The sequence below is a fragment of the Sporosarcina pasadenensis genome (assembly GCF_047228845.1).
Lineage (GTDB): Bacteria > Bacillota > Bacilli > Bacillales_A > Planococcaceae > Sporosarcina.
This window is the reverse complement of sequence record NZ_JBFEGM010000006.1, coordinates 57,672-173,014: the sequence shown is the minus strand read 5'-3', so window position 1 is coordinate 173,014 and position 115,343 is coordinate 57,672. Positions and strand designations below refer to the sequence as shown.

The following is a 115,343-nucleotide window of genomic DNA, read 5'->3' as shown; positions in this document are numbered from 1 at the left end:
AACCAATGCTTCGAATAGGACAGCTTCATTTGGTTCGATACCGAAGATCGCTTCGTTCAATTCGATGTCGCCAACTGAAGAACCTGTCTGACTTAGTACGGATACTTTAGGCATTTTTGTTTCCTCCTTCCTTTAAGAATTAGTTCCCTTTGATTGCGCTTTTCACTGTAATAAGTGATTTGCGTGCTCCTGGAACGTTACCTTTTACTAGCAACAAGTTACGCTCAGCGTCAACTCGTACGATTTCAAGGTTTTGGATCGTGATAGTGTCTCCACCAGTACGTCCCGGTAATTTTTTACCTTTGAATACACGTTGTCCGTCAACCGCACCTAGTGAACCTGGCGCACGGTGGAAACGGGAACCGTGACTCATTGGTCCGCGTGAGTAACCATGGCGTTTAATAACACCTTGGAACCCTTTACCTTTTGATACTCCTGTAATGTCGACGATATCGCCTTCTGCGAATGTATCGACTTTGACTTCCTGACCAACTTCATACCCAGAAACGTCTACTCCGCGGAATTCGCGAATGAAGCGCTTAGGTGCCGTTTCAGCTTTTGCAACGTGTCCTTTTTCAGGTTTGTTTGCAAGCTTCTCACGTTTGTCGTCGAATCCAAGCTGGATTGCTTCGTAGCCGTCAGTTTCGTTTGTCTTCTTTTGAAGAACAACGTTTGGAGCAGCTTCAATCACAGTTACTGGAATGAGATCGCCGTTTTCAGCAAAAATTTGCGTCATGCCGACTTTTCTCCCTAAGATTCCTTTGGTCATTTGTCACACCTCCTGATTTAATAAGTTTTATTTTATAGATTAAAGTTTAATTTCAATGTCAACGCCAGATGGTAGATCGAGTTTCATCAATGCATCGACAGTTTGTGGTGTCGGGTTGACGATATCGATAAGACGTTTATGCGTACGCATTTCGAACTGCTCGCGCGAATCTTTGTACTTATGTACCGCACGAAGAATTGTATAAACAGATCTTTCAGTTGGAAGTGGTATCGGACCTGATACGCTAGCACCTGAACGTTTTGCTGTTTCTACGATTTTTTCAGCTGACTGATCAAGAATTCTGTGATCATATGCTTTTAAACGGATACGAATCTTCTGTTTTGCCATTACTTTCCCTCCTTCTCGCCTATTTTCTAGACATTCTCCACGAAAATTTCCCACACACATGCCATGGCAAAGCGGCCGGGTGTGTCGGCAACCTCTCGCTTCATCGCAGTCAAAGACCAACATTCAACATTATACACAATCAAAAAGAATCTCGCAACCCTTTTGGCGAAATTCTTTTCTCAGCTTTTTTATTATAATAGGATGCTACTCATAATTCAACTATTTAGAGCCATTTTCCATGAAAAATAGCGAGCATTTTCGCGAAACGCAGCGCTTTTTGTAATGGAGCGGCGGTTGGAGTGAATTTGCTAATGATGAGAGATTGAAATTGTAGTAATGAATTAGTCATAAGATCGTGTTCGTTGGATGTTTGACGGCTTGCTTTGGACGCACAGCCACATATCAATAGCAGATAAGTAGTTTATCAAAGAAAAAATCCCGCACGAGTGCGGGATTTAAAAGTTTATTACTTTTCGATGCTAGCTACAACGCCAGCGCCTACTGTACGTCCACCTTCACGGATTGAGAATTTAGTACCTTCTTCAATCGCGATTGGAGCGATAAGTTCAACTGTCATTTCAACGTTGTCGCCAGGCATAACCATTTCTACGCCTTCTGGAAGATGGATAATTCCAGTTACGTCAGTTGTACGGAAGTAGAACTGTGGGCGGTAGTTAGAGAAGAATGGAGTGTGACGTCCACCCTCTTCTTTTGATAGAACGTAAACTTCTGATTTGAATTTAGTGTGTGGTGTGATTGTACCTGGTTTAGCAAGTACTTGACCACGCTCGATGTCTTCACGGGAAACACCACGAAGAAGTGCACCGATGTTGTCGCCAGCTTCTGCATAGTCAAGAAGCTTACGGAACATTTCAACACCTGTTACAGTAGTTGATTTTGGCTCTTCAGTCAAACCGATGATGTCAACAACGTCACCGACTTTAACTTGTCCACGCTCAACACGTCCTGTAGCAACTGTACCACGTCCAGTGATTGAGAATACGTCCTCAACTGGCATCATGAATGGCTTGTCAGTGTCACGTGGTGGTGTTGGGATGTACTCGTCAACAGCGTTCATAAGCTCAACGATTTTCTCTTCCCACTCAGCTTCACCTTCAAGTGCTTTAAGAGCAGATCCTTTGATGACAGGAATGTCGTCGCCAGGGAACTCATACTCAGAAAGAAGGTCACGGATTTCCATTTCGACTAGCTCAAGAAGCTCTTCGTCGTCAACCATGTCACATTTGTTCATGAATACAACTAGGTAAGGAACACCTACTTGACGGGAAAGAAGGATATGCTCACGAGTTTGTGGCATTGGACCATCAGCTGCAGATACAACTAGGATTCCGCCGTCCATTTGAGCTGCACCAGTGATCATGTTTTTAACGTAGTCAGCGTGACCTGGGCAGTCAACGTGTGCATAGTGACGCTTGTCAGTTTCATACTCGATGTGTGAAGTATTGATCGTGATTCCACGCTCTTTTTCTTCTGGAGCGTTATCTACGTCAGCGTAAGATTTCGCTTCTCCACCCATTTTTTTTGAAAGAACTGTTGCGATTGCAGCAGTCAAAGTTGTTTTACCATGGTCAACGTGACCGATTGTTCCAACGTTAGCATGCTCCTTGGAGCGATCGAATTTCTCTTTACCCATTGTGGAATTCCTCCTTAAAAATATGAATGTTTTATTTTTTATAAGCATGGATGCTGGAGAAATAATTCCCTCCAACTATCCATATCTTACAAGTAATCATTGATGGAAACAAGGATGAATTTTAATTATTCACCTTTATTTTTCTTGATGATTTCTTCAGCAACTGATTTCGGAACGTCTTCGTAGTGATCGAATGACATGGAGAATACTCCACGACCTTGTGTATTCGAACGAAGTGAAGTTGCGTAACCGAACATTTCTGCAAGTGGAACCATTGCACGGACAACTTGTGCGTTACCGCGAGCGTCCATACCTTCCACGCGACCACGGCGTGATGTAATATCACCCATGATGTCGCCCATGTATTCTTCAGGAATGATGACTTCAACTTTCATCATCGGCTCAAGAAGAGCTGGGTTACATTTTGCTGCAGCATTTTTAAGTGCCATGGAAGCAGCGATCTTAAACGCCATCTCGTTGGAGTCGACGTCATGGTAAGAACCATCGAATAGACGGGCTTTTACGTCGATCAACGGATAACCTGCAAGAACACCGTTGTTCAATGAATCACGAACTCCTGCTTCAACGGATGCGATGTATTCACGAGGAACAACACCACCGACGATAGCGTTTTGGAATTCGAAACCTTTTCCTTCTTCGTTTGGTGAGAACTCGATCCAAACGTGACCGTATTGACCACGACCACCGGATTGGCGGACGAACTTACCTTCAACTTCAGCAGAAGTGCGGAATGTTTCACGGTAAGATACTTGTGGTGCTCCAACGTTCGCGTCAACCTTGAACTCACGGCGTAGACGGTCAACGATGATGTCAAGGTGAAGTTCACCCATACCAGCGATGATGACTTCGCCTGTTTCTTGGTCAGTGTGCGCACGGAAAGTCGGGTCTTCTTCTTGCAATTTCGCAAGTGCAGTACCCATCTTGTCTTGGTCACCCTTAGTTTTCGGTTCGATTGCAACAGAGATAACCGGCTCTGGGAATTCCATGGATTCTAGGATGATTGGTGCTTTGTCGTCACAAAGCGTGTCACCTGTTCCAGTGTCTTTCAAGCCGACTGCAGCTGCAATTTCGCCAGAATGGACTTCAGAAATTTCTTCACGGGAGTTTGCGTGCATTTGCAGGATACGTCCTACACGCTCACGCTTACCTTTTGAAGAGTTCTGTACATATGAACCAGACTGAAGAACACCTGAATACACACGGAAGAATGTAAGCTTACCAACATAAGGGTCTGTCATAACTTTGAACGCTAGAGCTGAAAACGGCTCTTCGTCGCTGGAATGACGCTCTTCTTCTTCTTCTGTATCCGGGTTGATACCCGTCATTGGCGGGATATCAAGTGGTGATGGCAAGTAGTCAACAACTGCGTCGAGGACTAATTGAACACCTTTGTTTTTGAAAGCAGTACCGCAGACGACTGGATAGAATTCTACCGCAAGTGTCGCTTTACGGATTGCTGTTTTGATCTCATCAACTGTTAGCTCTTCGCCGCCGAGGTATTTCTCCATGAGGTCTTCATCGAAGTCTACGATCGCTTCGATCAATTTCTCACGGTACTCTTCAGCTTTCTCACGGTACTCTTCCGGAATTTCTTCTACTGTCGTATCCGTTCCGAGGTCGTTACCGTACATTGTCGCCTTCATTTCAACAAGGTCGATGATTCCGCTGAATTGATCTTCGGCACCAATTGGAAGTTGGATAGGAACCGCATTTGCTTGTAGACGATCGTGAAGAGTGCCTACAGAGTAAAGGAAGTCCGCACCTGTTTTATCCATTTTGTTAACGAAAACAAGACGTGGAACTTTGTAGTTTGTCGCTTGGCGCCAAACTGTTTCTGTTTGCGGTTCAACGCCTGATTGAGCGTCAAGAACAGTTACAGCACCATCCAATACACGAAGGGAACGTTCAACTTCAACAGTGAAGTCTACGTGTCCTGGCGTATCGATGATGTTTACACGGTGACCTTTCCATGCAGCTGTTGTTGCAGCAGAAGTGATCGTGATTCCACGTTCTTGCTCCTGCTCCATCCAGTCCATTTGGGAAGCACCTTCATGCGTTTCACCAATCTTATGGATCTTACCTGTGTAAAAAAGGATCCGCTCAGTTGTCGTCGTCTTACCGGCGTCGATGTGAGCCATGATACCAATGTTACGAGTATTCTCTAAGGAGAACTCTCTAGCCATTTTGTATAACTCCTTCCGTTTCGGATTAAGGTGTCAATCAATGACGCCTCGGCGTGATTACGTCAGGATTTTCTCGAGCAAGCTCGATCCGTGACATCCGCCGGAGGCTATTATCTTTGTTCAGCGAGAAGTTGGACACCATAGAGCGATATGCAAAATTGCGTCCACCTCGCTCCCCAAAGGAGCGTGAATCTCAGCTGAATAAAGATAAACCGTCCGATCTTACCAGCGATAGTGAGCGAATGCTTTATTCGCTTCTGCCATCTTGTGCATTTCTTCACGGCGTTTCACGGATGCACCTGTGTTGTTGGAAGCATCAAGGATTTCATTCGCAAGACGCTCTTCCATCGTTTTCTCACCGCGTGTACGGGAGTAGTTCACAAGATAACGCAATCCGAGAGTTGTACGACGTTCAGGACGAACTTCAACCGGAACTTGGTAGTTCGCACCACCGACACGGCGAGCACGTACTTCAAGTACTGGCATAACATTGTTCAATGCCGCTTCAAATACTTCTATAGGGTCTTTACCTGAGCGTTCTTTCACAAGTTCAAACGCACCATAGAGGATTTTTTGTGATGTACCTTTTTTACCGTCTACCATCATTTTGTTGATAAGACGAGTGACAAGCTTCGAATTGTAAATCGGATCCGGTAGTACGTCGCGTTTTGCAACAGGACCTTTACGAGGCATATTGTTTTCCTCCTTTCGAAATAATCATTCCGTTATTAGTTTTTCTTTTCTTTTGGTCTTTTCGCACCGTATTGTGAACGGCTTTGCATACGGCCAGTAACTCCAGCAGTATCAAGCGCTCCACGTACGATGTGGTAACGAACACCCGGTAAGTCTTTTACACGTCCTCCGCGGATAAGAACAACGCTGTGCTCTTGAAGGTTGTGACCTTCACCAGGGATATATGCGTTCACTTCCAAAGTGTTTGTCAAACGAACACGCGCATATTTACGAAGAGCCGAGTTCGGTTTCTTCGGAGTCATTGTACCCACACGAGTACAAACACCTCTTTTTTGTGGCGAGTTGACATTTGTCATCGACTTTTTGAAGCTGTTATAGCTTTTTCCGAGTGCTGGTGCCTTAGAACTGTCCGATTTCGATTTACGAGGTTTACGGACCAATTGGTTAATTGTAGGCATCGGATTTCCTCCTTTCACTGTGCTTTTTGTAAGACCACACATCCAGGTGGTTCATTTTTGGGGTAAAAACAAAGTCTTTGTGTGTTTAATCACACAAAAACTATCATACAGTAATGGCGACGACGGACGCACCGACTTGAATGCCGCATGCCTGACCGAGTTTTTCCCTCGAATCGACATAACTCACTTGAATGCCGTGATGGGCTGCTTCCCCGATTACCGGATCGATCAGCTTCTCTTCAGCATCTCTCGCAATGACGACTTCCTTCACCACGCCAGATCTTATCGCTTTCACTGTTTGCTTTGTACCGATGATTGTCTTCTTTGCCTGCTCGACTTTTTCATAAGACATTAGTACATCCTCCAAAGTACAGACATTCAACTATCAACCTTTTGTATATTACCATCTGCGAAGATACATGTCAACAATTAATAAAAAATGGGGAGAGGATTTTTCTCTCCCCATTTCATTCTTTGCTTATTCGACTACTGCTGCCGCCTCTTCGTTTTGTTCCATTTCAATCTGACGATAGCGTTGCATACCCGTTCCGGCTGGAACTAGCTTACCGATGATAACGTTCTCCTTCAATCCTAGCAATTCATCCGTTTTTCCTTTGATTGCCGCATCGGTTAAGACGCGAGTCGTTTCTTGGAAGGATGCTGCTGATAGGAAGGATTCCGTCTCAAGCGATGCTTTTGTAATACCGAGAATGACCGGACGTGATGTAGCCGGCACTTTCCCGCTCTTCAACACGACAGCATTCGCTTCTGCAAATTGGTGGATATCGAGCAGCGAGCCCGGAAGAAGATCCGTGTCGCCAGCCTCGATGACACGCACTTTTCGAAGCATTTGGCGAACCATCACTTCAACGTGCTTATCTCCGATTTCAACACCTTGCATACGGTATACTTTCTGAACTTCTTTAAGAAGGTATTCTTGTACAGTCGCAACATCTTTAACGATGATCAATTCTTTCGGATCGATGGAACCTTCAGTGATGCTGTCCCCGCGATCGATTGAATCGCCGACTTGCACTTTCAAGCGGGCATTGTATGGAGCGAGATACTTACGCGTCTCGACTTCCCCTTGAATTGTAATTTCCTTCTGGCCTTCCCGGATTTCGTCAATTTCAGTGACTTCCCCTTTGATCTCAGAGATGACTGCTTGACCTTTCGGATTCCGGGATTCGAAAATCTCCTGGATACGCGGAAGACCGGATGTGATGTCATCCCCGGCAACTCCACCTGTATGGAATGTACGCATCGTAAGCTGTGTACCTGGCTCACCGATTGATTGTGCAGCGATGATTCCGACCGCTTCGCCAACTTCCACTGTTTCGCCTGTTGCAAGGTTGATGCCGTAACATTTTTTACAAACACCGTGCTTTGTATTACAAGTAAATGCGGATCGGATCGTAACCGATTCGATGCCTGCGTTGATGATTGCACTTGTAAGATCGGCAGTGACGAGTCCGTCTTTAGGAACAATCACTTCACCCGTTTCCGGATGACGAACTGTTTTCTTCACATGACGGCCTTCAATACGCTCTTCCAACGTTTCGATAACTTCTGTTCCTTCAGTAAGTGCGCTGATCAGCAGACCTCTGTCCGTTCCGCAATCATCTTCACGTACGATGACGTCTTGCGCAACGTCAACGAGACGACGAGTCAAGTATCCGGAGTCGGCAGTTTTCAATGCTGTATCCGCAAGACCTTTACGAGCACCATGCGTAGAAATGAAGTACTCGAGTACTGTTAAACCTTCACGGAATGATGACTTGATCGGCAACTCGATGATCCGGCCTGCCGGGTTGGCCATCAATCCACGCATCCCTGCGAGCTGCGTGAAGTTGGACGCGTTACCACGGGCACCTGAGTCACTCATCATGTAAATAGGGTTTGTATTTTCAAGAGAGTCCATCAGTTTATCCTGGATGACATCCTTCGCATTGCTCCAGTAGGAAATGACACGGTCATAACGCTCTTCCTCAGTAATAAGACCACGGCGGAATTGCTGCGTCACCTTATCTACTTTATCTTGAGCTTCTTTCAAGATTTCATCTTTGTTCGGCAATACGACGATGTCCGAAATACCGACCGTGATGCCTGCACGAGTTGAATATTTGAAACCTAAATCTTTCATCCGGTCCAGCATTCTCGAAGTTTCCGTAATGTGGAACTTCTTGAAGATTTCCGCGATGATATTCCCGAGAATCTTTTTACGGAACGGAAGAACGATTTCAGCATTTCGTATATATTCTCTTACATCAACAGCCCCATCAATGAAGTATTTGTCCGGTGTCTCAATCTGTAGATTGTGATTTGTCGGTTCATTGATGTACGGGAACGTTTCAGGAAGGATTTCATTGAAAATGAGCTTCCCGACTGTCGTCAGTAAAAGCTTGCGATTTTGTTCTTCTGTAAAGGTCGGGTTGTTCAATGAACCAGCTTGGATGGCGATTCTTGTATGCAAATGAACATGACCAGTTTGATAAGCAATCAAAGCCTCGTTCATATTGCTGAAGATCGCTCCTTCGCCGATGGACCCTGCCCTTTCCAACGTAAGGTAGTAGTTACCCAATACCATGTCCTGGGAAGGGGTAACGACCGGTTTTCCGTCTTTCGGGTTCAAGATGTTTTGCGCAGCAAGCATAAGCAGGCGCGCCTCAGCTTGAGCTTCGGCAGAAAGCGGAACGTGAACAGCCATTTGGTCACCGTCAAAGTCGGCGTTGTATGCCGTACATACGAGTGGATGAAGTTGGATGGCTCGGCCTTCCACTAGCATCGGCTCGAATGCCTGGATCCCAAGTCTATGAAGTGTAGGGGCACGGTTCAATAGTACCGGGTGCTCTTTAATGACGTCTTCGAGGACATCCCATACTTCGGAATGCAAACGTTCGATTTTGCGTTTTGCACTCTTAATGTTATGGGCAAGTCCGCGTTCGACCAATTCCTTCATGACGAAAGGCTTGAACAATTCAATTGCCATCTCTTTCGGAAGACCACATTGATACATTTTCAAGTTAGGTCCGACAACAATTACCGAACGGCCTGAATAATCGACACGTTTACCCAATAAGTTTTGACGGAAACGACCTTGCTTCCCTTTCAACATATGGGAGAGGGATTTCAACGGACGATTCCCTGGTCCTGTAACCGGACGTCCGCGTCGTCCATTATCAACGAGCGCATCGACGGCTTCCTGCAACATACGCTTTTCATTCTGTACGATGATGCCAGGAGCACCGAGGTCAAGAAGACGCTTCAACCTGTTGTTACGGTTAATGACCCTACGGTAAAGATCATTCAAATCTGATGTTGCGAAACGGCCGCCGTCCAGCTGTACCATCGGGCGCAATTCTGGAGGAATGACCGGCAACACTTCAAGAACCATCCATTCCGGACGGTTTCCGGAGTTACGGAAAGATTCGACGACTTCCAAGCGTCGGATCGCACGAGTACGACGTTGACCTTGTACTGTCTTCAACTCTTCCTTCAGCATTTCCGTTTCTTTATCCAAATCGATTGCCATCAGAAGCTGTTCAATCGCTTCAGCACCCATAAGCGCCTGGAATTTAGAGCCGTACTTTTCACGGTAGAGTCTGAACTCCTTCTCGGAAAGCAATTGTTTCCGTTCAAGCGGCGTGTCTGCTGGGTCGATGACTACGTAAGATGCGAAATAAATGATTTCTTCCAACGCACGTGGCGTCATATCGAGAATAAGACCCATTCTGCTCGGGATGCCTTTGAAATACCAAATATGCGTTACCGGCGCTGCAAGTTCGATGTGCCCCATACGTTCACGGCGCACTTTTTGCCTTGTCACTTCGACGCCGCATCGATCACAGACGACGCCTTTGTAACGGACGCGCTTATATTTTCCGCAGTGACATTCCCAGTCTTTTGTAGGTCCGAAAATCCGTTCACAGAACAGACCGTCTTTCTCGGGCTTTAACGTACGATAGTTGATCGTTTCGGGCTTTTTCACTTCACCGTAAGACCAAGAACGAATTTTATCCGGTGAAGCAAGGCCGATTTTCATATACTCAAAATTGTTTACATCTATCAAGGAGCCTACCTCCCTCTTATCTTATCTCCGCGATGGACTCTCATCAGTATCGTTAAAATAGAGGAGCGTTTTGGAGCTCCCCTATCCAATTCTAAAAAATAATTTTCAATCAGACTGTTTGATCTTCAGCCATGAGATTCAATGCATCTGTCGGTTGCATATCATCGTCATCATCAAGATCACGCATTTCGATTTCTTCAAATTCTTCCGTTAGCATCTTCACGTCCAAACCAAGGCTCTGAAGTTCTTTGATCAATACTTTGAACGATTCAGGAACGCCCGGTTGAGGAACGCTTTGACCTTTGACGATCGCTTCGTACGTTTTCACGCGGCCGACAACGTCATCTGATTTGACGGTAAGGATTTCTTGCAATGTATAAGCAGCACCATAAGCTTCAAGTGCCCACACTTCCATCTCCCCGAAACGCTGTCCACCGAATTGGGCTTTTCCTCCAAGCGGCTGTTGCGTAACGAGCGAGTACGGTCCAGTCGAACGAGCATGGAGCTTGTCGTCGACCATGTGCGCAAGCTTGATCAAGTACATGACGCCGACAGATACGCGGCTATCAAACGGTTCTCCTGAACGGCCATCATAAAGGATTGTCTTTCCGTCACGGTTCATGCCCGCTTCTTCCATTGTCGTCCAGACATCTTCTTCATTCGCACCGTCAAATACCGGTGAAGCCATGTGGACACCCAAATTCCGGGCAGCCATTCCTAGATGCATTTCCAATACCTGTCCGATGTTCATACGAGATGGTACCCCAAGCGGGTTCAACATGACATCGATCGGCGTGCCGTCTGGAAGATATGGCATATCCGATTCAGGCAGGATGCGTGAAATAACCCCTTTGTTACCGTGTCGTCCAGCCATCTTATCCCCTACGGAGATTTTACGCTTCTGTACGATGTACGCACGTACGAGCTGATTGACGCCCGGCGGCAATTCGTCCCCATCTTCACGATTGAACACTTTTACATCAAGAACAATACCGCCTGCTCCGTGAGGAACACGTAAGGAAGTGTCTCGCACTTCACGGGCCTTTTCGCCGAAGATTGCATGAAGGAGTCTTTCCTCAGCTGTCAGTTCAGTAACCCCTTTAGGTGTCACTTTTCCGACGAGGATGTCGCCATCGCGAACTTCTGCACCGATACGGATGATACCGCGATCGTCTAGGTTGCGAAGCGCTTCTTCTCCGACGTTCGGGATGTCCCTCGTAATTTCTTCAGGTCCGAGTTTCGTGTCCCTTGCTTCTGATTCATACTCTTCGATATGGATCGATGTAAACACATCATCCTTCACGAGTCGTTCACTCATGATGATGGCATCTTCATAGTTGTAACCGTCCCACGTCATGAAGGCAGTGAGGACGTTACGGCCCAAAGCAAGTTCCCCTTTATCCATCGAAGGTCCGTCTGCTAGGATATCGCGTGGTTTTACACGATCTCCGACGCTGACGATCGGACGTTGGTTATAGCAAGTCCCTTGGTTGGAGCGGATGAAGTTATCAAGTCTGTAAATCGTCAAGTCGCCTTTCACTTCTTTGCCATCGACCGTTTCAATACGGCGGACACGGATTTCCTTCGCTTCTACGTGCTCGACAATTCCGTGATATTTCGCAATTACCGCAGCTCCGGAGTCACGTGCTGACACATGTTCCATTCCAGTGCCGACGAACGGGGCTTCTGGATTTAACAAAGGTACCGCTTGACGTTGCATGTTCGCACCCATTAGGGCACGGTTGGAGTCATCGTTTTCAAGGAACGGGATACAAGCAGTCGCTGCAGAGACGACTTGTTTTGGAGATACGTCCATATAGTCGATTTGCTCACGCTTGAATACTGTATTATCCCCTTGGAAACGTCCGACAACTTCTTCGTTGACGTAGGAACCGTCTTCATTAAGCGGCGCGTTCGCCTGTGCAACGACGTAGTTATCCTCGATATCCGCAGTCAAATAGTCGATTTGGTGAGTGACTCGCCCAGTTTCAGGGTCAACCTTCCGATAAGGAGTTTCAATGAAACCGAACTTGTTCACTCTCGCAAACGTAGAAAGGGAGTTGATCAATCCGATGTTCGGACCTTCCGGCGTTTCAATCGGACACATGCGTCCATAGTGGGAATAGTGAACGTCACGGACTTCCATGCCCGCACGCTCCCTTGTCAATCCGCCTGGTCCGAGTGCTGACAGACGTCGCTTATGCGTCAATTCGGCAAGCGGATTCGTCTGATCCATGAATTGAGAAAGCTGTGAGCTACCAAAGAATTCCTTGATGGAAGCGATGACCGGTCTGATATTGATCAATTGCTGAGGTACGATCGATTGAGTGTCGTTGATGGACATACGTTCTTTAACGACACGTTCCATACGAGATAAACCGATCCGGAATTGGTTTTGCAGCAATTCGCCAACCGAACGTAAACGACGATTTCCGAGATGGTCGATATCATCCGTATTTCCGACTCCATGGAGCAAGTTGAAGAAATAGCTGATGGAAGCGACGATATCTGCAGGTGTCACATTTTTCACCGACTCATCGATGCTCGCATTCGAGATGACATTGATCACTTGCTTCTCTTCACTCTTCGGAGCGTAGATTTTGATCGTCTGGATCGTAATGTTTTCATCCAGAACCCCACCGACATGTGTTACTTCCTGGATGCCAACCCCTTTTTCAAGGTGAGGCAATAGGCGGTCCAATGTCCTACGGTCGATCATTTGATCCTTCTCAAGTAGAATTTCACCTGTTTCAGGGTCTGCAAGCGTTTCTGCAACCGTTTGATTGAACAGACGGTTTTGCAGATGAAGCTTTTTGTTCATTTTATACCGCCCGACATTCGCCAAATCGTACCTTTTCGGGTCGAAGAAGCGGGAGTATAGCAGGCTCTTCGCGCTATCCAATGTAGGCGGTTCGCCAGGACGAAGGCGTTCATAGATTTCAAGCAAAGCCTTTTCCGAAGTTTCCGTGTTATCCTTTTCGAGCGTATTTCTCAAGTACTCGTTGTCTCCGATCAAATCGATGATTTCTTGATCCGTCGAAAACCCGAGTGCACGGAGAAGAACGGTAATTGGCAATTTACGGGTACGATCGATCCGGACGTGGACAACATCTTTTGCGTCCGTTTCATACTCGAGCCACGCACCGCGGTTCGGAATGACAGTCGCAGCAAATCCACGCTTTCCGTTCTTGTCTGTCTTATCGTTGAAGTAGACGCTCGGAGATCGGACGAGCTGGGATACGATGACCCTTTCCGCACCATTGATGATGAACGTCCCGTTTTCTGTCATAAGTGGGAAGTCGCCCATGAAAACGTCCTGTTCCTTCACTTCTTCCGTTTCTTTGTTATGCAAGCGCACTTTTACGCGGAGCGGAGCTGCATACGTAACGTCACGCTCTTTCGATTCATCAACAGGGTATTTCGGTTCACCAAGTTGATAATCAATGAATTCCAAAGAAAGATTACCTGTGAAATCCTGGATTGGAGAAATATCACGGAACATTTCCCGCAATCCTTCTTCCAAGAACCACTCATAAGATGCCGTCTGGATTTCAATCAAATTCGGCAGCTCGAGAACTTCATTGATCCGCGCGAAACTCCTGCGCTGACGGTGTTGACCATACTGAACTAAATGACCTGTCAACTCTTTCACCCCTCAAAACAATATTAGTCCTTTGCGAAATCATAAAAATAGTGTATGATATCGAAAAAACAAAAAGAAAACGAGTTCTGGCAAGAGCTCATTTTCGGTTTAACAATCTTTATCCATTGCCAGTATGCCTTAGTTTTCCAAAACTTATGCAAAAGGGCACACGACCGCATTATATTATTTATGCATTTTACAATACTAGCACAAGAAGATTCTCACGTCAAGATTTTTCGGGATTTAAGTATAAAATATCCTTTTTTCTTATCCACAGTTTCTACATTTCCGAAAATCTCCGTTAAATGCGCTATTGTCGAAGGAGCTCCTTGTTTCTTCTGAATGACGACCCACAGTTCTCCACCGGCAGCCAATTTGGAAAAAGCACCATCGTAGATTTTGAATACCGTCTCTTTTCCTGCCCGGATAGGAGGGTTCGTCAATATCGCAGCGAAACCTTCCGCCTCCACAGCCGACAATGCATCGCTCGGGTAAACCGACACATTCTTTATGCCGTTTAGTTCTGCGTTTTTGCTTGCCAGCGCCATCGCCCTTTCGTTGACATCGACCATTTGAACGTTCCGGTCCGGAAAAGATGCGGCGATCGATAATCCGATTGGTCCATATCCACAGCCGACATCCAACACGTCACCTGCTACGGTAGGCATAGCGAATGACTCCGCTAACAGACGGGAACCAAAATCCACTTCCCCTTTACTGAATACGCCTGCATCTGTCTTGAAACGCAGCCGGTTGTTACGCAATGTAACTTGCCATTCCTTCGGATCGCTTTTCACCGTTGGATTTTTAGAGTAGTAATGTTCAGCCATACTAATTCTCCTTCCTCCCGAAAGGTTACCCATTTTTCCTTGTAGATAAAAAAACGAAGAAAAGCCCGTCCAGTTTGACGAGCCTTTCTTCATTATTCAATGATTACTTAACTTCTACGCCAGCGCCAACTTCTTCAAGTTTCGCTTTCATTTCTTCAGCTTCTTCTTTAGAAACGCCTTCTTTGATTGCTTTAGGAGCGTTATCAACTACTTCTTTCGCTTCTTTCAAGCCTAGGCCAGTGATTTCGCGAACAACTTTGATAACTTTGATTTTTTGATCTCCAGCAGATGCAAGAACTACGTCAAATTCAGTTTGCTCAGCAGCAGCTTCACCAGCACCTGCTCCGCCAACCATTGCAACTGGAGCTGCAGCAGTTACGCCGAATTCTTCTTCGATTGCTTTTACAAGGTCGTTCAAATCAAGAACTGTCATTTCTTTAATCGCGTCAAGGATTTGTTCTTTAGTCATTATATTTTCCTCCTAGATAGGTTTTGTTTTGTCGGGGATTACCCCGCATTTTTTTGTCGTTCAGGCCACTTGAGTAAACTTAAGCGCCTTGTTCCTCTTTTTGCTCTGCAACAGCTTTTGTTGCAAGCGCGAAGTTGCGCATTGGAGCTTGTAGAACGCTGAGTAGCATGGAAAGAAGTCCTTCGCGTGATGGAAGTTCCGCCAATGCTTTGACATCTTCAACAGAAGCGACGTTTCCTTCGATCACGCCTGCTTTGATTTCAAGCTTGTCGTTCTTCTTAGCGAAGTCGTTAAGGATTTTAGCAGGAGCAATAACATCTTCTGTCGAGAATGCGATTGCGTTCGGACCTACCAAATGCTCACTCAACCCTTCAAGTCCAGCCGCTTCAGCAGCACGGCGTGACATTGAGTTTTTGTAAACTTTGAAGTCGATGCCTGCTTCACGAAGCTGTTTACGAAGTTCCGTTACTTGGCTCACGTTAAGACCACGATAGTCGACTACGACAACGGAAACCGATGATTTCAATTTGCTTGAGATCTCTTCAACTACCGCTTGTTTAGCTTCTAATACTTTGCTCATCTTGACACCTCCTGTAAGAATTCGGGTCATTTATACCGATATGAAAAGCCCTCGCAATCCACAAAGTAGACCACGAGGGCTGAAAAGTCGTCATCTTTTACATAAAAGAGCGTCTTGTCCTCGGCAGGATGATTAAGCTGATACGCCCCTGCTGTCTACGGTACAAATGATTTAGTTTGCAACAAACGAAATCTTACTATAAGATTTCAAGCTTGTCAACGTTTTTATTTTACAACTACAGTTGACGGATCAACTTTAACCGCAGGACCCATTGTAGTAGTGATATTCACTGACTTCATGTAAGTTCCTTTAGCTGCAGCTGGTTTCGCTTTTTGGATCGTTTCAAAAACAGTTTGGAAGTTTTCTTCAAGCTTTTCGTTATCGAAAGAAGCTTTTCCGATTGGAGCGTGGATGATACCAGCTTTGTCCGCACGGTATTCAACTTTACCTGCTTTGATTTCTGCAACAGCTTTAGCAACATCAAATGTTACTGTACCTGTTTTAGGGTTTGGCATTAAGCCTTTTGGTCCTAACACACGACCAATTTTACCAACTTCGCCCATCATGTCTGGAGTCGCAACGATAACATCGAAGTCGAACCATCCTTGTTGGATTTTAGTGATGTATTCTGCATCACCAACGAAGTCTGCACCTGCAGCTTCCGCTTCTTTCAACTTTTCGCCTTTTGCGAAAACAAGAACGCGTTGAGTTTTACCAGTTCCGTTTGGAAGCACTACTGCTCCACGGATTTGTTGATCGTTTTTACGAGTGTCGATTCCAAGACGGAATGCGACTTCAACAGTTGCGTCAAAGTTGACCGTGCTTGTTTTCTTTGCAAGCTCGATCGCTTCTTTATAGTCATACACTTGTGTGCGATCTACAAGTTTTGCCGCCTCAGTGAATTTTTTACCTCTTTTAGCCATTATAAATTTCCTCCTCGTTTGTGGTTTTAACGGATTGAACCTCCCACGAATAAGGGTTGCGTGTTCCAAGGAACAGCAACCCCCACTACAAAGAACCGCGCCATGGTGTTATCGCAATCAGTCTTCGATTGTGATTCCCATACTGCGTGCAGTACCTTCAACCATTGCCATCGCCGCTTCAACCGATGCTGCGTTTAGATCCTGCATCTTTTGTTCTGCAATTTCGCGAACTTTATCACGTTTTACAGTAGCTACCTTCTTTTTGTTAGGTTCGCCTGAACCTTTTTGAAGATTAGCTGCAACTTTCAGCAATACTGCTGCTGGTGGAGTTTTTGTAATAAATGTGAATGAACGGTCCTCAAATACAGTTATTTCAACAGGAATGATTAGACCTGCTTGATCCGCTGTACGTGCGTTGAAATCTTTACAGAAGCCCATGATGTTAACGCCAGCTTGACCTAGTGCCGGTCCAACCGGTGGAGCTGGGTTAGCTTTACCTGCAGGGATTTGCAATTTAACGATTTTGGTTACTTTTTTAGCCACGAGACACACCTCCTTAAGTCCGTGATGTGGTAATTGGGTTGCCCCTCCCACTCAATATGTGCCTGCCGGTTTGATCCGGTAGAATTTAGTTAATCCGTCCAGTCTGTTCTGTTTACAGTCTGACCTTTGAAATGATACCACTATTATGCGCTTCTTGCAAGTAGTAATCTCTTAAATTTTTTCAACTTGTTCAAAGTCAAGTTCCATAATCGTCTCTCTGCCGAACATGTCGACGGACACTCGGACTTTGCCTTTGTCCTGATCGATTTCTTCCACTTTTCCTTGGAAGTGCGCGAACGGTCCTTCAAGCACTTCGATCACTTCGCCAACTTCGAAGTCAGCTTCGACTTTCCGTTCTTTCATGCCCATCTGTTTGAGGATGAAATCGACTTCTTCCGGCAAGAGCGGTGTTGGTTTCGCCCCTCCGCCAGATGACCCGATGAAGCCCGTCACGCCTGGCGTGTTACGGACGACATACCAAGAATCGTCTGTCATGATTAGTTCCACAAGGACGTATCCAGGGAATGTCTTTTTCATAACTGTCCGTTTCTTGCCATCTTTGAAGTCCGTTTCTTGCTCTTCAGGGATGACGACACGGAATATTTTATCTTGCATACCCATCGTCTCGACACGTTTTTCAAGGTTGGCTTTCACCTTATTTTCATAACCTGAATACGTGTGGACGACGTACCAATTTTTCTCCATTTCCATAATGACGTAGGACTTTGTGTCCGTCCCTCCTTTTAAGATCTTACTAATAAATTCCCCGTATATAAGCCGATTAGTCTCTATAAATTTCCGAGAAATGAAAAAACCCGTTCATGTGACAAGACGGGATATTTTTCAACAAGGATATTCACGCTGTCCTATTATAACGCAAGATACCATTCCATGACTTCTGAAATGCCCAAATCGACGAGACCGAAATAAACCGCCATGAAGACGACTGTACTGATAACGACAATCGTATAACGTGTCAATTCTTTCCGTTTCGGCCAGCTGACCTTCCGCATTTCAGAGACGACATCTTTTAAAAAGCCGGTTACCTTACCCATTCAATCGTAGACCTCCGAACACTAAGTATATTACTGCAACTAGATTGTTTGTTTATGTTCTGTATGTTCATTGCATTGATTGCAAAACTTTTTCACTGTGAACCGGACCGTCGTCTGTTTGTTCCCCGCAGGGATGACATAATTTCTTGACCCGCAGCGATCACAGCATAAAATCAGTTTTTTAGACATTTTTTCACCTTGAACTTCCGTCGTGCAACTATTCTCGACAGTCTAAGTACACAGTCATTGCCTTGCTAAAGAGTACCACCTAATATTCATGATGTCAACACGATGGAAATTGATTGGCAACACCTTTCGGACATGCTTTAATGCACGACATCCACTTGCATATGCCGTTCAAGTTTCCGCTTGATGCGTTGCAGCGCATTGTCCACGGATTTTACTTGCCGGTTTAGTTCATCCGATATTTCCTGATAGGACTGACCTTCCAGATAGAGTGATAGGACCTGTTTTTCAAGTCCACTCAACACTTTGTTGATTTCCCCCTCCATATGGATGAAGTCCTCCTTATGGATCATCAAATCTTCTGGGTCATCGATTACAGACCCGGAAATGACATCAAGCAAAGTGCGGTCAGATTCCTCATCGAACACAGGCTTGTCCAGCGATACTGACGTATTCAGCGGAATATGCTTCTGCCTTGTCGCCGTCTTGATGGCCGTGATGATTTGTCTTGTGATGCATAGCTCCGCAAATGCCCGGAATGAAGCAAGCCGATCCATCCTGAAATCGCGGATCGCTTTGTAGAGGCCGATCATCCCTTCTTGAATGATATCCTCCCGGTCGCCGCCCATCATGAAATATGAGCGCGCTTTCATTTTAACAAAAGATTGATATTTGGTAATAAGGAAATCTAGCGCGTCCGTGCTGCCCTCATGAATACGAACTAAAAGCTCTTCATCGGATAGCCCGGTGAAATCAGATGTACCCCCTTGAACGTATACATTTCCCGCCAATCACCACACCCCGATTCGTTATTGCCATTTCAATCAGTATACCGTATGGAAAAATTTTGCGTCAACCGTTCATTTCATTCCGCGCCGCCATTTTTCAAATATTTCTGCCACCTCGTCGGACAATTGAATCTTGGAAAACGGTCGGTCCTCTTGGATTTCCTTCACTTTTTTCGTAATCAATTTATCGATTTCATTCATTTCAATTTCCAGCTCGCGAGCCGATTTGCGGAGGGCGCCTTGCGCAAAAATGACCCATTGCTCCGTTAGATCGGATGTGGCCACATGAATTTGGACCCGGCGCCCGCTCAGCTCCGATACCATTTTTTCGATGCGTTCATCGGCGGTTTCATTTTCACGGGTGAAAACGACTTCGACTTTATGCTTCCAGTCCTTCTTTTCAATTCCGCGCATCAAGTGCGCATCGAACAAGATGATGACACGCCAGCCTGTATGCGCCTTATATTCGGCCATCCTTTCGATGAGCCGGTCACGGGCTTCCGCTAGATTTTCAAGCTTCAATTTCCGCAATTCCGGCCATGCCCCGATGATGTTGTATCCATCGACGAGCAAAATATCCTTTTTCATGACCCCGGCGTTTGGGGGTTGCGTTTGCGTAACACTTCATACATGAGCAAGGACGCGGCGACAGAAGCATTCAATGATGTCACATGCCCGACCATCGGCAAATGATAAAGGAAGTCGCACTTCTCCTTTAAAATGCGGGACATTCCCTTCCCTTCGCTGCCAATGATGATGGCGAGAGGCAATGTTGCATCCATCGAGCGGTAGTCTTGCGAGCCTTGGGCGTCAGTCCCTGCAATCCAGACACCCGCCTTCTTCAATTCCTCCACCGTTTGCGAGAGATTGTTCACGCGGACGACAGGTATATGCTCAATTGCTCCCGTCGATGCTTTTGCGACGACTCCCGTCAAGCCGACCGAACGCCTCTTCGGGATGATGATGCCATGCACGCCCGAAGCATCCGCCGTCCGTAAGATCGAGCCAAGATTATGCGGATCTTCCAATTCGTCAAGGATGAGGAAGAAGGGATCCTCACCACGATTTTTCGCAACTGCAAACAAATCATCCAGCTCCGCATATGAATAGGCGGCAACCGAGGCGATGATGCCTTGATGGTTCACGTCAAGCATTCCGTCCAGTTTCTGTTTCGGCACCGCTTGGACGACGATTCCCGATTGTTTTGCAAGCGACAAAATCTCCCCGATGCTTTTTTTATTCAACCCTTCGGCAATCCAGATCTTATTCAGTTCCCTGCCGGAACGAAGTGCTTCCACGACTGGGTTTTTGCCGCCGATCAATTCTGATTCCTGATTTGTCATGATGCACCCTCCTCATTCGGATTTTCGATGAACTGCATTGTCCTGCCTATGATTTCCCCTACCCGTTCGTTTCTGCCTAACAAATATAGGTATCCGAGTACCGCCTCGAATGCCGAGCTATAGTTATAAGTAACGACATCGGTGTTCTTCGGGACCGACCCCGATTTCGCATTCCGCCCGCGGCGCAGGACCGCTTCCTCCTCTTCGGTGAGGAAGCCGGTTTCCTGCATCATCTTGACAGCCGATGCCTGGGCTTTTGCGGATACATACCGGGTCGCCTCCTTATGAAGGGTGTTCGGCTTCACGCGGCCCGAGCGCAGCAAATGTTCACGGACCGCCTGCTCGTAAACCGCGTCCCCCATATAGGCGAGGGCAAGTGCGTTCAGCTGTTTCACGTCCACGTCACGCAATGTATATACGCCGCTCATCCTCTTTTCCACCGCGTGCCTTGAGCGGTATCCTCCAGGATGATCCCTTTTTCTTTCAAAAGATCCCTAATTTCGTCTGCACGGCTGAAATTCCGTTCCCGGCGGGCAGTCAAGCGCTCCTCGATCAGCCCTTCGATTTCATCATCCAACAGCTCTTCCCCGCCGAATGGCAAGCCGAGCACTTCCATCAGTCGGTCAAATGCGGTAATGAAATATTCGAGTACGGCTGTTTGCGTATTCTTCTCCAACAAATATACGTTGGCAGTTTTCACGAGTTCGAACACAGCGGCAATGGCATTCGCAGTATTGAAATCATCGTCCATTGCGCTTTCAAATTGAAGGACTGCCTCATCCACTTTATGTGTCCATATATCTTGTTGGTCGCCCAAATCAGCAGACGTACTTAAACGGTGTTTCAAGTTGTTATACGCCGTTTGGATGCGGTCCAAACCATTTGCCGCGCTTTCAACAAGGTCTTGCGAGAAATTCACCGGATGACGGTAATGCACGGACAGCATAAAGAAACGAAGCACTTTCGGATCGATCTGCTTGCGAATATCGTGGACGAGAATGAAATTCCCGAGCGACTTCGACATCTTTTCATTATCGATATTTATATAGCCATTATGCATCCAGTATCGCGCGAACTGCTTCCCGGTCATCGCCTCGGACTGCGCAATTTCATTTTCATGATGTGGGAATGTCAAATCCTGACCACCCGCATGGATGTCGATCGTATCACCTAAATGCTCTCTCGCCATGACAGAGCACTCGATATGCCAGCCAGGTCTGCCGGGACCCCACGGGCTATCCCAAGCGATTTCCCCTTCCTTCGCCGCTTTCCATAACGCGAAGTCGAGAGAATTTTCTTTAATGCCGCTTGCTTCGATGCGCGCACCGACTTTCAGCTCATCAACCGACTGATGGGACAGCTTGCCGTAGCCTTCGAATTTGCGCGTCCTGTAATATACATCGCCCTGCGCTTCGTAGGCGTAGCCTTTATCTACAAGCACTTGAATGAATGCGACGATGTCATCGATATGCTCCGTCACCCGTGGATGGGCGTCCGCCTTACCGCAACCTAGTGCTCCGACGTCCTCGAAATAGGCGTTGATGAAGCGTTCTGTCAACTCCCCGACCTCTTCGCCAAGCTCGTTAGCCGTATTGATGATTTTGTCATCAACATCCGTAAAGTTAGATACATAATTGACGTCGAAACCACGATATTGCAAATAGCGGCGTACTGTGTCAAATACGATGACCGGTCTCGCATTGCCGATATGAATGTAGTTGTAAACGGTAGGTCCGCACACATACATCTTCACTTTCCCTTCCTCTAGTGGGATGAAAGGCTCCTTCTTCCGTGTCAATGTATTATAAATTTGAATACTCATCGGTTTTCCCTTCCTTCTCAAGTTCTTCTATCCGTCTCTTCAGTAATGCGATTTCCGCTTCCAGTCGGTTGCACGTATCCTCCACAGGGTCCGGCAAGTTGCGATGGTCATGCTTATCTCTCACCCGTACGCCGTTCGTCACGACGACCTTGCCCGGAATACCGACGACAGTTGAATCGGCCGGAACATCGATCAGAACGACCGATCCTGCACCAATCTTGCTGTTTTCACCGATTGTAATGGAGCCGAGCACCTTCGCCCCAGAAGCGACGAGCACATTATTGCCAAGCGTCGGGTGTCGCTTCCCTTTTTCTTTGCCCGTTCCCCCCAACGTCACACCTTGGTATAACGTCACATCGTCGCCGATCTCACAAGTCTCGCCAATGACAATCCCCATGCCGTGGTCAATGAATAGGCGCCTGCCGATCGTCGCACCAGGATGGATTTCGATGCCTGTGAAAAAACGGCTGATCTGCGAAATGAGCCTCGCAAGAAACAGGAAGTTTTTTTTATAGAGAGCATGCGCAATCCGGTGCGCCCATACCGCATGAAGGCCGGAGTACGTAAGTACCACCTCAAACGTGCTGCGCGCTGCAGGATCTTGTTCAAAAATGCAACGGATGTCTTCCTTCATCCTACGAAACACTGTTTTCGCCCCCTGTTCTTAATTTTTGATTCAATGCAAAAAGCGCCCCTGTCTACAACTAGACAGAGACGCATTGAATGCGCGGTTCCACTCCGCTTGAAAGGAGTTTGATCCCTTTCCGCTTGACGCCTATAACGCCGGCGATGCGTCCGGCCTACTTCTTCGTTCGGCACGGCGCTCAAAGGTGCATTTCCACATCGCAGAGGCACGGATCACTTGCAGCCGGTGATGATCCTCTCTGAAGAGCATGAGATGTGTACTTCTCCTTATCAAAGCTTTCGTTCTTTTAAATGAATGTACGTTAATTGTACCTAGAAAATGCCTAAAGTCAACTAAATCAGCCTTGCCCTTCCACTTGCAGCAGGAGGCGTATTCGGCAGGATCAAGTTATTAATTAGCGTATTTCGATACCCGTTCAATCGTCTTTTCCTTGCCAATCAACGCAATGGAGTCCGGCAATTCAGGACCATGCGTCTGTCCGGTTGTGACGACGCGGATCGGCATGAATAAATTCTTCCCTTTATGGCCCGTTTCCTTTTGCACCTCTTTGATGGCCGCTTTGATCGAGGCAGCATCAAATGATTCAAGCGCAGACAACTGACGTTGGAAGGATGCCATCACTTCTGGCACCTGTTCCCCTGAAAGAACTTCTTGAGATTGTTCATCATATTCAATATGGTCATTGAAGAATTGGGCGGTCAATTCGACGATTTCAGCCCCATAGCTTAATTGCGCATGGTAAAGGGCGATCAGGTCGTGCACCCATCGGCGTTCCTCTTCCGTCATCTCTTCGCTTACACGCCCAGCCGCCTGAAGATGCGGCAGCGTCAATTCGATCACTTCGTCCAAGCTGAGCTTCTTCACGTATTGGTTGTTCATCCACGTCAACTTCGTTTTATCGAACATGGACGGCGATTTGGAAAGTCGGCTTTCATCGAAAAGCTTAATCAATTCATCATGCGTGAAAATTTCTTCTTCACCGCCAGGCGACCAGCCAAGCAACGCGAAAAAGTTAAACATCGCTTCCGGCAAATAGCCGAGATCCTTGTATTGGGAAATGAATTGAATAATCGATTCGTCGCGCTTTGAAAGCTTTTTCCGCTCTTCATTGACGATCAGCGTCATATGCCCGAAACGTGGGTACTCCCAGCCGAACACATCATATACCATCAATTGTTTTGGTGTATTCGTCAAATGTTCCTCACCGCGGAAAACGTGCGAAATTTTCATCAGATGGTCATCGATAACAACCGCGAAGTTGTATGTCGGGATACCATTCGCCTTCACAAGCACCCAGTCGCCTACATCTTTCGATTCAAACGATACTTCCCCACGGACGAGATCATCCACTGTATATGTGACCTGTTCAGGTACACGCATGCGAATCGTATACGGCATGCCTGCTGCTACCTTTTCAGCGACTTCTTCAGCAGTCAGATGACGGCAAGTCCCTGCGTACATCGGTGCGGCGATGCCAGAAGCTTTCTGCTTTTCACGCTCCGCCTCCAACTCTTCCGTTGTACAGAAACATTTGTAGGCATGTCCTCCGTCAAGCATATCCTGCGCATATTTCGTATACAAGTCCAGACGTTCCATTTGACGGTAAGGGCCGTATTCTCCGCCGATATCAACGGACTCGTCGTGATGGATCCCCAACCATTTCAAATTATCCAGCTGGGATAATTCGCCCGCTTCGATATTCCGCTCAGTGTCGGTATCTTCGATGCGGATAATAAATTTACCGCCATGGTGTTTTGCAAATAGGTAATTGAACAATGCTGTCCGGGCTCCGCCAATATGTAAATGGCCGGTCGGACTCGGCGCATAACGTACACGTACTTCTGTTGTCATTTGAGTGCATCTCCGTTCGTTGTTATTCCTGTGTATTTTAACACTGCCTTGTTTATTTTAAAAGGAGAATCGTCGCCATTGAGGCAATGCCCTCTTCCCTGCCTACAAAGCCCAGTTTTTCCGTCGTCGTCGCCTTGACGTTCACTTGGGACACGTCCGCGTTCAACAATTCTGCGATGCGGGCGCGAATCGTTTCGATATGCGGCGCCATTTTCGGTCTTTGTGCCATGATTGTGCAATCGATATTGCCCAACCGGTAGCCTTTCGTCTCTACGATTTCCCATACTTTTTGAAGAAGGACCGCCGAATCCGCATCCTTGAATGCCTGGTCCGTGTCCGGGAAATGCCTGCCGATATCCCCTTCCCCGATTGCCCCTAACGCAGCGTCGGTCACCGTATGTAATAGGACATCCGCATCGGAATGCCCTGTCAATCCCTTCTCATAAGGAATTGTAATGCCACCGATGATCAAAGGCCGCCCTTCCTCAAACTGATGTACATCAAACCCTTGTCCTATACGAATCATCAGAAATCCTCCTGCCGTCTATGTTTCAAGAGGACCTCGCCAAACAGGAGGTCCTCCTTCGTCGTCATTTTAACATTGTCATACGTACTTTCCACAACTCTTACCGGATGACCTAACCGTTCGACGATCATCGACTCATCCGTTCCAAGGAACCCCTCGGCTTCGGCTTTATCGGACGCCTCCTTCAGAAGGTCATAGCGGAATGCTTGCGGCGTCTGAATCGCCCAAAGCTTTGAACGGTCCACTGTCTCCTCGACAATGCCGCCCGGCGCAACCTTCATCGTATCCTTCACTTGGACACCGGCAATTGCGGCACCATGCTCATCGGCAACATCGACAAGCTCACGGATGACATCCTGATTGATAAACGGACGTGCCGCATCATGGACGAGGACGATCCCCCCGGCCTTGTGAGCACGAATGCAAGCCGCCACGCTTTGCTGCCGCTCCGCCCCGCCTTCGACGAGCGCAGCCACTTTCGTAATGCCGAAACGCTCAAGCATTCCTTCGATTTCCCGCTTTTCCTCTTCTTTCACGGAGAGGATCATTCCTGAGCAGGCCGGATCCTGTTCGAATACATCCAATGTGTGTATAAGGATCGGCTTGCCCGCCATCTCCAAAAACAGCTTGTTGAATCCGGCGCCCATACGCCGGCCGCTTCCCGCTGCTGGGAGCATTACTGTATATGTCTTCATCATCGTTCCTCAGCTTTCTACTTCAATGCGCCTTTGCGGCTTTGCCATTTTTCGGCTTCGCGAAGATCATCCGGCCCGCAGAAGTCTGCAAAACACTCGTGACGACGACATCGATCGCATTGCCAATATGCATTCTTCCGTCTTCAATAACAATCATCGTACCATCATCCAAATAGGCGACACCTTGGTTATGCTCCTTCCCATCCTTGATGACGACAACGTGCATCTCCTCGCCAGGAATGACGACCGGCTTCACTGCATTCGCCAAATCATTGATGTTTAATACCGCTACACCGTGCAGATCCGCCACTTTGTTCAAGTTGAAGTCATTTGTAACGACCTGGCCATTCATGCTTTTCGCAAGACGAACAAGCTTCAGGTCGACTTCCGCAACGTCCGCAAAATCTTCGTCAGTGATCAAAACGCTCGGACCGTCATCCGTCTGCAAACGCTTCAGGACATCAAGGCCGCGCCTTCCTTTCGTACGCTTCAAAGAATCGGATGAATCCGCGATATGTTGGAGCTCCGTCAAGACGAATTGCGGAACGACGAGAAGCCCTTCCAGAAAGCCGGTCGAAGCGATGTCTGCAATCCTTCCGTCAATGATGACGCTCGTATCCAAGATTTTATGGATCTTCGCATCCGGTTCCCCCAAAGCGTCCACACCATCCCTCTTTTTCGGATTGCTGTTCCTTGCCGCGAAAATTGCGTGGGAAAACTCCTCACGCTTCTTGAAGCCGACTTGGAAACCGAGATATCCAAGAAGGATGGAAAGAAGGACGGGCAGAATGGACGTAATGACCGGAATTTCCACACTGCTCAGCCCAAAGCTGACAAGAAAGGCGACACTTAATCCGACCATCAGGCCGATCGTTCCGAACAGAAGATCGAAAATCGGGGCCTTCAACAGGCGGTCCTCCATCCATTTAATGAAATTCACGATCGGGTCTGCGATGAAAAGGCTAAGCAAATATAACACGATCGCCCCTAGGACAGCAGCTACGTAAGGATTGTCAATCATCGGCTTTGAAGTAAAAGAAGATAAAGTGAATAAATACGGTAGAAATAATACGCCGAGCGTTCCCCCGATCAGCAGCAGTCCTATCTGAACTACTCTTTTTAACATGTACGACACCTCCATTTCATTACTAACAACTATACATGTTTTCCATATGCTACGCCGTTTTGAACCATCGAAACCGATGTTTCACCGGTAAGTATAGGACAGAAGAAAAGTCGGCGAAGTTCCTTATATCGAAAAACTGAGGATATGGAACTCCCTTAAAAAAGTCCCATATCCTTTCATTTTTCACGAAAATGCGATGTTTAATGCCTCACTTATCGTTTCGACACCGACTACTTGAATTCCTTCCGGAAAATCCCATCCGCCGATATTCGAAGACGGGATGACGACCTTTTCGAATCCTAGTTTCGCCGCCTCCGTCACACGCTGTTCAATGCGGGACACTCGGCGCACCTCACCCGTCAACCCGACTTCACCGATGAAGCAGTCTGTCGCTCCCGCAGCCGCATCCCGGTAACTCGAAACGATGCTGACGAGGACCGCCAAGTCGATTGCCGGTTCGTTAAGCTTTACGCCGCCAGCGACCTTGATATAGGCGTCTTGTGCTTGCAAGAGCATACCCATCCGTTTTTCCAGAACAGCCATCAACAGCGACACCCTGTTCTGATCGATTCCGGTCGCCATCCGCTTCGGGTAATTGAAGCTTGACGGAGTCACTAGTGCCTGGATTTCGACGAGAATTGGACGTGTCCCTTCCATCGAGGCTACGACAGTCGATCCCGCGCCTCCTTGAGACCTTTCCCGCAAGAATAGCTCTGACGGGTTCAAAACTTCCTTCAATCCGGATTGCAACATCTCAAAAATCGCGATTTCATTCGTTGAGCCGAACCGGTTCTTCACGCTGCGCAAAATCCGGTACGTATGATGGCGCTCCCCTTCAAAATAGAGGACTGTATCCACCATATGCTCGAGAAGGCGCGGACCTGCAATCTGTCCGTCTTTTGTCACATGGCCGACGATGAAAATAGCAATATTTTGCGTCTTCGCAATGCGCATCAGTTCAGCCGTACACTCCCGCACTTGCGAAACACTGCCGGGGGCCGATGTCACTTCGGGATGGTGGATCGTCTGGATCGAGTCGGCAATGACAAACTTCGGTTGCACGTCGTTAATCGTCTCATGTATTTTCGCCAAATCGGTCTCTGCATAAATGTACAGCTCATCCGAAGCAACGCCGAGACGTTCGGCTCGCAGCTTCGTCTGTCTGATTGATTCCTCACCTGATATGTAAAGAACGCGTTGCTTTTGATTCGCGAGAAGTGAAGAGACTTGCAGCAGCAACGTCGATTTCCCTATGCCCGGATCACCGCCGATCAAAACTAGCGAGCCCGGAACGATACCTCCGCCAAGCACCCGGTTCAATTCGCCGAGCTCCGTTTTCACCCTCGGTTCCTCAACGGTTTCAATCGAACTGATCGGCATCGCTTTCTGCTGGATGGTTTCAGTATGCTTGAAAGCGCCTCGTGGACCTTTGCTGACGATTTCCACTTCCTCATCCATCGTATTCCATTCGCCGCAGCCGGGGCACCTCCCCATCCACTTCGGCGATTCATAGCCGCAGTCCCTGCACATGAACTTCGTTTTCCGTTTTGCCATATTTACCTCCATACACGAAAAGGACAGCCCTTTCCCGTAGATAGCGAACTCTACGGGAGGGCCATCCTATTATTGTTTTTCTGCCACTGCAACGCGATCCGTCTTGACGACGAACTCGCCATCCTCTACATCGACGATCACTTTTCCACCTGTCAGAACTGTTCCGCTCAACAGCTCTTCAGATAGACGGTCCTCAACATGCTTTTGCAAAGCCCGGCGTAACGGACGAGCACCGTAATCCGGGTCGTATCCTTCTTCAGAGATTTTCAATTTCGCCGCATCTGTCAACTCGAGTATAATATCTTGCTCTGCAAGACGTTTCGTCAATTCGTTCGACATGAGCGTGACAATTTCTCTCAAATGCTCCTTCTCAAGCGAGTGGAAGACGATCATTTCATCTACACGGTTCAAGAACTCCGGACGGAACGCTTTTTTCAACGCGTCTAGCATCGTTGATTTCATATCCTCGTAATCACGTTCGCCGTCTTGCAAATTGAATCCGACGTATCGGTTTTGTTTCAACGTCTCCGCTCCGACATTCGACGTCATGATGACGACCGTGTTGCGGAAATCGACCGTGCGACCTTTGGAATCCGTTAATCTTCCATCCTCAAGCACTTGAAGTAGAATATTGAAGACGTCAGGGTGAGCCTTTTCAATTTCATCCAGCAAGACGACTGAATAAGGCTTTCTGCGGACTTTCTCGGTCAATTGACCGCCTTCGTCATAGCCAACATACCCCGGAGGTGAACCGACGAGTCGGGACGTCGAATGCTTCTCCATATACTCGGACATGTCAATGCGGATCATCGCATCTTCATCCCCGAACATCGCTTCTGCAAGCGCTCTTGCCAATTCGGTCTTCCCGACACCCGTAGGTCCGAGGAAGATGAATGAACCGATCGGACGCTTCGGATCCTTCAATCCGGCGCGGGCTCTCCGAATCGCCCTTGAAATGGCCGTTACGGCTTCCTTCTGCCCGATGACACGTTCATGCAGAAGCTCTTCCATGTTCAACAGCTTGGCAGTTTCCGTTTCGGCAATTTTCGCGACCGGCACTCCCGTCCACATTGCGACGACTTCCGCAATGTCGTTAACTGTCACTTCTGATTCTTTTTTGCCTTGCTTCTCTTTCCATTCCGTCTTTGTCTTTTCGAGCTCTTCCTTCATCTTCTGCTCTTTATCGCGGAATGATGCCGCCTTTTCGAATTCCTGGCTTTGCACCGCGGCATTCTTTTCGTGGCGGATCGCTTCCAGCTTCGCTTCGAGCTCCTTCAAATTCGGAGGTGTCGTATACGAACGGAGGCGCACTTTCGAACCCGCTTCATCGATCAAGTCGATCGCTTTGTCCGGAAGGAAGCGGTCAGAAATATACCGATCCGACATTTTCGCAGCGGCCTCGATCGCTTCATCCGTAATCTTCACGCGATGATGCGCTTCATATCGATCACGCAAGCCTTTGATGATCAAAATCGTCTCATCGACAGTCGGTTCATCGACTTGAATCGGTTGGAAACGTCTTTCAAGCGCAGCGTCTTTTTCGATATATTTACGGTATTCATCAAGCGTCGTGGCACCGATGCATTGCAATTCCCCGCGAGCTAGCGACGGCTTCAAAATATTCGAAGCATCAATCGCCCCTTCGGCTCCGCCAGCCCCGATAAGTGTATGCAATTCATCAATGAATAGAATGATATTTCCTGCTTGACGGATTTCCTCCATCACTTTTTTCATACGGTCTTCAAATTCGCCGCGGTATTTCGTGCCAGCGACGACCGTTCCCATATCCAAAGTCATGACGCGTTTGTCACGTAGGATTTCAGGCACTTCATTATGGACGATCTGAAGCGCAAGCCCTTCCGCAATCGCCGTTTTACCGACGCCCGGCTCCCCGATCAATACAGGGTTGTTCTTTGTACGGCGAGCCAACACTTCGATCACTCGTGTAATTTCCTTGCTGCGACCGATGACAGGGTCAAGCGTCCCTTCACGTGCCACTTCCGTCAAATCGCGGGCTAGGCTGTCAAGCGTCGGTGTGGAGGCAGATGATGAAGTGCCTTGATTGCCGACAGCGTTATCATTGCTTCCAAGCAATTGAAGTACTTGCTGTCTCGCGCGGTTCAAGCTAACACCTGCATTATTCAATACGCGTGCAGCCACCCCTTCCCCTTCGCGGATGAGCGCCAACAGAATATGCTCCGTCCCGATATAGGAATGGCCGAGCTTTCTCGATTCATCGACAGAAAGCTCGATGACCTTTTTCGCCCTCGGCGTGTAATGGACAATCGGACCGACTTCCTTCGATCCGGAACCGACGAGGCTTTCTACTCCTTTTTCTATCGTTTCGAAACTGACGTCGATCGCTTCCAAAGCTTTCGCAGCGATGCCGCCACCTTCCCGTATGAGTCCCAATAAAATATGCTCGGTGCCGATGGATTCATGTTTCAGTCTGATCGCTTCTTCTTGTGCAAGCTGCAGGACTTTTTGTGCCCGTTGTGTAAAACGATTGAACATCATATTCTTTCCACTCCTTCTATAGTAACGTCTATCCTGTTCCCACTATTGAAAGTGTGGAATAGGAATTCCTCTTACTCTATTCCAATGAATCAAAAAGCAATCCATTTCCAACTAAATTGACTTTGACCATCTTTGACTTAAGTATAATAAATAGAAAAGTACGTTGCAAAAGTATTGCCTAGTTTTCTTTATTTTTTTCCTCTCTTTGCTGCTCCGAACGTAGTCGTTCTCGGAATAGATCGGCTCTGAAGATATCCCTCTCCTCCGCCGTCAACTCCTCCCCGGCATATTGCTGGAGGAAACCGGGCTGCATGAAGATCATCAACTCATTCAATATGGACATATCGACATCCTCGATGATCCCCAAATCGATGCCGAGACGTACGTCCGACAGACAGCGGGCCGCTTCACCCGATGGCAGCAATCTTGCATACATAATCGTGCCGAGCGAGCGGAAAAGCTTGTTTTCCAGCGCAACGCGCGATTTCGATAGGAGGATTTCACGTGAGCGCCTCTCGTGGGCAATAAGCCTGAGCGCCACATTTTTCAAATCGGAAAGGATCTCTTTCTCCGGTTTGCCCAAAGTCGTCTGATTCGAAACCTGATAAATATTGCCCGGCGCTTCGCTTCCCTCTCCGTAGCTCCCTCTGACGATCATTCCTAGTCTAGAAATAGCCGGGATGATGCGCTCAATCTGCTTCGTGATCGTCAGTGCAGGCAAATGCATCATTACCGACGCACGCATGCCCGTGCCCGTATTTGACGGACAGCTCGTCAAGTAGCCGAAATCCTCGTCGAAGGCGTAAGGAAGATTATTCTCCAAATAGTTATCGACAGAGTCCGCATGATCGTAGGCATTTTCCAACTGGAAGCCCGGATAGATGCATTGGATGCGGATATGGTCCTCTTCGTTCACCATGATGCTCAACGTCTCATCTTCCGACAGGATGACCGCTCCATGTCGTTTTACATCCGTCAACTGCGGACTGACCAAATGCTTCTCAACGAGCACTTGCCTTTCCAGAGCTGGAAGTTCTAACATCTTCATATAGGAATACCCTTTTTCATCGGAAGTAAGCAAGGCGGCCGAAACTTGCGAGTCGACCTTCTGCGCCTCTTCGGCCGTGAACGCGATCGGGAATCGATATCCCCTTAAATTCCGGGCCAAACGGATCCTCGTCGACATGACGATATCCGAGTGCTCCCCATGCGACGTCATCCATCCTGTGACAGCGCCTTTCATGAATTTATTAATTGACATCGCTGCCTTCACCTCCATTGCTGCCTTCTGCCAAACGCTCTTTCAACGCATTCGCTTCATCCCTCAATGCCGCGGCATCTTCAAAACGTTCCGTCTCGATTGCTTCTTGCATTTTCAACCGGATCTCTTCGACCTTCTTTTTCAAGGCGAACCGTTCATTGAGGGAGACCGGAATTTTCCCGACATGCGTCGTATGTCCGTTATGGAGCTTGCTGAAAATACGCGGCAAATACTCTTTGAATGTGTCGTAGCACGTCGGGCAACCGAACTTGCCGATATCGAGGAATTTCCTGAACGTCAATTGGCAGTCCGGACAAATCTGCCCATCCGGCATGCTTTCCCTCGACTGCTGGAAAGGCTGAATCGATTCGCTCCCTCCGAACCAATGGGAAAGGAATTGTTGGATTGACAACGGTTCCTGATTCGGATCGAAATGGAACATTTGGGTTTGGAACGCGCATTTCTCACATAGATGACGTTCCGTCGACCCTCCCATGCCTTCCTGGGTGAAGAGCACGGAAGCCGGCCGTTCTTTGCAATTGTCGCATAGCATAATCTGCACCTCGTATTCGTCGAATTCTATTCAAGCTGCCTATAGATGAGGGTTTTAAGCATTGCCTGCAAAACCCGCGCCCGCATAAGATCGCGTTCCGGCAATGGGTATTGGAGAGTCGTCCGGTCCACCGCAGCTAAGATGAGCCTCGACTCTCTCTCCGAAATTACTTCCTCTTTCATTAGCCTGTAAATGATTCCTTCGGCCATCGTATACGTCGCACCTTGTTGGATTCCTTCTAAAATATGTTCAATTAATTCCTTATGCGAATTTGTCTGAACGCGGTAAATCCGGATATACCCTCCACCTCCACGCTTCGATTCGACGGCATATCCACGTTCTACAGTAAAGCGGGTGTTAATGACATAATTGATTTGCGAAGGAACGCACTGGAATTTCTCTGCGACTTCGCTCCGTTTGATTTCTACAGTCCCGCTATCTTCTTTTTCGATAATCGCCTTTAAATACCCTTCTATAATGTCGGAAATGTTTCGCATGATGTCACCTCTTTTCTTCCGGTGTTAAGCCATTGACTTTGACTATCTTTGACTTAATTGTACATGAAAATACATCTAGCGCGCAATTGATATGCAAATTAACAGAAAAAGTTGATTTTCGCTGCAGGCGGACGCTTTCCGCGGGCGAGCGGTGAGCCTCCTCGTTCGCTTTGCTTCCTGCGGGGTCTCCCCTGTCTCGCTTTCCCGCAGGAGTCGCCGCCTTACGCTACAATCAACAAAAAGTAAATTCGCAAGCATCTAATGTTTAGAATAGGAAAAATAGGGTAATAAACTAGTTGAGGATTTTGTGCACCTCTTCTTCCTCTTCATGGAGTCTTGTTCAAAAAGGACGGATGGAAACGATTGAGGCAAACAGTCGTTTTTCTTTGCATCGCGCAGTCTGTCCTTTTGAACAAACTCTTTTCATAATTCCCCAAAAAAAGTCCTGGTACACACACCAAACAGAACATAGGAGCAGCCCCTTACTTTGGGGCTGCTTTTTTGTCGGATTTCATTAAGTCAAACTAGTATTGTCCAAGCAAACAATAATTATTTAATTAATCATATTGTTCGATATTGTTTAATAGGTTACAGTGTAGAAGAGTTAAATGAAGGAGGAATGTGAGAATGAATTCAGCTAAAATACGCAATAAAGGGTTGTTCAACAGATTTCTAGATTTCATCGAGAAATACGGCAACAAATTGCCCGACCCCGTAATGTTGTTCGTTTACATTGCCGCACTTATTTTAGTTTGTTCAGCGATTTTCGGCGTCCTCGGTACATCAGCTATCAATCCCGGAACCGGCGAAGAGGTGAAAGTCGTCAATTTGCTGAACGGTGAAGGCCTCATTATGATTTTATCTAATTTGGTGAAAAACTTTACGAGCTTTCCACCCCTCGGCCTCGTCCTCGTTGTTATGTTCGGTGTAGGGTTGGCAGAGTCAACCGGTTTAATCGCCACAGTCATGAAGACGACTATTTTGAATGCTCCAAAGAAAATCATCTTGCCGACAATCGTGCTTGTCGCAATTTTAGGGAATGCTGCTGCTGACGCGGCTATGGTCGTTTTGCCGCCAATTGTTGCGATGATTTTCATTGCACTTGGCAGACACCCGATTGCAGGACTTGCAGCCGCCTATGCATCTGTTGCGGGCGGATTTTCAGCAAACCTAATCATTAATGTATTGGACCCTCTCATATACGGCTTCACAGAAATCGGTGCACATATCTATGACCCTACCTATTCAGGGAATCCAGGGATGAACTACTACTTTTTAGCGGTTTCCACTTTAGTTTTAGTCCCTGTTGCAGTTCTTGTCACAACTAAAATTGTCGAACCGCGACTTGGCAAGTATGAAGGGGAGACTGAAGTATTAGAAGAAGTTTCATCTTTAGAGAAGAAGGGGCTACGATGGGCTGCACTTTCAGTCGCTCTCATTATCGGCGTTGTTTTAGCTCTTTCACTTCCTGCAAATGGGCTTTTTCGTCATCCTGAAACAGGAAGTTTAACGACCTCGCCATTGATGGATAGCCTTGTTCCATTAATGATGATCCTTTTCCTTGTGCCATCAATTATTTACGGAAAAATCGTCAAGTCTTTAAACAACTCAAAAGACTTCGCAGATCATTTGGCGAAGGCAATGTCCAGCATGGGCATGTATATCGTCATCTCTTTCGCAGCAGCACAGATGATTGCATACTTCAATTGGAGCAATCTCGGCCCAATCGTAGCCATCAAAGGGGCTGAATTGTTGGAAAACTTAGGCTTGCAAGGTCTACCACTGTTCATCGGCTTCATTATCGTCGCTGCCCTTATCAACTTCCTAGTTGCCAGCGCGTCCGCAAAATGGGCGATTCTCGCACCTGTTTTCGTACCGATGTTCATGATCATGGGATATAGTCCGGCATTGACGCAAGCCGCTTATCGCATCGGTGATTCCATCACCAACCCGATTACACCAATGCTTGCATACTTCGCCATCGTTCTGACATTCGCGAAAAAGTACGATCCGAAAATCGGAATTGGCACTTTCATGACCTCGCTTTTGCCATACTCAATCGCATTCGCAATCATGTGGATCATCCTATTCGCAGTTTGGTACTTGCTCGGCATCCCTTTAGGACCACAAGGTGAACTATTTTTGAATAAATAATCAATATTAATGTCCATAAGTAAAGGCAGCCCCCGATATTTCGGAGGCTGCCTTCATTTTATTCAATTGTAACGTTCTTCAGTTCCTTGACTGGGAGGAAGAGTTCGCCTGTTTCGTAATAGGTGATGGCGAGTCGGTCGCCTTCCTGGATGTAGATTGCTAGTGGAACAGCTTCGGTCGAGACAATATAGTTCCGGCCGTCATCGGCAAGGATCGAAACGATCGTGAAGTCGCCGGCGCGTTCCTTGTAGACACGCACGACAGTAACCGATGCTTTTCCCTCCTCGGCGTTCGAGCTGCCGTCGACTGTGCTGCCGCCACGTTGCAATGCCGTTTTGTAAAGCCTCAACGCTTCGTTCGGCGAATTGGCGTACACGGAGATTTCCGGGTTCGCTGCCGAAACGATGAAGTAGTTTTGCAGGAAGCCGTTCGAGTCAAGTACCGGCGTCAACCAGCTCGCTTCCCCATAGAAGTTATAAAGTACCGGCATTTCCCCGGTCCATTTCTTCTCAATGAATTTCTTCTCGATAATTTGAAGGGCGCCTTGTGAATCCATATACGATTCTTCCAGGTTGCCCGTATAGTAAGTCGCCTCGCCTGTACGGCCATCCGTCAATGCATAGCCGAGCATCGAGTCGACGCCTTCTTTCGGGCTCGTGAAATCAGTGAAATAATACATATGGCCATTCTCATCGAATACAGGGCTGACTTTCGATTCCGTTCCTTCGTCGGAAGGCAGTTTTACATCCTTCTTCCCGACGATTGAATTCCAGAATCCGTGGACGTATTTTCCGAAATAGCTGTTCTGGAGGCTGACCGCTTCCGGCGAAACCGCCCCATCGATGAATTCAGGGACTTTTGATAGCGGGTATTGATTCACCTCCCCATTTCCCGGATTGACCATGACAATCCCTTTGACGTCGAATCCGTTCCTCGCTGTAATGAAGTTTCCGTAGGAACGGATATAATGCGGCTTGCCTTCATCATCAATTTCAAGCTGCACATCACCGTAGAAGATGAGATCCGGCATCGCCATCCGCATATGACGCTCCACTTGTTTATGGAAGTATGATGAAGGGGTATACGACATTTCAGTTTTCACGAACTTCGGATTATCCGCTGAATCGGTCGCGCTCATCGTGAAGTAACCGGGCGTCGTCTTCCCATTCAACCATTTGAAGAAGCCCGAAAACTCTACCGGTGCGATGTAGACGAACTTCCCATCCACCTTTTGGATTTGCAAATTGCCAAGTTCATAGTAGCTCGTATTCGGCACTTGACCGAATGCCTTCTTCATTTTATTCCGGGCGAATTGGGGTGGAACGCTTGCAGGCGTCTTCGTTTCGTCGAACGCCTTGATTTCAACCTGTTGGTCCATTTCCACCGCTTTATATTTTTCATTCGCATTGAAAAGCGGCGCACTCAGGATGAACAAACTGCCTGCTAATGCCGCCAAGAAAAGGACAACCTTAGCGCTTCTTTCCTTTCCGGTTGCCAGCACGACGCCCGCTAGCGTGACGATGAGAGCTAGCGCCCACAACGACGTCCAATTCCTGTCCATATTTGAAACGTAATAAAGGGCAAACGTCAGAGCCGCCACGAGTACAACCGTTGCTGATATAGCTGCAATCCGATTGAAGGCAGGCTGCCCCTCTTTGGAGCCAGACGTAAATGGTACGATGATAATCGCGGAAACGATACCGGCGACCAATGAGAATAACAATAAATTTATCATGTGAACACTCTTTTCTTTTGAAATTAATCCTCCTCTACTATACGGACGAAACCGTCAAACGATTCGTTTTTCTGCTTGAATCCACAAAAAAACTATCTGCAAAAGTGAATTAACACATTACAGATAGTCCGATTGATTATTAAATTAATATGCACGCCTTACTTTTAGAATTTTGTACATACGGTGACCGAAAAATCCGGCAAGAATCGACAGCAGAATATCTTTCGGAAGGGGCGGCACCATCCACGCCCAAGCGACCGCATAGCTAAATGCGTCAGGCGCTGCGGCCCATAGCTTATAGGCAAAATACATCCAATTCGTTCCGAAAAGATAATTCACTACGAGACCTACAAGCCCCGCGACAATATAGCTGCGTAAACTGCCGTACTTTTCGACAATTTTTCCTGTTACAAACGCAACCAATATGAAAGAGACGATGAAACCAAAAGTCGGAAGCAAAATAGCGCCAAAACCCCCATGGAACTTCGCAAAAACAGGCGCCCCCGCCAAACCGACGACCATATAAACCGTCATTGCAATCGCGCCAAGCCGGCTTCCTAGCAGAAGTCCCGCTAACACCGCGAAAAAGGTTTGTAACGTAATTGGCACTCCGCCAATCACAAGGAACGGCACGAACGACGTAATATTCGCCCCGATCATCATTAATGCTGCAAACATTCCACAATAGACGAGACTGAGCGGGCTCATTCCGCTTTTCGTATTCACTGAAGCTGTTGTCATAATCCACCTCATAATTTAAGTTATCTACAATAGAATAAAAGTTAACTCAAATTGTGTCAACCTAATTTTCATTTCAGTTAACCAAACATCTGCGAATAAAAAAACCGATAGCATCATTCGCTATCGATTCCTGTATCAACGTTAATTGTCTTCACTTTTTGGGAATAAAAAATGGGCGAGTATTCCGCTTAGGACGGCTGCGCCTATTGTGATCCACACTCTCGACATGCCCGGAACTTCTTGAAAGTTTTTATGGAGCATCCACCATGCAATTCCGGCAACAAGGAGTGCAATCGGGACGGAAAATTTGAAAATCCTCAACGAATTCACCTTCTACCTTATATTCATAGGCCCATTCTATCACAATTCACCTATTGACGTATCCAATTTTTAACGATATGATGTTTTAAATTATTCAAACAACTGCATAACAAATTCTTATCAAGAGAAGCTGAGGGACTGGCCCGTCGAAGCTTCAGCAACCAGCCGTTTCGGTCAGGTGCTAATTCCAGCAGGTCCATTTCGGCCTGGCAGATGAGAAGAAGCGAGAATTCACTATCCAAAGCCTTCTTTTCAGCGAAGGCTTTTTTATTTTTCAGTTCTGTCGAAATTTTTCGCATAGAGAAAATGCATTTATGCGTAATTGGAGAAGGTTATGCGTGATTTCTCGCATTTATGCGCATCTTGCCGCGTTTATGCGTCTTTCGATGGTTTTATGCGTGTTTGGCGATGTTTATGCGCCTTTCGGGAGATTTATGCGTATTTGGAGCCGTTTATACGTTTTTCCGATGGCAGCATGCCGGATGTGTTCAAGGGATTAGTAGGTTAAGGGATATCGATTGAAGAGAGGATGATTTCTTATGAGATTGCTTGATCGGTTGAAAGATAATGTACTGGTGGCGGATGGGGCGATGGGGACGCTGCTTTATTCATATGGCATTGATTTTTGTTATGAGGAATTGAACGTTGAGAAGCCTGAAATCATCGAGAAGATCCACCGCGAGTATATCGACGCAGGTGCCGATATCATCCAGACAAATACATATGGTGCCAATTCTCTCAAACTTGCCCGTTATGGCATGGAGCACCGGGTGAAGGAATTCAATGAGGCGGCGATCCAGATTGCGAAGCGCGCCGCGGCGCCTGGCAATCAATTCGTACTTGGGACAATCGGCGGTCTGCGGGGCATCCGGAAAAGTGACGCTTCGCTAACCGAAGTGCTGACGATGGTGCGTGAACAGGCGGATGCTTTGCTTTCAGGCGATCCCGACGGACTGTTGCTGGAGACTTATTACGATTTTGAAGAATTGTCGACGGTCGTTACCGAGCTGCGGAAACTGACGAATCTGCCGCTCATTGCGCAAGTCGCGATGGATGAGCCCGGTGTTTTGCAAAATGGAATGAATCTCAATGACGCGCTTCATCAGCTGGAATCGCTAGGAGCGGATGTCGTCGGCGTCAATTGCCGGCTAGGTCCTTACCATACGATCCAAGCATTTGAAAAAGTGACGATTCCAGAGCGAGCGTTTCTCTCCGCAGCTCCGAATGCAAGCTTGCTCGATGTCGAGGATGGACGGATCGTTTATGCGTCCGAAGCCGATTATTTCGGGCGTGCAGCAACACTCCTCCGCGATGAGGGCGTCCGCCTGATCGGGGGATGCTGCGGAACGACGCCAAAGCATATCGCTGCCGCGAAAAAACAGTTGGCGGGACTGCCGCCGGTCACGAAAAAAGTCGTCACGCCTGAAAAACCGATCATCATCCGGGAAGCAGAGCCTACAAAACACGAACCGCTTCACATTAAAGCTAAAACACAAAGAACGGTCATCGTGGAACTGGATACGCCCCGCCATTTGGAGACGGAGCAATACTTCATCGGCGCGAACGAATTGCAGGCAGCCGGTGTGGACGCCGTCACATTGGCGGACAATTCCCTCGCCTCCCCTCGCATTAGCAATATGGCGATGGGGTCGATGTTGAAGCATGAACATCATATCCGGCCGCTCGTCCACTTGACGTGTCGTGACCACAACTTGATCGGGCTGCAATCCCATTTGATGGGGCTCGATGCGCTTGGAATCCATGACATCCTCGCCGTCACGGGAGATCCGACGAAAGTGGGCGATTTCCCCGGCGCGACGAGCGTCTATGACGTCTCCAGCATGGAGTTGCTGCAGCTAATCAAACAATTGAACGAAGGAATTTCTTTCACGGGCAAGCCGCTTCGCAAAAAGGCGAAATTCTCGGTCGCTGCGGCATTTAATCCGAACGTCCGAGTTCTCGACCGTGCTGTGCAACGTCTCGAAAAGAAAATTGAGTGCGGGGCGGATTATTTCATTACACAGCCCGTTTATACGAAGGAGAAGATCATCGACATTCACGAAGCAACGAAGCATTTGGATACACCGATCTTCATCGGCATCATGCCGCTCACAAATATTCGAAATGCCGAATTCCTGCATCATGAAGTACCGGGCATCAAACTGTCCGAAGAAGTGCTCGACCGGATGGCCGCATGCGGGGATGACCGTGAAAAAGCGACCCGGGAAGGCATCAACATCGCTAAGGAACTGATCGACACAGCAGCGGAACTATTCAACGGCATCTATATCATTACGCCGTTTCTCCGCTATGACATGTCCTTGGAACTCATCAGCCATATAAAAGAACTTGACGGGAAGAAGGAGAGGAGTATTGTCCATGCCTAAACATCCAATCGAACAACAGTTAAAAAACAGAATCCTCATCATAGACGGAGCGATGGGCACAATGCTGCAAGCGGAAGATCTCTCGACAGACGATTTCGGCGGAGAGGAATACGATGGCTGTAACGAATATTTGAACATCCTACGCCCCGATATCCTCGATAAAATCCACCGGGCCTATTTGGAGGCGGGAGCGGATATCATCTGCACGAACACATTCGGGGGGACCCCCCTCGTACTGGACGAATTCAGCCTCGGCCACCGAGCGTCAGAAATTAATATAAAGGCTGTGGAAATCGCGAAAAAGTGTGCCGCCGACTATTCGACACCGGAGTGGCCGCGTTACGTCGCCGGTGCGATCGGTCCGACAACGAAGACGCTTTCCGTCACAGGAGGAATTACATTCGACAAGCTTTCCGAGGATTTCTACGTCCAGGCGAAGGCATTGATCGAAGGCGGCGCCGATCTTTTATTGATGGAAACGAGCCAAGACATGCTCAATGTGAAAGCCGGGACAATCGGGATCAAACGGGCTTTCGACGAAATAGGCATCGAGCTCCCTGTCATGATATCGGGGACGATTGAACCGATGGGAACGACTTTGGCCGGTCAGAGCATCGAAGCGTTCTATATATCAATCGAGCATATTAAGCCGCTGTCCGTCGGATTGAACTGCGCGACAGGTCCGGAATTCATGACGGATCATCTGCGCTCGCTTTCTGATCTTGCGACGAGCTACGTCACGTGCTATCCGAACGCCGGATTGCCAGACGAAGAAGGTCACTACCATGAATCGCCTGAATCCTTATCCTTGAAGCTGAAAGGATTCGCGGAAAAAGGATGGTTGAATATGGTCGGCGGCTGTTGCGGCACGACCCCTGATCATATCCGCGCGCTCCGTGAAGCGGTTGACGGCCTCACCCCGCGCCACAAGCCTGAGAACGGGCATGACCATGCTGTTTCAGGCATCGAACCGTTGTTGTATGACCCATCGATGCGCCCGCTGTTGATCGGTGAGCGGACGAATGTCATCGGTTCAAGGAAGTTCAAACGGTTGATCGTCGACGAAAAATTCGAGGAGGCTTCCGAGATTGCACGTGCTCAAGTGCGCGGCGGTGCTCACGTCCTAGATATTTGCCTCGCAAATCCGGATCGTGACGAGCTTGAAGACATGAAAAAATTCATGCAGGAAGTCGTTAAAAAGGTGAAAGTGCCTCTCGTCATCGACTCGACAGATGAAAAGGTCATCGAAGAGGCGTTGAAATTCTCTCAAGGGAAAGCGATCATCAACTCCATCAACTTGGAGGACGGCGAAGAACGTTTCGACGCGGTGCTGCCTCTCGTGAAGAAATTCGGCGCCGCCGTCGTCGTCGGGACGATTGATGAAATCGGAATGGCAGTGTCACGCGAACGGAAACTCGAAATCGCGGAACGCTCCTATGATCTCCTTGTGAACAAATGGGGAATCGCTCCTGAAGATATCATTTTCGATCCGCTCGTGTTCCCTGTTGGAACTGGTGATGCACAATACATCGGGTCGGCGGTTGAAACGATCGAAGGCATCCGTCTGATCAAGGAAAAAATGCCGCGGTCGTTGACGACGCTCGGTGTGAGTAACGTTTCCTTCGGGCTGCCCCCTGTCGGCCGTGAAGTACTGAACGCGGTGTACTTGTATCATTGCACCCAGGCGGGACTTGATTACGCGATTGTCAACACGGAGAAGTTGGAACGGTACGCTTCCATTCCGGACAATGAAATAAAGCTTGCGAATGATCTTCTGTTCACGACGACCGACCAGACGCTTGCGGATTTCACTGATTTTTACCGGGATAAGAAGAAAGAGAAGACCGAGGACGATATACCGAAGACGGTTCCTGAAAGGCTCGCGTATTATGTCGTCGAAGGGACGAAAGAAGGTCTGATCCCCGATTTGGAGGCCGCGCTCGAGATGTACGATACGCCGCTCGAAGTCATTAACGGACCGTTGATGGAAGGGATGTCGGAGGTCGGCCGCTTGTTCAATGACAACCAGCTGATTGTTGCGGAAGTGTTGCAGAGTGCAGAAGTGATGAAGGCTTCCGTTTCATTCCTCGAGCAGTTCATGGAGAAGAAAGAGGACGATTCCGGAAAAGGGAAAATCATATTGGCGACGGTCAAAGGGGATGTCCATGACATCGGAAAAAACCTCGTTGATATCATTTTGAGCAACAACGGGTTCCGCGTCATCGACATTGGCATTAAAGTGACGCCAGCGACCCTCATTGACGTCATCCGGAAAGAGAAGCCGGACATTATCGGGCTGTCCGGATTGCTCGTGAAGTCTGCACAGCAAATGGTGCTCACCGCCCAAGATTTCAAGGCGGCAGGCATCGATACGCCCGTCATGGTCGGCGGCGCCGCGTTGACGCGCAGATTCACGGAGACGAAGATCGCACCAGAATACGATGGGCCGGTCATCTATGCGAAAGATGCGATGCAAGGGCTCGACCTCGCAAACCGGTTGCAGAGCGGGGACAAAGAGGCTTTGCTGAATGAACTCGTGGAAAAGCAGGAGAAGCGTCTCGAGTCGGAGGCAAACCGCGCGACGCGGGACACCGCGGTTGCCGTATTGCCTCGGCCAGTGAAGACAGTGCGGGAAGATGCGCCGGTTTTCATCCCCTCGGACTTGCGTAGACGCGTCCTTAGAGATTACTCCGTCTCGCATTTGTACCCTTACGTCAATATGCGGACGCTAATCGGTCATCATTTAGGCTTGCGCGGCAACGTCGACAAGATGCTTGCGAATGGCGAGGAGCGTGCAGTGCAGCTACATGAAATGGTGACAGCCTTCCTAGAGTCGGGGAATTTATCCGCTTCCGGCTTGTACCAGTTCTTCCCCGCCCAGGCGGACGGAGACGATGTGATTATTTATGATCCGGAAGACGCGAAGACGGAAATCGAGCGTTTCACATTCCCTCGTCAAAGCAAGGAACCGTTCCTTTGCCTCGCCGACTATTTGAAGACGGTGGACAGCGGTGAAATGGACTATGTCGCGCTCATGCAAGTAACAGCAGGACACGGTGTACGGGAGTATGCGAACAGGTTGAAGGCGGAAGGGAAATTCCTCGAGAGCCATGCGTTCCAAGCGACAGCGCTTGAACTTGCGGAAGGATTCGCCGAGCGTGTCCATCAGGAAATCCGGGACCAATGGGGCTTCCCGGACGCCACCGACTTTACGATGCGCGACCGGTTCGCGGCCAAATACCAAGGCCAGCGCTTCTCGTTCGGCTATCCGGCTTGTCCGAACCTTGAGGATCAAGCGAAGCTCTTTGGCTTGCTGAAACCGGAGGACATCGGCGTCCATTTGACCGAGGAGTTCATGATGGAGCCGGAAGCATCTGTATCGGCAATCGTATTCGCACATCCAGATGCGCGGTATTTTAATGTAGATTAAGGATTGAGTCGCCTCTTTATGGGGCGGCTTTTTTGGTGGGTGGGGTTGGGCGCGTGATGTGTTACTTTGGACGCGCTGGGGCTCAATTTGGGCGCAGATGAGGCGGCTTTGGACGCGCGAGGGCTCACTTTGGACGCGGGGGGTCTGTTGTATCATCCCCTCTCCCCTCGACGCGATTCAAAACAACAAAAAAGCTGTTCCTTTGTCGAATTGCTCGACGCCGGAAACAGCTGTATTGCTGTTAGAATCCTCTTCTCCCAAAGCCGAAGAAGCCTTTGCCCCTTCTACCAAAACCAGGCCCTTGTCCAGGGAATACCGGCGCGCCCATTACGTTTTCCGTTGTCTCAGTAAAATAGTGCCGCGGCGTGATAACAGGATGCTGCCTATTGACGTTGACAATCGGATGAATAAATGGTTGTTCAACTGGGAAGAATTGGTCATTAAAACGACATTGTGTCGGGCAAACGATTGGTTGCAGTTGGCTCATTGGCATCATTTGGTTTCCTCCACAAAACCCTCCGCATCGTCCTCCACAATGTCCACAGTGTCCGTGGTGCATCATCATCTTCACTCACCCCCCTCTACCTATTACATGTGAAAATGGCCGGGACATACGGGCGAGCGACCATGGACGAAAGGAATTTTACTAGTTAATTGTTCTGTGTGCTTGTCTCTATCTCATCAGCCATCTATTTCCCTTTCACTTCTTGATAGGCCTGTAATGCTCGTTTCCTCGCAGTTGCGTGATCGACGATAGGTGAAGGATATGTCTCTCCTATTTGAATACCGGCTTCTTCAAGAACAGTTATTGGGGCTTCCCACGGCCTATGGATATACGGGGCTTGCAGACTGGAAAGTTCCGGCACCCATTTCCGGATATACTCGCCATCCGGGTCAAACTTTTCGCTTTGCAGGAACGGATTGAAAACTCTAAAGTAAGGCGCACAGTCAATGCCGCATCCTGTTATCCATTGCCATCCCATTGCGTTGTTGGCGGTATCAAAGTCAAGAAGCGTATTTTTGAACCAGCCGTAGCCCTCTCCCCACGGGATCAACAGATGTTTGACTAAAAACGAGGCGGTTACCATTCGTACACGATTATGCATCATACCCGTTTCCCACAGTTCCCGCATGCCGGCATCGACGAGCGGATAGCCCGTCTGCCCCCTTTTCCATTTCACGAGCTGCTCATCTGTGCCTTGCCAGGGGAAGTCTGCAAATTGCTTCCGCAATGGAATCTGGATAATGTCTGGGTAATGAATTAGTTGATGGTAGGCAAAATCACGCCATATCAATTGTTTGAGAAAAGTATCAATCGATCGATGAAACTCTATTTCCGGCGTCTCCTCATATACTCTTTTCGCAGAATGCCACATCGCCTTCACACTAATGTTACCTGCAGCAATATATGGAGCGAGCATGGAGGAAGTGCCGCTCGAAATGAGGTCCCTCTCTGTCCCTTAATAAAATATGCCATCATCAGAAAACTGTTCCCATTTCTCAACCGCCGCTTCCTCCCCGGGCTCCCAGTACTCGTGAAATTTCTTATGCCACGGGTGCTTGTCCAGCATACTTAACTGGTCTAAGGAGAGTGTTTTAATTTCTTGGTCTGTTCCTTTCATCTCCTCTGGAACAGGCAGCGGGCGGGCTACATACTCCTGCAAGCACCTCTTCCAAAAAGAAGTGAACACTTTATAAGGTTCACCTAGTTTATTCACAAGATCGGGATTGAATAAAAGGAGTCCGTGGAATGTTTGCACCTCCATCCCGATCGATTCGAGCTGTGCTGCAATCCTGCTTCCCTTCGTTCTCTCAGCAGGCTCATAGCGTTCATTGAAATAAACGGCATCCGCACCCGTCTCTTCCATGACTTCGACAAGCGCATCAAACTCATCTCCAGATTTAATAAAGAGCTTCAAGCCACGTGCCTGAAGCCCCTTTTCAAGAGATGCCACCGAATGGTAGAGCCACCATAAGGAGGCTTCACTTTCCGCATATGCCTGCTTTTCTTCTTCTGACCAAATGAAGACAGGAATGACAATTCCCTCTATGGCCGCCTCCCATAACGCAGGGTTATCATGTAATCGAAAATCTTTACGGAACCATACGATTGTCCGTTTCATCAATCTCATCCTTCTTGGCAAGCGTCAATTCTGTTCGTGCAAGACGCTGTCTGTCATATTCATATTATACACTTTGACACATTAGCCTATGTATAGATACCTTAAGCAAAAAGCTGTCCAGAAAATCAGTCTAAGCTGGCTTTCTGGACACCTTCACTTATGCTTTTGCCGATGAATCAAACCGTCTTTGTACTAGCTAGTACCCGGCCATCATCCGGTTCGCCTAAGACACCCTCCGTTTGAGCAACGACAACTGCACATGCTGCATCTCCTGTGATGTTGACAGCCGTACGCACCATGTCAAGCAGTCGGTCGACCCCTAAGACGAGTGCAATTCCTTCGACAGGCAGACCGACAGATGTCAAAACCATCGCCAGCATGATCAGCCCTGCACCTGGCACGGCGGCCGTCCCGATGCTGGCAAGGACTGCGGTAAGGACGACGGTGAGCAGCTGCCCCATTGACAGTTCAATGCCATAAGCTTGGGCGATGAAAACAACTGCCGCCCCTTGCATGATTGCCGTTCCGTCCATGTTGATCGTCGCGCCTAAAGATTGTGTGAAGGAGCTGATCGATTCAGGCACTTTCAGCCTCTCCTGCGCGGTCTTCATGGAAATCGGAAGTGTTGCCGCGGAGCTCGCCGTACTGAAGGCGACGACCTGCGCCGGAAAGAAGTTCTTGAAGAACCAGATCGGATTCCGTTTTCCAAGCAAGGACACCGTGCCCCCGTAGACGACAATTGAGTGGATAAGAAGAGCGCCTAGGACAACACCCATATACATCCCCATAGCCTGCAGCGCGTCGAACCCTTGACTGCCGACTGCTGATGCAATCAAGCCGAAAGCTCCATATGGTGCAAACTTCATGACGAAGGTGATGAGATACATAATTAGTTCATTAGATTGCTCCAGTAATTCGGTGACTCGCTCTACCCGCTTGCCGAGCATTGCGAGTCCGAAGCCGACCAAAGCTGCAAAGAAGATGATTTGCAGCATGTTCCCTTCTGCCATTGCAGAGACCGGATTTGTCGGGATGATACCCAGCAACGTATCCGTGACTGGCGGTGCTTCTGCCGCTTCATAATTCGCACCTGACGTATCAAATTTTCCTCCTGCACCCGGCTTCAGCATGAGTGCCAAGGCGAGGGCAATGACGATGGCGATGGCAGTTGTAGCCAAGAAATACACCAACGTCTTCCCACCAATCCTTCCTAACTTCTTAGGGTCACCTATGCCAACCGTTCCAAGCGCGATAGAAACAAAGACGACCGGGATGACGAGCATCTTCATAAGGTTCAGGAAGATGCTTCCTAACGGCTTGAACAGGTACTTATCCGTAACCCCAAATATTCCAGGGGCGAACAAGTTCAGAATTAGTCCGACAACAACACCGGCTATGAGGGCAATGATAATATTGCGTGCTAACTTCATGGCGATTCCTCTCCTCCTTCGGAAGCAATAAAGTGAAAACGCTCTCTTTTATGCTATCTCTCTATCTATCCCTTATTTTTTAAATTTTGAAACTTCAATTCTTTTAGTAATAAAAAAGGGCAGTCCCCATTGATTGGAGACAGCCCTGTTACACTTTATTATTGGTAAACTCGCGGCAATTCTTTCGGATCAAATCCGGCAGCTTCTTTCATATTCTTTGTATACTGCGGATAATGGACAGGTGAACCTTCGTCGATCATCTCGAGAGATGCGATGAAATCAGGATCCTGCCTCAGTTCCATTTCGTACGGATCAATGAATACGCGTTCCATTCAATCACTCTCCTTCAAATATTACCCAAGGCAAATGTGACAGGAAATGAAGACGATAACCGTGATAGAAAAACTACGGTATCTTCTTCCGCTACTACTATTATACCAAATTTTCTGTATTAAGCAAAGAAGCATAGATTGCGTTTCTTTTTGTTCAATAAGGATATAATAATACTAAGCATGTCGGAAGGAGACACTACGATGAAACGAATTGTGTTATTCGATGGAGAATGCAATTTTTGCAATTCGAGCGTGCAATTCATAATAAAACGTGATCCTGCTGCCCACTTCCTTTTTTCTTCATTGCAAAGCGAAACCGGAGAAAAGTATGTGAAGCAATTTCAAATTCCGGATAATGTCGACAGCATCGTATTAATTGAGAACGGAAAGGCGTACACGAAATCTTCAGCAGCCCTCCATATCGCAAAAAAGTTGGATGGCCTGTGGCACCTCTTATTTCTATTTATACTCGTCCCACGTAAAATCCGTGACGGCTTTTACGACTATTTTGCACGCAACCGCTATCGATGGTTCGGCAAAAATGAAGGTGCGTGCATGCTTCCTTCTCCGGAAGAAAGAAAACGATTTATTTAACAATATTCCGGCGCTTCCTCTTTTATGAGAAGCGCCTTATTTTATTTCTGAATAACTTCTAAGGAGCGGACATACATTTGGAGAGCAGCTAGGAGTTTGTCCCAAAAAGGCTTACTCACCGCGTTGAAAGTTTCTTAATTGTCAGGTAAAATGTAAAAAACAGTTCTAAAGGGAGGTATTATGGGAAAAAAGGTCATATGTAATCTATTTGCTCTGTTAGCGCTCGTACTGTATGTAGGAATGGCTCCCCTTCAAATTGTAAGCGCCGACACTACCGTCGAGCACAGTGTAACCGAAGTTGCCGGACCGACGTGGGTCGCCTCCGCGAGTTATCTCGCTTTAGGGGATTCGCTCGCAGCAGGGATGGACCACCTCGGTGAAATGGGTGAAGGCTATGCCGATTACCTGGCAGGCACGATGGAGGAAACAGGGCTATTGGATTCGTTCAATAAAACATTCGCTGTGCCTGGCTACACGACTAAGAATGTGCTGAAGGACATCGAAGCAAATGTGACGCGGAAAGATGCCGATGGCAATTCCATCCGGCTCCATGACGCGATTGCCAAAGCGGACTTAATCACGATCAGTGCAGGCGCAAACGATGTGCTTGCGCATGTAAAAATCAATCCGACGACGTTTGCTTTGACGTATGATGAGAAAGCGCTTCAAATGGAAATTAAGCAAGTGGGCTTAAATTTGATGCAGATCATAACAGCAATCCATAAGATCAATCCTGATGCGCAAGTTTATGTGATGGGCTATTACAATCCATATCCTCACCTGCCTAAGGAAATCCAACCTTTGCTTGCACAGCTGTTGGACGGGGTGAATAAAGCAATCGAGACGGCAGCGCAATTGCCGAATGTCGATTGGGTGGAGACGGCCGATGTAGTCGCAAAGGACTTCAAAGTTAATTTGCCGAATCCGCAAAATATCCACTTGAGCCCTGTAGGCTATCAACAAGTCGCTGAGCAGTTTTGGAATAAAGTCCAGTCTGATTATCCATGGATCCCGGCTGATGCTTTCATAGCGGAAGAAGTGACAACGGATTCTGTCACACTTGCTTGGAAGCCGGCAACGTCTGATAGGCAGATTGCGACGTATGATATTTATCTCGGCGATGAAAAAATCGGATCTGTTGAAGGCGATGTATTTTCATTCACGGTCGGAGAATTGGTAGAAAATCAATCGTATGCATTTTCCATCGTGGCGGTAGATGAAAACGGCACGAGCAGCAAGGATTCGCCTTCCGTGACAGTGACGACGAAGCCGGTCTCTCTGTTCAATGATATTCAAGGTCATTGGGCTGAGGACGCGATTGAACAAGCCGCCCTACTCGGGATTTTCAGTGGTTATGCGGATGGATCGTTCAAACCGGAAAATGGATTGACTCGGGCGCAAGCTGCATCAGTTTTCGTGCGGGCATTAAACTTGCCGGCGGCCGACATTTCGGTGCCATTCGATGATATCGGTGAATACGCTACAGCGACGCAATCCGATATTAAAACGGCATTTGCAAACGGACTCGTCAAAGGCGATAACGGACATTTCAAACCAACTAAGAATGTGACGCGGGCACAGTTGGCGCTCATGGTATGGCGTGTGGCTATGGGTGAACTTGGCGGCGATATGCCTGCTTCCAATACATTCACGCCTCCGACCGATATGGGTGATTATGACACGGAGACGATTCAAGCAATAGCAACGATGAGCGGACTTGGTGTCGTTTCGTTGGAGGATGGAGCTTTCCACCCGACTAAACCAGCAACACGCGCATTTGCTGCGAGTCTCCTGACGAAGTTGTTAAGCCTTACTAACCAATAATACGAAAAGAGACTGTCCGGAAAGTCGATTGATCGACTTTCTGGCAGTCTCTTTTGTGTGGGGTGACATTATTATGTTCACTTACCCGAATTAATGATCACTTGCCGGGTTTTATGATCACTCGCACCGATTTATGATCACTTACCAGGTTTTATGATCACTTGCAGCCATTTATGATCACTTGCCAGGTTTTATGATCACTTGCACCGATTTATGATCACTTGCCAGGTTTTATGATCACTCGCAGAAATAAAACAGAGCTGTCCAGAAAGTCAGTGAAAACCAACTTTCTAGACAGCTCCTTTATGCTTGTTGCTGAAGTTTTTCATTCTCCTCCGTCGTGAAAGCTCGGGACCGTGTTAGGAATCGCTTCCCTTCTACCCCTTCCAAGGAGAACATTCCTCCCCTGCCTTCCACGACGTCAATGATCAGCTGTGTATGCTTCCAATACTCGTATTGGTTTTTATGCATGTAGAAAGGCGTTCCGCCGATATGTCCGAGAAGGACGTCCTGATCTCCGATGATCAGGTCGCCTTCCGGGTAGCACATCGGGGAGGAGCCGTCACAGCAGCCTCCCGATTGGTGGAACATCAATGGGCCATGCTTTCCCTTCAATAATTCAATCAATTCCAAAGCGGCGTCCGTTGCTAGAACGCGTTCGGGCATCGGCATTCCTCCTTTCATTCGAAGATCAAAAGTCGCTCTATTAAAAGAATCCTAATTTGTCTTCGCTATAGCTGACGAGCATATTTTTCGTCTGTTGGTAGTGGGACAGCATTTGTAGGTGGTTTTCACGTCCGATTCCGGATGCTTTGTAGCCTCCGAAAGCGGCATGTGCCGGATATGCATGGTAGCAGTTCGTCCAGACGCGACCTGCTTCGATGCCACGTCCAAAGCGATACGCTGTATTCATATCGCGTGTCCAGACGCCCGCTCCTAGGCCGTATAATGTGTCGTTCGCAATTTCCAACGCTTCTTCCTTCGTCTTGAATGTCGTGACGGAAACGACCGGTCCGAAGATCTCCTCTTGGAAGATACGCATCTTGTTATTCCCTTTGAAGACAGTCGGTTTGACGTAATAGCCATCCGCCAGCTCTCCTCCGAGCTTGTTCTGCTCTCCACCAGCGAGGCACTCTGCCCCTTCCTGTTTCCCGATATCAAGGTACGATAGGATTTTTTCCAATTGCTCCGTCGAAGCTTGGGCACCCATCATGACTGTCGGATCGAGTGGGTTGCCGGTTTTGATCGCTTTGACGCGCTCGATTGCACGCTCGATGAATTTGTCGTAGATGGACTCCTGGATCAATGCACGTGAAGGGCATGTGCACACTTCCCCTTGGTTCAAGGCAAACATGACGAAGCCTTCAATCGCTTTATCCAGGAATTCATCGTCTTCCGCCATGACGTCCTCGAAGAAGATATTCGGTGATTTCCCGCCAAGCTCAAGCGTCATCGGAATCAAGTTCTGTGATGCATATTGCATGATGAGGCGGCCTGTCGTCGTCTCGCCTGTGAACGCGATTTTCCCGATCCGTGGGTTCGACGCAAGCGGCTTGCCCGCTTCGAGACCGAAACCGTTGACGATATTGACGACTCCTGCAGGCAATAGATCCTCGATCAATTCCATCAACACTAAGATGGATGCAGGCGTTTGCTCAGCCGGCTTCAGCACGACGCAGTTCCCTGCAGCGAGCGCAGGCGCAAGCTTCCATACCGCCATTAAGAGCGGGAAGTTCCAAGGGATGATCTGGCCGACTACCCCGATCGGCTCATGGAAATGGTACGCTACTGTATTGTTGTCGATTTGGCTGACGCCGCCTTCTTGCGAACGAATTGCTGAAGCGAAATATCTGAAATGGTCGATTGCGAGAGGTAAATCGGCATTCAGCGTTTCGCGAACCGCTTTACCGTTCTCCCATGTTTCGGCAACGGCAAGCATCTCAAGATTCGCTTCCATGCGATCAGCGATTTTCAACAAGATATTCGCCCGTTCCGTAACTGACGTTTTCCCCCAAGCATCCTTCGCGGCATGGGCTGCATCCAGCGCAAGCTCAATATCTTCAGCAGTCGAACGCGCCACTTGTGTAAACACTTTGCCCGTGACTGGCGTCGGGTTGTCGAAATACTGTCCATTCACCGGGGCTATCCATTTTCCGCCGATAAAATTATCATAGCGTTCCTTAAAATTCACCTTCGCCCCTTCTGTGTTCGGAAATGCATAAACGTGATTCTCAACAGCTTGTACCATGTTCCATTCCTCCCTATTCTTTAAAGATTGCTATAGTAAGTGCGAAAATTGCACACAAAGCCACCATATGCAGAAGCATGCAGCGCCATTCAACTTGAATGCGCTTACATTTAATGAATGAAGAGTCTGTGAATTCAATTCTATCTGACTATATAAACTATTGCAAGTTACATAGATTGACTTTTTACGTGAGAGCATTGTTTACCATTTGTTCATTCCGCCGTAATAATTTGTTCATACTTTCCTTTTACAATGAAAACAACGAGTACAAGAGAGGGGTTTTTATTTATGGAAAGTTCATTCGGCAAACGTTTCATCTCATCAGTCGGAGCCGGCATTCTCGGTTCTGCGCTTACGTTAGGCGTTGTGGCGAACACAGATATATTAGAGGCGAAAACAGTAAAGGAGGAAACGGCGGCTATGACGGAGAGTTCGTCCTCGACTCCGAATATCGTCCAAACTTCGGCGAACTCCCCCACTTCCCTTTCCGATATGGTGGAGCATGCATCGAAAGGGATTGTCGGTGTATCGAACTTTAAAAATAACGGCAACCGGTTCGCCGGCAGCACCGAGCTTTCAGAATTCGGAACAGGCTCCGGAGTCATCTATAAAATCGATGGGGATGATGCATATATCGTGACGAATAATCACGTTATTGAAGGTGCAGGCAAAATTGAAGTGACTTTACAAGGCGGTGAAAAGGAGACCGCGGAGCTGATCGGAAGCGATGCATTGACCGATTTGGCCGTCTTGAAGATTAGTAGCAAACAAGTCGACACCGCCCTGGAATTTGGCGATTCCGACAAATTGCGGGCTGGCGATCCGGTCGTCGCAATCGGAAATCCGCTCAGTCTTGATTTTTCCGGCACCGTCACGCAAGGCATCGTTAGCGCCCCATCACGTTCCATCGATGTAAAAACGACTGCAGGGAACTGGGAGATGAATGTTATCCAAACCGACGCGGCCATCAATCCTGGCAACAGCGGCGGCGCCCTTCTGACCCCTGATGGCAAAGTGATCGGCATCAACAGTTTAAAAATCGCAGATAACGGTGTGGAAGGCCTCGGGTTTGCCATCCCGAGCAATGACGTCGTCCCATTGCTTGAAGAAATCACGAAGAACGGAAAAATCGAGCGACCTTATATCGGTGTCAGCCTCGCAGACTTGGCCGACGTTCCGTATATGTATGTACAAAACCTCCCACAAGAAGTGAAAGGCGGAGTGATGGTCGCAAGTGTCGATCCGACATCTTCGGCGGGCAAGGCTGGATTGAAAGAGCAAGACGTCATCACTGCGATTAACGGAACCGACATTAACAACTCAATGGAGCTGCGAAAATTCCTCTATTCCGAGCTTAAAATCGGAGACAAAGCTAAGCTAACCGTTTACTCAGGCTCCCAAAAACGGACGATTGAATTGACATTGACGAGCAAATAAACAAAAGCGCAGGGCGCCTGCCTAGGGGCGACGGGCATAAGACAAAGATGCGGCGTGGCGCCCTTTGCCACATAGCAGCTTTGACTTATGACCCCGAGCCACTGGCGCCCGGAGTCTAGACGCCATACCAAGCTTTTATAGTTTCCTAAACGACTAAACACCTCTGCCAATTTTATGTTTGGCTGAGGTGTTTCATATTCATAGGTCTTTTTTACATAGTCTTGTATGAAATCATCTTGAAAGGCTCTTTCACGTTTGATAAAGTTAAAACAACTCATTCGTCTGACTATTCTGATGGGTGTAGGTGTATACTCAGAGATTTTCACTAAAAGAGGGGGATTTAGAATTGAAACCAGTCATCGGCATTACTTCCAACATAGATTCAAGTGCACATACGCTCCAACACACTTACATCCAAGCAGTCATCGCTACAGGAGGTATACCTCTTATCATACCGACAGGGGTGGAAAATGACGTACAGCAAATCACCACGCTGCTCGATGGATTACTGATCACAGGCGGAGGTGATATGAATCCTCAACTATTCGGTGAAGAGCCTCTGCCGCAGCTTGGAAACGTGACGCCAGAAAGAGACTCGATCGAATTGGAGCTCGCGCGGCATATGCTCGCTTTGGATAAACCAATCCTCGGCATTTGCAGAGGCCACCAAGTGCTGAATGTCGCTTTCGGCGGAACACTTTACCAGGACATCGCCTCGCAAAGCGCCAGTCCGGTATTGCAGCACGACCAAAAGGCGAAGAGGGATCACCAATCACACACGGTCCATATTGAAAAAGGCACTATCCTTGAGTCCATCGCGACATCCGATAAAATCTTAGTGAATTCTTTTCATCACCAAGCGTTAAAGGATGTCCCTTCTCCGCTCATCGTCTCTGGAAAAGCGAGTGACGGCATCATCGAAGCGGTTGAAAGTACGGATCACCAATTCGTTGTGGGCGTACAATGGCACCCTGAAGCGTTGATGCAAAATGCTGATCAAGTTTCCGTGCGCTTATTCGAGGCATATATGAAAGCTTGTGTTGAGAGGATGGCTGCCATTGAATATCATTGACCTGCATTGCGACGTACTGGCTAGAATGCATAAGGCAAAGGGGAAAATTTCATTTAAAGATTCTACTGATCTCGATGTTACTTACGAAAAACTGAAACAAGGCGGAGTTCTCATCCAAGCTTTCGCCATCTTCATTTCACCATCCATCAAGTCTGACCAAAAATTCCAGGCGGCTCTCGATCAAATCCATTATTTTTATACCGAAGTGATTGGCAAGACTCCGAACATGATAGCACTGAAATCGTGGGATGATTTTGACCGGCTTAAAAAGGGGCAGATCGGCGCTTTCCTTACGCTCGAGGGTGTCGATTGCATCGGAAATGATATACAGAAACTGTCGATTCTACGTGAACTTGGAGTCCTTTCGATAGGGTTGACGTGGAACAATGCGAACTTGGCTGCGGATGGAGTCGAGGAAGAGCGGGGTGCCGGCTTAACGGCGTTTGGTAAAGAAGTTATTCAATTCTGCAATGAAAATAACATTCTCTCGGATGTATCCCATCTTAGCGAAAAGGCGTTTTGGGACGTTTTGGACTTGACTCACTTTCCAATTGCGAGTCATTCCAATTCAAAAACAATTTGCGATCACCCTCGGAACTTGACAGATGAGCAGGCAACGCATTTATTCAAAAAGAATGGACTGATCCACGTCATCTACAACCCGCCTTTTGTTACCGAACAAGACTCTGCAACCATCTCGGACCTCATCACACATATTGACCACTTCTGCTCCCTTGGAGGCGTCGGTCAAATCGGATTAGGTTCGGACTTTGACGGCATCTCCGAAAAAGTTATCGGTCTTGAAGATGCCTCGATGCACCCCGCCTTGATCAATGAGCTGTTGATAAGGTATAGCGAGGATGAAGTGAAAGGATTTGCATACAAGAACTTCCTTGACCGCCGCCCAGGCAGGAAGGCCGTTCCACAATACTATTCAGGGGAAGGAGTATTCTTTCAGAGATAGTAGTTTTTCTGCGGTAACGGTTAAAGGAGTTGAATAATATGCTCGCCCGCTTAGATGATCGCTAAGCGGGTTTTTCTTCTTCATTCCGTTATAATTATAGAATAGAGAAACCTTTACTTAGGAGGACGACAAATGAATATCCTCGTAATTGAAGACAATGAAAGCGTCTCTTCCATGATCGAACTGTTTTTTGAAAAGGAAGGGATTCGCGGCGAATTTGTGAAGGACGGGCTCGAAGGCTATGAGCGGGCCATTTCCGGGAGTTGGGATTGTCTGATCATCGACTGGATGCTACCGGGGATGGACGGGGTGACGATTTGCAGGAAGCTTCGCCAAGCTGAAGTCGCAGTGCCGGTCATCATGCTGACAGCGAAGGATAGTGAATCCGACCAGGTGCTCGGACTTGAGATGGGTGCTGATGATTATGTGACGAAGCCGTTCAGCCCGCTTGCGCTCATGGCCCGCATCAAGGCAGTCACGCGCCGGTATGCTGTTGCGAAAGAAGATCGTGTTGACGTCGACACTTTGAAAACAAAACATTTCACTATTAATACCGCCACTCGCGAAGTGCTATTGGACGGCAAGCCCGTGCCGAATTTGACACCGAAGGAATTCGACCTGCTTCATTTTTTCATTCAGCATCCTAAGCAGGTATTTTCACGCGAGCAACTTTTGGATCGAGTGTGGGGCTATGACTTTTACGGTGACGACCGGACGGTGGATGTGCATATTAAACGGCTTCGTACAAAAGTGTCGATGGCAGATCAGCCGTTTTTCCATACAGTATGGGGCATCGGCTACCGATTTGACGAAACGACCGGTGACGCAGAATGAAAATCAAATATTTCCACCAGCAGCTGGCAAGCCATTTTAGTGTCATCATCATCGCTTTTCTAATCCTTAGCCTCCTGTTCTCCCATTTCGTCGAGCAATTCGTCTATGACAATAAAACCGAGGAGCTCGCCTCCTACGGACAATCGATTTTGACAGATATCGAGCAGGATCAAAGGAATTCCCGGTCGATCTTGAAATCTTATGGATATGTATTGGAAGGCCGGGATATCCAATACTCCTTATTCGACGAAAAGTCGGCCATCATTTATTCGACCGGAATTAGGACACCTTTAATCGAACTGAATGAGGAAGAGTGGCGGGCATTGCAAAGCGGAAAAACGATCACTGTGAAACAGGAATACAAACGGTTCGAACAAGCAGTCACTTTCGTCCTCCTCCCCTATTTCCACCGGAACCAGTTCGTCGGAGGGATTTTATTAACATCCCCCATTAAAGGATCCCGCGAAATCATTTCTCAGATGAACAGCTATTTGATCTACACGACGTTCATTGCACTCGCAATCGCATTGCTATTAAGCGGACTTCTATCGACATTCCATGGCAGACGCATCAAACGGTTGCGATCGGCAACCGCGAATGTGGCGCAAGGCGATTATTCGGTGCGGATACCGACAGCAGGTATCGATGAAGTAGGAGAGCTTGCAGGAGATTTTAACAAGATGGTCGAGAAACTCGAAGCATCGGCAGCGGAAATCCAAAGCCTTGAAAACCGCCGCCGGCAATTCATGGCGGACGTGTCGCATGAGCTACGAACGCCCCTCACGACAATCCGAGGCATCATCGAAGGATTACGCAATGACATGATTTCGGAATCCGAGAAGGAGCGTGGCCTTCAGCTCGCAAGCAGTGAAACGGTGCGCCTCATCCGTCTAGTGAATGAAAATCTCGACTACGAGAAAATCCGCTCCAACCAAGTAACGCTTCACAAACAGGAGATTCAACTAAAGGAACTGTTTGGCATCATTCAGGACCAATTGGAGGAAGCGGCGGAGGAACGCGGCGATAAAATAGTTGTGGAAGCAACGGAGGAATTTTCTGTCTTCGCGGATTACGATCGCCTCACCCAAGTGTTGATTAATATCGCAAAAAACAGCATCCAATTCACGCAAAACGGCACGATTTGGATGAGGGGCTACGCACAAGAGGAGAGCACGATCATTGAAATCGAGGATACAGGCATCGGAATGGACCCTGGTGAGATTGAAAAGATTTGGAGCCGGTTTTACAAGGCAATCGACTCACGGACGACGAATCCATATGGCGAGTTCGGATTAGGATTATCGATTGTGAAGCAACTGGTCACAATGCACGGCGGAACGATAACGGTTGAGAGTGAAAAAGGTGAAGGTACGAAATTTAGGATTGAGCTGCCGAATGATTGAGCTATCGCAACAGCACTGGACCTTGATTCCCCTGCATCACATATGCTAGGAATGCAAATCTTCCAATCTTGGTACGATACACATAATTAATCTAGTTGTACGAAAAAGAGGTGTCCTATTGAATTTTATCACTTGGATTATCGTTGCGTGTGAAATCGGATTTTGGGTTGTTATTGCAGCAGGACTTGTCACAAGATATATTTTCAATAAAAAACAACTCGGTTTATTTTTTCTAGCTTTAACGCCAGTCATTGATTTGCTATTGCTCATCGTTACAGCGAATGATCTCTACAACGGCGCCACCGCCACGCAGGTCCATGGAATTGCCGCCATCTATCTCGGTGTTTCCATCGCTTTCGGAAAAAGCATGATCCGTTGGGCGGACGAGAGGTTTCTGTATTATGTCAAAAAACAAGGCACGAAACCTGTCCGGAAATATGGGCTCGCTTATGCGAAACACTCGATGAAAGGCTCGTTGCAGCATGTGCTCGCATTCATCATCGGCGGCTCCTTCCTGTACCTGATGATTTACCTGATTGATGACCCTTCCAAAACAGAAGCATTAACCGGCATGTTGAAAGTTTGGGCGCTCGTCCTAGGAATCGATTTCGCAATCTCTGTCTCCTACTTCATGTGGCCAAGACCACCAAAAACTAGATAATCACAAAAAGCCGTTCCAATTCAATGGAGCGGCTTGCAATTATATCCTTCTTCTTTTAAACGTTTTGACGATACCATTCCGCAGCCGCTTCCACTTCCGTCCGTGTCAACGAATGTCCGTTCATTTCCCAATGGACTTCTGTCGACGCACCCGCTGCCGCCAATAGTTCCTGCAACTCCGTCGTCTCCTGCGCCGGACAGATCGGATCATTCTTCCCTGCTGCAATGAACACCGGAATTCCCGTTAAATTAGGAAGTTCGATTCCTCTCCTTGGCACCATAGGATGATGCAGAACGGCACCCTTCAACGAATCTGCATAATGGAACAACAGGCTTGCCGCTATATTTGCGCCGTTCGAATAACCGACAGCGACAATATTCGACCTGTCAAACCGATGCTCTTCTGCCGCCTCATCGAGGAACGTGTGCAATTCTTTCGTACGGAAGATAAGATCCTCCTCGTCGAAAACACCTTCAGCTAGTCTTCGGAAAAATCGCGGCATCCCATTTTCCAGTACATTCCCCCGCACACTTAGTACGGAAGCTTCAGGATCAATCAATCCTGCAAGCGGCAATAAATCCTGCTCCGTCCCGCCTGTTCCGTGCAATAAAAGAAGCGTCGGTTTAGACGGATCAGCTCCTTGCTTGAAAATATGTCTCATAGGTTCTCCCCCTTAATTTTTTACTGCGGCAATGTCAATTGCCCCCGGGCAACTTTGAATCATATCTTTCTCAAATCAATATATCTTGAATTCGAGACAATAATAACAGAATCCGATTCCGTTGTCAAAAAGGTTCACTCAAAGTTCGAGCAACGCCAATAATGGTAGGCGATCGCCTCTGACATGAAGGCGAGTCCCCTGCTCTCGACTTGCAGGATCGGCTGCCACGCCTCTCCTCTCCCTTTCATTAAATAGATTTCATGATGGGGAGCCGGGTCGAAATAGCCTGACATATCAAATGTGCCATGCCTTCTAAAAACAGCGTTCACTTCATAGTCGATTTTCGGCGCAGTCGTCAACGGATTGCCGACCGTATGCTCCAGCAGAAAACCACTTTCTCCTTTTTGATGGTCGGTCCTCTTCAGCGTAATACCGTCAGCGGACGCCTTCGCTTTTTCCCTAAAGCGCTTCAGATAATCGTATGCGACGGTCGGACCCACTTCTTTCGTGAAGGTCATCGGCTCACCGCTTTCGTCATAGGCAAGCTCAATATCGACACGCGTCCGGAAGCCTTCCCCGTTCGGATCGAACCCCCGTCCGTCCCCTTTGAAATAATGATTCGGAGACAACATGAACGGATTCCGAATCCATTCATCCTGAAGAAACGTGGTGTAGCGGAACTTCCACCTATCGACGTTTTCGATTTCCCGCTCCCGTTCATTGATTGGTTTCAGCATGTCGCTAGGCTTCCCGATCGATTTGATGGTTGTAAACGTTTCAACAGCCGATTCCGACGTGGACGTAGCTGGATTTAACATCCCAAACAAATTGGATACAGCCGATTTCACCGACGTCAACAGCTCCTCTGATTTTTTCAGCGGGCGTCTGGAACGGATCATATAGACGTATGACTGATCGACGTCAATGTCACGGTCAATGAATCTGTTCGTGTCAACCTTCGCCATGATTTCCCCGTTCCGGTAAACTTCATATTCTGTGATGTCCTTAATCCCCTCCCAAGAAAGCGCGATTTGCGTCCTTGCGACAATCGTCGTCATGACAAGCGATTGTAACGGGTTTTCGACATTTTTCTCTTCGGCAAAGGCCGATGTCTGCATGGCAATCACATCGACGACCTGATTGTTTTCCACACGCTCAATTATATAGTGATAGAGTTTTCCATGCTTGAAGTCACCGTCCTGGAATTCCGGAACAGATCCTTCATACAAATGCTTGCCGTCCTTGTACACATTATAAAATCCACCGACATCATTCCATGTGAATGAAATTAGGTCATGTTCATGCTTCACTGTTTTAATTTCAAATAACATACGGACCACCTCCTGCTTACATTTTGCTGCATTGACAGACCACCTAAACATTGCACGGCTTTTTATTGTCAATGCCCTCGTTGTGGGATGGTGAAACAATGTGGCTGTGATTTTTAATGCCAAAAAAACCCCTTCGTTTCATAACGAAAGGATCAATCCTCACTATTCAATAACTCTACCTTCACTGCAATGCCTCTTCTTTCCATATTCGCTCCGCTTGCGCACCGTCCTCTGTCACACGGACACGATAGACATCGGGATTCGTCAACGACTGCCATTCCTGGAAACCGATCCGCTCATCGTAACATCTCAATAGCAGCGTCATCAGATTCCCATGTGTCACAAGCACCGTCCGGGAACCATCCGGCAGCTCATCCACTACTTTACAAACACGCTCCATCGCTTCGTATGAAGATTCGCCGCCTTCGTATTTCAAATGGATATCGAGAAAGGAGTCCTCCAGTTTCAGAAGCCAATCTTCAAATGAATACGAGCTTAATGTCCGTTCCGCGAGCCGGCTGTCCTCTTCAAAATACATCCCTTTCTTTTCGGCAATCGGTTCCGCTGTCCTACGTGCACGGACGAAAGGACTCGTAATGATCCGGTCCACTTTCAGCTGCGTAAAAAATTCCGCCAGCTTCCCAGCCTGTACAATTCCTTCCGCAGTCAAATCAGCGTGTGGCGACTGCCCTTCTGCCGCACAGTGACGGACAATGTAAATGATCTTATCCAATTCGAACACCTCCATTCCTGTTTTTCCCTTGCTTGATTCAAAGGAAACATTGCTAGATTTATCTCAATAATAACACTTCTCCCATAAGCATAAAAAGCTCATTACAAGGGATCATAAAGCAATGGAGGTAGATGAAATGAATGATGCAAAGAAATTCACTGAAGCAGGAACCGATATTGAAGAAGTGAAACAGCAAAATGCAAACTCGGGCCTTACTTATAATGAAGTGAAGGAAATTCTTGCTCGTACTGGCGGCAAGGGGACCGCGCAGTTTAGCGACACGGACCCGGAACAAATAAAAAAAGCGAACGAGCCGACGATCGAATGAAAAATCCGGTTCCCCTAATGGGAACCGGATTTTTATTTCATATAACGATCGAGGAAGTGATCGACCTTCACTTTATACGTTTCTCCTGCAAGTGCAAAGGCCTCCCCATGGTTCGCGTTCGGGACGAGGAATATGTCCGTGTCGCTCTGAGTGCTTCGTTCCAATTCCCCAGCCATCTCCGTCGGAACGAATGTATCATTCATTCCGTGGATATAAAAGATCGGCACTTGCGCCTTCTTCACTTGTTTCAAAGCGCTTGCCTCCCTGAATGAATAACCGGCGCGGACTTTCGTCAATGCACTTGTGCTATCCAATAAAGGGAATGCCGGAAGATGGAACATCCGGTTCATTTGGTAGGTGAATAATTGGTAGACGGATTGGTATGGACTGTCTGCAATAATGGCATACACTTGGCGGGGAAGCTCTTCCTCGCCGCTTGCCATCAACACAGTCGCCGCTCCCATCGATAAACCATGGTACGCTACTTCTGTCGTCGGCCCAAGCTTCTGCACTAATAGATTCGTCCAATCGATCAAATCGAGCCGATCCGGCCAGCCGAATCCGTAATAATCACCTTCGCTTTTGCCATGCCCTCGCGCATCTGGCATGAAGATGTTGTAGTCTAATTCATTATGATAATACTGTCCGAAGAGCCCCATTTGCTTCGCGTTGCCTAAATAACCATGCGTCAAAATGACAAGCTTGTTCGTCGGTTTGGACGCAGGTAAATAGTAGCCCGATAGCTTCAGTCCATCCCGCGAGGTCAAGTGGAGCGTTTCGAACTTTTGAGCAGCGACCCACTGTTTCCAGCCACCGTTCAAGTAAAGCTCCAGCGTCTGATCGGACACTTCCAAATCGGCATTGCCCTGCAAGTACTCTTTCGGTCCGCGCTTGACAGCTAGCTCATAGAAAAAGAAGCTGCCCGCAATCTGTATGACAAGGAAGACGGTTGACAACAAAACCAATAATTTCTTCCAATGCATTTTAATCATTCTCATTCCCTTTATAGTCTCTTGGCATCAGGTGCCTACCATTATTATACAAGATAAACAGAGAATAATGAATAGAATATTTACGTTTTCATAAAATTGGCATGCATATGTGAGTAATCACCGTTTCACTACAATTCATAATGATTTTCAGCCGAAAAATTGAAGTGAATTAAATGAAACATAGAAGGGCCCATCAAATACCGTTCGTGCACGGTCAGTGATGAGCCCTTCAAATTGCTAATGAAAAAGCCGCGACTGATTGCAGGGGGAATGCAATCAATCGCGGCTCTCTCATTATTGGTCTTTTTCACGTTTTTTATTCTCATCTTCTTTTGCAGCTTTGTCCGCACTCTTAAATTCTTTTTGGTATAGCACTTCCTGGGTCGAGCTTAAACCGTAATTTCTTTCGGTCAGTCTTTCATGGGGTTCCTTTTTCTGTTTCATAGAAAAGCGCTCCTTTCCGTCAATCTACATTCAGTTTTCCCGGGCATCTGAATTTTATCCGGCTCAAATATTTCACCATTTATATGCTATCCATAAGATTCCCTGTTTCGTTACAGCTCGAGCAGGATATAAAAATATAGAAACGAAAATATAGCAATTCCCAGCACAGCTGTCATGGTTGTCCGTGGTGGAATCGAGTATAGTAATAGCAGGTGATGATATGAAAACAAAAATATATATCGACAATGAAGAATTTATTGCAGGCACGACATTGAAAGACGGAACTGCGCCTGAACATAATAATATGGCGTTCCATGCCTGTGTGAACCCCGAGACAGTACTGGAAAACCGAAAACGATTGGCGTCCTTCTTGCAATGCAATCCCAAGGATTTCGTCTGCGCCAGTCAAACCCATAGCGCAAATCTTCATAAAGTGACACTTGCGGATAAAGGGCGTGGCGCTCAAGTGGGAGCCACTGCCATCCCTGACACCGACGCACTGTATACGACTGAACCAAATCTTATACTATCCAGCTTCACCGCAGATTGTGTTCCGGTCATTTTCTGGAATGAAGTGAAAGGCCTCGTCGGAGTAATTCATTCAGGCTGGCAAGGTACAGTCAAGGAAATCACACTGAAGGTATTTGAGCATTTAAAAAAAGTTGAAGGGTGTAAGCCTGAAGATTTCCATGTGCGGATCGGCATGGCAATAAGTCAGGAGAAATTCGAAGTGGACGAGGATGTGTACGTGAAATTCAAAGCGCTCGGTTATGCGGATAAATTCATGTACTTCAATGAAACATCGGAAAAATACCATATTGACAACCAGAAAACTGTTAAGAAGCAATTGGAACTTGCGGGTGTCCCAGAAGGCAGGATTACAATTGATCGGACATGCACCTATGTAAGTCCGGATGGTTTCTCGTACCGTCAAGATAAGAAAGCGGGAAGACATCTGAGCTTTATTATGAAAAAAGGAAACTAATACGCTAATAAAAAGGAGTACCCGTCCTGCATGTGACAAAGCAGGATGAGTACTTCTTTTGTTTAGATGCAACTCACTCATTGAATCGTAAATTGCTTTACTATCTAGCTCTCGAATTTAGAAAAATCGGTTACGACAAGTGGCCCGATTTCTACAATTAGGTCGAAAGTTTCTTCGGTTACGCGAGGTGACTCGTCTTCTACTTGTACGTCGTTGATTGCGCGATGTTACCCGATTTCTGCTTGTGCAGCGACGATTGCGTGAAGTTCTTCTCATTTTATTTCCGCCACATCCGCATGACATAACGCGCGTTCGACTAGTACGTTTGCGATTACGTGAAGTGTTTCGTACTCTACTTGTGCGTTTGCGATTACGTGAAATTACCCGTACTCTGCTTGTGCGTTTGCGATTACGTGATGTTACCCGTACTCTGCTTGTGCGTTTGCGATTACGTGAAGTTACCCGTACTCTGCTTGTGCGTTTGCGATTACGTGAAGTTACCCGGACCCTATTGTTGCGTTTGTGGTTCCAGAATGCTGCCCAAAGATCTCCTGACCGTCGGCGGTTACGGGATGTTACCCGAACATTGTTTGTCTGTCGGCGATTGCGGGAAGTTATCCGTACCCGGCTAGTGCGCCGGCGTTTGCGGGAAGTATTTAGAACCCTGCTTGTGCGACGGCTCGTTCTACGTTTTCTCCGCGATGTTCTTCTGTTGCTTCGAGGATCCTGAAACATAAAGTCATCAAGCCCTAAATGACTGACCTTCTCCCTCGCTCTCCGTATTTCATCTTCAAAAAAGAGTGACATGTCCAAACCTCCCCTCTCATTATTCTGAGAAGGAATTCGTTAAAGTTTTTCGCTCTCACTAAAATTCCCCTCATAGTAAATTACGTCGCAAAACTGACAGGGATAGAGAGAAATGCACAAACTAAAACAAATTTTGTCATGCAACATCTTTCATTATTATTCATAGAAATAGAATAATGAGTGAAGGAGTGGGGTTTCATGGCAACTATCGAGAAATTACCTGAATACCGACTATTTATTCACCCTTTTGATGTTAATGAACTACGAAAAGATATTTGGATTGATGATCCTGTTTCTGCAAAGCTAACGATTAACGGAAAAAAATACGAAGTAGATATCGCATATCGTGGGTCCCACATTCGCGACTTCCCTAAAAAGTCCTACCAGATTTCCTTTTATAAACCTTCTACTTATAGAAATGCTAACGTATTACATTTAAATGCTGAATACAAGGATCCATCTTTCATTAGAAATAAACTTTCTTTTGATTTTTTTAATGCAATTGGTTGTCTAGCACCTAAAGCTCGGTTTGTCTTTTTGAAAGTAAATGGAAGAAACGAAGGAGTTTACTTGGAATTGGAATCAGTGGATGAACGATTCCTTGCAAATCGAAAATTGCCAGCCGGTTCTATTTTTTATGCAGTCGATGGGGATGCTAATTTTTCGTTAATGAGCGACTTAGATAAGGAAGTGAAAAAGTCCCTTGCTTTTGGATATGAGCAAAAATGCGGGACGCAAGAAGACACAGATCATTTACATAAAATGATCATAGACATTAATACAATTTCTAGGGATGACTTTGAAAAGGAAATCGCAAATTATATCAATGTGGATAAATATTTACGTTGGCTCGCCGGTGTAGTGTTCACTCAAAATTTCGATGGATTTGTCCATAACTATGCATTGTATCGGAACAAGGAGAATGGGTTATATGAAATCATTCCTTGGGACTACGACGCAACGTGGGGAAGAGATGTAAATGGCAAGGAAATGGAAAGTGATTATTTACGAGTTACTGGATTCAATACACTGACTGCAAGGATTCTTGATGTGAAAACATTTCGTAACCAATATAAAAATTTGTTAAAGGATATTGTAAACAATCAATTCACAGTGGATTATTTAAAGCCCAAAATAGAAAGAATGCATGCATCGCTTCGGCCTTATGTATTATTGGACCCGTATAAAAAAGACAGTATTGATCGTTTTGATAAAGAACCTGACTACATTCTAAACTATATCGAAGGACGCACGGCATTTATTAAAAGAGAAGTAGAGCTGCTTGATTAATTTGAAAAATCCACGCAGACCTTTTTTGAGGATTTGCGTGGATTTCAATATTATAGTGGACAAAGATCCACATATTCCAATTGCTTCAGCTCATCGATCATGTCCAGCCAATGTTGAGGTTTATTCGACAACACCGAATAGTAATCCGTTAAGAAATCGACGATGAGACTGGATGGGATTTCAGTCACTTGTTCATCCGTAGGCATGAAACAGAAATCCAATCCTTCCACTGCCTCTCCGTCGTTTTTCCACGAAGGATGGATGTATGGGAAATTGAGGCGCTTGTAGCCAAGATGGGAGAGCACTTCCCTCCGGACATACGGGTTCATGGCCATTACTCCGCCAAAATCGAAATCTTCCCGGTCATATGGATCATAAATTTCCGCGAACATGCCGAACAATGTTTTGCCATTTTCTTGCGCAAGCCGCTGTAAATCTTCTTCGCGCTTTTTCGCCAAGAAACGACCGATGCCGAGGCCCGACTGCCCGATAATCGTGAAATCCGTCATCGCGATATTCCAGTCCGGATAATAGCGGTACTCTGTCGCTCCGATGACTTCCCCTTCTTGCACTGCAACAAAGACGCGGATGCTCGGGTCTTCAAGTGGTTCTTTCCACAAATCGAAATCCAAAACCTCTTCCGGCGGGAAGATCTCCCCCAGTAATGTGTGCATCTTCGCGAATAGCGGATCTTCAATATCGTTTACGCGAATAAATTCCATTCTCTATTTCCCCCTTTGGAATGGATTCTTCCATTCCATCAATAACGCATAGTTATGCGACTCTTCATCTTCCAAATAGTTTTCAATCAACGTAACGGGCATGCGTCCGCAGCGGAGCAAAAATGTAACGACAGGATCCTTTAGCGTCCCTTGGACAACCTCATCGACATATTGCTGCGGGGATTTTTCACCAGAGACCTTCCCGTACCCGGGCATCCGGCCTCCGCCAAGGACCCGCTCAACATCAAGCTTAACGGCTAGTTGGTAGATTGCCTGCATCATCCACTTGCCCAGCCCCGCCTTCCGGAACTCAGGGCTGATGCAAATGTCGACAATATAAAGCGTGTTGCCGTCGGGATCATGGTTTCGAATAAACCCGCCATCCGTCACGTCTTCCCAAGTATGCATCGGCTCATCAGGATTGAAATTCACGAGCAAGCCCGTAAGCGATCCTATTATTCTTCCATCGTGCTCGACACAGACGGCTCCCTCAGGGAACAAGCTGACGTGATTCTCCAACTGTTCCCGGCTCCACCAAAGTTCTTCCGGGAATGGCGGCGGAAAGCAATCCGCCTGCAATGCGATCATGGCATCGAAGTCCGACCGTGTATAATTGCGGACGACAACAGGAATGAAACTCCCCTCATGGGAGACCATCACTTCACTGCGATATGCCACTGCTCTCGCTCCCGATTGGATTTGCTCCCCAATCTGTATACAGATCGGTTCTGCGATCTCGCCAAGTTGTCACCGAACCTTTCTCACGCACTTCGTACAACAAGCTCAAATCGAGATCAGCGGTAACAAGCATGTCGTCGTTCAGTTCGCCTTCCGCCGCCAAACCTTTCGGTGGGAACGGAATGTCGTTTGGCGTGATAATTGCGGCTTGCCCAAAGTTCGCGCGCATGAAATCGACCGTCTGCAAGGAGCCGACCGTCCCTGTCAACACGACATATACTTGGTTTTCAATGGCACGCGCGTGGCTCGTGTATCTGACGCGATGAAACCCATGACGATCGTCGGTGCAAGACGGACAGAAAATAACATCCGCCCCCGCCGCCTTCACCATCCGGACGATTTCGGGGAATTCGATATCGTAGCACGTAAGGATGGCAATCCTGCCCTTTTCCGTGTCGAAAACCTTGAGCTCGTCGCCCGCTGCCATATTCCATCCTTCGATTTCGAATGGGGTTATGTGCAATTTCGCTTGCTCTTCCACTGTGCCATCCGGGAAGAAAAGATGAGCGACATTATAAAGGCGCCCCTCACGCTGGATGACATGAGTGCCGCCGATAATATGCATGTTCGTTTCCTTTGCTATCGTTGTAAATAGTTCGATGTATTGATCGGTAAAGCCCGGTAGTGCCTCAATTGATAGTGCTTTTCCGTTTTCGTCACCAATGGAAAGCAACTGCGTCGTGAAGAATTCGGGAAATAAGACAAACTCTGCCCCGTATTCCTGGGCATTGCGAATATAGTGCTCACATTGCGCCGCAAACTCCTCAAAGGAGCTGATTGTATGCAGATGATATTGCACAGCAGAAACGCGAAGTTTCATTGACCTAACCCCCTAATATTTGTATTTAGCAACATCATAATACACGGGGAGGGTAAAGTCATGCTTTATTTTCCTAATTGGGGCAAAGTTTGCACCATAACTGAAAACGAAAAGGATGCCCAACGAAATCGTCAGGCATCCATCGTAAAATCTATTGCTTTTGCTGTCTTTTCAATTCATTACGGGCTTCCTCTTTAATTGACTCAATTTGTGCCTCCGCTTTTTTAGCTGCATCGTTCGCTATTGCGGCCGAGTCTTTCGGTAGTCCGTTTGGCTTTTCATTTTTATCGCCAGCGTAGCTTTTCATGATGTCGTTCCTCCTTACGTTTATACAACTAGTATTCCCAAAAAGGAGCCCATCCAAAACCTGCAGATCATCTCATCAGCGCATAATAAAGGACATACAGCCAGCTAAGGACTCCATGGAAGATTGCCCAAAGGATCGATTTGTGCACGCTCCAAGATATGACGACAGCCAAACAAGTGCCAAGACCTATTCCGCGCTCCAACATCTTTTTCTCCAACTCATCCCTCCATAGTTCAGTATAGGTACGTACGTTTACTTTAATGATGAATATTTCTCTATTCGCCGTACACGAAGCTTATTTTTATTACGCGAGGGTAAACTTGTTCTAAAAAGGATGAATGGTTCCATGATGTACGACTGTGTCATAATCGGCGGCGGACCGGCTGGTTTGAATGCCGCCCTTGTGCTTGGACGAGCGAGAAGAAAGGTGCTGGTATTCGATGATAATCAAGCCCGAAATCGGGTGACACGCGAGGCTCATGGATTCATTACACGAGACGGCATCCTGCCAGACGAGTTCCGGCGGCTTGCTCATCGGGATATCGCCAACTATCCTTCCTTGGAAATAAAAAGCGAAAAGGTTGCCTCTATTAAGGGGCTGGACAACAACCATTTTGAACTGGAAACAGCGGAAGGCAACAGCTTTCAAACAATAAAAATCATCTTGGCGACGGGCTTGAAGGACGAGCAGCCGAATATCCCGAACATCGAAAGGTTCTACGGGACGAGCCTGTTCAGCTGCCCATACTGTGATGGGTGGGAGCTTCGTGACAAGCCGCTCGCAGTTATCGCGGATAAGAACGTGTACAAACTCGCGAAAGAAGTTTTTATATGGAGCAAGGATTTGGCGATTTTTACGAACGGCGAGGGACGGCTCGAGGCGGAAGAATGTGATAAGTTGCTCGCGAAAGGCATCCAAGTCTACGAAGACAATATCGCTTCGCTTGTAGGTGAAAATGGCGAGCTGAAAGGGATCTGCCTTGAAGACGGGACCCTTATTGAGCGTGCAGGCGGGTTCGTCACTCCGCTTTGGAGCCATTGCAATCAGTTCGCGGAAGAGCTCGGCTGTGAGCTGAATGAATACGGCGGCATCCAGACAGACGAGTACGGCAGGACGAATGTGTGGAACGTCTATGCTGCAGGGGATGTCGCGCATATCGTTCCTGCACAACTTGTCATTGCTGCGGGATCCGGGAGCGCCGCTGCTATCGGTGTGAATGGAGATCTGACGAATGAATACTTTGGCGACTGATATGAATATGTAAAAGCGCCTGTGCAGGATTCGACTGCACAGGCGTTTTGCCGTTATTGATTAACGACGATGATGAACGCGTCGAATCCTGCGGCCTTCAAATCGGCTACTTGCTTGTCCGCATTCGACTTGTCCGCAAATGATCCTGTAATGACCCGGTAATACGCGACGCCGTTCAGGACGACGATGTCAATGAAGCTATCGAATCCTTTCGCCTTCAGCGCGGCGACTTGCTGGTCTGCATTGGTCCTCGTTGTAAAGGAGCCGGTGACAACGCGATACAATACACCCGTTGGCGGGGGTGAGCTTACTTTTTGCAGGCCAAGCGCATTGGCAAGTCCGTTCACATGACCTCTAGCTGCTTTGTCGAGCCAGACGGCCGTTTTCATTTTCGCAGCATCGGTCGCATTGTCAATGAACCCATTCTCCGTGAGCATCGCAGGCATCCTGCTTTCACGGAGCACATGGAAGTTCGCTTTCTTCTTCCCGCGGTTAGGCATATCGATCAATTTCACAATTTCCGCGTGAATCGTATTCCGTAGTTGGGCGGTCGTAGAAGAATCCGACAGTGCGTCATGAATATAATCCTCATACCCCGTTCCCCCGCCTGCATTAATGTGGATGCTTAAATAGTAATTGGCACCCCAAGCATTCGCGTCATTCGTCCGCTCTAGTAAACTGACTGTCTGATCGCCCGTACGGCTCATCCGCACCGTCGCATTGGAGTATTCATTCTCAATCATATTCTTGACGCGCGTCGCAATTGCGAGCGTCACATCTTTCTCCTTCAAACCATTTGCAGAAGCTCCCGGATCCGTTCCACCATGCCCTGGATCGATATAGATTTTAACCATTTTTCATCTTCCTCTCGTTTTTTAGTTTTTTATTCCGTGACTGTCCGATATTCCGCCGTTTTTGTATGTCTACATGGTGATCACCTCCTTTCCGTCCAATAAAAAAAGCGATGCCTATTCCTTCGGCAACCGCTCTTTCACTTCTCGTATTTCTTCTACAATGTCATCGTATTTGTCCGTAATCGCTTCCAATAAAAACTGATAACGCTTCTCCCGTGACTCACTGCTTTTCACTTGATACCAAAACAGCCAAACGAACAGGACGGCAAACGGACCCTGTGTCAAAAAATAACCTAGCAGCTCTTTCGTAGCCATGCCAATCCTCCTTTTATTTCAGGAAAACAAAAAGAACGCCCCAGTGGACGCTCTTTTAAAATCCTGTTATTTGTGTTGCTCTTGGCCAATTTCTTTGGCCTGCACCCATTGTAACCTGAAAGATTTTCACTCGTCATTTCTACGACATATGCGGCACGTGCGACATTTGCGACATCTTGTCGATGACGGCATCTTTTATCCTGCCGATGTGGCGGTCCGACAATTGCATATGACGGCCGATCCACCGCAAGCTCTTCCCCTCAAGCAGCCAGTGCAGCACTTCGATTTCCCGATCCTCCGTAATGAGCGGGATACGTTCCTGGACAAGTTGGATTTTCCGTTCATACTCGTACACTTTCTTCAGCCGTCTTTCCCTTCTGTTGAATTCCCGGTAGATCGGGTCGTTCGGGCGGCCGCTCGCTTTCGGCATCGCCGCTTCCAGTCCGTATCGCGACGTCATCCCCTCCCCGACTTCATTCATTCCCTCCCGAATGACTTTGACACTGTTGATCATCCAATGGTAATCCTTCAATAATTGCTCCATTTCCTCCTTCATCATACGTATCACCCCTCATGCTTTTTAGTTTCATTAGAGAAACGTGTTTCAATAATGAAACTTTGTAGCAACACTTTATCATGGGAATGTTTCATTTACAACTACTTAGTTGTCGCGATAGAAACTTTAGGATATAATAACCATAACGAACAGGGGGTTTCATGATGTATTCTATAGGCCGCGAAATTAAAAAGATCCGAAGCGAACACAAATTATCCCAAGAGGAATTTGCGGACCGGATCAATCAAAAGCTAGGTCTCTCGATAACAAAAGGGATGGTGTCGAAGTGGGAGTCCGATTCCATCGAACCAAAAACTAGGACAATCAAGGCGATTGCCGAAACCTTCCATGTTTCATTGGATCAGATGCTCGGGTTGAATGTGCCCGAAAAGCAAGCCACGGTTGAAACGATTGCTGCCCATATCGATGATGATCTGACAGAGGAAGAACTGGCGGAAATAAAAAAATACATCCAATTCATCAAGTCGCAACGAAAGTGAGGTGGTTCCATGACCTATGAATCCCTGATTGCCCAATACCCCCACTTGGTCATCAAGGAAGTCAAAACTCTCCCATCCGGTCTTGGTGGACTTTATATGGACGATGTCGTTCTCATTGATAAGAATCGGAGCCATTATGAAAAACATTGCATTTTGGCGGAAGAAATCGGGCATTATGAAACGACCTATGGCGATATTACGGATCTTCAGAAGCTGACGAATTTGAAGTTGGAGCTGGCTGCGAGGAGATGGGGATATGAAAAAATCGTATCGTTGGATAAATTGATCGAATGCTATGAATCAGGTTTTAAGACGATTGAGGAAGTGTGCACACACCTTGAGGTGACGGAGGATTATTTGATGGCTTCCATTGCGCATTACCACTCCCGTTTTGGCGTTTCGACAATCCATAAGGGGTATGAGATTTTCTTCGATCCTCTTTATTTGCGGAAGCATTAATTTTTTTTGGATTTAACACGAACATACGTTTCAAAACGACAGGCACTTACATCCAAAGTGCCTGCCGAACTCATTATTTTTTCAGTTCTACTTTTACATTACCGGTAATGTAGTTAGGATAGAACGCTAGTTCCAAGTGAAGCGGGTTCGTATAATTTGATGTTTCAATTGTCATATCCCAATGCCTCGTTCCCTCTTCATCCATATACATAGCTGTCGATGGAATATAAATCTTCTTGCCATTCGCATCTTTGCCGGTTGAAATAATATCGTAAGAATGTGTTGGATCGTCTCCAGCATTCGGCATGATAAGGTGCAATCCCGACCTCGAAGATTCATTAATTTTCAGCTTGCCATCTTTCGGACCATTGAGGATTTCCCCTTTATCCGTATCGACAACCAACGTCGCTTCATTTTTATCTAAAGCTTGCATCTTATTAATACGTAAGTAAAGTTCTTTCGGCTCCTCAAAATAATTACTTTGGAGAAAATAGGTGTCATCGCCCCTACTGACCACACCATTCTTAATGGAGCCCCACACCTCGCCTTTTTCATCTTCCAGCCGCATATCTTCGAATTTGAGGATCTTCTTCGTATTGGATTCGTCGAAGGCGACTTTCACGGCAATGCGTAACGGGTAAATAGTAATTTCTCGAATTGTGAGTTTCTGGCCTTCAATCTCAACTTCTTGATTTAAAACAATTGTTTTACCTTGTTTCACGTTTTCCTTCAGCTCAAATGGCAATGAGAACGAAATAGTTTCCCCTTGGAATAAAACATCCATCTCCACGGTAAAAGATAAGTCTTTAAATAAAGTTGGTTCCTGAAAATAGTACTTAATTTGACTGGCCCATTCTCTGGATTTTTCAAATGGACTGGAGCCACCATATGACATTCCGCTTGGTGGAATGTCCTGCTCATTTTTCAAGTCGACTGATTGAATGCTTAGCCCATTCACTGCTTCCTGCGACTGCATTGTGTAATAAACATTCATCCCTGTCTCATCCAAAATGACACCATCAATAGTCAACGTCAACCCATTTTTCTTTTGAACCACATCGACTTTTTGGTAGTAGTCATTTTTAAAAATACCTTCCAGTCCTTTATCAAACTGTATCAAATCTACGAACTTCTCCATGCCCGGTATTGACGCGACCGCATTGGCAAATGCCGGAGACACACGGATTGAGGTGACAAATGTGAAGAATAGAAGCGCGGCTACAACTAGTGACCAAATCCTGTTACGCTTTTTCCGCGACTTCACCTTATCACGTCTCGCTCGGTCAAATCCTAGGCGAATTGCATCATCTGCCTCGTCTAAAGGAAGATGGATCTTATCCAACTGCTCTTTCATTTCATTCAATTTCACTTCTTCTTTTTCAAACATGATCCATTCCTCCTCTATCCCCGAAGTGGCTGCGCAATGATCGCAATATGTTATGCAGCCTGGATTTGACCGTGCCTTCCGGTATACTTGATAGTTCTGCGATTTCTTTTATTTTTACACCCTGAACGTATTTTAGATAAATTAACTGTTGCTCGTCTGGTTTCAATGTGGCAAGTGCTTCAGCCAATTCCAATCGATATTCATCTTTCTTCCCGATTGTTTCGTCCACTTCTCCAGTCATGACATACCGTTTTCCCCTTTTTAATTGATCCTGGCAATAGTTCATCATAATACGGATCATCCACGTCTTCACATACGCAGGTTCTCTAACCGTATGAATCTTTTTATACGCCCGATAGGTTATTTCTTGAAGTGCTTCCAGTGCATCCGCCTCATTTTTCAAGAATGCAATTGCTGTTCGAAGGAGCGCTTCTTTATGAAGCTGCATGAGCGCTAGAAAGGCCTCATCGTCACCGCGTATCGCTTTTTCACTTATCTCTTTCTCGTCCATTCCCTACACCTCATTCGCCCTTCTTACACATTAGACTGTGAGAACTTGAAAAAGTTCAAAAATTAATTAAAAATTTTATTGCTCGTCCTATATACGAGAGAAAATTGTTTTGGTTACGCCCAAAAAGACCAAATCCATTTAAGGTTTGGTCTTTCTTCGAAGTTTATGAGCGCTTGCCGCAGTTTATGATCACTTATACAAATTTATGAACGCATACAGACATCACGTACCACAAAATGTTCTGTACGGCGTTGCCGACACGGACGGTGCAACATATTTCTCTTGTTCAGCCGTGTAAGCATATGGGTCTTCAAGCGCGTTAAGCAGTTCTGCCATTACGCTGAAATCCCCTTCGGTAGCCGCGTCCAAAGCTTCTTCCACGCGATGGTTGCGCGGGATGATATTAGGATTGTTTTCACGCATTAGTTGTTTCGCGGCAACTTCTGATTCCTGTTGACTACCCAGCCTCGTCTTCCAGCGCTCATGCCACTCGGTAAATTCCTGCGTCTTGCACATCGGCAGCACAGTCAGATCGCCAATCGTCAATGTTCGGAACGTATTCGTGTAATCCGCTTGATTGTCTTTCATTATCTTTAGCAGATCCTTCACGAGCGCTTCGTCCTGCTGTTCTTCATTGAACAGGCCGAGTTTGTTTCTCATTCCTGTGAGCCAATGACCGTAATATATCCTTGCATATCCTGAAAGCGTTTGTTGCGCGATGTGGACAGCTTTTTCCTGGTCTTCATGGAAGAGCGGCAAAAGCGTTTCGGCAAATCGAGAAAGATTCCATTCCGCAATTCCGGGTTGATTGCCAAACGCATAGCGGCCTTGCCGGTCGATGGAGCTGAAGACAGTCGCCGGGTCATACGTGTCCATGAAGGCGCACGGTCCATAGTCGATCGTTTCGCCGCTGATTGCCATATTGTCCGTATTCATGACGCCGTGAATGAACCCGACTAACTGCCATTTGGCAATTAACGAAGCTTGCCTTTCCATTACTTTTTGAAGCAATGACACGTATGGATTCGGGTCATTTGCCACATCCGGATAATGCCTTTCAATCGTATAATCCGCTAACGTTCGCAAATCCTCTACGACTTCGCGTGCCGCCGCGTATTGAAACGTGCCGACACGGATGTGGCTTGCCGCAATACGCGTCAACACAGCTCCTTCGAGTGTTTCTTGACGATAGACCGGCGCCCCCGTTAATGCGACTGCAAGGCTCCGTGTCGTCGGAATTCCAAGCGCATGCATCGCCTCGCTAATGATGAATTCACGAAGCATCGGGCCAAGTCCCGCCCTGCCATCGCCGCCTCGGGAAAAGGGCGTCTTGCCTGAACCTTTCAGCTGAATATCGTACCGCTTTCCTTCAGGCGTGATCTGCTCTCCAAGCAACACGGCCCGTCCATCTCCGAGCATCGTAAAATGGCCGAATTGGTGGCCGGCATATGCTTGTGCAATCGGCTCCGCGCCTTCAGGAATCTTGTTTCCGGCGAAGATCTCTGTCCCCTCTTCGCTTTGCAATGATTCAGCATCCAGACCGAGCGACTCCGCCAATGGGTGATTAAAAATGACTAACTCAGGTGACGGTGCTGCTTCCGGATTTGTCTTCGCGTAAAATGGTTCCGGCAGACGGGTATAACTATTATCAAAATTCCATCCGAACTTATTATCCTCTGTCACGTCCTCAACTCCCATTTCTTAAGATGTCTGCTTCGCAATCAATAGGGAATTCTATACTGGCCCTCACTTCTTTTCCAATACCGCAAAGTAGTTGTCTTCATTGTCCGCAAAGTTGAACACTCTTCCAGTAGGCATTGCAACCAATTCCCCGACTTTCACTTGTTTGCTCTTTAAATCTTCATACAGTGCGTCCAGGTTTTCCGTGAACAATAGAAGTGAAGGGGTTTGCAGATTCAATTCCGGCTGCATTTTTGCGATGAGCTCTTTATTATGCAGAACGATGCTCGTTTCCGCCTGTGCGGTCGGTGCAATTTCAATCCACTTCATCCCTTGGCCATTGTCCTGCTCGGAAATGACGGTAAACCCAACTTTTTCAGTCCAAAACATTTTTGCATCATCCTGATTATTTACATACAACATAATTTGTCCGATTTTATGAATCATTTTCCATCCCTCTTTCCTCATTTTCTTTTGCATTAGTTCTAATCCTAATCTTACCATTATGAATGAAAAATGACCGCGTCAACCTTGTTATACCCAATTCAAAAGGATTCACATAAGAGTTTCATTCATAAATTCAAAAATACAGGGAACTGTATAGGAGAAGTTGAACGAAGAGTCGAAAGGAGGAAAATGGAAATGGTAAGAATTGCCGTTGAACAACCATATGAAGATGTCATGAATGCCCTCGTGGCAAAAGGTTATGAAGCGAAAATGTTTAACACAGATGAAGACGTCACCGGCTATGATATCGGCGTCGTCCGTGCTATCAATGAAGGGAACACGCATGAATTCAACTTTCCGGTCATCACCATGAAAGGCATGTCGATTGACGACGTTGTCCAAGCAGTAGAAAAGAAAGCGAACCTCCTCCAATAAGCATCCCCGAAAAAGCAGAATCTATGGCAGCAGCCTTAGTTTCTGTTTCCTTCCAATCAAAAAACAGCCTGCCGATCGACTGAACGATTGGCAGGCTGTACTGATCAATGGTAATAATATGTCTGGCGCCTGCGTGAAGCTTCCAGCTGTTTCGCCCTGTACCTTCGCTGAAATGCACGGAGCTCATCCAATTGTCCATTCAAGCGGGGATCCTGAGACATCATTTCCTTTAATCCCGAAGGACCGATCTTCCTCTTCACTTTCTCTATTTCATCCTCAAAAAATAATGACATGTCCATACCTCCTCCCCTATGATTGGCAAGGGATAGCGGATTAGGCTCACTATTCACCATTCCCCCGTCACTATAGAGTACGTCGATTTACCGACAGGACAAGAGTTAAGTGTACAGTTTTCATGATTTTAATTGAGAAGTTCAGTGTTTAATAGGTGCGTGGAGTCAATATATTTACCCAAAACAAACGTTCTATTTTTATGGACTATCTTTTACATTTCCTGTATACTGTAAGCAATAGACTATACACGAATTCGCAGACAACAGATGATAAAGAAAGGAGGATAAAGAGTTGGAGGAAAGGATTCTGCAATTGCTTGAAGGGTTGAAGTCGGAAATAGGCGACCTGAGATCCGATGTAGGCAGCTTGAAATCGGAAATGCATAGCCGGTTTGATCAAGTCGATCATCTTTTGGAAGGAATCGGCGGTCAGTTTGAGCACCAAACTAGCCAGCGTATCATTAATGGACAAGCTATTTCAAAAGAATTAGTGAACATTAAATCGCGAATCTTTGACTTAGAAACAAAAACTATGTAAAAAGAGCTTTTGTGTAAAACAGAACCTACGAAGCAGTCGTAGGTTCTGTTTTTTTGTCTAAATTAATTGTGTTGGTGCTGTGCATAGGAAAATCCATCCAATGAGTAGTGAAACTCGAGGATGGATTTATTGATTCCGAACGACTTATAATTCCATGAGAATTGTAATGGCAATGCCTAGTACCATCCCGATGACGACAGTTACTGAATATAGAAGAACCCTCCTCAACACCTCATCCTTTCATCACTCTTTTATCTAATATATTAATGCAAGGGACAAAACATGTGAGTCACAAATCCATTAACATCTGTGTTCAGGTCGCATTCCCTCTCAGCCCTTAGACGTATGTAAAATTCAAACATGAGACTGGTAAGTTTTTCATTTGAATGAGGTAGAATAGAATAAAATGGGGCAGAAGGAGAATGAATGAAAATGAATAAGCTATTATGGATTGTGCTGTTGACGGGTTTTCTAGTTGTTATCGGCATCTATGGGTATAACAATTGGTTTGCGAAGGCAAGTGGGAATGAAATTTCGATTGCTAAAGACAGTGCCGATGCTCTGAAAGTGGATATCGACTTCGGAGTTGGCAACTTGTACGTCAAGGGTGGTTCCCCTGAATGGGTGAGTGGCGAGTTTACCTATAATCACAAAAGACTGGAACCGAAAGTGACATATAAGAAAAAAAAGGATACGGGCCACGTCAAGATTAAGCAAGGCTCCAAGACAACGTTCGGCTTGAATAAACGCAAAGTAGACAACGAATGGGATCTTCAGTTGACGAATGTAATTCCAATTGATTTGAATGTTGACATGGGGGTTTCAAAGTCAAGATTGAAATTGGAAGGTCTCCAATTAAATAGCCTTTCCGTGGATGGTGGAGTTGGTGAATCCGTCATCGACCTGAGCGGCGCTTGGAGCAAAGGTTTTCGAGCGGACTTCAATTTAGGAGTTGGTGATGTGACGATCATCCTTCCGAAACAGACCGGCGTCAGAGTAAACGTTTCAAAAGGCCTTGGAAGACTGGAATTGAATGACTTCATCAAGCAAAACGAAGGAGTTTACATTAATGAAGCCTACGAAGATGCAGAAGTCATCATCGACCTATTTCTCGACATCGGCGTCGGGGACGTCAAATTCAAGATTGCCGAGTAAATTGTGTCGGTGCCATTGTGTCGGTGCCTGTGCACGGTGCATTTATGACAATTCGAGAGAGTGTATTTAAATACAAAATTAAATTATATAAAACCCCTAAATTAATGGGTTTCTAACTACCTCGTATACACTTTTATTGTATTGTCCGAATAGTTCGCCGCACAGGCACCACAAAGCTGTGAACCCTACTCTGTATTGCTTGCTATCTACACGATGAAATAACGTCAATTCATTTTATTTTCATTTTTTACTTGCAATTGAACCGGATACGATGTAAAGTCATATATAATTTAACATTATCTTATTTCGCAAGTTTTGAAGTAAGGATAGAGGCGCAAAGACCATCAGTATACAATCTGAGGATAATGAGATCCTATGAAGGTTGTGGAAAGGGGAATTTGCCGAAGTGGAGAGATTCTCATTTATCTCGAAGCTGGTTCTGGGTTGAACAAGTCCAGAATTGTCATATAGGAAACTATATGGAGGGCTATCTTATGCAATGAAATAATTTAGTTATTATTTCTAGCAACAACGAGCCCTCGTTGTTGCTTTTTGCGTTCATTTTCAACTGCCCTCTCCCCTCTAATTTTTTCAAAAAAATTAATTATAGGAGTGGAGAACTAATGAACTTCGGACAAATTGTAACTGCAATGGTGACACCTTTTGATGCACAAGGCGAAATTGATTTTGAGGCGACTAGGAACTTGATCGATCATTTAATTGCCAATGGATCGGATGCCCTAGTGGTATCTGGAACAACAGGGGAATCCCCAACGTTATCGGACAAAGAAAAAGTCCAATTGTTTAGGTTTACAGTTGAAGTTGTAAATGGACGAGTGCCGGTCATTGCCGGTACAGGCTCGAATAATACGAGAGAATCGATCGAACTGACAATGCTTGCAGAAGACGTAGGCGTCGATGGAATCATGCTCGTCGCCCCGTACTATAACAACCCTTGCCAAGAAGGAATGTATCAACACTTTAAGACTATTGCGGCAGCCACCTCATTGCCAATCATGCTGTACAACGTACCAGGACGCACTGTTGTCAACATGTCGGTCGAAACGGTCATCCGCCTTTCGGAAATCCCGAATATCGTAGCAATCAAAGAAGCGAGCGGTAATTTGGATGCAATGGCTGAAATTATCGAACGTACGCGAGAAGGCTTTTCATTATACAGCGGTGATGATGCACTGACACTTCCTGTATTATCGATTGGCGGAACAGGTGTCGTTTCTGTATCGGCCCATGTGTTAGGGAATGAAATGCAAACGATGATCCGCAACTTCAAAATAGGCAATACCGTAGAGGCGGCTAGCAATCATCGAAGACTGCTGCCGATGATGAAAGCACTCTTCGCTGCTCCAAACCCTACACCTGTCAAAGCGGCGTTGAGCCTGAAAGGAATTCAAGTCGGCGGAGTCCGCTTGCCGATGATTCCGTTGAATGATGAACAACTACGTTCATTACAACAGGCTTTGGCTATTTATGAAGAAGTGAAAATCTAACTATGCACCCTTATGGTAATGAAAAAAAAGGACCGTCCAATGGTCGCATATTGAACGGTCCATGTATTATTGTAGGTTCCCCTACGGGATCGGCACAGATAGGAATAACCCATCAGAGCGGCTAACGCAAGGATGGGTTATTTTTTATGGTTGAATGACAAATTAAACCGAAATCCTACAAACGAACATCTTCCGCTCTTCGAATGTACTCCTTCAAATAATCCTCAGCTTCAGGATGGGCATACACCTCTTCAGGCGTCATCCAGTACACAGCCGCCACTTCATCAGCACTCACTGCGTACGGCTCACCGCTGAACTCCTCGCACAAAAAAACGACATTCACAACCGGTTCCCCTAGGTCTGTAATGAAGCTTGTACTGCACACATAACGCATATGCCCACTGACAACAAGCCCCACTTCCTCCTCCACTTCTCGTGCAATCGTACGCTCTAAAATATCCGAAGTTGCTCCTTCAAGCTCAACTTTCCCACCAACTAACCCTATTCCACCAGGCGCGTGTTCTTCCTCTTCGCTTCGTCTGCATAATAAATAACGGCCATCCTTGTATAATGCCGCTTCTGTGTTGACGATGAACATGTTGGCTCTCTCCCTTTTCACTTCATTCTTATACATCTTCCTGGCCAAGGCCGGAATCTCCTTTAATTGTGTGGGAGAATAATAAAAGCAGAGCTCCAAGATGAATTGGGCTCTGCTATCTCTTTGTTTTTGAACTAAAAACCAATTTCCGCACATAGACTCAAATTCAAATCAAAACGGCTACTCTCTCAATATTATAAACTTTTTTAAGCCTAGCCATTATCATCTCTTTCACTTCATCTTCCTCAAGCACATCAAGAATCATTGCACCGCCTAAGATGTTAAGATAACGATTCGCCTCGACAAAGTGCTCACGCTTGATTTGTAAGCCTTCGTTTTTAAGTGTTATAAGAGCACGTAAAACACCTTTGGTGATATTACGATTTGAAGTGAAGTTACTAGAGAAAAAGACAACGCATCTGGCCGAAAAATCCGCGGATGAGAAAAACTCGGTGAGCCAGTACGGATCCTCTTTATTTGCATCATCATAAGTCATATAACCTACCCACCATAGACGTGCTAACAAATGAACATATAGGGATCGTTTTGCACTATGAGTAAAGAAGAGCGCCGACTGAATTCGTTTGTCATTCTTCTTTTCCAAGTCCAAAGATAGGCGGTAATAGCTAAATTCCCGCATTTGCATATGTGCTAATCCAGCCCACAAACGTTCATGGGTAGCTTCTGCGACGGTCAAATGCTGTAAGGCATCATACACAATCTTCACATTTTCAAAATCGCTCACCAAATAGTCGCTGTCAAAATTGAATTTTGGTTGTTTGTAGTCAATATTTGACTCAAAAGTTGCGCCTTCCTTAGCAAAATAATTATCAAACCATGCATTATCTTTACTATAGTAATGTTCTTTATAAGCATCAAAATTAACGCGTAAGTCTTGTAATGCATCTTCAGATAAAAACTTTATTTTCATCAACTAGTCCTCCTCTTTGATAAGTTTTTCAATTTCGTTAAATGCTTTTTCGAGAGGGTTTCTTAGGACAAGTTGTACCGCTTGGATAACAGGGACGGTTCCGTCTAACACTTGGGAAAATGGTATATTGTTATTATCAAAAATCTGTACAAGTACTTGGTACCACTTATAGTCTTCGTATCCTGTAGTATCCTCTTTCAATATGTGAAAGACATCCACCAAACAGGGTGTGAAAACCGTGGCTAAGATTGTGTCTTTTAATCTCGAACCTGCATATTCCGCATACTTGTCATATATTGCTTTTGGCAATTCTATCAGAATTTGATCTGAGCTCATTTGAATGTTCATATGTTCCGATTTTTCCACACGGCGAACAGTAATTATTGATGGCAAATTTTGAGTCTCTGTAGACTCTTCGTGCAAAATTATATCTATCGCTTCTGCAGTTGCCAACATATTACCCTTTTCAAATGTTAATGGTAAATCACGATAAAAGTCATTCAGCTGCATATTTGTATAGTTTTCAATCGTAGTGGTTGCAATGATAAACGGGCGAATCTCCATTTTCCCCCGCAATTGTTGATCGTTAATTTGGGCAGATAACCTCGGCACATTAGATTTAACAATTGAACGATAACTGGTTTGCGGACATTCAATATGCATTACAAATGCCGCCTTCCCTTCTTCTATCAGCTTTTCGATACCTTCGTTTTCTAAAGAGCAAAACATTTCAAGCTTGACCTGCCCGAAAGACTTTTCGGCTTTAACCTCCACTTCGAATAGAGAGGCTAGATAGTTATCATTTTCTTTATTTAGCACTGGATATGGAAGGCTACTGTTAAACCTCATATAAATTCACCTCTAGTACACAGTAGTGTTCATAATCAACTTTCACCTTAACAAAAATGTCCTTTTTACCGACATTATTCTTGAAACGGACCATATTGCCCGAGATAGTTACGTTATCAATTTGGGATGATTCAATCTCTTTAACTGGTAGTTTAAACTCTCCTTGCTCCCCCAATACTTTAAATTCGAGCCTTCCTCTATCGAATTTTTTCTTCGGCTTAACACTTATTCGATATAGACCTTCTTCTTTATCCAAACAAATGTAACGTGTTTCTATTTCAATCGGCCTGTTCTTCTCTTTCTTTTCTTTTCCTTCTTTTTCCGTACCGGTTCCTTCATCAACACTTCCTTGCTGGCCATTGTTGTTACCAGAACCCCCACCTTGACCAATGCCATCTCCTTTGATTTCAGGCGAGTGACCTGGTTCATCACCTTCTGGAGATAATCCTGCAGATACTAAATCATCTAAATAACTCTCTCCATCTTTTCTCTTCTTCGATTTCTTCTTTTGCTTAGTTTTCTTCTTTTGTTTCAATTCTTTAATTTTCATCGTAAGTGATTCCCGCTTATCTTCCCCTGCTCCTAAGATAGGCTCATCTGGTAAGAAGTCACTTAAGCCAATAGCATCCATTGTGTCTGTAGTTTCAACTTGAAACGTTTGCTGTACCGTCTCCCGCACAAACTTCCGTAAATCACTGAATGCCCTTTCCGCTTCTCTAGGACTTGGTTCGTAGCGGTTCGGCTCCCATAATGTATGTGCCGGATTTTCCATTTGCTTAAATACCTGGTTCATATATCGACCGGTAATAATTAAAATCCCTGTAAATGAAATGCTTCCACTGATTCGGTTTTGCTCAAATAAACGCATACCGGCTTTTCTCGTCATCAGGACGCGCCGATTCAAATCATCACCTTTCATAATATAAAGAGTTGCCTCTCCTTCTTCGAAAGTCCCAATAGTTTTGTACTTTCTTTTAGGGGAAGGAATAGCTAAAGCTTTATCAGAAGTGAGAACTTCATAATATGATTTCAGGTGACGATATTCTTCCTTTGTATCATCAAGTGATTGAATTAGCTCCCCTAAATTTTCATGAGAAATTACCTCATCCTCAATTCTTACAATCAATTTCCTTTGATGAATCGTTATAAAGAAATTAAATAACACTGAGTTCCGAATCGCACTTACCCAATTAGGCTTCGGTTTAAATCCTGCAATATATATATCTGTCCCAGTCTCTGTTCGTTCATAATTCGGATCTAAATTCAAGAATCCTGGAATCGCTTTTGAACTTTCATCGTTTGTATAGTAGCCGGAGCCTATGGTTGTTAATCCCGGTTCTTTCTCAAACGACATGATGTTTGCAACACCAATATGCGATTTGTAATTTGTCGTATCTAAAGATTCATAGAAAAGTGTACGCAACAATGAGTTCGCGAAAGGCGCGGATTTACCAATACCAAAGCTACCACCAGAACTATCACTTTTATTGGATGAACCTGCCTCACGAATTAGCGAACTCCACGGAGATCCCAATTCTCCTTTTCTAGCTCCTTCTAATCCTTTTGTATTGAAATCACTAATTCGTAAAAAATGAATTAAGGGCTGTGCCATAATTTGCTGTGCTTGCTTAATAAACTGTTCACTTTTATCATTTTTGCCGTTCCATGTTTGCTCACATTTTTTATACACTTCGACTAACTCTTGTTGGTTCGGAAACTTGTCTGATGGAATGTCAAATGATTTGAATTCAATAATTACAGGATTTGTTTCATCCTTTATTGCATCCAACGAGTTTTGACAGATTTCACGAGTTAGTGAGTCAAGTTCATTGCCGCGAAATGTTTCAATACCAGCATTGTTGATTGAATTAATCAATCCTCCTGAAGCTGCTGGAAAGTTCCAAAACGTATTCATATAAAATCCCCCTAGTCAGGTTGCGTTACTCTTATATATCAATAATATTATATTCGCTAGTTTAGTTACTTACTAACTAGTGCTATTTTATTATAACAGTAATATTGGGCCAATCCACTTCTAGTTTTTTGTAAAAACGTTAGCATAACCAACACTACAGACTATTCACAGTAAGTATTAACGACTCACTATTGTTTGCCCCTTCTCAAATCGGGAAACCTAAGTAAAAAAGGATGAAAATCATGGCTGACATCATGTCCAAAGAGCAACGCAGCAAGACGATGAGCAAAATCAAAGCGAAATCAAAACTTGAGGATATGTTTGCAAGCGCCCTATGGAGAAAAGGACTTCGCTTCCGTCGAAATGTCAGGTCATTGAAAGGGACACCCGATATAGCAATCAAGAAATATAAGATTGTCATCTTCGTTGATTCATGCTTTTGGCATGTCTGCCCCGAACATTTCAAACGCCCCAAGAGCAATGAGGAATTTTGGGACAAGAAATTCAAACGTAACGTGGAGAGGGATAGGGAAATATCCGAGTATTACGCCGGTATTAACTGGCATGTGAAGAGGGTTTGGGAGCATGAAATCAGAGGGGATATTGACAAAGCGGTCGAAGATACAATGGAATTCGTGAACATGGTGAAGATACTAGAAAAAACTTAAATTATGTAGATTTTTTTCATTTCGATCTTGATCTTTTTGTCGAAATAGGTTATAATAGAGAAAAGGACCGAAAGGGTGTTCGAAAATGTCTGACAGCAATACTTTAAAGGTCATTGAATTATTCGCTGGCGTCGGTGGTTTTCGCCGAGGGTTGGAACAAGCCAATCCAAGTCTTTTCGACGTCGTTTGGGGTAACCAATGGGAGCCGTCCAGAAAGGCTCAGGATGCTTTTGAATGTTATGCACGGAATTTCCAGAGTGGAATTCATAGTAATGAAGATATCGCAACAGTAACTAATGATACATTTCAAGAACTCGCCCCGGATATGGTAGTTGGAGGCTTTCCATGCCAAGATTACTCCGTAGCCCGAACTCTTTCAGGCGAACAAGGAATCCGAGGCAAAAAAGGAGTGCTTTTCTGGGAAATCAAGAGAGTTCTCGAAAGCGCACATCCAAAGTATGTACTACTTGAAAACGTAGATAGATTGCTGAAATCACCATCTTCCCAAAGAGGACGGGATTTCGCAGTTATGCTAGCAACATTCCGTGATTTGGATTACAGCGTAGAGTGGCGGGTAATTAATGCCGCCGAGTATGGTTTTGCCCAAAGACGGAGAAGGGTTTTTATCTTTGCATATAAAAATGGGATTCCTTTTGAAGAAGCACAATCCAAACTGGATGAGAATGAAATTGTTTTCAAAAATGGCTTCTTTGCAAAATCCTTCCCGGTCAAAGAAACGCCTTATAAAGATCGGATGGGTGCAGAATTACTTCCTGATGATATAGTCGAAATTTCAGATGAGTTTTCATTTAATTTTCATACTGCCGGAATCATGAGGGAAGGTAAAATATTTACCGCCCACGTAGACCCTGTACTAACGAAACCAACTCCACTACGGGATATCCTCATCGACGAAAAGCTTGTCGATGAAAAATTCTACCTTACTCCGGAGGAAGAGGAAAAATTCCGCTATTTGAGAGGTCCTAAAAAAATTGAGAGAACATCTGCTGACGGACATAAATACCATTTCTCAGAGGGCGGCATGTCCCCTACTGATGAATTGGACAAGCCAGGACGTACTATGTTAACAAGTGAGGGGTCAATTAATCGAAGCACTCATATTGTTGAGGTGGATGGAAAGAAGCGATTTTTGACACCTATCGAATGTGAAAGGTTGAACGGATTCCCCGATGATTGGACTGCAGGTATGTCTAATCGTATGAGGTATTTCTGTATGGGGAATGCATTGGTTGTAGATCTCATTGAAATTATGGGAAGACGCATCGAAGAAATTGAAAAAGTGAGCGAACCCGTCGATATTCAAATGGAACTTACATTTTAGCTGATACTTCATGTATCGGCTTTTTCTTTTATGGTAGAATACTGGTATTAGCGTGAGGGGGGATTGTATGATTTATCAAAATGAAGAACAGTTGATGTATAAAGCAAAGCAGGCCGAAGGAAGAACATTTGGTGAAATTGATCAAAGTGGCAGAATTAATAATGAAAAAGCTAAAGGACAATTAGGTCAAATAATCGAAGAAAGTTTCTTTGGCTATCAGGTTAACTCTATTAGCGAGGCTGACTTTGCTGACTTAGGCATCGAACTGAAAGTGACCCCTGTGAAAAAGAACAAAAACGGAACACTTTCTGCCAAAGAAAGATTAGTATTAAATATCATCAATTATATGGATGAAGTGAATACCACTTTTGATACATCAAGCTTTTGGAACAAAAATAAGGAACTTCTACTGATGTTCTACGAATGGCTACCTGAAATTAAGCGCGCAGATTATAGAATTATCAAGTCCTACCTACATAAATTCACCAAAGAAGACTTGGAAATAATAAAACAGGACTGGCAGTTAATCAACAACAAAATCAAGGCAGGGCTTGCCCATGAGCTTTCTGAGGCAGATACAAATTACCTGGCCGCAAGTACCAAAGGCGCAAACAAGAGTTCATTGAGACAACAGCCATTCAACAGCATTTCGGCTATGCAACGCGCCTACTCTCTCAAACAGAGCTATATGACCGCCTTAATTCGAAAGGTCATTTCACAGCAAGACTTGGTAAGAATAGCCTCCCCTGAGGAACTTAAGAAAAAGACCTTATTGGAAATTCTCAATGAGAAATTTCGACCATTTATCGGGAAATCCTTGGATGAAATTGCAGCTATGGCGGAAATCGAAGTAAACCATAAATCGAAAAGCTTCCTTCAACTCTTTATTAGTAGCCTATTGGGCATCAAAGGCACAAAACTTGAGCAAATTGAGGAATTTGCGAAAGCCAACATCCAACTTAAGACCGTTAGACTTGAACCACACGGAATTCCAAAGGAGCATATGTCTTTTAGAAATATCAACTTTGTCGAATGGGCAAATGAAGAATGGGAGGAAAGCTGGCTAAAAGACTATTTTTCGGAAACAAAGCTGTTATTTGTCGTTTTTAAATACAAGGAAACAGAAAGGGAAAATCCGAACCGGAAACTGTATTTCCAAGGAATCACCTTGTGGAATATGCCTATGTCTGAAATCGAAGGAAGGTTAAAGGATTTCTGGTTCCATGTCCAGGAGTTGATTCGCGAAGGAATAGAACTCTTACCTGTGCAGCAAAAGACGAGAACCATTGTGAACAATAACCTTCCGAAACCTAAATCCAATGGACTCTGCCATATTCGTCCAAAAGGCAGGGATGGCAGTGATAAGATTCCGTTACCCGACGGTCGAACAATCACAAAACAGGCATTTTGGTTAGATAATGATTATATCGGTAAAATAGTTCAATAGGAGATCTAATATGAGATACAGACTACATTCGCATAGGAATGCACTGACGATTCTGGAGAATGAACCTGAATTTGCTGATAACTGGGCAGAGATTCAACATGTCCTTAACAATATTTCCGATGCCAAATTAATTGATTGCTACAACAAAAAATTTTCCACGAAAAATAAAAGCTTATCTACTGCGCTAAATCAATTAATTAGAGAAGACTTTCAAAGTCATGGCTGGGCCACTGAAAGCCCGATTTTTCAAGATACTAGATATCAAAGTGGCAGATCAGACTACTGGCGACTGGATATGGCAAAAGACAACATCTCTATTGAAGTTGCGTTTAATCACTCGACAGTTATCGCCTGGAATTTATTGAAACCTGTCCTCGCTAGTGAATTGAATCATGTACAAAAGGCAATACAAACAAAACTTGGTGTAATAATTACTGCAACACAGGGATTGAAATCTGCCGGAAACTTCGATAATGCTATTGGAACTTTTGAAAGGTTCCTGATGCATTTAGAACCGATGAGGAATCAACTTAGTGTACCGCTACTTATCATCGGGCTGGAAGCTCCAGATACATTTGTCGTGTCTCAAGTTATTAAAAATCGTAAAAGATTAGGTGAGATTACTATGCTCGAAGATGTAAACCTCCTAACTTCTACTCCGATTCTAAAGCTAAAAACTGAAGACAATTAATTATTAAAGCATGAGAGATAAACAACTCTCATGCTTTTATATATTAGTATCAGTTCCCTATTTATAAATAAATCTTGACGGTTTTCCACACTAACTACCTGCCAAATCAACAAACCCTCTAATCACTCCTATACTTCTCCCCTCTCCTAATTCTCCTAATCAACCCCAATCTAAATTATAATTTTACAAATTTCATATTTATTTGACAGTTTAATATATTGTTGCTACTATGAAAGCGCATTCAAAATCTAAGATTGGGGGATTAAAATTGGCAAAAACTATGTATGCACTTGATTTGAGTAAGCCGATGGAAGAGCAGGCACATCCGGGTCACAATCGGTGGCATCCGGATATTCCTGCTGCGTTTTCTGTAGACCCTGGTACGTCTTTTAGGATGGATTGCAAGGAATGGACGGATGGGCAGATTGAAAACAATGATAGTGCGGAGGATGTTCGCAGAGTAAATCTTTCGCGTGTCCATGTTTTGAGTGGCCCGGTGTATGTGAATGGTGCGGAGCCTGGTGATTTACTTGTTGTCGATATTTTGGATATTGGGGCGCATCAGGGGTATGAGTGGGGTTTTAACGGGATATTTGCGAAGGAGAATGGCGGAAGCTTTTTAGTGGATCAGTTTCCGGAAGCACAAAAGTCGATTTGGGATTTCGAAGGCATTTATACTACGTCGAGACATGTGCCTGGTGTGAAATTTGCAGGGCTTATTCATCCAGGTTTAATCGGAGTTGCCCCTTCGATGGAGCTTTTGCAAAAATGGAATGAACGGGAGCAAAAACTGATTGATACGGATCCGAACCGTGTGCCTGCGCTTGCGAACGCTCCTAATCCGGAGAGTGTTGTGCTAGGTACATTATCGGGTGCAGAGTTTGATCGAGTTGCAAAGGAAGGCGCTCGTACTGTGCCGCCACGCGAGAATGGTGGAAACTGCGATATTAAGAATTTATCGAAGGGATCGAGGATCTTCTTCCCTACTTTTGTCGATGGGGCGAAGTTATCGGTCGGCGATCTTCACTTCTCTCAAGGCGACGGGGAAATTACGTTCTGCGGCGGAATTGAGATGTCCGGTTGGATCGAGCTGAAGGTAGACATTATTAAGGGCGGCATGGAAAAGTACAAGATTCATGAAAACCCTGTATTCCAGCCTGGTCCGGTCGAACCGAATTATAATGATTACCTCGTTTTCCAAGGGATTTCGGTCGATGATCGCAATGGCGAACAGACATATTTGGATGCCAATATCGCATTCCGCAGGGCGTGCCTGAATGCCATCGAATATTTGAAGACTCTCGGGTATACCGGAGAGCAGGCGTATATGCTATTGAGTACAGCACCGGTTGAAGGACGCATTAACGGCATCGTCGACATTCCGAATGCTTGCTGTACAATCGCGATTCCTACCAAGATTTTCGATAAAGACATTATGCCGAAATAAGGAGGACTCATTTTGCCTAGTTATACATTCCGTTGTAAGGACTGCGGCGAATTTACGCTGTTCTTCAAATCAATGGCCGGCAATAAAGAAATAGCAGACTGCCCGGACTGTGGCCACGTGTCAACTAGAGTCTTTTTCGCACCTAACCTTTACACTCTTTCAAGAGAAGTGAGTTCACGCATTGAGAAAGGGATGGAGCCCCAGCGGATGACGCGGGCTGAATTAGGTGCCAAGCAGCCAAAGAAAAAGGCGAAGGTCAATCGTCCTTGGCAAGTTGGATAAAGTGAATAGGACAAGTTTACATCCACAAGGCTCTCCGGGCTTATGTGGATTTTTTTGTTGAATAGCTTAACTCTGGCTGGACACCCTAACGATAAAGTTGAAAGGGTGTGTAATCTATGATGCCAGAACGAGAAATTTTCGCGCAGTTGAATGAGGATCAGTTGAAGGCATTGAGTGCTTTGGAGGAAGAGCTCGGGGTGACGCTCGTCGCTTATGAAAGTCCGATGCATGATGACAATCATATTGTGGAGTCGGACGTTTGATTGACAGGGCTATCTTCGGGTAGTCCTTTTTTGTTTCATACATAATTGGTTTGCACAAAGTATTCAAACAATTAATGTGTTAAACTAAACTAAATGACGGGAGGAGAATAGCATGGCGCAGACGGAAACAAATCGACGTTACACAATTGCTGACATCAGTGGTCGGGATGGACGTTGGGAATTGATTGACGGGATTCCGTATAATATGACGCCTGCCCCTTCTACTGCCCACCAAAAGATAGTTGGTGAATTGTTTTTCGCCCTACGATCCCATTTCGGGAAGAGTGGTTGTTCTGTATTTGTAGCGCCTTTTGATGTGCAGCTGGAAGAAAGCGATCAACATACCATTGTGCAACCGGATCTTTCTGTATTTTGCAAGGAGCAAACCATCCATTCGAATCAGGCCATTGGGGTTGCGGATTTAATAGTAGAAGTTCTTTCTCCTTCAACTGCGCTGAAAGATCGTAATGAGAAATTCACATTATATGAACGGTCTGGAGTTAAGGAATATTGGCTTGTCGATCCGCTAAATCATACGATTGAGCTGTATGGCCTTTCGGATGGTCGATATAGCAGACGTCAGGTGTTCGGCGTGGATGATACGCTAAATTCTTTCGTATTTCCAGAGCTATCGATTGAAATGAAGAATATTTTGCGCGGCTGATGGATGGGCTATCTTAGGATAGTCCTTTTTTGATGGGCGGCGAAGGTTAGCACCGACTCGGACGACTTTATCACCGACTCGCATGAATTTGTCACATTCATCCTTTCCTTCCTTATGCAAGTAGTACACCCCCAGCCATACCTCATATACTAGTATCAGTTGTGCACTTTCTTATAGAGGAGGAATGGCTTGGACATTACAGTGCGGCCGGGAGATTCGCTCTGGCACTATAGCCAGTTATTCAGGGTTCCGCTTCAATTGATCATAGATTCGAATCGTGATGCAAACTTGCAGGTTCTCTCGGTCGGGCAACGCATCCGGATTCCGGGTTATGTAGCGTTTGAGGTGCAAATCAGACAGGGAGAATCATTATGGTTGATTGCGCAGCGAAGAATTGTCCCCATCGACGCTATTCTTCTTGTGAATCCAACGCTCAATCCAAATCGCCTGCAAGTCGGGCAGACGATCCGGGTTCCCTTGCGCATCACATGGAGGTTGGTGAACGGCAGACAGACGTATAGCTATGCGACGATGGTGAACGACTTGAGAAGGCTTCAATCTGTGTATCCCTTCATCCTGAATGAGTCTATTGGAAATTCGGTTCTCGACAGGAGTATTCCCGAGATTCGAATTGGCACCGGACCGAAACGGGTCCATTACAACGCTTCCTTCCATGCAAATGAATGGATTACAACGCCCATCCTCATGACCTTCCTCAATGACTATTTGCTTTCCTTGACGAATCAGACCCCGATACGCGGTTTGTCCACTTTCCCTTTGTACCAACAATCCACCTTGTCTATTGTTCCGATGGTGAATCCTGACGGCGTTACACTCGTACAGGAAGGACCACCGGAGACGGAGCCGTGGAGAACAAGAGTCATCGAATGGAACAATGGCAGCACAGATTTCTCTGGATGGAAGGCGAATATTCGAGGTGTCGATCTGAATGATCAGTTCCCAGCGTTATGGGAATTGGATCGGCAACAGCCACGTAATCGGAAAACCCCCGGTCCGCGTGATTATAGCGGAGAACGACCGCTCTCGGAACCAGAAGCCATTGCGATGGCAGACCTGACAAGGAGACGGGACTTTGCAAGGGTGCTCGCGTTCCATACACAAGGCCGGGTCATCTACTGGGGGTTTCAAGGACTAGAGCCGCCTGAGTCGGAAACCATGGCCAATGAATTTAGCCGGGTAAGCGGCTACGAGCCGGTCCAAACAATTGAAAGTTACGCCGGCTACAAGGATTGGTTCATTCAAGATTGGCGAAGGCCAGGGTTTACTGTCGAGTTAGGCTTTGGGATTAATCCATTGCCGATTGCTCAGTTTGGGGAAATCTATGAGGAAGCTTTGGGGATTTTTTTGGCGGGGTTGTATTTGTAGGGAAGTAGTTGGTGTTTCAACAATCTAAAATGAGTTCTTTTATCATAATCTGCTAATAAAAATAAACCTTTTTCCGTATTTTTCGTATATTCTCCTCTCCATAAATGTTTAATGTATCAGAGCGTCATGTACACTTGAATCTTTTAAAGCATATAGTGTAAACGGCCCTCATGTAAAAAAATAAGAGGAGAGTGTCCAATGGGGAAAGGCTTTTCAAGAAAGGTTTTGTCTACTGTAGTTGCTGGTTTGCTACTATTTAGCGCGGGTGGAGCAGTTGTAACTGCAGCACCGAAGGAAGGCAAGAAACAAACATTTCGAACAGAGCAGAATGACCGGACAGGTGTAATTACGTATAACAATGTCACTGTTCCAAGGTATGCGAAGGAGGTTCGATTATCAGGTACAGTCGTTATTGACGGGCCGCAGCTCGTTGTCTCAATTCCTGGATCAAAAAACATGACAGTCACTAATGTCCGCGATAAGGTGTGGACGTATGAGGCGGTAGTTGATGTATCGTCAATCAAAGGTGACGCTGTATACGAAATTTCTGCCTATACCGTCTTTGTGGACAAAAAGAATGCTGAAAAAGTTCATTCAAGCGCACGAACTGTATCCCAAAAGATCCATGTTCCGTTTATTACATCCACGGTTGCGGAAAATACAAAATGGTCATATAACCACTCAAGCAATCAATTCTTTTTAACGTACGATAAAGTTGAGAATTGGTCCGAAGGGAAGCCTGTTGTTACAACAGCACAATCACTAACTGTAAGCGGACTCAACTATAATGTGAAAGTCCACGATACAACGCTGGTCATTCCAACTGCGAACGTAGATTTCACTTTCTCTCCAGATGCAACGTGGAAATTTGATGCAACAATGAAAAGGTACTCGGCTACAGTTAATATCTTGATTACGGATAGTAAAGGGAATGTCAGAAAGGAAGCCGTTACGATAAACGGACTTCTGCCGGGGCAAGTGAATGAAATTTCCTATCCATTGAAAGATAGATATGGAACCATTACTAAAAAGGCGTATTACACGGCACCTGCTGCACCGGTGGATGTGGTGGTAGACAGATTGCAAAACCTATCATTTACTCTCGTACAACAGAATAAAAATCAATTTAAAGTGGCAGCTTCTTATCAGTTAGTCCATTCCGACGGAAAAATTGAAGCAAAGATACATTATTTAGAGGGGAATTTTGGAAACCCAGCATCAAAAAGCAAAAATCCCTCGTCAAGAAATTGGGAAGTTGCCGGCTTTGTCTACAAGGTTACTGTAAATTACGATCCTAAGAGTAAAATTTACTATGTCACGTATGAAGAAGTTAGCAAAAAATAATTCGTAGTCATAGACTGCTAAAACGGCAGGCATCCGGATATGGGTGCCTGTTTTTTCGCTAAATACTATCTCTACATGCGAGATTTATGCGCAGAAAAATCGATTTATGCGCTTCTAGTAAGATTTATGAGCATTTGAATGGATTTATGCGGTTTTCTGGCTGTTTATGCGTGGCAATTGGTATTTATACGTTTTTGGGGGTGATTCCACCAAGAAACCTCACTTTACGTGAGGTTTAGTCCCTTTCGAGGGGCATGGAGCAGCAACGGAAGGAGCCGCCGGATTTGATGATCTCGGAGAAGTCGACTTCGATGACTTCGAATCCATGGGCTCGCATGGCGGTGTTCACTTGTTCGTTTTGCGGGAGGCTGAATACTTTGCCGCCTCCGATCGATAATACGTTTGTGCCCATTGTGAATTGCTCCTCCGGCGACACTGCAATCAGCTTATAGGATTGCGAAAGTGTTTCGACCATGTCTGCTGACAATGCTTCCGGGAAGATGAGGCCGATTTCAGGCGATAGTATATTGAACACACAATCAAGGTGTAAGTATTTTTCATCGAATGGTACGCGGATGATGTTGTGATTCGGCAGATTTCGTTGTAAATTGCGGACTGCCTCGTCGGACGTTCGGCTGCTGATGCCGACGTACACTTTGTCGCGATCGACGATGACGTCTCCGCCTTCTACCCGGTCCGTCGTCGACTGGTATGGGATGTTTTCATCCTCAAGAAATTCCTCGAGTGCCTCTTCCTCGCCCTTTCGGATGTCTCTTGCCATTTCGGCTACGAATACTTCTTCTCCGACCGTGAAGCCGATATCGCGGGTGAATACTTGCTCAGGAAATTGTTCAGATGAAGGCAGATTGATCACTTCCACGCCGTGTTTTCGGAGCAGCTTTTCGAATTCACGATGTTGCTTCATAGCCAATTCTACGTCGATGTTTTCGTCGGCGTATTCTTTTTGCGTATGGTTGATGACTTCTTCGATTGCCATGAACTTTGGCTGACAAAGAATGACTCGCTTCAATGAATCATATTCTGTATTGCACTTCGTTTTCGATTTATCGTCCACAGGGGAGCTCATTATTTCATCCTCCACATCTTTTTCTCAAGCAACTATTCCCTCTTCCATTCGAACTAAACACTAGTTTCAGGGTCCCCGGATGAGGGAAATGGATGACTACTTAAGATTGGGGGAGAAAATGATTGATTGATGAAAAGACAAATACGTTATTGACGAAAGAGGACTTTACCACAAGGGCTGATTTGCCGGATTGGCTGCTGGAAAGCTATCGGACGTTCCATGAAACGGTGACGGATAAGACGTTTCCGTGTTATTTCGGCATGGGCGGCGAATTGAAGGGTGAATTGCGTTATGCGTATGTGACACAGAAGGACTGGTCGAACTTGCCTTCTGCTCTCCATGCCTTTTTAGAGTTATTCGATGATCCGCAGCATAAGCGGCATGGTTTGTTCGTCTTCGTGGAGCCTTTTGAGACAGAAGGCAATTTGGATGAGTACAGGAAGCAGTTTTGGGACATTCTGCAATACTTGCATGACGTCGATGAGGTGGAATGGCCAGCTGACAGCCCACGTGATCCCGATCATTATTTGTGGGACTTCCATTTCGGCGGCGAGCCGATCTTCGTGTTTGGAAACGCGCCTGCCTATAAGCAACGGAAGACAAGGGATTTGGGGCAATCAATGGTACTAGGCTTCCAACCTCGACGTATTTTTGAAGGGTTGAAGGGCACTGAACAAGGCGGCATCATGTCGAGGGAAAAGGTGCGTGAACGTGTCGAAGTGTGGGATCAATTGCCGAAGCATCCGGATATTAGCCATTACGGCGACCCGACGCACAATGAATGGAAGCAGTTTTTCATCGGCGATGATGTTGAACCGATTGTCGGGAAATGTCCGTTTTCGCATAAAGAGATGAAAAGTGAGTGAACGATGTAAAAGGGGCCGGATAATTATTCCCGGCCCCATTTCTTATTACCTGTAATTAATTTCCCGCTTATATTTCTATCGAAAAACGCCGTCAATACAACATTTCCCAGTCGCTATTGACGAAATATTTCCCGAAGTGTGTCGATTTCCCGGGAAATAGCTCGATTATTTCCTGCCGATTCCATAGTACATATCCATTTCCGCTTCTGGCACCATGCTACCGCCTGTCGCCCAGACGAGATGGGTTGCGGATGTTGCATTCGCCAAAGGGACTTCATTGCGGATCGCTTGCACAGGTCCTGTCATTCCCGCAAGAGCAGACGGTTCGAGGCGGATGTCCTCGGTATCAGCGATCATCGTCAGCAATTTGAACATCGTTTCATCTGCGATCGTATAGCAGCCTTCAAGGAGCGGCTCCATCTTCTTGCCGACGAACCCGGATGGCGTGCCTACCGCAAGCCCGTCTGCCGCTGTCTGATTGTCCAATCCGAAGTCTGCAACGGAGACTGCGTCATGCAAGCCGGTCATCATGCCAATTATCATGCAAGGTGAATGTGTCGGTTCGGCGAAGAAGCAATGGACATTGTCGCCAAATTGAAGCTTCAGTCCGAAAGCGACGCCGCCCGGTCCCCCGCCTACTCCGCACGGCAAATAGACGAATAGTGGGTTGTTTTCATCGACTTGTTTGCCGCTTTCCTGTAATTGCGCAGCGACCCGCTCCCCCGCGACAGCGTAGCCGAGGAATAGATCGAGCGAGTTTTCATCATCGACGAAGTGACAGAGCGGATCCGCTTCCGCCTGGCGTCTGCCTTCCTCGACCGCCTTGCTGTAATCGTCCGCGTACTCGACGACTGTCACGCCTTTTTCACGGAGAAGATCTTTTTTCCATTGCTTCGCATCAGCGGACATATGAACTGTGACGTTGAAGCCGAGCTTCGCGCTCATGATGCCGATGCTCAGTCCGAGATTTCCAGTAGAACCGACAGCGATTTTATGCTTCGCGAATAAATTACGGAATTCCGGCTCTGCAAACTTCGCATAGTCTTCTTCCGGTTGAATGAGTCCATGCTCCAAAGCAAGCGTTTCAGCATGCTTCAACACTTCATAAATGCCGCCACGCGCCTTGATGGAGCCCGATATCGGAAGGGCGTTGTCCTGCTTCAACAGCAATTCCCCGGGAATTTCCGTTTCATATGTAGCAGCGAGTGCTTCTTTCATCGTCGGGATGGCGGTGATCGGTGACTCGATAATGCCATTTGCCTCTGCTGTTTCGGGAAATACTTTTTTGATGTACGGGGCAAAACGCTTCAACCGTTCGCTAGCATCCTTCACGTCGGCTTCTGTAATACCGGATTGTGCAATGCCTGCCGTACTGTCTCCGTTCAACGGGTTTCGCCACAGCACTTCTTGTTTTTCAATGATTTTTTGCAGTAATGGCAATCTTTCGACCAAACTTGTCTTTTCGGTTTTATTCACGATATCTGCCCCCATTATAAAAACTTTCCCTCATTATAACATGCAGGGCCGCTTACTTAATCATTCAACAACACATAGCGGTCAATCAAATCGCGAGTCAGTTCGAAACGGGGTGTAGACGTATCGCTTCCTTCCGCCCCGACGCCGATGACGACCGTGATGATCCGCTTCCCTTCATAGACGCCTGTGCTCGCAAAGCAAGGACCGGCTTCCAACGTGTACCCCGTTTTCAACCCTTCCATGCCTGTCATTTCTTGCGGCATTCCGGGAAGCATGAGGTTCGTGCTCCATAGCCTCGCTCCTTCGCTCGTCGTGAAGTCCGTCATGCGGGTGAAGTCCAGCACTTCTGGATATTCGATGAGAAGTTCGTTCGCGATCGCGGCTACATCCCGTGCCGTCGCCCGATTCGTCTCTGCCTCATCGAGCCCCGTCGCATTGATGAATCGGGTGTTCATCAAGCCGAATTGTTTTGCTTTTGTATTCATCTCTTTCACGAATTCTTCTTCAGAGCCGCTCACCATTTCAGCGAGTGCAATCGCTGCGTCATTCGCGGAAGTGACGGTCATCGCGGTGAACAGTTCACGGGCACTGTAAGTCTTATGCTTGTCCATCCCTAAAATGACTGCATGTTTCGATTGGTTCAATGCCGCTGTGGACGGTTTATATTGACTATCCCATGAGAGACGGCCGTCGGATATTGCCTCCAAGACGATGTACTGGGTCATCAGCTTAGACATGCTAGCGATCGGCAACGCCTCCTTGGCATTTTGCTCATAGAGGATTTTTCCGGAATTTGCCTCAAGGACGATGGCAGCCTTCGCTTCATGGTAGAGGGGGTCCGCCTCTTTGCGTGCGTCTTTGTCTTTAATGAAGAAGAAAAATGCCAATGTGGCGAGGATTATAATTGCAAGTATTTTTTTCATTGTAAGAACCACACCTTTCCCTTTTATACTTCTATTGTCTACAACAACTATGAAGATTCATGCATGGACTTTCTGAAGAATTTCTGAAGATGTGGGAAATGTAAGTAGAAACCCCGCTCTTAGGTCATTCCCCCTTGCACACACCATCATGATCCGGACTGAATACGCTATTAGTAATAACGTCAGTGATGGTGGTGATTTGCATGGAGAGTGCGGGGATTTTAGCAGGGCCGATGTTACGGCGGGTGGATACGGAATCTGTTGCCATTTGGGTGGCGACGGACTGTCCTGTCGAAGTGGACGCTGCCATTTATGTTTTAGATTCGCTTATTCCGCTCGATACCGCCACGAATACGACATCAATACGAGCAGGCCATCGTTTGTTCATTCACCTTGTGCAGGTGCATGGGCAATTTCCAACGGATACACTCCTTGGCTATGACCTGCTTTTTCGCGTTGGAAAAAATATATGTAACTTGGCAAGCCTCGGTTTGATTCACGAAAATGAAGATTCCATTACGTACGATGGACTTCCCTACCCTTCGTTTTTCATCCCCGCTGGTGCAGCTCCAACTTTTCTATATGCGTCTTGTCGGAAATTCCACGGGAAGGGAGATGATGCCCTCGTTGCAGCAGATGCGCTTCTGCAAAGGGAAACGAGTAATCTTGCGGCAAGGCCGTGCGCCTTGTTTCTTACCGGTGACCAAATTTATGCGGATGACGTGGCAGATCCTTTACTTCCAGTCATCAGAACGGTTGCCGAACACTATATTGGTGAGGAGGACCTTTGGCAGTTCGATCGGCATCTGCAAGAGGAGCCATTTGCTACCGCTATTCGGCAAGTGAATGGACGGCAGTTTATTACGGAACGGTTTTGCCGGTTCACCTCGGCTAATGCTTCAAATCATCTGCTTACGTTCGGGGAGTATGCAGCGATGTATTTGCTGTCATGGGGTCCTGCGATGTGGAAGGATGTCTTTCTCCCTACGTTCGATGAGTTGGTGAGGGAGGATAACTTATACGTTTATTTTCCAGACGATCAAGATGAACTGGAGAAGATCCGCATCCGTTTTGAAGAGCAAGCCGGACATCTTTTACAGACGATTGGTTCGCTACATCGGATACGCAGGCTGTTTGCGAATGTGCCTACGTATATGATATTCGATGACCACGACGTGACAGATGACTGGAATTTATCCGCAGACTGGCGCAGCGCGGTGCTCGCTTCGCCTCTAGGGAAACACGTTATTGCGAACGGGCTTTGTGCATACTGGGCGTTCCAAGGTTGGGGCAATGAGCCACAACGGTTCGGGGAGGGGTTCCTACAGTCGATGTGTAGTCATTTCGACGGGTTCATTGCTGACTCAACTTCTTATGAGGTATGGGCGAATCGGCTTTGGTCATTCAAAGGCTGGCAATTCGTGGCGCCCACTATACCTGCTGCGCTATTTTTAGATACGAGGACGATGCGTCATTTTGAGCAAGATCCGAAACCTGTGAAAGTCGGTCGTATGTTTAAGGAAACGGTTAAGACACCGAGATTAATCGGTCCGTCAGGTTGGAAAGTAACGGCGCGTACGCTTCTGAAATCCCGATGGACACGGGGGGATCCATTGATTATCGTTTCGCCGACGCCATTGTATGGGTTAGGCCTCATTGAATCGGTGCTCCATTCATATGTGTATCCGTTGCGGGCGCTCGGATTCCCGATTCATGAAGTGCTTGACTTTGAGGCGTGGAAATATAACGGCAGAGGATTCACTGATTTCATCAGCCAATTGTTCCGTTGGAGCCTGTCCCGTTGCATCATTCTGTCGGGGGATGTCCATTATGCTTCCGCGGTACGGTCGCGCCTGACGTCGAAACGGCAAGTGCTCGATATTTTGCAGTTCACGAGCAGCCCTTCCCATAATATGAGCTTTTCGGGAATTTGGGGAAAGCTGATGAAAATTGCGATTTGGGGAAATGCAAGGCAGCGGAAAAGGACGATTCACCGTTATTGCGATGTGTCATTTTCAATTCATAATGGCGGGAAAGCGGTCGATTGCCCGAAAGATGCGAAATGGCATGAGGCGCTCCGTTATTTAAAAATGGAAAGGGGAGCGATTGTCGAGACAGAGAACAACATCGGGTTGGTTACTGTCGGGGAGACCGTTGTCAGGCATTCGCTGTTGCAGATGATGAGAGGCGATATGAAAGAGATACGCTTTGAGGATATTGAAGCCTCGCCGGAGTGAGCCGGCGGGGTTTTTATGCGTTTTTGGAGGGATTTATGCGGCTTTCTGTGCAGTTATGCGTGCATTTTAGGATTTATGCGCGAATCGTGGAGGTTATGCGTTTCTGGCCGAATTTATGCGCGTTTGGCAGTAGTTATGCGTATTTCGCGGAGGTTATGCGGGATTGGTTTTCTTCCTGTCGTGCTGGATGCCTTTGACAATTATAGATCCCTTCAAAAAAGAGGCCACCCAATTGGGTAGCCTCCCTCACTTCATTCACAATTTCGTCCGTACGTCCCATAGTTCGGGGAAGAATTTATGGTCGAGGACGGATTTCAAATAGTCGACGCCTGACGAGCCGCCGGTGCCCGTTTTGAAACCGATGATCCGTTCCACTGTTTTCATGTGGCGGAAGCGCCATTGCTGGTGGCTGTCCTCGATGTCGACGAGCTTTTCAGCAAGCTGGTATAAGTCCCAATATCGGTCGACGTCGCGGTACACTTCGAGCCAGGCGGCTGCCACGGTCGGATCGCCTGCATATGTGACAGAGAAATCACGTGTCAGCAAATCCGGATTGATCGGAAGTCCGGCGCGTGACAATGCGCGGATGGCGACGTCGTAAATGCCCGGGGCTTCGTAGGCGGCTTTCAATTCCTTCGCGAGCTCGGGGTCTTTCTCGTAGATTCTCAGTATATGCGGCTTTTTGTAGCCGAGCGCAAACTCAATCAGCCGATTTTGGTAGGACTGGAAGCCCGATGCGCGACCGAGACTTTCGCGGAACTCCATATACTCTGCAGGTGTCAACGTCGAAAGGACGTCCCATGCCTGGATGATCTGCGTCTGCACCCGGGAAACGCGTGCCAGCATTTTGAACGCTTCCGGCAGTTCATCTTGTTCAATCAACTCGATCGCCGTGTTCAGTTCATGCAAGATGAGCTTCATCCAAAGCTCGCTCACTTGGTGGATGATAATGAACAGCATTTCGTCATGGTGACCGGATAACCGTTCCTGGCTGGAGAGCACTTTATCGAGTCGTAAATATTCCCCGTACGTCATGTTGTCCCGAAAATCCGTATGAATCCCTTTATCACTCATGACGACCACTTCCTAACGACTGCGCGTACCGGACTTCCATCTCCACCTTCAATCGGCAGTGGCAAGGCAATCAGTTCATAGTCTCCCGGTTCTACTTTCTCCAAAACGATGTTTTCCAAAATGAGTACGTCATTGTCATACAACGAATGGTGGGCATCCAACGTCTTGCTATGCTCCGGGTCGACGGATGGCGCATCGACTCCAATCAGCCTCACGCCCCGCTCTTTCAACAAAGGACCGATGTCCGCCCGCAAAAACGTAAACGTTTCCGGGAACACATCCGGATCAGGACGGCTTGATGTTTTCAATAAAATACGTTCCACACTGTCGAAATCGATTCTTTCCAAATCGGAGCGTCCGACACTTTCAAGCCCCGAGACGTCAATGACGCGAGCCTTACCTATATACACATCGATTGGCAGCTCATGCACTTTCATTCCGTTATCGTCATAGTGGAACGGCGCGTCGATATGCGTCCCCGTATGCGTACTCGTCGTCATCTTTCCGATGTTCACGGAACCCGTGTCTTCTTTCGGGAACTCTACATTATAGGTAAACGGCGTGTCTCCCGGCCATTCGGCGATTCCATTATGCAGCCGCTGCGAAATATCGATCCACTCACCCGTCATGCAACAACACCCCTTTTATTCTCAAACTTTTCGTATCGCTTTTCATCCATGATGACTTTCAGTTTCTGTACTGTATGCCAAACGTCTTCAAATGTATTGTAAAGGGCGACAGGTGCGAGCCGGATGCCGTTCGGCGCACGAAAATCCGGTATGATGCCATCTTCCTTCAGCGCCTTGCAAATGCGAGCCGCTTCTTCGTGCTCGAGCAATAAATGGCCGCCGCGTGTTCCGTCGACCGGATTGCCAATCGTGAAGGCCGATTCTGTCAGCTCCTGTTCGATCAATTCCAGCATAAAGCCCGTCAACTCAAGCGATTTTTCACGGATTGCCGATATGCCCACTTCCTCGAACATATCGAGGGAGCCAATGACTGGCGCCAAGCTGAGCACATGGGGCGTTCCGATCTGATATGCGCCGGCGTCCGATGCTGGATCCATCGTATGATCCATATCGAATTGCGACTCCTTTTTCGAGCCGAACCATCCAGCAAGTCCCGGTGTCTTGCCGAAATGCTTTTCGTGGACGAACAAGCCGCCAACGGAACCTGGCCCGCCGTTCAAATGCTTATATGTGCACCAGAACGCAAAATCCGTCCCCCAGTCATGGAGCGAATGTTCGACCGAACCAATCGAATGGCAAAGGTCGAAGCCGATAGGGATATTCCGTTCATTTGCAGCTTTCGTCAACTTCTCCATATTAAGCACTTGCCCGCTTCGGTACAGGACTGCCGGTAAAACGATTAGCGCGACGTCATCGGTCATCGCTTCGATAATGTCATCTTCCGACAAATAACGGCCGTCTGGGCTTTTGATGCGGATGAGATGTGTATCCGGATCATAACCTTTCAAACGGAGCTGGCTTTTCAGCGCATAAATATCCGACGGGAAATTCAATTCATCTGCGAGGATTTTTGTTTTATTGCCATCAGGCTTGTAAAACGTCGAGACGAGCTGATGCAAATTCGTTGTCGTGGAGCCGGTCGCAATGACTTCGCCTTTCTTTCCCCCGACGAGCGGCGCCATTTTCTCACCGACTTGCTCGGATAAGTAAAACCACGGATGCTCCCCTTCCGTCCAGCCGTCGATGCCAAGCGTTTTCCATGACTCGAGCAAATCTAGTAAAGTACGCTCCGCACGCTTCGACAATAAGCCGAGTGAATTGCCATCCATGTAAATGGTGTTGGTCGGTATGTAAAATTCGTCCCTATAGGAAGCGAGTTTGTCTTGCCGATCCCGTTCCTGTGCGTTCGATAAAGTGTGGTGTGTCATGCGGATCCCCCTTTTGATATATATCTAAGAAAAGCATAGCATATTCGCAGAAGGGTGGATATTCTGAATTTGCGGAAATATCAGGTGGGTGGGGGCTTGCTTTGGACGCGGGACAGCTTGCTTTGGACGCGGAATGCCTCGCTTTGGGCGCAGGACGGCTTGCTTTGAGCGCGGACGCCTCGCTTTGAGCGAGGGACGCCTCACTTTGGGCGCGGAACGCCCTGCTTTGGGCGTGGAACGCCCTGCTTTGGGCGCGGAACACCTCACTTTGGGCGCGGGACAGCTTGCTTTGGACGCGGAACGCCTCGCTTTGGGCGCGGAACGCCTCGCTTTGGGCGCGGAACGCCTTGCTTTGGGCGCGGAATGCCTTGCTTTGAGCGCGGGACGCCTCGCTTTGAGCGCGGGACGGCTTGCTTTGAGCGCGGGACGCCTCGCTTTGAGCGCGGGACGCCTTGCTTTGGACGCGGGACGCCTTGCTTTGGACGCGGTACCGCCCCCCGTTGCAAAACCTCCTTCTCGAACGCGATCTTCCCAAATAAAAAAGGCAAAGGAAATAGCTCCTTTGCCTGCAAACACATGTTATTTGAACCATCCCTTTTCCTTGAAACGGGAGATCGCTTCAATCCGATTGCCGACCTCCAGCTTTTCAAGAATGACGGAGATGTAGTTTCGTACTGTTCCCGGCGTCAAAAATAGCTCGCCGGCGATTTCCTTTGTCGTCTTCCCTTCCGCGACAAGTTCGAGAACTTGGCTTTCGCGGTCAGTGAGCGGATTTTCCGAGTCTTCCTCGTACGCGATATCGACGAGTTCGGGCGCGTAGATTCGCCGTCCATCCTGAATCGCATGAATGGAACTGACAAGCTCTTCAATTGGACTGTCTTTCAATAAATAACCGCGGACCTTCGCTTTTCGTGCACGTTCAAAATAGCCCGCCCGCGCAAACGTCGTCAAGATAATAATTTTACAGTCCATCCCGATAAGCTCCTCTGCCGCATCCAAACCGGTCATAACCGGCATTTCGATATCCATGATGCAAATATCGGGCTCATGCTCCTTCACAAGGCTGACCGCTTCCTCCCCGTTCCGTGCCATTCCGACGACTTCCATATCATCTTCCATGTTCAAAAGGGAGCCTAATGCGCCTAACATCATTCCTTGGTCTTCTGCAATGACGATTCGAATCATGCTTTCCCCTCCTCAACTTGATGTGTAATGACGACTGGCACTCGGATTGTTAATGTCGTCCTGCGGTCCTCTTTAATTTCAAGAGAGCCATTCACGAATTCGAGACGTTCCCGCATCCCCTTCAAGCCCGTACCGACCGACTTCCTATCTTTCATCCCTTTGCCGTCATCTTGTACGATAATTGAAATTTCATCTTCCGATTGCTTGAAAATGACATTGCAAACCGTCGCTTCGCTATGCTTTACAACATTCGTCACCGCCTCTTTCAGGCACATGCCGAGGACATTCTCAACATTTGATGGAATATTGGCCACTGTTGAAAACCCGGGGTCCCCTTCGATCTGCATTTCAATTTCAGCAGCTGCAAGGATTTGGCGGGCGCGCATCACTTCGTCGGCAAGCTTTGTTGCACGTATATTCGCCACAAGCTCCCGCACTTCCTTCAGTGCCGTGCTTGCCGTTTGGCGGATATCAGCCAATTCCCTCTCCGCTTCTTCCGGATTCTTGGGAATCAATCTTCGAGCCAAGTCACTTTTCAATCCGATCATCGACAATTTCTGTCCGAGCGTATCATGCAGATCCCTTGCAATCCGTTCGCGTTCCTCTATCAGTATTAATTCGGAAATGCGCTCATTTGCATCCTCAAGCTGATCTTCAAGTTTTTCCCGCTTGCTCCGGTTGTATAAATTGAAGGGTAGGAGAATGACGCCGATCACCGTAATGAGGATGAAATGGACTTGTGGTAAAAAGAGATTGAGCTCCAAGAAAAAGCCTGTGACAATTGCGCTGACCGTGAAAAAGATATGTAAACCATACATGATGAAGAAACCGACCGTTGATCGTATATTTCCGATGAAAAACGCAGTGAAAATGGACAGGTACACGTAGCCGAACAGAAGGGTCATGACGATATTGATGACGATTTCGAAGCTGACCCACATATAGACTAGGCCGCTTTTCGATTTGAATGAAAAGAAATAGGAGATGAAATAAAGAACTAATAACCCGGTGCCGACTGAAATATCGACCGCAGACCATGTCCGGAAGATGAAAAAGAACGGCAACAGGCAAAAAACGATCCACGCATAAATACTGAGCCACGTATTTTTAGGAAAAATACTGTACCATTTTTGCATCAATGTCACCATCCTGTTCCTTCCATTATACCAAAAACACGCAGCCGCCTCATAGGAAGGCGGCTGCATTTTATCATTTACTGTCAAAGCTCGTTCGTTTCGGTTTCAAATCCTTCAAATCAATGCTTGGCGTGGCACGTTTGACCGCGTTTTTCACTTCTTTGAATGTGATGAACCGCTTGTTCTCCGGATCATAAAGTTTGTAACGGAGCGACTCTAAGCTTGTTTTTATATTGATTGTTGTCGCCATTTGAAGCGGCGGAGTTGATTCATGCGCTATTTCCAAATTGTAGTTTGGAACGCGTGGAGCCAAGTGATGGACGTGGTGGAAGCCGATGTTGCCCGTCGCCCATTGAAGGACTTTCGGCAATTTGTAGTACGAGCTGCCCTCCACTGCCGCCTTCACGTAATCCCACTCGGATTCCTCTTCGAAGTAGGAATCCTCGAATGTGTGCTGGATGTAGAACAGCCAGATGCCGAGCGCTGCTGCGACAAACATGATCGAACCTTGCACGATGAGGAATGCCTGCCAGCCGACGATCCATACCATTAATGCATATAGCGCCACGAGAATAACGTTCGTCAAATACGTATTCATGCGTTCTTTTTGACGTGCGTCTTTCCGATTGATTCTTCCTGTAATGAGGACTAGATATATCGGTCCGAGTCCGAACATGACAAGTGGATTCCGGTAGCATCGGTACATGAAACGCTGCCAATTCGACGCCTTAACATATTCCTCTACTGTCATGACCCAAATGTCGCCAACGCCCCGTTTATCCAAGTTGGAGCTCGTTGCGTGGTGAATCGCATGCTCGCGTTTCCACTTTTCATAAGGGAACAAAGTGAGAACCCCTGTAATCGTACCGACAATATCATTCGCTTTTTTATTTTTGAAAAATGAACCATGCGTGCAGTCGTGGAAAATGATAAATGTCCGGACGACGAAGCCCGCTGTAATTACTGCAATTCCGATCGTCAACCAAACTGACACCGATAAGCTTTGATACGCCAAAAACCATAGAAGAAATATAGGCGGAACCGTATTGATCAGTTGGATGATACTCTTTTTTAAATCCGATTTGGCATAAGGTGCAACATTCTTGTGCAATTGTTTTGTTTTTTCCTTGCTCATTGTAAACGCCTCCTCGAGAATTTTTCCTTATTTCCATACTAATATGCTTACCCAAATTGCAGAATAGATGAACGTCATAACTTTGCATATGATAAGTGTCATTTATTGTGAAGGAATTCACAAATCGAGATAGGGGTAAGTTGAAGAGGGGCTCGCTTCGGGCGTGGAACAGCTTGCTTTGGGCGCGGACGGGCCCGCTTTGGGCGCGAAATGGCCCACTTTGGACGCGGACGGCCTCACTTTGGGCGCGGTATGGCTCGCTTTGGACGCGGAAGGGCTCACTTTGGGCGCGGACGGCCTCGCTTTGGACGCGGACGGGCCCGCTTTGGGCGCGGAACAGCTTGCTTTGGACGCGGACGGGCCCGCTTTGGACGCGGACGGCCTCGCTTTGGGCGCGGATGAGCTCACTATGGGCGCGGAATGGCCCCCTTTGGACGCGGACGGGCCCGCTTTGGACGCGGAATGAAAAAAGCAGGCACCTCGTTAGAGATGCCTGCCACTTTCAACCGTTCGCTTCAACGGCTGATTTAATATTGGATTGGCTGATTTTGTAATGGCTCGCGTGCCATGCCGCTTCGCCGTCCTTTAATAGGAAGAGTTGCGGGCTTTCATGCTGTATGCTCAAATCGCTTTCGATTTCATTGGACAAGGAGCGGCTTCTTTGGACAATTAGATAGTATTTCGGAATCTCCGTTTCGAACCTATCAAACTCCCGATATCCCGCTGCGCTTATCGGGCACGTCGAGCTATGCTTCATTAGGAAAACCGGCTCTTTATTCGATTGGCTCCGTACCTGTTCCCATTCTTCAATGGATCGGATCTCTTTCATCAGATGATCTCTCCTTTCCCTATGTGAAGGGTCATTCCTGGATACTAGACGGTCGATGGGCCGCCTTACTGCCTTATATACCCTTTTGCAACAAGGTAAATCTTTCCGGTGCGCGAATAAAAGAAAAGCGACGACGAGTATGGCGGCAACCGTCTGCGACCAATCCTTCGTCAATCCATACAAGATAAGTGGCGACATAGCCATTGCACTTAATCCGACGATGCTGAAGTTTTTCAGGAATGGATAGAAAACTAGGAATATGACAACAAAACAAGCGACGACGGATGGGTTGAATGCAAGCATTCCGCCTATGAACGACGATACCCCTTGCCCGCCGCGAAACTTATGGACGATCGGATAAATATGCCCTGCCATGACAGCAAAGACGCATGCCAGTTGAAGCCATTCGTCCATCCCTAGCCATCTGGCGATCAAGACGACGATCGCTCCCTTTAATGCATCTCCAATGAACGTCAAAACAAAGCCGGTTTTGCCGAACACCCTTCCCGCATTTCGTGCGCCAGGATTCCCGCTGCCCGATGAGCGGATATCTTGGCGGTACAATAATTTACCGATGACAGTTGCCATCAGCAAATTGCCAACCATATATGCGCAGATGAGCAATACGATGACTTCCATTCATTCCCGCCCTCTTTCCTACTTAACAATATGCAGCAACCTGCCTTTTCCTGTACAATATGTCGCAGAAGAGAGGATGATCTAGTTGAAGGAATCACCAATTCGCCCTTCTGTGGCCATCATTTTATGTATTGTATTCGGCGGCGCCTTTGCTTTTATAGTCACAGCGATTCTCAGCGATATGATCGGCGGCTTTGACAGATCGGTCATTGATGCGATCCAAGGGTTGGAAGCCCCGTGGCTGACGTCCATCATGCTCGCTTTCACATTCATCGGCTCCACGAAAGTTGTCATGTTCCTTACCACCGCAGTGACAGTCCTTCTAATATGGAAGTTCGGCACTAGAAGCCTGGCCTACTTCTTTTTCTTTACAATGATTGGGACAATTATATTATTTCAAGCTTTGAAGCTCGTTTACAAACGGCCGCGTCCTGAGTTCCATCGGCTCGCAGAAGTTGGCGGTTACAGCTTCCCTAGCGGTCATGCGATGATGGCCTTCAGTCTCTATGTGCTTTTCACTTATTTGTTCTGGCGTCATATCCAATCGACTGCAGGCAGGATCGCCTTGGTGGCCTTTGCTATTTTCATGTTCGTCATGATTTCCGCGAGCCGCATCTATTTAGGTGTCCATTATCCGAGCGACATCCTCGGAGGTGCGATTGCAAGCGCTTTTTGGCTTACACTTATGGCATTCCTGTTTGTCCTATCTGAAAAGCGGAAGAAACGCGGCCTCGTCCAAGATTGACGAGGCGCTTTTCATTCGGTGAATCTAGCTGATTCCTCATCGGATAGAATCCTTGGTTTGAAATTCCCCACTTCTATATAGTCAACGCGCTCATCCACTGCTATTTTGAATACGTATGGATCATTCGTCTTTTCGATCGTATGGACGTTCGATTGCATTGTTTCGTAATAGGCCTTCACTTCCTGCTCCACCCAAAACGGCACCTCTTGATTTGGCACGACACTCTCCTTCTCCTTCCGCTCATCCTCCCATTGCTGCTTCGCTTCCGGATCCATGTGGAAATAAATCTTTTGCAAGGTATCAATGACTTCTCCGAATCCGATGATCAGCAACCCATACAGGAAGTGTGACGCTACGATGCCGAGGAACGCAAACAACGCAGTTCCCGTAATCCCGCTTGAATGGTGCATTTCTCCCCAATGATTCATGAGGTGGCCACCCATTTGCGCCATCATCGACAAGGAGAAGATCCCTTGGATGACACCCCATCCGATTACAACAACTCCGGCAATCTTGATGATATATCCAATGAAACTATGCTTCATAAATAAGTTGCTCAACATGACCACTCTCCCATTTTAATTTTCACCTATCTTGTGTACGATTGAGTGACTTGGATAGTTTCATTATGAGGAGGAAGGACATGCTTCCATTTACAGAACGGGTTGTACAGATCATTCGGGACATCCCTGCAGGTAAAGTCATGACATATGGGCAAGTGGCAGGCGCAGCTGGCAATCCGCGGGGTGCAAGACAAGTCGTTAGAGTCCTCCATTCGATGAGCGCCAAATACGAATTGCCTTGGCACCGGATTATCAATGCACAAGGTGCTATTTCGACCCCTTCCGATCTGGAAGAAAAAGGCGGCTTGCAACGAGAGTTGCTGGAGGCGGAAGGTGTGGAGTTCATGGCTAATGGGAAAGTGGATCTGCAAGTCTATCGATGGTTCCCTGAAGTAGAATTTTTGTGATGAAGTTCAAATTGCCTGCCGTTCGCGGCTCACTACACGTTGAACGGACAAGACCCGGTCCGTTTTAAAAGTACGTTTTTCATGGCGCAAATGGCAATAGGCCGTGAATGAATCCATACCGACTGCTAGAATGCGGATGCGTCTTTTCGTCAGTGTCCCATCCGCCCGCATATAGATCATTTCCGCCAATTCATGGCGCTCGCATATTTTGAGTAAAGCTTGTCGCAAAGCTCTCATCTCCGTTCGGAACATTTGTTCTCATTATATGCGAACAGCGACAGAAAAACAACTCCATTTCACTTGAAAGGAGGTGAGAAATATGTGGAAAGAATTCAAGGAATTTGCGTTCAAAGGTAACGTCCTTGACCTCGCAATTGCCGTCGTCATCGGTACAGCATTCGGCAAGATCGTCTCATCGCTCGTCGATAACATCATTATGCCGATCATCGTGGCTATCACTGGAAAGGTTGACGTATCCACTCTTGAAGTGGCAATCGGTGGGACTCCTCTTAAATACGGCCTATTTTTGCAATCAATTATTGATTTCCTCATCATTGCCTTCTCGATTTTCCTATTCGTTCGTCTCTTAATGAAGTTCAAACGGAAAGAGGAGCCTGCGAAGGAAGAACCGCCTGCGCTTGACGCGAAAGAAGAATTACTAAAAGAAATCCGTGATTTATTGAAAGAAAAACAATGAAAAAATGCCTGCTCATTCAAAAGCAGGCATTTCAGAGTGTAGACAAAGTCTTGTTTTGACTTTGTCTACTCTTTTTTTGGGAGAAAGCCTTGATGCATAGAGCTTTTATCAGCCTGATTGAAAACGCTTGTCAGCCTAGGCGCGAAGTCGAGCGAAGACGCGAATAGAACTAAGGTTCATGAGCGGACGAGCGAGACGAGCAACAACGGATGCGAGCGTTTGTCAACAGGCTGAAATTTAATCTGCACCCGCTCCCCCGCCGCCATCTCCGCCGCCGCCACCGCTATAGCTACCACCGGAATCATATCCTCCGCCTCCCCATGAAGATCCGCCCTTGCTAGGTGACGTTTGGGGTCCCCAAGTGGAATAGGCGAAGTAAAGCGGATCCACTTGCAATGCAAACAGGGGCGCCAATGAGGAGGATTCAGGCAAGCCCTTTGTAAGCCTCGGAAGCCTTTTCTTTGATTTATTCAATAAATATGCACGTGCAAGCCAACGATCGGCTTCGTCCTGATGGAGATAATCAGGGATCCCCCGCTTTACCCGCCTCCTGAATCTCATAATGCTCATCTTCGTGTAAAGAGCGGTTAGCGAGTTTGGGATCGCTTTCGGAATTGAGAAGAATAAAATAGCACCTAAGATGACCGCAGAAAGGACAGCTCCTGTTAACGCCGAAGCAACGATTTGGGCTCCTGCAGAAAACATACCGATAAAGAAAAGAATAGCCGGCCACTTCTTTCCGTGATTCGTACTGTAAAAATAATACCCGATCACCGCGACAATAGCGGGAAACGAAATTCCCCAGCCGCCGGCGCCGTCTGCATAGAATCCGTACATCGTCATTATTGTGAGGAGAAGGAAGATTGCTGTCTTCATCAGTTTCGGTATCTTCGTCGAAATCGCCCCTGCGTCTTCCATAAGACTAAGTACATCGTTATGCCAGACTTCATGGTTTTCATGGAATTGTCGTTGTTTCTTCAGATCGGTCCGATTCTTTTTATCGAAATGAACGGAAGGCCCTGCCATGTCATGCAAATGGAATTTCCGATGACCGACCCTCCCTTTGAAGAGCCATGTCAATAAATACTGCTCGTGCGGCAACAATGTATGCTTGGATTTCTTCATTTGTTCATCCGAATGAAGCAAGTGAAAGACAAGCGTCTTTTCCGGGGCACCTTCCTCCCCTTGAAATCGGGCTGCCGAATCCGTCGTTTCTACTTTGATAATTCCTTTTTCGGCGAGTGAAAATAGCCCGGCTAGAAAGCTTTTCCCGTTGAATCGACCATTTTGATCGACGAAAGCCAAATATGTCGGATCGGTCTGCAATACGAGGTCCGTGCTGCCGAACAGAGTGAAAACCCATTGCCTTATGAGAATGAGCAATATGATCACGACGATGAAGAAAATGCTCAAGCTATTCGCCACATTTTCCGCAACGGGGATGTCCGCCCACCTCGACTGCTTTTTATCGATAAGCCGCTGTTCCTGTCGGATTGCCTCTTCCAACGAAATCGGCTCCGCAATTTTTGGCTGCTCGGTCATAATTGCAGAAGGGAACAGGACACGGGTCTTCGTCACTGTATATGCGGCCGACTTTGGCGTATGAATTGAAATGCCGTTGCGATAAACCTTCCGCACTTCCCCTTCCCTGTCGTGCAGAAAACCATGGATGTGCTTATCCCCGGCGTCACCCGGAAACACATACGTAATGTCCACATTATTCAAATCGGCATCGTGATTGTCGCCACCCTCGAAATAAGTGACCGACAAATCGCTGTATGTATCATATGAAGTCACCGCATTTTGCATCTTGTAGACGTAAAGGACTGCTATAGTTTTATCCTCCGCCTGGATGGCTGTCCGGTACGTGCTTCCTTCACGAGTCACCCCTGCTTTCGTTATGGAAGATTCATCAATCTCCCCGACGACAGGTTCCTTCCCTTCAATTAAATACGCCTCGAAACGATCGATCTGACCAAGATGCTTCTTCGGAAACGATCGCGTCAACTGCGAAAACGAGCCATCCAACGTATACGTGAACACCTCATTCACCAACATATCGCCATTCGGCTGCACCCACCCCTTAATCTGCACCCGATCGACCGAGTACGACTTCGCCTCAGCATGGGCAGGTGAAAGGAACAGTAGCATGACAACAAAAATCACTATCTTCCGCATCTGAGCACCCCCTTTGGTTAGCTACAATACGGTGAGAGGCGTGGGAGGGTTTCAAACAAACGGTAAAACGGGTGTTTCGGCATGTTTGTAAGTAGGAAATAAGTTGTTGCTCCGCAGCCCTACAAAAACCGCTCCCCCCCAAATTCGACATCCTTGTGTCGTCCGTTGCCTCCTTCTCGAACTGATGCTACAATGGAATGTAGGATTGACGATAAAAAGGAGTGAAGTCTTCATGTGGTTCTTATACATCATGTACATCTTGTTCGCTTTTATCATCCTTGGTACAACATTTGGTCTTATCAGCACATTCAACAATCATAAGTGATTGTTGAAGTGCTTTTTTTGTGGAATCGCGTCATAATGACGGCAAATTGAAAAGGTGTCCCGCAGCCAGATGGCTTGGGACACCTTTTTCCTCATGTTTGTGGGGGTAAGACTGATGGTGGTGTTAAATTGTCTCTTCCTTTTGCATTTGTGGAAACACTGTCGTTCGGATCCAATGCAAACGCGGTGCCTGTTCCGGCGAATGCTGCGAACATCGCCGTCAGTAAAATGATGGATACCTTTCGTTTCATAATTCCTTCTCCCCTTTGTCATAGTAATATAGACTATACGTTGCTGCTTTTTCTTTGTCGCCGGTAGATCGGTAATAGTTTGCCAACCTCCAGGCAATACTTCTTGCTTCCCCTATATAATCATGTTTCTTCAGAAAAGGGAATGCTATTTGTTCACAATAGTCAAAAAGCTCTTGTTGGGAAATTTTAGTCTTTCTAAAGTAGTCTAACTGCACCTTCAAATATGGGTCTTTTTTCCTTTCCGCTAATGCTTCCAATTCATCAAGCAACGAATTGATTTCTTCATTCTCTTCAACAGCTGTTTGCAATAAATGAATGAGGACTGCTTGATAAAAATCGGTACCCGGCTCCAAAAGCTCCTTCAATTCTTTCAACATATCAGAAGCCGACTTATGAAGCTCCCTCCTATTTTGCAACACCGAGTAATTATAGAGAGCCCCCTGATACAGCTGATTCATCTCCATCATCCTGGCATTTCGGAGAATTGTTTTGAACAAACCGTCCGCTTGAAGGATAAAATCGCGGT

118 protein-coding genes, 2 riboswitches and 2 other annotated features (2 of these 122 cut by a window edge) are annotated in these 115,343 nt (G+C 46.7%); of the genes, 38 read left to right on the top strand and 80 right to left on the bottom strand.

Annotated elements, in window-relative coordinates; genetic code table 11:
- From rplD to AB1K89_RS10100, 33 genes are all read right to left on the bottom strand, one after another.
- A protein-coding gene (gene rplD, locus AB1K89_RS10260; RefSeq protein ID WP_413054668.1) for a 50S ribosomal protein L4 crosses the window boundary here: on the bottom strand, positions 1-114 show its start. 510 nt of this gene lie to the left of the window's left edge; the window shows 114 of its 624 coding nt (coding positions 1-114); it begins with the start codon at positions 112-114; its stop codon lies beyond the left edge, outside the window.
- Between the two features lie 25 nt (positions 115-139).
- Complete coding sequence (rplC, locus tag AB1K89_RS10255; RefSeq protein ID WP_413054667.1) at positions 140-769, bottom strand: 50S ribosomal protein L3; 630 nt, start codon at positions 767-769, stop codon at positions 140-142.
- 39 nt (positions 770-808) lie between these two features.
- Positions 809-1,117 carry a 30S ribosomal protein S10 gene (gene rpsJ / locus AB1K89_RS10250; protein ID WP_042478628.1) on the bottom strand — a complete coding sequence of 103 codons (309 nt, stop codon included), beginning with the start codon at positions 1,115-1,117 and terminating at the stop codon, positions 809-811.
- A 466-nt stretch (positions 1,118-1,583) separates the two neighbouring features.
- Entirely contained in the window at positions 1,584-2,771 is a 1,188-nt protein-coding gene (tuf, locus tag AB1K89_RS10245) for an elongation factor Tu (protein WP_413054666.1), read from the bottom strand.
- A 125-nt stretch (positions 2,772-2,896) separates the two neighbouring features.
- Complete coding sequence (fusA, locus tag AB1K89_RS10240; protein WP_413054665.1) at positions 2,897-4,975, bottom strand: elongation factor G; 2,079 nt, start codon at positions 4,973-4,975, stop codon at positions 2,897-2,899.
- 222 nt (positions 4,976-5,197) lie between these two features.
- Entirely contained in the window at positions 5,198-5,668 is a 471-nt protein-coding gene (gene rpsG / locus AB1K89_RS10235; RefSeq protein WP_207959161.1) for a 30S ribosomal protein S7, read from the bottom strand.
- 35 nt (positions 5,669-5,703) lie between these two features.
- Positions 5,704-6,126 (bottom strand): 30S ribosomal protein S12, encoded by a 423-nt coding sequence (gene rpsL / locus AB1K89_RS10230; RefSeq protein WP_251627860.1) that lies wholly within the window; start codon positions 6,124-6,126, stop codon positions 5,704-5,706.
- A 103-nt stretch (positions 6,127-6,229) separates the two neighbouring features.
- The gene (locus AB1K89_RS10225; RefSeq protein ID WP_252504717.1) at positions 6,230-6,478 is read right to left on the bottom strand and encodes a ribosomal L7Ae/L30e/S12e/Gadd45 family protein; all 249 of its coding nucleotides are present in this window, start codon (positions 6,476-6,478) and stop codon (positions 6,230-6,232) included.
- A gap of 126 nt (positions 6,479-6,604) precedes the next feature.
- A complete protein-coding gene (gene rpoC / locus AB1K89_RS10220; protein ID WP_413054664.1) occupies positions 6,605-10,195 on the bottom strand; it encodes a DNA-directed RNA polymerase subunit beta' in 3,591 nt (1,196 codons plus the stop codon).
- A 109-nt stretch (positions 10,196-10,304) separates the two neighbouring features.
- Positions 10,305-13,847: a DNA-directed RNA polymerase subunit beta gene (rpoB, locus tag AB1K89_RS10215; protein ID WP_413054663.1), complete on the bottom strand. Its 3,543-nt coding sequence runs from the start codon at positions 13,845-13,847 to the stop codon at positions 10,305-10,307.
- A 212-nt stretch (positions 13,848-14,059) separates the two neighbouring features.
- On the bottom strand, positions 14,060-14,668 hold the full coding sequence (locus AB1K89_RS10210) for a class I SAM-dependent methyltransferase (RefSeq protein WP_413054662.1): 609 nt from the start codon (positions 14,666-14,668) through the stop codon (positions 14,060-14,062).
- Positions 14,669-14,771: 103 nt separating this feature from the next.
- Entirely contained in the window at positions 14,772-15,137 is a 366-nt protein-coding gene (rplL, locus tag AB1K89_RS10205) for a 50S ribosomal protein L7/L12 (protein WP_413054661.1), read from the bottom strand.
- Between the two features lie 79 nt (positions 15,138-15,216).
- Complete coding sequence (gene rplJ / locus AB1K89_RS10200; RefSeq protein ID WP_413054660.1) at positions 15,217-15,717, bottom strand: 50S ribosomal protein L10; 501 nt, start codon at positions 15,715-15,717, stop codon at positions 15,217-15,219.
- Between the two features lie 32 nt (positions 15,718-15,749).
- Positions 15,750-15,896, bottom strand: a sequence feature (ribosomal protein L10 leader region).
- 45 nt (positions 15,897-15,941) lie between these two features.
- On the bottom strand, positions 15,942-16,640 hold the full coding sequence (gene rplA, locus AB1K89_RS10195; protein WP_413054659.1) for a 50S ribosomal protein L1: 699 nt from the start codon (positions 16,638-16,640) through the stop codon (positions 15,942-15,944).
- 117 nt (positions 16,641-16,757) lie between these two features.
- Positions 16,758-17,183 carry a 50S ribosomal protein L11 gene (rplK, locus tag AB1K89_RS10190; protein WP_060203386.1) on the bottom strand — a complete coding sequence of 142 codons (426 nt, stop codon included), beginning with the start codon at positions 17,181-17,183 and terminating at the stop codon, positions 16,758-16,760.
- Positions 17,184-17,354: 171 nt separating this feature from the next.
- On the bottom strand, positions 17,355-17,888 hold the full coding sequence (nusG, locus tag AB1K89_RS10185) for a transcription termination/antitermination protein NusG (protein ID WP_413054658.1): 534 nt from the start codon (positions 17,886-17,888) through the stop codon (positions 17,355-17,357).
- A gap of 164 nt (positions 17,889-18,052) precedes the next feature.
- The gene (gene secE, locus AB1K89_RS10180; protein ID WP_413054657.1) at positions 18,053-18,238 is read right to left on the bottom strand and encodes a preprotein translocase subunit SecE; all 186 of its coding nucleotides are present in this window, start codon (positions 18,236-18,238) and stop codon (positions 18,053-18,055) included.
- Positions 18,239-18,277: 39 nt separating this feature from the next.
- A complete protein-coding gene (gene rpmG, locus AB1K89_RS10175; protein WP_251695529.1) occupies positions 18,278-18,427 on the bottom strand; it encodes a 50S ribosomal protein L33 in 150 nt (49 codons plus the stop codon).
- A 137-nt stretch (positions 18,428-18,564) separates the two neighbouring features.
- Positions 18,565-19,215 carry an RNA polymerase sporulation sigma factor SigH gene (gene sigH, locus AB1K89_RS10170; RefSeq protein WP_413054656.1) on the bottom strand — a complete coding sequence of 217 codons (651 nt, stop codon included), beginning with the start codon at positions 19,213-19,215 and terminating at the stop codon, positions 18,565-18,567.
- 69 nt (positions 19,216-19,284) lie between these two features.
- Entirely contained in the window at positions 19,285-19,800 is a 516-nt protein-coding gene (locus AB1K89_RS10165) for an NYN domain-containing protein (RefSeq protein ID WP_413054655.1), read from the bottom strand.
- Positions 19,797-20,555 carry a 23S rRNA (guanosine(2251)-2'-O)-methyltransferase RlmB gene (gene rlmB, locus AB1K89_RS10160; RefSeq protein WP_413054654.1) on the bottom strand — a complete coding sequence of 253 codons (759 nt, stop codon included), beginning with the start codon at positions 20,553-20,555 and terminating at the stop codon, positions 19,797-19,799. Before rlmB ends, AB1K89_RS10165 begins: the two co-directional genes overlap by 4 nt.
- On the bottom strand, positions 20,552-20,983 hold the full coding sequence (locus tag AB1K89_RS10155) for a Mini-ribonuclease 3 (protein WP_252504730.1): 432 nt from the start codon (positions 20,981-20,983) through the stop codon (positions 20,552-20,554). Before AB1K89_RS10155 ends, rlmB begins: the two co-directional genes overlap by 4 nt.
- Entirely contained in the window at positions 20,980-22,377 is a 1,398-nt protein-coding gene (gene cysS, locus AB1K89_RS10150; RefSeq protein WP_413054653.1) for a cysteine--tRNA ligase, read from the bottom strand. Before cysS ends, AB1K89_RS10155 begins: the two co-directional genes overlap by 4 nt.
- The gene (gene cysE / locus AB1K89_RS10145; protein WP_252504732.1) at positions 22,358-23,023 is read right to left on the bottom strand and encodes a serine O-acetyltransferase; all 666 of its coding nucleotides are present in this window, start codon (positions 23,021-23,023) and stop codon (positions 22,358-22,360) included. The genes cysS and cysE overlap by 20 nt, the downstream gene beginning before the upstream one ends.
- A 61-nt stretch (positions 23,024-23,084) precedes the next feature.
- Positions 23,085-23,305 (bottom strand) — a binding site (T-box leader).
- Between the two features lie 108 nt (positions 23,306-23,413).
- Positions 23,414-24,874 carry a glutamate--tRNA ligase gene (gltX, locus tag AB1K89_RS10140; protein WP_413054652.1) on the bottom strand — a complete coding sequence of 487 codons (1,461 nt, stop codon included), beginning with the start codon at positions 24,872-24,874 and terminating at the stop codon, positions 23,414-23,416.
- Between the two features lie 52 nt (positions 24,875-24,926).
- The gene (ispF, locus tag AB1K89_RS10135; RefSeq protein WP_413054651.1) at positions 24,927-25,400 is read right to left on the bottom strand and encodes a 2-C-methyl-D-erythritol 2,4-cyclodiphosphate synthase; all 474 of its coding nucleotides are present in this window, start codon (positions 25,398-25,400) and stop codon (positions 24,927-24,929) included.
- Positions 25,400-26,095 carry a 2-C-methyl-D-erythritol 4-phosphate cytidylyltransferase gene (ispD, locus tag AB1K89_RS10130; RefSeq protein WP_413054650.1) on the bottom strand — a complete coding sequence of 232 codons (696 nt, stop codon included), beginning with the start codon at positions 26,093-26,095 and terminating at the stop codon, positions 25,400-25,402. Before ispD ends, ispF begins: the two co-directional genes overlap by 1 nt.
- 22 nt (positions 26,096-26,117) lie before the next feature.
- Entirely contained in the window at positions 26,118-27,221 is a 1,104-nt protein-coding gene (locus tag AB1K89_RS10125) for a PIN/TRAM domain-containing protein (protein ID WP_413054649.1), read from the bottom strand.
- 183 nt (positions 27,222-27,404) lie between these two features.
- Entirely contained in the window at positions 27,405-28,775 is a 1,371-nt protein-coding gene (gene radA, locus AB1K89_RS10120; protein ID WP_413054648.1) for a DNA repair protein RadA, read from the bottom strand.
- A 69-nt stretch (positions 28,776-28,844) separates the two neighbouring features.
- Complete coding sequence (clpC, locus tag AB1K89_RS10115) at positions 28,845-31,292, bottom strand: ATP-dependent protease ATP-binding subunit ClpC (protein ID WP_413054647.1); 2,448 nt, start codon at positions 31,290-31,292, stop codon at positions 28,845-28,847.
- 178 nt (positions 31,293-31,470) lie between these two features.
- The gene (gene mcsB / locus AB1K89_RS10110; RefSeq protein ID WP_413054646.1) at positions 31,471-32,553 is read right to left on the bottom strand and encodes a protein-arginine kinase McsB; all 1,083 of its coding nucleotides are present in this window, start codon (positions 32,551-32,553) and stop codon (positions 31,471-31,473) included.
- Positions 32,543-33,106 carry a UvrB/UvrC motif-containing protein gene (locus AB1K89_RS10105; protein WP_413054645.1) on the bottom strand — a complete coding sequence of 188 codons (564 nt, stop codon included), beginning with the start codon at positions 33,104-33,106 and terminating at the stop codon, positions 32,543-32,545. The genes mcsB and AB1K89_RS10105 overlap by 11 nt, the downstream gene beginning before the upstream one ends.
- A gap of 26 nt (positions 33,107-33,132) precedes the next feature.
- A complete protein-coding gene (locus AB1K89_RS10100; RefSeq protein ID WP_413054644.1) occupies positions 33,133-33,603 on the bottom strand; it encodes a CtsR family transcriptional regulator in 471 nt (156 codons plus the stop codon).
- A 627-nt stretch (positions 33,604-34,230) separates the two neighbouring features.
- On the opposite strand from AB1K89_RS10100, the gene AB1K89_RS10095 reads away from it, so the two are divergent.
- Entirely contained in the window at positions 34,231-35,757 is a 1,527-nt protein-coding gene (locus tag AB1K89_RS10095) for an AbgT family transporter (protein WP_413054643.1), read from the top strand.
- Positions 35,758-35,815: 58 nt separating this feature from the next.
- On the opposite strand, the gene AB1K89_RS10090 is transcribed toward AB1K89_RS10095, so the two are convergent.
- The 3 genes from AB1K89_RS10090 to AB1K89_RS10080 form a co-directional block, all read right to left on the bottom strand.
- Entirely contained in the window at positions 35,816-37,492 is a 1,677-nt protein-coding gene (locus tag AB1K89_RS10090) for a hypothetical protein (protein ID WP_413054642.1), read from the bottom strand.
- Positions 37,493-37,636: 144 nt separating this feature from the next.
- Positions 37,637-38,233: a biotin transporter BioY gene (locus tag AB1K89_RS10085; RefSeq protein WP_413054641.1), complete on the bottom strand. Its 597-nt coding sequence runs from the start codon at positions 38,231-38,233 to the stop codon at positions 37,637-37,639.
- Between the two features lie 141 nt (positions 38,234-38,374).
- Positions 38,375-38,554 carry a hypothetical protein gene (locus tag AB1K89_RS10080; protein ID WP_413054640.1) on the bottom strand — a complete coding sequence of 60 codons (180 nt, stop codon included), beginning with the start codon at positions 38,552-38,554 and terminating at the stop codon, positions 38,375-38,377.
- A gap of 114 nt (positions 38,555-38,668) precedes the next feature.
- A riboswitch (SAM riboswitch) is annotated at positions 38,669-38,774 on the top strand.
- A gap of 319 nt (positions 38,775-39,093) precedes the next feature.
- On the opposite strand from AB1K89_RS10080, the gene AB1K89_RS10075 reads away from it, so the two are divergent.
- Both AB1K89_RS10075 and metH read left to right on the top strand, forming a co-directional pair.
- A complete protein-coding gene (locus AB1K89_RS10075; protein WP_413054639.1) occupies positions 39,094-40,941 on the top strand; it encodes a bifunctional homocysteine S-methyltransferase/methylenetetrahydrofolate reductase in 1,848 nt (615 codons plus the stop codon).
- Positions 40,934-44,371 carry a methionine synthase gene (metH, locus tag AB1K89_RS10070; protein WP_413054638.1) on the top strand — a complete coding sequence of 1,146 codons (3,438 nt, stop codon included), beginning with the start codon at positions 40,934-40,936 and terminating at the stop codon, positions 44,369-44,371. Before AB1K89_RS10075 ends, metH begins: the two co-directional genes overlap by 8 nt.
- 241 nt (positions 44,372-44,612) lie before the next feature.
- Here the strand turns inward: metH and AB1K89_RS10065 are convergent, their stop codons facing one another.
- The 5 genes from AB1K89_RS10065 to AB1K89_RS10045 all read right to left on the bottom strand — a co-directional run bounded on the left by AB1K89_RS10065 (position 44,613) and on the right by AB1K89_RS10045 (position 48,256).
- Positions 44,613-44,867, bottom strand: coding sequence for a hypothetical protein (locus tag AB1K89_RS10065; RefSeq protein ID WP_413054637.1), 255 nt, complete (start codon positions 44,865-44,867; stop codon positions 44,613-44,615).
- 193 nt (positions 44,868-45,060) lie between these two features.
- Entirely contained in the window at positions 45,061-45,792 is a 732-nt protein-coding gene (locus AB1K89_RS10060) for a cryptochrome/photolyase family protein (RefSeq protein WP_413054636.1), read from the bottom strand.
- 39 nt (positions 45,793-45,831) lie between these two features.
- Positions 45,832-46,494 (bottom strand): deoxyribodipyrimidine photo-lyase, encoded by a 663-nt coding sequence (locus AB1K89_RS10055; RefSeq protein ID WP_413054635.1) that lies wholly within the window; start codon positions 46,492-46,494, stop codon positions 45,832-45,834.
- A 176-nt stretch (positions 46,495-46,670) separates the two neighbouring features.
- Positions 46,671-47,924, bottom strand: coding sequence for a dicarboxylate/amino acid:cation symporter (locus tag AB1K89_RS10050; RefSeq protein ID WP_413054634.1), 1,254 nt, complete (start codon positions 47,922-47,924; stop codon positions 46,671-46,673).
- Between the two features lie 158 nt (positions 47,925-48,082).
- Positions 48,083-48,256, bottom strand: coding sequence for a hypothetical protein (locus AB1K89_RS10045; protein ID WP_413054633.1), 174 nt, complete (start codon positions 48,254-48,256; stop codon positions 48,083-48,085).
- Positions 48,257-48,457: 201 nt separating this feature from the next.
- Between AB1K89_RS10045 and AB1K89_RS10040 the strand changes: the two genes are divergently transcribed.
- Both AB1K89_RS10040 and AB1K89_RS10035 read left to right on the top strand, forming a co-directional pair.
- The gene (locus AB1K89_RS10040; RefSeq protein ID WP_413054632.1) at positions 48,458-48,850 is read left to right on the top strand and encodes a thiol-disulfide oxidoreductase DCC family protein; all 393 of its coding nucleotides are present in this window, start codon (positions 48,458-48,460) and stop codon (positions 48,848-48,850) included.
- Positions 48,851-49,030: 180 nt separating this feature from the next.
- Positions 49,031-50,674, top strand: coding sequence for an S-layer homology domain-containing protein (locus AB1K89_RS10035; RefSeq protein WP_413054631.1), 1,644 nt, complete (start codon positions 49,031-49,033; stop codon positions 50,672-50,674).
- Between the two features lie 303 nt (positions 50,675-50,977).
- Here AB1K89_RS10035 and AB1K89_RS10030 read toward each other — a convergent pair whose 3' ends face one another.
- Both AB1K89_RS10030 and adh read right to left on the bottom strand, forming a co-directional pair.
- Positions 50,978-51,340: a DUF779 domain-containing protein gene (locus tag AB1K89_RS10030; RefSeq protein WP_413054630.1), complete on the bottom strand. Its 363-nt coding sequence runs from the start codon at positions 51,338-51,340 to the stop codon at positions 50,978-50,980.
- Positions 51,341-51,380: 40 nt separating this feature from the next.
- The gene (adh, locus tag AB1K89_RS10025) at positions 51,381-52,922 is read right to left on the bottom strand and encodes an aldehyde dehydrogenase (RefSeq protein ID WP_413054629.1); all 1,542 of its coding nucleotides are present in this window, start codon (positions 52,920-52,922) and stop codon (positions 51,381-51,383) included.
- Between the two features lie 288 nt (positions 52,923-53,210).
- Here adh and AB1K89_RS10020 point away from each other — a divergent pair, with 288 nt between their 5' ends.
- The 6 genes from AB1K89_RS10020 to AB1K89_RS09995 all read left to right on the top strand — a co-directional run bounded on the left by AB1K89_RS10020 (position 53,211) and on the right by AB1K89_RS09995 (position 59,293).
- Entirely contained in the window at positions 53,211-54,359 is a 1,149-nt protein-coding gene (locus AB1K89_RS10020) for a S1C family serine protease (protein WP_413054628.1), read from the top strand.
- Positions 54,360-54,705: 346 nt separating this feature from the next.
- The gene (locus AB1K89_RS10015) at positions 54,706-55,431 is read left to right on the top strand and encodes a gamma-glutamyl-gamma-aminobutyrate hydrolase family protein (protein ID WP_413054627.1); all 726 of its coding nucleotides are present in this window, start codon (positions 54,706-54,708) and stop codon (positions 55,429-55,431) included.
- Entirely contained in the window at positions 55,418-56,395 is a 978-nt protein-coding gene (locus AB1K89_RS10010) for a dipeptidase (RefSeq protein WP_413054626.1), read from the top strand. Before AB1K89_RS10015 ends, AB1K89_RS10010 begins: the two co-directional genes overlap by 14 nt.
- A gap of 132 nt (positions 56,396-56,527) precedes the next feature.
- On the top strand, positions 56,528-57,229 hold the full coding sequence (locus AB1K89_RS10005; protein WP_413054625.1) for a winged helix-turn-helix domain-containing protein: 702 nt from the start codon (positions 56,528-56,530) through the stop codon (positions 57,227-57,229).
- Positions 57,226-58,632 carry a sensor histidine kinase gene (locus AB1K89_RS10000; protein WP_413054624.1) on the top strand — a complete coding sequence of 469 codons (1,407 nt, stop codon included), beginning with the start codon at positions 57,226-57,228 and terminating at the stop codon, positions 58,630-58,632. Before AB1K89_RS10005 ends, AB1K89_RS10000 begins: the two co-directional genes overlap by 4 nt.
- A gap of 118 nt (positions 58,633-58,750) precedes the next feature.
- Complete coding sequence (locus AB1K89_RS09995) at positions 58,751-59,293, top strand: hypothetical protein (protein ID WP_413054623.1); 543 nt, start codon at positions 58,751-58,753, stop codon at positions 59,291-59,293.
- A 55-nt stretch (positions 59,294-59,348) separates the two neighbouring features.
- Here AB1K89_RS09995 and AB1K89_RS09990 read toward each other — a convergent pair whose 3' ends face one another.
- From AB1K89_RS09990 to AB1K89_RS09980, 3 genes are all read right to left on the bottom strand, one after another.
- The gene (locus AB1K89_RS09990) at positions 59,349-59,954 is read right to left on the bottom strand and encodes an alpha/beta hydrolase (protein WP_413054622.1); all 606 of its coding nucleotides are present in this window, start codon (positions 59,952-59,954) and stop codon (positions 59,349-59,351) included.
- Between the two features lie 134 nt (positions 59,955-60,088).
- Positions 60,089-61,285 (bottom strand): DUF3238 domain-containing protein, encoded by a 1,197-nt coding sequence (locus AB1K89_RS09985; protein WP_413054621.1) that lies wholly within the window; start codon positions 61,283-61,285, stop codon positions 60,089-60,091.
- Between the two features lie 181 nt (positions 61,286-61,466).
- A complete protein-coding gene (locus tag AB1K89_RS09980) occupies positions 61,467-62,018 on the bottom strand; it encodes a histidine phosphatase family protein (RefSeq protein ID WP_413054620.1) in 552 nt (183 codons plus the stop codon).
- Positions 62,019-62,154: 136 nt separating this feature from the next.
- Here AB1K89_RS09980 and AB1K89_RS09975 point away from each other — a divergent pair, with 136 nt between their 5' ends.
- Entirely contained in the window at positions 62,155-62,346 is a 192-nt protein-coding gene (locus tag AB1K89_RS09975) for a gamma-type small acid-soluble spore protein (RefSeq protein WP_413054619.1), read from the top strand.
- Between the two features lie 32 nt (positions 62,347-62,378).
- Here the strand turns inward: AB1K89_RS09975 and AB1K89_RS09970 are convergent, their stop codons facing one another.
- Both AB1K89_RS09970 and AB1K89_RS09965 read right to left on the bottom strand, forming a co-directional pair.
- On the bottom strand, positions 62,379-63,344 hold the full coding sequence (locus AB1K89_RS09970; protein ID WP_413054618.1) for an alpha/beta hydrolase: 966 nt from the start codon (positions 63,342-63,344) through the stop codon (positions 62,379-62,381).
- Between the two features lie 288 nt (positions 63,345-63,632).
- Positions 63,633-63,782: a YfhE family protein gene (locus AB1K89_RS09965; protein ID WP_413054617.1), complete on the bottom strand. Its 150-nt coding sequence runs from the start codon at positions 63,780-63,782 to the stop codon at positions 63,633-63,635.
- A 220-nt stretch (positions 63,783-64,002) separates the two neighbouring features.
- Between AB1K89_RS09965 and pgeF the strand changes: the two genes are divergently transcribed.
- Together pgeF and AB1K89_RS09955 are read left to right on the top strand one after the other, a co-directional pair.
- Positions 64,003-64,767 carry a peptidoglycan editing factor PgeF gene (gene pgeF, locus AB1K89_RS09960; RefSeq protein WP_413054616.1) on the top strand — a complete coding sequence of 255 codons (765 nt, stop codon included), beginning with the start codon at positions 64,003-64,005 and terminating at the stop codon, positions 64,765-64,767.
- A 1,005-nt stretch (positions 64,768-65,772) separates the two neighbouring features.
- Complete coding sequence (locus AB1K89_RS09955; RefSeq protein ID WP_413054615.1) at positions 65,773-66,864, top strand: CotH kinase family protein; 1,092 nt, start codon at positions 65,773-65,775, stop codon at positions 66,862-66,864.
- A 50-nt stretch (positions 66,865-66,914) separates the two neighbouring features.
- Here the strand turns inward: AB1K89_RS09955 and AB1K89_RS09950 are convergent, their stop codons facing one another.
- From AB1K89_RS09950 to AB1K89_RS09930, 5 genes are all read right to left on the bottom strand, one after another.
- Positions 66,915-67,586 (bottom strand): GNAT family N-acetyltransferase, encoded by a 672-nt coding sequence (locus tag AB1K89_RS09950; RefSeq protein ID WP_413054614.1) that lies wholly within the window; start codon positions 67,584-67,586, stop codon positions 66,915-66,917.
- A 3-nt stretch (positions 67,587-67,589) separates the two neighbouring features.
- Complete coding sequence (locus AB1K89_RS09945) at positions 67,590-68,243, bottom strand: GNAT family N-acetyltransferase (RefSeq protein ID WP_413054733.1); 654 nt, start codon at positions 68,241-68,243, stop codon at positions 67,590-67,592.
- A gap of 4 nt (positions 68,244-68,247) precedes the next feature.
- Complete coding sequence (locus tag AB1K89_RS09940; protein ID WP_413054613.1) at positions 68,248-69,144, bottom strand: carbon-nitrogen hydrolase family protein; 897 nt, start codon at positions 69,142-69,144, stop codon at positions 68,248-68,250.
- Positions 69,145-69,295: 151 nt separating this feature from the next.
- Positions 69,296-69,451 carry a hypothetical protein gene (locus AB1K89_RS09935; RefSeq protein ID WP_413054612.1) on the bottom strand — a complete coding sequence of 52 codons (156 nt, stop codon included), beginning with the start codon at positions 69,449-69,451 and terminating at the stop codon, positions 69,296-69,298.
- Positions 69,452-69,518: 67 nt separating this feature from the next.
- Positions 69,519-69,668: a hypothetical protein gene (locus AB1K89_RS09930; protein ID WP_251627743.1), complete on the bottom strand. Its 150-nt coding sequence runs from the start codon at positions 69,666-69,668 to the stop codon at positions 69,519-69,521.
- Between the two features lie 129 nt (positions 69,669-69,797).
- Between AB1K89_RS09930 and AB1K89_RS09925 the strand changes: the two genes are divergently transcribed.
- Positions 69,798-70,703: an NAD(P)/FAD-dependent oxidoreductase gene (locus AB1K89_RS09925; RefSeq protein WP_413054611.1), complete on the top strand. Its 906-nt coding sequence runs from the start codon at positions 69,798-69,800 to the stop codon at positions 70,701-70,703.
- Positions 70,704-70,756: 53 nt separating this feature from the next.
- Here AB1K89_RS09925 and AB1K89_RS09920 read toward each other — a convergent pair whose 3' ends face one another.
- From AB1K89_RS09920 to AB1K89_RS09910, 3 genes are all read right to left on the bottom strand, one after another.
- Positions 70,757-71,557: an N-acetylmuramoyl-L-alanine amidase gene (locus tag AB1K89_RS09920; protein WP_413054610.1), complete on the bottom strand. Its 801-nt coding sequence runs from the start codon at positions 71,555-71,557 to the stop codon at positions 70,757-70,759.
- A gap of 114 nt (positions 71,558-71,671) precedes the next feature.
- Positions 71,672-71,872, bottom strand: a complete 201-nt coding sequence (locus AB1K89_RS09915) for a BhlA/UviB family holin-like peptide (protein WP_252504776.1) — start codon at positions 71,870-71,872, stop codon at positions 71,672-71,674.
- 139 nt (positions 71,873-72,011) lie between these two features.
- Entirely contained in the window at positions 72,012-72,431 is a 420-nt protein-coding gene (locus AB1K89_RS09910) for a helix-turn-helix domain-containing protein (protein WP_252504777.1), read from the bottom strand.
- 161 nt (positions 72,432-72,592) lie between these two features.
- On the opposite strand from AB1K89_RS09910, the gene AB1K89_RS09905 reads away from it, so the two are divergent.
- Together AB1K89_RS09905 and AB1K89_RS09900 are read left to right on the top strand one after the other, a co-directional pair.
- The gene (locus AB1K89_RS09905) at positions 72,593-72,928 is read left to right on the top strand and encodes a helix-turn-helix domain-containing protein (protein ID WP_252504778.1); all 336 of its coding nucleotides are present in this window, start codon (positions 72,593-72,595) and stop codon (positions 72,926-72,928) included.
- A gap of 9 nt (positions 72,929-72,937) precedes the next feature.
- The gene (locus AB1K89_RS09900; protein ID WP_413054609.1) at positions 72,938-73,387 is read left to right on the top strand and encodes an ImmA/IrrE family metallo-endopeptidase; all 450 of its coding nucleotides are present in this window, start codon (positions 72,938-72,940) and stop codon (positions 73,385-73,387) included.
- A gap of 73 nt (positions 73,388-73,460) precedes the next feature.
- Here AB1K89_RS09900 and AB1K89_RS09895 read toward each other — a convergent pair whose 3' ends face one another.
- From AB1K89_RS09895 to AB1K89_RS09880, 4 genes are all read right to left on the bottom strand, one after another.
- Positions 73,461-74,774 carry a DUF4179 domain-containing protein gene (locus AB1K89_RS09895; RefSeq protein WP_413054608.1) on the bottom strand — a complete coding sequence of 438 codons (1,314 nt, stop codon included), beginning with the start codon at positions 74,772-74,774 and terminating at the stop codon, positions 73,461-73,463.
- On the bottom strand, positions 74,767-75,285 hold the full coding sequence (locus AB1K89_RS09890) for a sigma-70 family RNA polymerase sigma factor (protein WP_413054607.1): 519 nt from the start codon (positions 75,283-75,285) through the stop codon (positions 74,767-74,769). The genes AB1K89_RS09895 and AB1K89_RS09890 overlap by 8 nt, the downstream gene beginning before the upstream one ends.
- A gap of 222 nt (positions 75,286-75,507) precedes the next feature.
- The gene (locus AB1K89_RS09885) at positions 75,508-76,983 is read right to left on the bottom strand and encodes a protein adenylyltransferase SelO (protein ID WP_413054606.1); all 1,476 of its coding nucleotides are present in this window, start codon (positions 76,981-76,983) and stop codon (positions 75,508-75,510) included.
- A gap of 48 nt (positions 76,984-77,031) precedes the next feature.
- Positions 77,032-77,412, bottom strand: coding sequence for a VOC family protein (locus tag AB1K89_RS09880; RefSeq protein ID WP_413054732.1), 381 nt, complete (start codon positions 77,410-77,412; stop codon positions 77,032-77,034).
- A gap of 195 nt (positions 77,413-77,607) precedes the next feature.
- Here AB1K89_RS09880 and AB1K89_RS09875 point away from each other — a divergent pair, with 195 nt between their 5' ends.
- A complete protein-coding gene (locus AB1K89_RS09875) occupies positions 77,608-77,847 on the top strand; it encodes a YkuS family protein (protein ID WP_413054605.1) in 240 nt (79 codons plus the stop codon).
- A gap of 104 nt (positions 77,848-77,951) precedes the next feature.
- Here the strand turns inward: AB1K89_RS09875 and AB1K89_RS09870 are convergent, their stop codons facing one another.
- Positions 77,952-78,140, bottom strand: a complete 189-nt coding sequence (locus tag AB1K89_RS09870; protein WP_413054604.1) for a hypothetical protein — start codon at positions 78,138-78,140, stop codon at positions 77,952-77,954.
- Positions 78,141-78,432: 292 nt separating this feature from the next.
- Between AB1K89_RS09870 and AB1K89_RS09865 the strand changes: the two genes are divergently transcribed.
- The 3 genes from AB1K89_RS09865 to dapA all read left to right on the top strand — a co-directional run bounded on the left by AB1K89_RS09865 (position 78,433) and on the right by dapA (position 81,341).
- Positions 78,433-78,678 carry a hypothetical protein gene (locus tag AB1K89_RS09865; protein WP_413054603.1) on the top strand — a complete coding sequence of 82 codons (246 nt, stop codon included), beginning with the start codon at positions 78,433-78,435 and terminating at the stop codon, positions 78,676-78,678.
- 426 nt (positions 78,679-79,104) lie between these two features.
- Positions 79,105-79,833, top strand: coding sequence for a toast rack family protein (locus AB1K89_RS09860; RefSeq protein WP_413054602.1), 729 nt, complete (start codon positions 79,105-79,107; stop codon positions 79,831-79,833).
- A gap of 319 nt (positions 79,834-80,152) precedes the next feature.
- Positions 80,153-80,331: riboswitch (Lysine riboswitch) on the top strand.
- 125 nt (positions 80,332-80,456) lie between these two features.
- Positions 80,457-81,341: a 4-hydroxy-tetrahydrodipicolinate synthase gene (dapA, locus tag AB1K89_RS09855; protein ID WP_413054601.1), complete on the top strand. Its 885-nt coding sequence runs from the start codon at positions 80,457-80,459 to the stop codon at positions 81,339-81,341.
- 175 nt (positions 81,342-81,516) lie between these two features.
- Here the strand turns inward: dapA and AB1K89_RS09850 are convergent, their stop codons facing one another.
- The 4 genes from AB1K89_RS09850 to AB1K89_RS09835 form a co-directional block, all read right to left on the bottom strand.
- Positions 81,517-81,939 (bottom strand): NUDIX domain-containing protein, encoded by a 423-nt coding sequence (locus AB1K89_RS09850; protein ID WP_413054731.1) that lies wholly within the window; start codon positions 81,937-81,939, stop codon positions 81,517-81,519.
- Between the two features lie 166 nt (positions 81,940-82,105).
- Complete coding sequence (locus AB1K89_RS09845) at positions 82,106-82,870, bottom strand: DUF6339 family protein (RefSeq protein ID WP_413054600.1); 765 nt, start codon at positions 82,868-82,870, stop codon at positions 82,106-82,108.
- 3 nt (positions 82,871-82,873) lie between these two features.
- The gene (locus AB1K89_RS09840; RefSeq protein WP_413054599.1) at positions 82,874-83,719 is read right to left on the bottom strand and encodes a hypothetical protein; all 846 of its coding nucleotides are present in this window, start codon (positions 83,717-83,719) and stop codon (positions 82,874-82,876) included.
- The gene (locus tag AB1K89_RS09835) at positions 83,709-85,634 is read right to left on the bottom strand and encodes a hypothetical protein (RefSeq protein WP_413054598.1); all 1,926 of its coding nucleotides are present in this window, start codon (positions 85,632-85,634) and stop codon (positions 83,709-83,711) included. The genes AB1K89_RS09840 and AB1K89_RS09835 overlap by 11 nt, the downstream gene beginning before the upstream one ends.
- 242 nt (positions 85,635-85,876) lie before the next feature.
- On the opposite strand from AB1K89_RS09835, the gene AB1K89_RS09830 reads away from it, so the two are divergent.
- From AB1K89_RS09830 to AB1K89_RS09785, 10 genes are all read left to right on the top strand, one after another.
- The gene (locus AB1K89_RS09830) at positions 85,877-86,302 is read left to right on the top strand and encodes a very short patch repair endonuclease (RefSeq protein WP_413054597.1); all 426 of its coding nucleotides are present in this window, start codon (positions 85,877-85,879) and stop codon (positions 86,300-86,302) included.
- A gap of 85 nt (positions 86,303-86,387) precedes the next feature.
- On the top strand, positions 86,388-87,644 hold the full coding sequence (gene dcm, locus AB1K89_RS09825) for a DNA (cytosine-5-)-methyltransferase (protein ID WP_413054596.1): 1,257 nt from the start codon (positions 86,388-86,390) through the stop codon (positions 87,642-87,644).
- A 67-nt stretch (positions 87,645-87,711) separates the two neighbouring features.
- A complete protein-coding gene (locus AB1K89_RS09820) occupies positions 87,712-89,091 on the top strand; it encodes a Sau3AI family type II restriction endonuclease (RefSeq protein ID WP_413054595.1) in 1,380 nt (459 codons plus the stop codon).
- Between the two features lie 10 nt (positions 89,092-89,101).
- The gene (locus tag AB1K89_RS09815; protein WP_413054594.1) at positions 89,102-89,782 is read left to right on the top strand and encodes a BglII/BstYI family type II restriction endonuclease; all 681 of its coding nucleotides are present in this window, start codon (positions 89,102-89,104) and stop codon (positions 89,780-89,782) included.
- A gap of 280 nt (positions 89,783-90,062) precedes the next feature.
- A complete protein-coding gene (gene fmdA, locus AB1K89_RS09810) occupies positions 90,063-91,229 on the top strand; it encodes a formamidase (RefSeq protein WP_413054730.1) in 1,167 nt (388 codons plus the stop codon).
- Between the two features lie 12 nt (positions 91,230-91,241).
- Positions 91,242-91,511 carry an FmdB family zinc ribbon protein gene (locus tag AB1K89_RS09805; RefSeq protein WP_413054593.1) on the top strand — a complete coding sequence of 90 codons (270 nt, stop codon included), beginning with the start codon at positions 91,242-91,244 and terminating at the stop codon, positions 91,509-91,511.
- A gap of 116 nt (positions 91,512-91,627) precedes the next feature.
- Positions 91,628-91,774, top strand: coding sequence for a uroporphyrinogen-III decarboxylase (locus tag AB1K89_RS09800; RefSeq protein ID WP_413054592.1), 147 nt, complete (start codon positions 91,628-91,630; stop codon positions 91,772-91,774).
- A gap of 112 nt (positions 91,775-91,886) precedes the next feature.
- Positions 91,887-92,438, top strand: coding sequence for a Uma2 family endonuclease (locus tag AB1K89_RS09795; RefSeq protein WP_413054591.1), 552 nt, complete (start codon positions 91,887-91,889; stop codon positions 92,436-92,438).
- Between the two features lie 189 nt (positions 92,439-92,627).
- Positions 92,628-93,824 (top strand): M14 family metallopeptidase, encoded by a 1,197-nt coding sequence (locus AB1K89_RS09790; RefSeq protein ID WP_413054590.1) that lies wholly within the window; start codon positions 92,628-92,630, stop codon positions 93,822-93,824.
- A gap of 198 nt (positions 93,825-94,022) precedes the next feature.
- Entirely contained in the window at positions 94,023-95,168 is a 1,146-nt protein-coding gene (locus AB1K89_RS09785; RefSeq protein ID WP_413054589.1) for a hypothetical protein, read from the top strand.
- A 235-nt stretch (positions 95,169-95,403) separates the two neighbouring features.
- On the opposite strand, the gene AB1K89_RS09780 is transcribed toward AB1K89_RS09785, so the two are convergent.
- Positions 95,404-96,255: a dimethylarginine dimethylaminohydrolase family protein gene (locus AB1K89_RS09780; RefSeq protein WP_413054588.1), complete on the bottom strand. Its 852-nt coding sequence runs from the start codon at positions 96,253-96,255 to the stop codon at positions 95,404-95,406.
- Between the two features lie 125 nt (positions 96,256-96,380).
- Between AB1K89_RS09780 and AB1K89_RS09775 the strand changes: the two genes are divergently transcribed.
- Complete coding sequence (locus AB1K89_RS09775; protein ID WP_413054729.1) at positions 96,381-97,121, top strand: YqcI/YcgG family protein; 741 nt, start codon at positions 96,381-96,383, stop codon at positions 97,119-97,121.
- Between the two features lie 165 nt (positions 97,122-97,286).
- Here AB1K89_RS09775 and dsdA read toward each other — a convergent pair whose 3' ends face one another.
- A complete protein-coding gene (gene dsdA, locus AB1K89_RS09770; protein WP_413054587.1) occupies positions 97,287-98,597 on the bottom strand; it encodes a D-serine ammonia-lyase in 1,311 nt (436 codons plus the stop codon).
- Positions 98,598-98,653: 56 nt separating this feature from the next.
- Positions 98,654-99,520, bottom strand: a complete 867-nt coding sequence (locus tag AB1K89_RS09765; RefSeq protein ID WP_413054586.1) for a D-alanyl-D-alanine carboxypeptidase family protein — start codon at positions 99,518-99,520, stop codon at positions 98,654-98,656.
- Positions 99,521-99,723: 203 nt separating this feature from the next.
- Here AB1K89_RS09765 and AB1K89_RS09760 point away from each other — a divergent pair, with 203 nt between their 5' ends.
- Positions 99,724-101,757: a metallophosphoesterase family protein gene (locus AB1K89_RS09760; protein WP_413054585.1), complete on the top strand. Its 2,034-nt coding sequence runs from the start codon at positions 99,724-99,726 to the stop codon at positions 101,755-101,757.
- 255 nt (positions 101,758-102,012) lie between these two features.
- Here AB1K89_RS09760 and kynA read toward each other — a convergent pair whose 3' ends face one another.
- The 3 genes from kynA to kynU are packed head-to-tail and all read right to left on the bottom strand — an operon-like array spanning position 102,013 to position 104,728.
- Positions 102,013-102,831: a tryptophan 2,3-dioxygenase gene (gene kynA, locus AB1K89_RS09755; RefSeq protein WP_413054584.1), complete on the bottom strand. Its 819-nt coding sequence runs from the start codon at positions 102,829-102,831 to the stop codon at positions 102,013-102,015.
- Entirely contained in the window at positions 102,828-103,460 is a 633-nt protein-coding gene (kynB, locus tag AB1K89_RS09750; protein ID WP_413054583.1) for an arylformamidase, read from the bottom strand. The genes kynA and kynB overlap by 4 nt, the downstream gene beginning before the upstream one ends.
- Positions 103,457-104,728 carry a kynureninase gene (kynU, locus tag AB1K89_RS09745; protein ID WP_413054582.1) on the bottom strand — a complete coding sequence of 424 codons (1,272 nt, stop codon included), beginning with the start codon at positions 104,726-104,728 and terminating at the stop codon, positions 103,457-103,459. Before kynU ends, kynB begins: the two co-directional genes overlap by 4 nt.
- A 184-nt stretch (positions 104,729-104,912) precedes the next feature.
- Here kynU and AB1K89_RS09740 point away from each other — a divergent pair, with 184 nt between their 5' ends.
- On the top strand, positions 104,913-105,395 hold the full coding sequence (locus AB1K89_RS09740; RefSeq protein ID WP_413054581.1) for a hypothetical protein: 483 nt from the start codon (positions 104,913-104,915) through the stop codon (positions 105,393-105,395).
- Here the strand turns inward: AB1K89_RS09740 and AB1K89_RS09735 are convergent.
- From AB1K89_RS09735 to desA, 3 genes are all read right to left on the bottom strand, one after another.
- A complete protein-coding gene (locus AB1K89_RS09735) occupies positions 105,308-105,913 on the bottom strand; it encodes a response regulator (protein WP_413054580.1) in 606 nt (201 codons plus the stop codon). The two genes, AB1K89_RS09740 and AB1K89_RS09735, sit on opposite strands and share 88 nt — an antisense overlap.
- Complete coding sequence (locus AB1K89_RS09730) at positions 105,910-107,049, bottom strand: sensor histidine kinase (protein WP_413054728.1); 1,140 nt, start codon at positions 107,047-107,049, stop codon at positions 105,910-105,912. The genes AB1K89_RS09735 and AB1K89_RS09730 overlap by 4 nt, the downstream gene beginning before the upstream one ends.
- A gap of 73 nt (positions 107,050-107,122) precedes the next feature.
- A complete protein-coding gene (gene desA, locus AB1K89_RS09725) occupies positions 107,123-108,184 on the bottom strand; it encodes a Delta(5) desaturase DesA (protein WP_413054579.1) in 1,062 nt (353 codons plus the stop codon).
- A 163-nt stretch (positions 108,185-108,347) separates the two neighbouring features.
- On the opposite strand from desA, the gene AB1K89_RS09720 reads away from it, so the two are divergent.
- On the top strand, positions 108,348-108,650 hold the full coding sequence (locus AB1K89_RS09720; protein WP_413054578.1) for a hypothetical protein: 303 nt from the start codon (positions 108,348-108,350) through the stop codon (positions 108,648-108,650).
- Positions 108,651-108,686: 36 nt separating this feature from the next.
- Here AB1K89_RS09720 and ytxJ read toward each other — a convergent pair whose 3' ends face one another.
- A complete protein-coding gene (gene ytxJ, locus AB1K89_RS09715) occupies positions 108,687-109,652 on the bottom strand; it encodes a bacillithiol system redox-active protein YtxJ (RefSeq protein WP_413054577.1) in 966 nt (321 codons plus the stop codon).
- A gap of 85 nt (positions 109,653-109,737) precedes the next feature.
- On the opposite strand from ytxJ, the gene AB1K89_RS09710 reads away from it, so the two are divergent.
- On the top strand, positions 109,738-110,397 hold the full coding sequence (locus tag AB1K89_RS09710) for a phosphatase PAP2 family protein (protein WP_413054576.1): 660 nt from the start codon (positions 109,738-109,740) through the stop codon (positions 110,395-110,397).
- An 11-nt stretch (positions 110,398-110,408) separates the two neighbouring features.
- Here AB1K89_RS09710 and AB1K89_RS09705 read toward each other — a convergent pair whose 3' ends face one another.
- Positions 110,409-110,957, bottom strand: a complete 549-nt coding sequence (locus AB1K89_RS09705; protein WP_413054575.1) for a hypothetical protein — start codon at positions 110,955-110,957, stop codon at positions 110,409-110,411.
- Between the two features lie 83 nt (positions 110,958-111,040).
- On the opposite strand from AB1K89_RS09705, the gene AB1K89_RS09700 reads away from it, so the two are divergent.
- Positions 111,041-111,367, top strand: coding sequence for an MGMT family protein (locus tag AB1K89_RS09700; RefSeq protein WP_413054574.1), 327 nt, complete (start codon positions 111,041-111,043; stop codon positions 111,365-111,367).
- Positions 111,368-111,373: 6 nt separating this feature from the next.
- On the opposite strand, the gene AB1K89_RS09695 is transcribed toward AB1K89_RS09700, so the two are convergent.
- The gene (locus AB1K89_RS09695; protein ID WP_413054573.1) at positions 111,374-111,595 is read right to left on the bottom strand and encodes a transcriptional regulator; all 222 of its coding nucleotides are present in this window, start codon (positions 111,593-111,595) and stop codon (positions 111,374-111,376) included.
- Between the two features lie 91 nt (positions 111,596-111,686).
- Between AB1K89_RS09695 and mscL the strand changes: the two genes are divergently transcribed.
- Entirely contained in the window at positions 111,687-112,064 is a 378-nt protein-coding gene (gene mscL, locus AB1K89_RS09690) for a large conductance mechanosensitive channel protein MscL (protein ID WP_413054572.1), read from the top strand.
- 237 nt (positions 112,065-112,301) lie between these two features.
- Here mscL and AB1K89_RS09685 read toward each other — a convergent pair whose 3' ends face one another.
- From AB1K89_RS09685 to AB1K89_RS09675, 3 genes are all read right to left on the bottom strand, one after another.
- The gene (locus AB1K89_RS09685) at positions 112,302-114,242 is read right to left on the bottom strand and encodes a DUF2207 domain-containing protein (protein WP_413054571.1); all 1,941 of its coding nucleotides are present in this window, start codon (positions 114,240-114,242) and stop codon (positions 112,302-112,304) included.
- 416 nt (positions 114,243-114,658) lie between these two features.
- On the bottom strand, positions 114,659-114,817 hold the full coding sequence (locus AB1K89_RS09680) for a hypothetical protein (protein WP_413054570.1): 159 nt from the start codon (positions 114,815-114,817) through the stop codon (positions 114,659-114,661).
- Positions 114,814-115,343, bottom strand: partial view of a helix-turn-helix domain-containing protein gene (locus AB1K89_RS09675; RefSeq protein WP_413054569.1) — the final stretch only. 709 nt of this gene lie beyond the right edge of the window; only the last 530 of its 1,239 coding nucleotides appear in the window; its start codon lies off the right edge, out of view — the gene reads right to left on this strand; it ends in the stop codon at positions 114,814-114,816. The genes AB1K89_RS09680 and AB1K89_RS09675 overlap by 4 nt, the downstream gene beginning before the upstream one ends.

What these genes read in the sequence shown, in the direction of transcription:
- rplC (WP_413054667.1), bottom strand. Translation starts at nt 769, where the DNA reads ATGACCAAAGGAATCTTAGGGAGAAAAGTCGGCATGACGCAAATTTTT.
- rpsJ (WP_042478628.1), bottom strand. Translation starts at nt 1,117, where the DNA reads ATGGCAAAACAGAAGATTCGTATCCGTTTAAAAGCATATGATCACAGA.
- tuf (WP_413054666.1), bottom strand. Translation starts at nt 2,771, where the DNA reads ATGGGTAAAGAGAAATTCGATCGCTCCAAGGAGCATGCTAACGTTGGA.
- fusA (WP_413054665.1), bottom strand. Translation starts at nt 4,975, where the DNA reads ATGGCTAGAGAGTTCTCCTTAGAGAATACTCGTAACATTGGTATCATG.
- rpsG (WP_207959161.1), bottom strand. Translation starts at nt 5,668, where the DNA reads ATGCCTCGTAAAGGTCCTGTTGCAAAACGCGACGTACTACCGGATCCG.
- rpsL (WP_251627860.1), bottom strand. Translation starts at nt 6,126, where the DNA reads ATGCCTACAATTAACCAATTGGTCCGTAAACCTCGTAAATCGAAATCG.
- AB1K89_RS10225 (WP_252504717.1), bottom strand. Translation starts at nt 6,478, where the DNA reads ATGTCTTATGAAAAAGTCGAGCAGGCAAAGAAGACAATCATCGGTACA.
- AB1K89_RS10210 (WP_413054662.1), bottom strand. Translation starts at nt 14,668, where the DNA reads ATGGCTGAACATTACTACTCTAAAAATCCAACGGTGAAAAGCGATCCG.
- rplL (WP_413054661.1), bottom strand. Translation starts at nt 15,137, where the DNA reads ATGACTAAAGAACAAATCCTTGACGCGATTAAAGAAATGACAGTTCTT.
- rplJ (WP_413054660.1), bottom strand. Translation starts at nt 15,717, where the DNA reads ATGAGCAAAGTATTAGAAGCTAAACAAGCGGTAGTTGAAGAGATCTCA.
- rplA (WP_413054659.1), bottom strand. Translation starts at nt 16,640, where the DNA reads ATGGCTAAAAGAGGTAAAAAATTCACTGAGGCGGCAAAACTTGTAGAT.
- nusG (WP_413054658.1), bottom strand. Translation starts at nt 17,888, where the DNA reads ATGGAGAAAAATTGGTACGTCGTCCACACGTATTCAGGTTATGAAAAT.
- secE (WP_413054657.1), bottom strand. Translation starts at nt 18,238, where the DNA reads ATGGGTAAGGTAACCGGCTTTTTAAAAGATGTCGTCTCTGAAATGCGG.
- rpmG (WP_251695529.1), bottom strand. Translation starts at nt 18,427, where the DNA reads ATGTCTAAAAAACTGATTTTATGCTGTGATCGCTGCGGGTCAAGAAAT.
- AB1K89_RS10165 (WP_413054655.1), bottom strand. Translation starts at nt 19,800, where the DNA reads ATGAAAAAGGATATTTTGCTCGTCGATGGATACAACATCATCGGGGCA.
- rlmB (WP_413054654.1), bottom strand. Translation starts at nt 20,555, where the DNA reads ATGACAAATCAGGAATCAGAATTGATCGGCGGCAAAAACCCAGTCGTG.
- AB1K89_RS10155 (WP_252504730.1), bottom strand. Translation starts at nt 20,983, where the DNA reads ATGAGCGGCGTATATACATTGCGTGACGTGGACGTGAAACAGCTGAAC.
- cysS (WP_413054653.1), bottom strand. Translation starts at nt 22,377, where the DNA reads ATGAGTATTCAAATTTATAATACATTGACACGGAAGAAGGAGCCTTTC.
- gltX (WP_413054652.1), bottom strand. Translation starts at nt 24,874, where the DNA reads ATGACAACAGAAGTACGTGTACGTTATGCGCCGAGTCCGACCGGCCAT.
- ispF (WP_413054651.1), bottom strand. Translation starts at nt 25,400, where the DNA reads ATGATTCGTATAGGACAAGGGTTTGATGTACATCAGTTTGAGGAAGGG.
- ispD (WP_413054650.1), bottom strand. Translation starts at nt 26,095, where the DNA reads ATGAAGACATATACAGTAATGCTCCCAGCAGCGGGAAGCGGCCGGCGT.
- AB1K89_RS10125 (WP_413054649.1), bottom strand. Translation starts at nt 27,221, where the DNA reads ATGTTAAAAAGAGTAGTTCAGATAGGACTGCTGCTGATCGGGGGAACG.
- radA (WP_413054648.1), bottom strand. Translation starts at nt 28,775, where the DNA reads ATGGCAAAACGGAAAACGAAGTTCATGTGCAGGGACTGCGGCTATGAA.
- clpC (WP_413054647.1), bottom strand. Translation starts at nt 31,292, where the DNA reads ATGATGTTCAATCGTTTTACACAACGGGCACAAAAAGTCCTGCAGCTT.
- mcsB (WP_413054646.1), bottom strand. Translation starts at nt 32,553, where the DNA reads ATGTCAATTAATAAATTCATGAAAGGCGCTGTCACAGGATGGATGACG.
- AB1K89_RS10105 (WP_413054645.1), bottom strand. Translation starts at nt 33,106, where the DNA reads ATGCTATGCGACAATTGCAAAGAACGGCCGGCTTCCGTGCTCTTCACC.
- AB1K89_RS10100 (WP_413054644.1), bottom strand. Translation starts at nt 33,603, where the DNA reads ATGCGAAACATTTCCGACATTATAGAAGGGTATTTAAAGGCGATTATC.
- AB1K89_RS10095 (WP_413054643.1), top strand. Translation starts at nt 34,231, where the DNA reads ATGAATTCAGCTAAAATACGCAATAAAGGGTTGTTCAACAGATTTCTA.
- AB1K89_RS10090 (WP_413054642.1), bottom strand. Translation starts at nt 37,492, where the DNA reads ATGATAAATTTATTGTTATTCTCATTGGTCGCCGGTATCGTTTCCGCG.
- AB1K89_RS10085 (WP_413054641.1), bottom strand. Translation starts at nt 38,233, where the DNA reads ATGACAACAGCTTCAGTGAATACGAAAAGCGGAATGAGCCCGCTCAGT.
- AB1K89_RS10075 (WP_413054639.1), top strand. Translation starts at nt 39,094, where the DNA reads ATGAGATTGCTTGATCGGTTGAAAGATAATGTACTGGTGGCGGATGGG.
- metH (WP_413054638.1), top strand. Translation starts at nt 40,934, where the DNA reads ATGCCTAAACATCCAATCGAACAACAGTTAAAAAACAGAATCCTCATC.
- AB1K89_RS10065 (WP_413054637.1), bottom strand. Translation starts at nt 44,867, where the DNA reads ATGATGCCAATGAGCCAACTGCAACCAATCGTTTGCCCGACACAATGT.
- AB1K89_RS10060 (WP_413054636.1), bottom strand. Translation starts at nt 45,792, where the DNA reads ATGCTCGCTCCATATATTGCTGCAGGTAACATTAGTGTGAAGGCGATG.
- AB1K89_RS10055 (WP_413054635.1), bottom strand. Translation starts at nt 46,494, where the DNA reads ATGAAACGGACAATCGTATGGTTCCGTAAAGATTTTCGATTACATGAT.
- AB1K89_RS10050 (WP_413054634.1), bottom strand. Translation starts at nt 47,924, where the DNA reads ATGAAGTTAGCACGCAATATTATCATTGCCCTCATAGCCGGTGTTGTT.
- AB1K89_RS10045 (WP_413054633.1), bottom strand. Translation starts at nt 48,256, where the DNA reads ATGGAACGCGTATTCATTGATCCGTACGAAATGGAACTGAGGCAGGAT.
- AB1K89_RS10040 (WP_413054632.1), top strand. Translation starts at nt 48,458, where the DNA reads ATGAAACGAATTGTGTTATTCGATGGAGAATGCAATTTTTGCAATTCG.
- AB1K89_RS10035 (WP_413054631.1), top strand. Translation starts at nt 49,031, where the DNA reads ATGGGAAAAAAGGTCATATGTAATCTATTTGCTCTGTTAGCGCTCGTA.
- AB1K89_RS10030 (WP_413054630.1), bottom strand. Translation starts at nt 51,340, where the DNA reads ATGCCCGAACGCGTTCTAGCAACGGACGCCGCTTTGGAATTGATTGAA.
- adh (WP_413054629.1), bottom strand. Translation starts at nt 52,922, where the DNA reads ATGGTACAAGCTGTTGAGAATCACGTTTATGCATTTCCGAACACAGAA.
- AB1K89_RS10020 (WP_413054628.1), top strand. Translation starts at nt 53,211, where the DNA reads ATGGAAAGTTCATTCGGCAAACGTTTCATCTCATCAGTCGGAGCCGGC.
- AB1K89_RS10005 (WP_413054625.1), top strand. Translation starts at nt 56,528, where the DNA reads ATGAATATCCTCGTAATTGAAGACAATGAAAGCGTCTCTTCCATGATC.
- AB1K89_RS10000 (WP_413054624.1), top strand. Translation starts at nt 57,226, where the DNA reads ATGAAAATCAAATATTTCCACCAGCAGCTGGCAAGCCATTTTAGTGTC.
- AB1K89_RS09990 (WP_413054622.1), bottom strand. Translation starts at nt 59,954, where the DNA reads ATGAGACATATTTTCAAGCAAGGAGCTGATCCGTCTAAACCGACGCTT.
- AB1K89_RS09985 (WP_413054621.1), bottom strand. Translation starts at nt 61,285, where the DNA reads ATGTTATTTGAAATTAAAACAGTGAAGCATGAACATGACCTAATTTCA.
- AB1K89_RS09975 (WP_413054619.1), top strand. Translation starts at nt 62,155, where the DNA reads ATGAATGATGCAAAGAAATTCACTGAAGCAGGAACCGATATTGAAGAA.
- AB1K89_RS09970 (WP_413054618.1), bottom strand. Translation starts at nt 63,344, where the DNA reads ATGAGAATGATTAAAATGCATTGGAAGAAATTATTGGTTTTGTTGTCA.
- AB1K89_RS09965 (WP_413054617.1), bottom strand. Translation starts at nt 63,782, where the DNA reads ATGAAACAGAAAAAGGAACCCCATGAAAGACTGACCGAAAGAAATTAC.
- pgeF (WP_413054616.1), top strand. Translation starts at nt 64,003, where the DNA reads ATGAAAACAAAAATATATATCGACAATGAAGAATTTATTGCAGGCACG.
- AB1K89_RS09955 (WP_413054615.1), top strand. Translation starts at nt 65,773, where the DNA reads ATGGCAACTATCGAGAAATTACCTGAATACCGACTATTTATTCACCCT.
- AB1K89_RS09950 (WP_413054614.1), bottom strand. Translation starts at nt 67,586, where the DNA reads ATGGAATTTATTCGCGTAAACGATATTGAAGATCCGCTATTCGCGAAG.
- AB1K89_RS09945 (WP_413054733.1), bottom strand. Translation starts at nt 68,243, where the DNA reads ATGGTCTCCCATGAGGGGAGTTTCATTCCTGTTGTCGTCCGCAATTAT.
- AB1K89_RS09940 (WP_413054613.1), bottom strand. Translation starts at nt 69,144, where the DNA reads ATGAAACTTCGCGTTTCTGCTGTGCAATATCATCTGCATACAATCAGC.
- AB1K89_RS09935 (WP_413054612.1), bottom strand. Translation starts at nt 69,451, where the DNA reads ATGAAAAGCTACGCTGGCGATAAAAATGAAAAGCCAAACGGACTACCG.
- AB1K89_RS09925 (WP_413054611.1), top strand. Translation starts at nt 69,798, where the DNA reads ATGATGTACGACTGTGTCATAATCGGCGGCGGACCGGCTGGTTTGAAT.
- AB1K89_RS09920 (WP_413054610.1), bottom strand. Translation starts at nt 71,557, where the DNA reads ATGGTTAAAATCTATATCGATCCAGGGCATGGTGGAACGGATCCGGGA.
- AB1K89_RS09915 (WP_252504776.1), bottom strand. Translation starts at nt 71,872, where the DNA reads ATGGCTACGAAAGAGCTGCTAGGTTATTTTTTGACACAGGGTCCGTTT.
- AB1K89_RS09910 (WP_252504777.1), bottom strand. Translation starts at nt 72,431, where the DNA reads ATGATGAAGGAGGAAATGGAGCAATTATTGAAGGATTACCATTGGATG.
- AB1K89_RS09905 (WP_252504778.1), top strand. Translation starts at nt 72,593, where the DNA reads ATGTATTCTATAGGCCGCGAAATTAAAAAGATCCGAAGCGAACACAAA.
- AB1K89_RS09900 (WP_413054609.1), top strand. Translation starts at nt 72,938, where the DNA reads ATGACCTATGAATCCCTGATTGCCCAATACCCCCACTTGGTCATCAAG.
- AB1K89_RS09895 (WP_413054608.1), bottom strand. Translation starts at nt 74,774, where the DNA reads ATGTTTGAAAAAGAAGAAGTGAAATTGAATGAAATGAAAGAGCAGTTG.
- AB1K89_RS09890 (WP_413054607.1), bottom strand. Translation starts at nt 75,285, where the DNA reads ATGGACGAGAAAGAGATAAGTGAAAAAGCGATACGCGGTGACGATGAG.
- AB1K89_RS09885 (WP_413054606.1), bottom strand. Translation starts at nt 76,983, where the DNA reads ATGGGAGTTGAGGACGTGACAGAGGATAATAAGTTCGGATGGAATTTT.
- AB1K89_RS09880 (WP_413054732.1), bottom strand. Translation starts at nt 77,412, where the DNA reads ATGATTCATAAAATCGGACAAATTATGTTGTATGTAAATAATCAGGAT.
- AB1K89_RS09875 (WP_413054605.1), top strand. Translation starts at nt 77,608, where the DNA reads ATGGTAAGAATTGCCGTTGAACAACCATATGAAGATGTCATGAATGCC.
- AB1K89_RS09870 (WP_413054604.1), bottom strand. Translation starts at nt 78,140, where the DNA reads ATGTCATTATTTTTTGAGGATGAAATAGAGAAAGTGAAGAGGAAGATC.
- AB1K89_RS09860 (WP_413054602.1), top strand. Translation starts at nt 79,105, where the DNA reads ATGAAAATGAATAAGCTATTATGGATTGTGCTGTTGACGGGTTTTCTA.
- dapA (WP_413054601.1), top strand. Translation starts at nt 80,457, where the DNA reads ATGAACTTCGGACAAATTGTAACTGCAATGGTGACACCTTTTGATGCA.
- AB1K89_RS09850 (WP_413054731.1), bottom strand. Translation starts at nt 81,939, where the DNA reads ATGTTCATCGTCAACACAGAAGCGGCATTATACAAGGATGGCCGTTAT.
- AB1K89_RS09845 (WP_413054600.1), bottom strand. Translation starts at nt 82,870, where the DNA reads ATGAAAATAAAGTTTTTATCTGAAGATGCATTACAAGACTTACGCGTT.
- AB1K89_RS09840 (WP_413054599.1), bottom strand. Translation starts at nt 83,719, where the DNA reads ATGAGGTTTAACAGTAGCCTTCCATATCCAGTGCTAAATAAAGAAAAT.
- AB1K89_RS09835 (WP_413054598.1), bottom strand. Translation starts at nt 85,634, where the DNA reads ATGAATACGTTTTGGAACTTTCCAGCAGCTTCAGGAGGATTGATTAAT.
- AB1K89_RS09830 (WP_413054597.1), top strand. Translation starts at nt 85,877, where the DNA reads ATGGCTGACATCATGTCCAAAGAGCAACGCAGCAAGACGATGAGCAAA.
- dcm (WP_413054596.1), top strand. Translation starts at nt 86,388, where the DNA reads ATGTCTGACAGCAATACTTTAAAGGTCATTGAATTATTCGCTGGCGTC.
- AB1K89_RS09820 (WP_413054595.1), top strand. Translation starts at nt 87,712, where the DNA reads ATGATTTATCAAAATGAAGAACAGTTGATGTATAAAGCAAAGCAGGCC.
- AB1K89_RS09815 (WP_413054594.1), top strand. Translation starts at nt 89,102, where the DNA reads ATGAGATACAGACTACATTCGCATAGGAATGCACTGACGATTCTGGAG.
- fmdA (WP_413054730.1), top strand. Translation starts at nt 90,063, where the DNA reads ATGTATGCACTTGATTTGAGTAAGCCGATGGAAGAGCAGGCACATCCG.
- AB1K89_RS09800 (WP_413054592.1), top strand. Translation starts at nt 91,628, where the DNA reads ATGATGCCAGAACGAGAAATTTTCGCGCAGTTGAATGAGGATCAGTTG.
- AB1K89_RS09795 (WP_413054591.1), top strand. Translation starts at nt 91,887, where the DNA reads ATGGCGCAGACGGAAACAAATCGACGTTACACAATTGCTGACATCAGT.
- AB1K89_RS09785 (WP_413054589.1), top strand. Translation starts at nt 94,023, where the DNA reads ATGGGGAAAGGCTTTTCAAGAAAGGTTTTGTCTACTGTAGTTGCTGGT.
- AB1K89_RS09780 (WP_413054588.1), bottom strand. Translation starts at nt 96,255, where the DNA reads ATGAGCTCCCCTGTGGACGATAAATCGAAAACGAAGTGCAATACAGAA.
- AB1K89_RS09765 (WP_413054586.1), bottom strand. Translation starts at nt 99,520, where the DNA reads ATGAAAAAAATACTTGCAATTATAATCCTCGCCACATTGGCATTTTTC.
- AB1K89_RS09760 (WP_413054585.1), top strand. Translation starts at nt 99,724, where the DNA reads ATGGAGAGTGCGGGGATTTTAGCAGGGCCGATGTTACGGCGGGTGGAT.
- kynA (WP_413054584.1), bottom strand. Translation starts at nt 102,831, where the DNA reads ATGAGTGATAAAGGGATTCATACGGATTTTCGGGACAACATGACGTAC.
- kynB (WP_413054583.1), bottom strand. Translation starts at nt 103,460, where the DNA reads ATGACGGGTGAGTGGATCGATATTTCGCAGCGGCTGCATAATGGAATC.
- kynU (WP_413054582.1), bottom strand. Translation starts at nt 104,728, where the DNA reads ATGACACACCACACTTTATCGAACGCACAGGAACGGGATCGGCAAGAC.
- AB1K89_RS09735 (WP_413054580.1), bottom strand. Translation starts at nt 105,913, where the DNA reads ATGATTCGAATCGTCATTGCAGAAGACCAAGGAATGATGTTAGGCGCA.
- AB1K89_RS09730 (WP_413054728.1), bottom strand. Translation starts at nt 107,049, where the DNA reads ATGCAAAAATGGTACAGTATTTTTCCTAAAAATACGTGGCTCAGTATT.
- desA (WP_413054579.1), bottom strand. Translation starts at nt 108,184, where the DNA reads ATGAGCAAGGAAAAAACAAAACAATTGCACAAGAATGTTGCACCTTAT.
- ytxJ (WP_413054577.1), bottom strand. Translation starts at nt 109,652, where the DNA reads ATGGAAGTCATCGTATTGCTCATCTGCGCATATATGGTTGGCAATTTG.
- AB1K89_RS09700 (WP_413054574.1), top strand. Translation starts at nt 111,041, where the DNA reads ATGCTTCCATTTACAGAACGGGTTGTACAGATCATTCGGGACATCCCT.
- mscL (WP_413054572.1), top strand. Translation starts at nt 111,687, where the DNA reads ATGTGGAAAGAATTCAAGGAATTTGCGTTCAAAGGTAACGTCCTTGAC.
- AB1K89_RS09685 (WP_413054571.1), bottom strand. Translation starts at nt 114,242, where the DNA reads ATGCGGAAGATAGTGATTTTTGTTGTCATGCTACTGTTCCTTTCACCT.
- AB1K89_RS09680 (WP_413054570.1), bottom strand. Translation starts at nt 114,817, where the DNA reads ATGAAACGAAAGGTATCCATCATTTTACTGACGGCGATGTTCGCAGCA.